Raw genomic sequence first — 115,343 nt, 5'->3', positions numbered from 1 at the left:
AAGATTTCTAGCGACATTACGTAAGCAGCAAATAGCCCCACCACAGGCAAGGTCTGTCGAAGAGGCTCCTCTTCTGAGCGTCTAAACAGTGAGCCGTGCTTTATACGCAGGATCAATTCAAAAGCAATAATCACTAAAACGATAATAGACAGTGGCAGAATCAACAGTAGGTTCTGTGTGCTAGCTGAAACACGAATGGCATCTGACAAATACCACAGTGTAAAGCCCGCCAACCCCATGAGAACGATAAAGTCCCCATAGTCACGTTTATATTCAGACATGGTAAAACTCCATGCTGGCCCCTCACTAATGTGAAGGACCAGCTATCATGGAAGGATTAATTCGTTAGAGTCAGTTCGGAAAAATCAGTTGAGCAAGTGAGCGTACTGCTCGAAGACTTGGTAGTTTTCGCGCATCAACTCATTGGATCGTTCTGAGCCTACCCAAACGCCGCCCATTTCGTTACGCTCAAGTTGTTCTTGTACGTCCTTACGAGCGAGGGCACTTTGAATTGCCGAAGAGAGTTTTTCAAAGCGCTCAGGGTGTTGACGCTCAACTTCGCTGGAAACAGCAAAGCCACGCATAGAACCCTGAAGAACCGGAACTTCAAAACCCATCGATGCTAACGCTTCATTGATAGGGGGCGCATCCCATTGTTCAATGCGCTCATCGTTCACAATCGCCAGTGGGGTGAGGAATTCGCGGATGCCCTCGCTACCCTGGGCGCTGATGGAGACAAAATCCACCTGGCCACCCGCTACGGCGGAACGCGCTTCGCCACCGCTGTTGTAGGTCACTAGGTTAAGGTTTTCTTGAGGAATACCCGCCTCGTCAAGCAGCAAGCGCACCATCAAGTGACCCGCAGACCCCTGAACGACTGCGCCACGCACATTATTGCTATCTTCGCGAATGGCTTCCAGCAGGCTTGGCAGATCCTCATAGCCGCTATCTCTATTCGCAGCAATGAGGTCCAAGTCAAACCACTGGAAATTAATATAAGAGAAGTCGTCGACGCTAAAATCAGCATCACCAATAAGTATTGAGTTAGTTAAATAAGGCGCAAACGTCGAGGCATATAAGGTATAACCATCGTCAGGCACGTTAAGTACGTAATTAGAAGCCACTTGGGTGCCCGCACCAGGTCGGTTAGTAACCTGAATAGGCACACCTATCTCTTCTGAGATAGGTCCCGACATAATACGAGCCAAACGATCCGCACTTCCTCCCGTTCCAAAGCCCACCACCATATTAAGCGGTCGTGTGGGAAAATCTTCAGCCGCAGCAGGAAGCGCTATCGCTAGTGAGGCAACAACGGCTGTTGCCCCGACTAACAAGGATTTGAGGTTAATCGATAAAGAAGTAGTGTGTGCGTTAGGCATAGCGGGCTCTCTTTTTATAAGATTATTTAAGTTTGGAAACAGGCCTTCACCTGTCAGCCTAAGACGCTACCCCACGAAACTGTCACCAACCTTGCACGAATGCAGAACACAACTAAAGTCTAGTCCTCAACGAACACCTGCCGATTCAGAAACGCAATCCCTGCATCAATAGCACTACCGCGCAGCAGAAAACTGGCAAAGTGGCCGCGCCAGCGCTGCAGATACAGTTCGCTCTCGATGTTGTTATCTTGCAGGGCTTGGTAAAAGTCGGTGGCGTGATCGACCGGCACCAGTTGATCCCACTTGCCGTGAAAGAGAAAAAACGGCGGGGCTAGCGGGGTAATGTGTCGGGCGGGGGATGCTAGGCGATAGGCTTCGTTCTCTTCAGCCCGGGTACCGCCAATAAAGTCGACCACCAAGCGCCCATCATCAAACTTAAGCAGATCACTCGGTAATCCACCTGCTAATACGGCGGCTAACCGGCTCTGTTCGCCGCCGTAGGGTTCAGCCAACGGCCCTTCCACCCCAGCCAGCGCCAGCAAACTCACTAGATGAGCGCCGGATGAGAAACCAACGCCCACGATGCGATCGGTGTCCACCTGCCACTCATCGGCATTGGCGTGAATCCAGGTCATTGCCTGCTGTAAATCATGCAGTTGGCTGGGGAAGCGATACTCCGGCACAAAGCGGTGCTCAATATTCACCGCCACATAGCCCTGCCCTGCTAACTGCTCGGCGATGCTTTGCATATCTTCTGGCGTGCGATTACGCCAGCCGCCGCCATGCACCACTAAAGCAGCGGGTCGCAGCGTATCGCCTGAGTTATGGGGTAAATAAACATCCGCCTTCAACGCCTGAGGCCACTCTTCTGGCGTGTAAGTTCTTGGCGACAAGCGCGTAAAGGGCTGGGGCTCACGCAGCAGGCTGCTTTCAATGGCAGGTTCGCCTTGGCTAACATGCAGAGAAGCACCACAGCCGCTCAGCATTAAGGCAAGCGCCCCTAGCCCGGTTACTCGGCATAAAGTGGTAAACGCGTCATGCTGCTGCCACACGCGAAATAGCTCGGTTCGCGACATTATCTACTCCTTGATGACTAGGTGACCCCTCACCTAACTACAGCTAATAGCTACGGTTAATAACTACAGTTAATAACTACAGCTAATAACGACGGCTAATAACTACGACCTGCAACAAGCCAATAAGATCATGATTGTTGCACACTATCTGCAAACGGTTTGCACTGCGCCTAGCGATACTGGCATCGTCAATTCACCAGGAAAGAAGCTATGAAAATTTCAAGTGCTAAGAAAATGTCAATTCGCCAACTATTTGCCCCCGCCCTATTGGCTATCGCTATTGCTCCGCTGGCGCTTACCGCTCACGCAGATAACCATGGTGATCACGAAGGGCGCGGTGCCGATCGTGAGCGTATGGAAGAGCGCATGGAGGAGCGTCGCCAAGAAGTGTATCAGCGCGCCGAGATCTCTGAAGAGAAGCAGGCTGAGCTCAACGAAGCACATGCCGAGCATCGCGAAGCCATGAACGCCCTACGTGAAAAGCATAAAGAGCGGGTCGATGAGATTCTCTCTGAAGAAGAGCAGGAAGCCCTGCGTTCCGCGATGCACGACGCTCATGAAGAGTACCGTGAAAAGCATGGCAAGCGCGGCCATCACGGTGATCATGAAGACGACACCGATAGCGAATAAACGCTGGACAATCCTCAACGCTTTCCCTAACGCCCGGTTTTCCGGGCGTTTTTGTGTCTACATCCTTGGTAACACGCCGGTCGCTACACGCTTATTCAACCCAAACGAGAGGGGTTAACTTGAAGGGAAAGGTTTAATCGCGTATTTTATTTGAACGTTCATTCAAAATAAAATCTTGTCTTCACCTTTCAACAACAGGAGTCCGCCTAAATGGCGAAAGACAACCCCATCCTTCCCTCCCGTGACCGCCTCAACCCCGTGGTTTTCCACGGCAGCGTAGCCGGTATTCTTATTTTCTTGGTGCTCACCATGATGTTCACCGAACAAGCTGGCACTTTTTTTGATGCTGGCCTTGCCTGGGTGAGCAAAACCTTTGGCTGGTACTACATGCTCGCTATTGTGGCGTACCTAGTCTTCGTCATTGCCATTGGCATGTCGCGCTTTGGCAGTATTCGTCTGGGTCCCGATCACTCGCGCCCCGAGTTTTCGCTGCTCTCCTGGTCGGCCATGCTGTTTGCCGCAGGTATCGGTATCGACCTGCTGTTCTTCAGTGTTGCCGAGCCGGTTGCCCACTATTTGGCACCGCCGGATTTAACCCCGGAAAGCCAGGCAGCGATGCGTAACGCCGTCGTTCAAACCTATCTGCACTGGGGCCTCTCCGGCTGGGGGCTGTACGTTTTGATGGGTATGGCGCTGGCCTACTTCAGCTACCGTCATCGCTTGCCGTTGGCTATTCGCAGCGCGCTTTATCCGATACTCGGTAAACGTATCCACGGCCCGATTGGTAATGCGGTCGATATTACGGCAGTGATTTCTACCGTGTTCGGCATCGCCACCAGCCTCGGCATTGGCGTAATGCAGCTCAACTACGGCCTCACCTACATGTTTGGTGTGCCGGAAACGCTCACCGTTCAGGTTCTTTTAATTGTCTTGGTCGTGGTATTAGCGACGATTTCCGTAGTAACCGGGGTTGAGAAAGGCATTCGCCGACTCTCAGAGTTCAACATGCTGCTGGCGTTAGCGCTAATGCTGTTCGTGCTCTTTTCCGGCGACACCCTGGTATTGCTGGATAAAGTGGTCAATAACGCCGGTGATTATCTGTCTGGGTTTGTGGGTGCCAGTTTCGACACCTACGCCTTTGCCGATGAAGGCGCCCAAGAGTGGAAAATGTGGTGGACGATCTTCTTCTGGGGCTGGTGGATTGCCTGGACACCCTTTGTAGGACTGTTCCTGGCACGAATCTCCCGTGGTCGTACCATCCGTGAATTTGTTGCGGGCGCCCTGTTTATTCCACTCGCCTTTATGATGGTGTGGATGTCAGTGTTTGGTAATAGCGGCATTGAGCTAGTCGCCAATCAAGGCGTTGCCGAGCTGGGTGAGCAGGCGCTCAACACGCCGCAAACCACGCTCTACACGCTGCTTGAGTACTACCCGTACGTTGGCCTTACCGCGGCGGTTGTCACCGTGCTAGGGATTGTGTTTTTCATCACCTCAGCAGATTCCGGGGCACTGGTACTGGCTAACTTCACCTCTATTCTGAGCGACGTAAACCACGACGCACCTGTGAAGCTGCGTATTTTTTGGTCGGCAATTATCGGTTTGATCACCATTGCTCTGCTCATGGCTGGTGGCTTGAACGCGCTTCAGAGTGCCGTTGTTATCACGGCACTGCCCTTCTCAGTAGTGATTTTCGCGGTGATGGTGGGTATGTATAAAGCGCTGAAACTGGAAGGCAAAAAAGCCGATGCCCGCCGCATGATTGCCGGTGGCGCCCCAGGCGGCGATTGGAAAGAGCGTCTGGATCGCGCCCTGGATACCTCCACGCGAGCCGGTGCGGCGGCAACCCTTGAACACTCTATTCGCCCGGCCATGACCCAGTTTGCCCAGGAGCTTGAGAGCCGTGGCCAAACTGCCAACGTCACCGAAGAGCACGTAGAGGGCGAGTCACTGCCTAACCTAATGCTCCAGGTCGACTTCGGCGAAGCGACCAGCTTTGTCTACCAGGTCTGCCCCCACCGCATGCGCACGCCTAGCTTTATTCCGGCGGATGATGACTTTTATGTACGTCTCGACGTCTATCTGGCAGAAGGTGGTCAGGATAAAGACCTTAACGGCTATACCCGTGGGCAGGTAATTGGTGATTTAGTGGCCGAGTATGAACGCCACTTACACTTCCTCACCCTGGCCGGTGAGCAGATGGGCCATGTGCAGGCAATGCCCGGCACCATCGGCGAACCGCCGGAAGACTCGCAGATGTAACGGCGTTAACGTTTAAGCGAAGTCGCTTAGCCTAAAACAACAATCCCGGCCATTTGGCCGGGATTCTTTATGCCGCTATTAATTCGCTTAGGCGTTAAAAGAAACCAAGCGGGTTAATGTCATAGCTGACCAGCAGGTTTTTGGTTTGCTGGTAGTGTTCAAGCGCGACTTTATGAGTTTCGCGGCCAACGCCGGATTTCTTGTAGCCACCGAAAGCCGCGTGGGCGGGATATTGGTGGTAACAGTTAGTCCATACGCGACCAGCCTGAATGCCACGGCCCATGCGGAAAGCAACGTTGATATCACGGCTCCACACGCCGGCGCCCAGGCCGAACTCGGTGTCGTTGGCAATCGCCAGCGCTTCTTCCTCATCCTTGAAAGTGGTCACCGCCACGACGGGGCCAAAGATCTCTTCCTGGAAAACGCGCATCTGGTTGGTACCCTTGAGCAGCGTCGGCTGAATGTAATAACCGCTGTTGAGGCTGTCGTCCATGGTCTCTTTATTCCCGCCGGTGAGGAATTCGGCGCCTTCGTCGCGGGCGATATCCATATACGACATGATCTTGTCGAACTGCTCTTGGGATGCCTGAGCACCCACCTGCACATCGGTATCCAGCGGATTGCCACGCTTGATGGTTTGGGTGCGCTCAATAACCTTGGTCATAAACTCGTCGTACATACTCTCTTGAATCAGCGCGCGAGACGGGCAGGTACACACTTCGCCCTGGTTAAAGAACGCTAATACCAAGCCCTCTACCGCTTTATCAATAAACGTCGGTTCGGCGTTCATGATATCGGCGAAGTAGATATTGGGAGATTTGCCGCCAAGCTCTACAGTGGAAGGGATGATATTTTCTGCAGCGCACTTAAGAATGTGCGAGCCTACGGGGGTAGAGCCGGTAAAGGCGATTTTAGCGATGCGCTTGCTGCTTGCCAGCGCTTGGCCGGCCTCTGCGCCAAAGCCGTTAACGATATTCAGCACGCCTGCTGGCAACAGATCGCCAATCAGCTCAACCACCTTCAAAATCGACGCTGGGGTTTGCTCGGCAGGCTTCAAGACCACACAGTTACCCGCGGCCAGTGCAGGCGCCAGCTTCCAAACAGCCATTAGAATCGGGAAGTTCCAGGGGATAATCTGCCCAACGACACCTAGCGGCTCGTGGAAGTGGTAGGAAACCGTATTGGCGTCGATATCCGCTGCGGTGCCTTCCTGAGAGCGCAAGCAGCCTGCAAAGTAACGGAAGTGATCGACAGCTAAGGGGAGGTCGGCATTGATGGTTTCGCGGACGGCTTTACCGTTATCCCAGGTTTCAGCTACCGCGAGCATTTCCAGATTTTGTTCAATGCGGTCAGCGATTTTCAAAAGAATATTGCTGCGCTCTTGAACCGAGGTTTTACCCCAGGCAGGCGCCGCCTTGTGGGCAGCATCCAGCGCTTTATCGATATCTTCAGCCGTCGAACGGGGAATTTCGCAGAAAACGCGCCCATTCACCGGGCTAATATTGTCGAAGTACTGACCTTTCACCGGGGCGACAAACTCGCCGCCGATATAGTTGCCATAGCGTTTTTCAAATGACACCAGCGAACCGGTATCACCAGGGTTGGCGTAGATCATTGTAAGGCTCCTGAGTATTATGATTATTAAAGGTGCTTTTTTAATGTGCTTTGACAGTGTTGTTCACTAAAGCAAATGGCGATATAGCCCGATGGCAGGATTAGCCCTCATCCCTTGGTAGGAGACGCCATGTATTCTCTGTTGGTGGCAGATGACCACCCGCTGTTCCGCGACGCGCTGCAAACCGTAATTAGCGGGGGCTTGGCAGGTAGCCAGCTATTGGAAGCGGAGAGCCTCGCTGATGCCAAAACGTTCATTGAAACGCACACAGAGTTAGATCTGCTGCTCCTGGATTTAAGCCTGCCGGATGCCGAGGGGCTAGAGGGATTAACGCAGCTACGTGAGGAATTTCCCTGGCTGCCGGTGGCCATTGTCTCCGCGCACCAAGAGCGCCAGTTGGTGCTTGATGCGATTACCTTAGGCGCGGTGGGCTATATCCCCAAATCCACACCACGTGAAGCGCTGCTGGCCGCATTAACGCAGATCCTTGAGGGTCAGCTCTACTTGCCGCCCGATGTTATGCGCCGCCCAGCGCCGCGCACTGCTTTGGCGCAACCCACCCCCTATGGTTCTTCGTCCAGCGAGCGCTTGGCGCGCTTAACCGATAAGCAGTTAGAGGTATTGGCGTGTATGACAACCGGCATGTCGAACAAGCATATTGCCCGGGAGCTGTTGATTGCCGAAACCACTGTTAAGACCCATGTATCGGCGATTTTACGTAAGCTGAATGCCACTAGCCGGGTTCACGCGATTGTTATCGCCGGCGAGGAGGATCTAAGCTTTTATCGGGCCAATCGTACTCATTAGGCTGCCCCGTTAGGTTTTATTAAGCAGTGTACCAAGCAACATTCGCAGCCGTAGGGGCTTCAGGGGCTTGAGCAAGCAGTGCATGCCGGCTTCACGGGTGGCGCGCTTAATCTCCGCCTCGTGATTGGCGGTAATCACCACCGCTGCCAGGCCTGGATAACGTCGCTGCAGCCGTGCGGCCAGTTCAATACCGGTTTCGCGGTGCTCGCCCAAGTGGTAATCCACCAGTAATACCACTGGTCTCTCCCCGTCGCTGGTGGCCTCCAAAGCACTTACCGTGGCCGCTGCCCGCACCCGGCATCCCCAACTACCCAGCAGCGCCTGCATACCTTCTATAATTGCCTGGTCGTCATCAATCACCCAAATGACACAGCCGCTCAATGGATCCTCTCCAGTGTCAGACGACGGAGCGTAACGTGTGTTCGTTACTGCGGGGGCAGCCGATGTTGCATAGGGCACGGTAATCGAAAATAGCGCGCCCACGCCGGAGCGTGAAGCGAGTGTAATCGGTTGCTCCAGCATGATGCTGATACGATCAACGATGGCCAGTCCCAGCCCCAAGCCGCGGCTGTGGGCACTGCTAGAATGATTAGCGCGTCGGAACTCGAGAAAGATGGCGTCGCGCTGCTGTTCGGGAATACCGGGGCCGGTATCGCCCACCATAATCTCCAGGCCATCCCGCCTGCGCCGACAGCCCAGCAGCACCCGGCCCTGCTCGGTGTAACGTACTGCGTTGCTTAAGAAGTTGCGAATTACCCGCGCCAGCAGCGCCAGATCTGATTCGACCACCGCACTGGAAGGCACGTAGTGCAATGCTAGCCCCCGCACCCCGGCCACTTGGCGATACTCTTCGGCTAGCGCATCAAGCAGCGTGCTCACCGCAAAAGGCGCCTTATCGGCGTGGAGTACTCCTGCATCCAAGCGCGAAATATCCACCAGCGTGCCTATCAGCCCTTCAACATCCTTTAGCGAGCGTCCAATATGGCCCACCAGGGCTTGCGAGACGTCCGGCAGGGAGTGTGTCTCTAAGGCGCTGGCAAACAAACGAGCAGCGTTTAATGGCTGCAGCAGGTCGTGGCTGACCGCCGCCAGAAATTTCGTTTTGGATAGATTGGCGGCTTCGGCTTCGGCTTTCGCAGCTAATAAACGCGTATTAACTTGGCTTAGCTCATCTAAGGTGCGGTGCAGCTCGTCGGTGCGCTCACGCACCTGCTCGGCAAGTAACACCGAGCGCTCAAACGCGGCATAGGGCGCGCCATCGGAGCGGCCTCCCGTTTCCACCCGTTCGATCAGCGCCTGGCATACCTTACGCAAGCGGCGATTTTCTTCCCGCAGCGCCACGATGTCTACAGCGTCAGTGCTCTCTGCTATGTGCGACTTTTCAGACGCGTCGGCGTTAAATGTCGTTAATTGGAAAAGATCCAAACGCCACCCCCGTAAACGTTTGATTCACATGCATACCATGGTGTTGCTCGCCGTAGGTATTAAACCCCACTACGTGGGCTTGGCGCAGTAGCTGCGATGCCTGATTCACATGTTCTAGCGCCTCAAGCTCCAAACGGCGTAAAAAGCAGTCGCAGCCAATAATCACTCTTGGCTCACCCAATCGGGCGTTCACCCCATCCAGCATTGTTTTGAGATTATTCAGTAGCGGTGCCGGCTGCATGGCCGTCAGCACAATGCCGTTTTCCACCGCACAGTAAAAACTCAGACTCTGGTCGCTATTAACACGCTGAATAGAGCGCACATAGTGCTGTTCGCCAATGCGCACGGCTAAGGGTTGGCGGGCAAAAACCGCTGCGCCAAGCTGTTCCGGCGCGACGCCTACCAAATCAGCGTATACCTGAGCAGCGGGCAAACCATTGAGTTCAACCACCCGCCGCTGCTCACGATTTGCCTCAGTCACCACCAGTTTGTGGGTCAGCGGGTTTAGATGATGGGTAGAAAACACTTCAAACGGTAGGCGAGTGTTAATCATCACCACCACCGCTGCACGGGTATGAAAACGCCCAGCGTCATAAACATGGGTATGGCTTAAGTGGTTGTCGTCACCTGCTGAGCCGCCAAAGCTGGGAATGCGACCCAGCGCGGCGTCTAAAGTAGCGAGTACCTGCTCTTCACGGCTGGATAAGCCATCCAATAGAGTCAGTGCAAAGCTGTGCTCTTTGATCGGCGCGATGGCTTGGTGACGGCATCGCTGCAACAGCGTATCCACCAGCGGCTGAGCGTTGGCCAGCTCAAAATGCTCAAGATCATCGATCAGGGCCGTTTCGATAGCAAATAGACGGCGATCAAAGCCGATGGCCACGATGGATCCACGATCATAGCCTTCAGGCGTTATTTCTCCAGCGGTGGTACAGCCACTGAGCGGCGTGGTGGGGAAGCTACTTTCCAGTGCATCTGCTAGAGCCGCCAAATCATACTCCGCACTGCAGAAGAACAGCACGAAGCCCAAGTGTTCGTGGCGCAAAGCGTCGGCCAGTTCCAACGCAGCCTGATTAGCGTTAGTCTGCTGACTGGCCGCAGTGAGAATACCCTGTTCAGACTGATAAGTGGTCACGGCGCCACCTTTCCAATGCGGCATGCGTATTCGCCGCTGCGAGCCTTAACGCACTGAATACTTCATCAAGCTGCTGAGAGGTGGCCCGCTGGGTTGTGGCTAATAGCTCAAGTTGCTTTGCCCGCTCGGCAAGCTGGTCGGCTCCCATGCTCAATGACTCGCCACGCAACTGATGGGCAAGCCGCACGACCTGATGTTCCTGCTCGGGCGTTAACGGCGCGGAAGCCAAGCACGCAGCCAATTGCGCGGAGTAATCGCTTACTTGCTGGTGATAAAGCATGATCAGTTGGATTATGCTCGCATCCCCTAACGTCGTTTTAAGCATGCTGAGAGTGTCGCCATTAAGCAGCGATTGCTCGTTGGTTAGTTCTGGAGATATCGATGACGTCTGTAAAGGCGTCGTGTCGGAGGACGAAAGCTGCAACGCCAATACGTTACTTAAGGCAGAGAGCGACAGAGGCTTGGTAATGTAATCATCCATACCCGCCGCCAAACAGCGTTGCCGGTCACCTTCAGCGCCGCCTGCCGTCATGGCAACGATTGGCACACAGGCTAGCACCCCACCCTGTTCGCGTAAACGCTTGGTGACCGTTAGGCCGTCCATATCGGGCAATTGGATATCCATAAAGATCAGATGCACCTGCTGCGACTGGGCCATGGCCAGAGCGTCATGACCACTCTCGGCCCAGACGATATCGCACCCTAAACGCGCCAATAAGCCCATCGCGACTTTGCGGTTAACAGCGTTATCCTCTACCAGCAGCAGTGTTGTGCCGGTAAAATCCCGTTTAGGCGCTGGGGGCAGTGATGTTGCTACCGGGTCAGCGGCGAACAAGGGCAACTCGCACCAGAAGGTACTACCTTGGCCTGGTGCACTTTTTACTCCTAAACGACCTTGCATGGCTTCGCTTAGCCGTTTGCAAATGGCTAGCCCTAACCCAGTGCCACCAAATCGACGTGCCACCGACGCATCCGCCTGCTGAAAAGGCTCAAACAAACGTTGTTGTTGCTGTTCGCTTAGGCCACAGCCGGTATCACTGATCTCAAAAAGAAGTTGCTCCACCGTGGAGGAGACTCGCACGCGAACTTCACCGTGGTCGGTGAATTTGATCGCATTAGCAATAAGATTTAGCAGAATTTGCCGCAATCGACCTGCATCGACCAACACCCAGGTGGGCACCAGCGCATCCACATTAACCGTCAGCGATAGCCCTTTCATTTTTGCTCGGGGCGCAAACAGCACCGCCACGCTATCAATCAGAGGTTTGAGTTCCGTGGGCGATGTTTCAAGGGTTAAGTGGCCGGCTTCGATTTTTGAGAAATCGAGAATTTCATTGATCATCGCCAGCAGTTGATTGGCGCTATCGTGGATTGTGTGGGCGTAATCTTCCACCTGGGCAGGGCTGACTGATTCGCGTAACAGCTCACTCATGCCGATAACACCGTTCAGTGGCGTGCGAATCTCATGGCTGACCATGGCTAAAAAGTCTGACTTGGCTTGATTCGCCGCCTGCGCCTGTTTGGCGGTGACTTCCAACTGTTGGCCAAGCTGCTCCTGGCTCCGCCTTATCGCCGCGCTCTCACGCATTTCGCGCACCAAAAAGGCAATGACCAAAAACGCTGCCAAGCTCATGCCAATAATTAGGCTCATAAGTAGCTTATAGAGCAGGCTAAGCTGAGCACGCTCTTCCGTCGCCGATTCAGCTAAATAGCCATTAATCGCAATGACCAATCTTTCCGTTAGCTGTGTTAGCGCCTGTAGTTCATCTTCCAACGCCGCTACCGGCAACTGATTAATGGCCCCGTAGGGTTCGAGCGCATTGAAGGGCGTAAACATAATATCCAGCACATCAAGCTGCTGTTGGATTTGGGCCAGTAGCTCACGGGCGGCATTGATCTGTTGCAGCAGATTGCTGACTTCGCCGTCGTTAAGCAGCGTGATGCGGCTATAGAGTAACTCAAAGCGGAGATTTAGCTCCTCGTGATTCGCAGGTGATAACGGCGCGCGGGTCACTGCCAGCAAATGGTTCAGTAGCTGTACCGCATCGCGATCCAGTTTATAGACAACCCATGCCGTATCTTCTCGCAGGCTTTGAGAGAGATTCTCCTGCCGCCAAGCCGCCAAGGTGGCAACGACCAGCGCTGCAGCGAACAGCAACACCGCAACAATAGCAACGAGCTTAAAACGAAGAGGATAACGCAGTAGACTGGAGGCCTGCGCATTAGAAGCGCTAGAGGACATTAATCTGCATAACCTGCCATACCGCTCTAAAGCGAATTTTTTCGCTTAGCAGCGTTTCATCTTGATCAAAGGGATAGAGCACCCACAAAGGGCCATATTCTCGAATTGGAATCGCCTCACCATTTTTGTTCATGGCTAAGATCACATTGTGATCATTAAAATCACTAACCGGTATTTCGGCTTCATAGCCGTTAAGCGCAGAGACAAGAACTGCATCAGCTGCATCAGACCCCAGGCTTAATCGCGCCAGCAAATCACGCATTAACGGGCCACTATAGTGGCTACTGCCCTCTGTCCAAGGTGTGCTGGTCTCAAACTCGTGCTGCGGTAACGCCGCTAACATAGCCCGGTCAAACTGCGCTTCACTGCCCACGTTGGTATGGTCAATATTACCGCTAACGGTCAAGATAACGGGCCCGTTGGGCGCATCTAAGTCATCAGCTGATTCAGCAAGCCCCGCCAGAGGAGTGCTAAACATCAGCACGACCCATCCCATTAACAACGCTTTCACAGTGAACACCTCACGCAAGATCGCTCTCTGGTTATTACAGCCAGAAGCAATATAAGAAGATAGCGTAAAGACTACGCTATCTCCTTAAGCAGGTCAGGATAAATACTGTGTTTCGACGCTATTTTTAGCAACCAGAGCGTTATAAATATTCACAGTTGAGTTACGTTTTTCCTTCCTCAAAGGGCTCAATGCGTACAAGCTCTTCATAGGCGTGCCAGCTTGCATGGCCTAGAACTGGCAAGATCAGCGCCAAGCCAATATAGAAGGTCATTACCCCCACTAGAACGCACAGCGTAAGAATCACTGCCCATAACAGCATCACACGGAAATTACGCGCGACACAGCGGACACTGGCCTCGATACCCTCCATAAAAGTGAGATCCTGATCCATCAGCGTGGGAATCGCTACAACGCTGATAGCGAAGGCGCCAAAAGCCAATATACCGCCAGCCACCGTGCCAACCGCTAACATTCCTAAACCTTCAGAAGTGGTCAGGAGTGAGGTGTAAAGTGTAGCGGGACTGGGAACTTCAAAGCCAAAAAACAGTGCAAAGAGAAGCGTTGCCAGGCGTATCCAGGCGAGGAAGAAGATCATCATCATGACCCCCATCATTGCCAGTTGTCCCGCATGGGGTTTCCAACTGCCAAACGCATCGCCCAGGTTAGGCACTTGACCGCGCTCCAACGCCCGACTGATGCCATACGAACCCACCGCTACCAGCGGACCAATAAACATAAAGCCAGCGATCATGGGCAGCAGCCAATACCAGTACCCCATGGTGAAAGCGCCTAGGGTAATAGCGATACTTAGGCCCACCCAGAACATGCCATAAGAGAGACTTACGACCGTCGCATGACGAAAATCCTCTACGCCTGCAGCTAACCACGCCCTGGGTCGATCCAAACCCACCTTATTGATAGTGATTTTAACGCTGGGCTGATCCGAAGAGTGGTTTGTTTTTGTTGTAGCCTCATTCATGGCATTACTCCTGTCGTTCCTGATATAAATCCTGGATTCAGGATTTACCTCAAACGCATCAACGCTGGTTACCTGTTGATTGTATTAACGCCAACTTAATGGCCTCACATTATTTTTTAATACTCTCTTAATGTAGCTGACCCGGGCTTTCGGGGAGTGGCGCTTTGAGATACGCGTACAAAAAATCCACGAAATAGCTACAAAGCGTCAATTAAATTGCTGTGTTAGTAAAATTAGATATAGTCAAAAACGCTATCGACAGCCATAAAAAAACTCCGAGCTAGCTGCCCGGAGTTCTTGGTTCTTCCTATGCGGATAGCCCCACACAAGCATAATCGCTAGCGCACGATCATTACCGACATTTTGGCATGGTGCACCACGTGCTCTGCATTGGGTCCGAGCACATAATCGACGAACTTACGTTTGGTATGAGAGGCCATAACGATTAGGTCAACATCCAACTTTTTGCCTGCCTTGATAATCGCCTCCCAGGGTGAGCCATCCACAATGACACTTTGTACCTGAATATCGTCAGGCACATTCGTCTTGATAAAGTCGTGCAGCGCAGCGGTGATCGCCGCATGCGCTTTTTTGGCAAAGTCCTTGGGGAAATAGGAGCCCACCATGGGCATGCGATAGTCCGGCAGTACCGTCACTACATGCAGCGAGGCATCGAAGGTCCGACATAGCGTCAAGGCTGTGGGTAGCGCCTTCGACCAGGAAGACGCCTCGTTCAGATCCACCGGCAACATGATCTTGCTGTACATGGCTTTCTCCTTCATGCGGTGGCCGCGGCTGACGTGTTATCACGGCGGCGACGCTGCATCAGTACAATCAGCCCAAAGATCAGGAAGGCAGGAATCCACATCAGCTCTTTCGTCCAGCGGTCGACGGGAGCCAGTACCTCAATGATTTCTTGATCGAAGTCGAAACCAAGTTCTGCCGCCTGGCTGCCGTAGGTCACCATATCCACGGTTGCCGTGCCGTCTTCAATAAACAGCTCCATGCCCAGATTAGCGAGCCGCTCCTGGCCTGTTTCGCCGTCAGGCACCGGTAGCGTCATATAGGTGGTCATGGGGTCGCCATAGTCATCGAGGCCGGCAATCTGTAAGCGCAGGGTAGAGTCTTCGTCGACCTCGCCCAGCGCTTCGACAAACTGCGCGGGGGGGATAGATTCATAGGGATCATGAATCATGTCCATCCAGAAACCGGGGCGGAACAGCGTGAACGCAATCAGCAGCAACACGATAGACTCATACCAGCGGTTGCGCGTGATCATGAAGCCCTGGGTCGCGGCGGCGAAGATCAACATGGCGATGGTCGACACCACAAAGATCAGCACCCCCTGAAGGAAGGTCACATCTATCAACAGCAGGTCGGTGTTAAAGATGAATAAAAACGGTAACGCCGCGGTGCGCAGGCTGTAATAGAACGCCTGGAAGCCGGTGCGAATCGGATCGCCCCCCGAAACTGCCGCCGCGGCAAAGGACGCCAGCCCCACCGGCGGCGTAACATCGGCCATGATGCCGAAGTAGAACACGAACAGATGTACCGCAATCAGCGGCACCAGCAAACCATTTTGAGCGCCCAAGCTGACGATGACCGGCGCCAACAGCGCCGATACGACGATGTAGTTAGCCGTCGTGGGCAGCCCCATACCGAGAATCAAACTAAGCACTGCGGTAAGCAACAAGATCAGCATCAAGTTACCCATGGCAAGCGTTTCCACCACCTCTGCCAGCACCAGACCTACGCCAGTCTGGGAGACGGCACCGACGATGATACCGGCGGTGGCCGTGGCGATGCCGATACCGATCATATTGCGGGCACCGGTAACCAGACCGCTCCACAGGTCCATAACGCCTTCACGCAGATCCGCACGCATATCGCTGCGACCCCGGAAAATCGACGTAATAGGACGCTGAGTAAGAATGATAAAGATCATAAATACCGTGGCCCAAAAGGCAGACAGCCCAGGCGACAACCGCTCCACCATCAGACACCAGACCAGCACAATGACCGGCAGGATGTACTGTAAGCCCACTAGCACCGTCGGCTTTGTTTGCGGTAGCAAAAAGATCGGCTCGTTAGGATCATCGAGTTCGAGCTCGGGATAACCTGCCGCCAATTTAAGCAGGGCGATATAGATGACTGTCAGCCCAACAGCCACCACCCAGGGTGTGGCATCGCCCAGTACCGGCTTGAGCCAGCCAAGACCGTAATAGACCGCCAGAGCAGTGCCCATCATAAGCAGCAAACCACCCAGGAAGCCGATTACTTTGTTGACCAGCGGCTTGGGTGGGTTGCTGCTTTTAAGCCCCTGCATATTGGCCTTCAGGGCCTCAAGATGAACAATATAGACCAGCGCAATATACGAAATCAGCGCGGGCAGAAAGGCATGCTTAATCACCTCGACATACGAGATACCAACATACTCGACCATTAGGAAAGCGGCTGCCCCCATCACCGGTGGCATAATCTGACCATTGACCGATGACGCCACTTCGACAGCACCCGCTTTCTCTGAAGAAAACCCAACGCGCTTCATCATCGGCACCGTAAAGGTACCGGTGGTGACAACATTGGCAATCGAAGAGCCGGAAATCAGGCCAGTCATGGCCGAAGCCACCACGGCGGCCTTCGCTGGCCCACCGCGATAGTGACCAAGCAGCGAGAACGCTACCTTGATAAAGTAATTGCCAGCGCCAGCCTTATCGAGCAAGGCACCGAACAATACAAACAGGAACACGAAACTGGTTGAAACCCCCAGGGCAATACCGAAGACCCCCTGAGTCGTCAACCACTGGTGGTTAATCAAGCCGAAGAGACTTACTCCGCCATGGGAAAGAATACCCGGCATCCAAGGACCAGCCAGGCTATAGACAAGAAAAACCGACGCCACGATCATTAACGGCGGGCCAAGCGCTCGACGCGTCGCTTCAAGCAATAATAATATCCCGGCTATGCCAATAATGACGTCCTGCAGTATCGGCGCACCGGGGCGCTGGGATAACTGCTCGTAAAACATGAACATGTAAGCGCCACAAAAGGCCGCCGCCGCCGCAAGCACCCAATCCTGGATTGGAACACGGTCACGAGGCGAGCGCTTGAGTGCCGGATAGGCCATATACGCCAGAAACAGCGCAAAGGCTAAGTGAATAGAGCGGGCTTCCGTGGCATTAAAGACGCCAAAACCCAGAATAAAGGGCACTGGGGAAGCGATCCACAGTTGAAAAAGAGACCACGCTGCCGCAATGCTTACCAATAGCTTCCCAGGCATACCGGCTGGTTTACGGGCTCCCGTGTCGCTGGAGGCGACCATATCCTCCAAGTCTACTCCGGCTCCCGAAGGCCTGTTCTTATCGTCTGTCATATGCCTGCCCTGCTCCGAGTCGATTGACGCTTAATTGCCATATCGAAATGCCCCATCAACATTCAAAACCAGAATGCGCGGCACCCTCGGGTCGCCGCGCATTCCTTACCAAGGTAGCAATACCTCAGGCTACATGATTACTCGATCCAGCCTTGTTCACGGTAGTAACGCGCCGCTCCATCATGCAACGGTGCGGAAAGACCCTGTGTCACCATTTCTTCCGGTTTCAGATTCTCAAAGGCCGGATGCAGGCGCTTGAAACGATCAAAGTTATCAAAAACCGCTTTGACGGTCTGGTAAATAACTTCTTCGTCAGCCTCTGCGGTGGTTACAAAGGTCGCCGCGACACCGAAGGTTTCAACATCTTCGTCGTTACCGCGATACAGGCCGCCCGGAATGACCGATGTGGAGTAGTAAGGGTATTCATCGACAATGCCCTGAATATCTTCATCGTTCAGTGGAATCAGGCGCGCCTCAACGGTGGTAGTAGCCTCTTGAATAGAGCCATTGGGATGGCCCACCACATACACCATGGCATCGACGTTATTATCGGCGAGTGCCGCAGCCTGCTCAGCGGCATCAAGCTGAGAAGCCAGAGAGAAGGTATCTTCAGTCCAGCCCTTGGCGTCCATCACCACTTCCATGGTGTTGCGCTGGCCTGAGCCTGGGTTACCGATATTGACACGCTTGCCTTCCAGATCGTCGAGGGTCTCAATGCCTGAATCAGCACGCGCCAGCAGGGTCAAAGGTTCACCGTGAACGCGGAACACGGCCCGCAGGTCTTCGTAGGCGTCACCTTCGAAATTCCCAGTGCCATTGTAGGCCTGATACTGCACATCGGATTGCGCGACACCCATGTCCAACTCGCCGGACTTGATGCCATTAATATTGGCGACGGAACCGCCAGTGGAAGGTGCATTACACTTGATATTGGAGTCTTCCAAACGATTTACCAGGCGACAAATCGACTGACCGACCACGTAATACACACCTGTTTGGCCACCGGTGCCGATAGTGATGAATTGCTCTTCCTCCTGCGCCATTGCCGGTGAAGCGAAGGCGGCGGCGGTAAGTAATGCACCGGAGAATGCAGCGGTAGAAAATGTATGGCGTTTCATGAACACACCTCTGTATTTATATTGACGTTATGAGCACTACACGTCTTGTAATCACCTGATGAAACGTTCCCTCAGGTGGTCTTGTTCCAAAACGCTTTTAAGGTAGCCTATTACAAGCAGCTATTTTGTCTGCCTGCTAATACTACCTTAGCGAAAAACCAGGTCTTTAGCGAAACATATAGCCTTTAACAAAATACAGCCTTTAACGAGAAAACCGTGTTTGGTAAAGGCAAATAGCACCGTCCTTATTTAGAACGCATTTTCGCCTTAAAAGATAGTAGTTTAGCGGCAGTTAACGTTTAGTAAGCGTTAATATCCATACCGATTTTGCATGAGCAATAATGATATTTGCTGCTTACTCGACTTAAGCGTCATCTTATGAACTTTTTTGAACACTAGTCACACGTTGTAACCCAATGCATTGGGCAACCACAGCGCGATGGCAGGAAATATGGCCACCAACGCCAGAGCGCAGCCCATGGCAAGAACAAATAGCAACGCCCAGCTTATGGTTTGTTCCAGACGAATCTTGGCTACTTCAGTGGTCACCATCAAATTCACGGCTACCGGCGGGGTAAACTGGCCAATCGCAATGTTCATCGCCAAGAGAATCCCAAACCACACCGGGTTCCACTCAAAGTGCTGCATCACGGGAATCAGAATCGGCATCATGATCAGATAAATCGATATGGCGTCTAGTAGCATCCCAGCGACAAGCACCGCCAACATCACCAAAATCAGCAGCAACACGCCGTTATCGGTCAAACTAATAATCCACTCGGCTAAGTGACGGAAGGTGCCAAGCATGGTACCTGCCCAGGCAAAAATACCTGCCAGGGCGATAATCAGCATCACCACCCCGGAGATAATCGCCGCCTCGCCCAGCAACTCCCATAAATCGCGCAGCGACAACTCACGGGTTAAAAACAGCCCAACAATTGCCCCATAGGCAACCGCCACCACCGCGGCCTCGGTAGGTGTAAACAGCCCTGAACGCAAACCGCCCAAAATCAATACCGGTGCAAACAGCGCCGGTATCGCCTGCTTAAACGTAGTGCGTATGCTGAGACGTTCGGCGCCCTCTACCGGCGTGCCACCTTCCCAGCCGTAGCGTTTGGAAACAATCATCGCGGGCACCAGCAGCGCCAGTCCGGCGAGAATGCCGGGAAATAGCCCCGCCGCGAAAAGTGCCCGCAAATCGACACCCGGTACCACAATCGAGTAGAGAATCAGTGCCACCGAAGGCGGAATCAGAATAGCGGTGGACGCCGACGCGGCAATCAGCGTGGCGGAAAATGGCTTGGGGTAGCCGGCTTTGGTCATACTCGGCAGCATCACCATCGCCACCGCCGCCGCATCCGCGGGGCCCGAACCGCTCATGCCGCCCATAATCATGCACACCAGCACCGCGACCAAGGCCAAACCACCGTGGCGTGGGCCAATCAGCGCTTGGGCGAAACGCACTAAACGCAGTGCCACGCCTGAACGCTCAAAAATAAGCCCGGTTAAAATAAACAGCGGAATCGCGATTAACGGATACTTGGCGATGCTGTTGTAGGTATTGGTACCCATCGTGGCCAGCATATCCGGCGACAAACCCAGCACGATGCCCACTGCCCCAGAAAGCGCCAATGAAAACGCCACCGGCACACCCGCAATCAGCAGCCCCGCAAAGGCCAGAATCATCCACACATCAGGGCTCATCAGTGAGCCTCCCCGTCAAACGGTCAGCGGTTTGCTGGAACAGGCGCCAGAACATGGCCGCGGAAAGCACCGGCAGCCAGACTAAATACCACCACTGGGGCAGGCCAAGCCCTGGCGAAAGCGACTCCCACTGATACTCTTGCCAGGCTAACTTACCGCCGTACCAGGTGATCAATCCCAGTACGATGGCGCCGCAGAGCGCTTGAAAAAGAATCAAAGCACGACGGTACTGAGCGGGCAATACGCGCTCCAGAAAACCAATGCGAATATGCCGGTTACGCCGCAGTGCCACGGAAGCGCCCGCAAAGGTCAGCACCACAAGTAGAAATACGGAAAACTCCTCAGTGAACGAAAAAGAGCCGCCGGTTAAGTAACGCGTAATCACATTGCCTAAACTAATCAACGAAATAATGATTAATGCCAGCGCGCCCAGCCAGCGTTCAGGGCGCGCATCAGGAAAGCCTTTCATGGCAGCCTCACAGCAAAAAAACTCCCAGCCCTATAAGGCCGGGAGTGACAACATCAAAGGTAGTTAGCGAGCATCGATGGCAGCTTGCGCGGCCTCGATCACCTCTTCACCAATCCGCGGCGCCCATTTTTCGTAAACGGACTGGGTAGCTTCAACAAAGGCTTGGTACTGCTCATCGGTCAACTCAGTGACGGTCACGCCGCGCTCTTGAATAGCCGCTAGACGCTCACTCTCCTCTTCCCGGGTCATGGCAATTTCCCACTCTCCGGCTTCTACAGCAGTTTCGCGCAGCATGGTTTGCTGCTCTTCGCTTAATGTTTGCCAGACCTGCTGATTGACCGCAAAAATCAGCGGGTCATTCATGTAGTTCCAGAGCGTTAAGTGTTCCTGACCGACCTGATCGATGCGCGCCACATCAAACACCGAAAGAGGGTTTTCCTGACCGTCTACCGCACCGGTGGTCAGCGCGGGCTGGGCATCCGTCCAACTCATTTGCGTCGGGTCAGCACCCAGTGCCGAGAAGGTATCCTGAAACAACGGCGAGCCGACAACGCGGATTTTTAGGCCGTCCAAGTCATCCGGCTGACTAATCGGCCCACGAGAGTTAGAGACCTGGCGAAAGCCATTTTCACCCCACGCCAGCGGAATAACGCCGCGGGATTCGATGGCTTCAAACACCAGTTCACCCGCTTCCCCACCGGTGACCGCATCCACCGCGACTTCGTCGGGAATGAAGAAAGGTAAAGAGAACAGGTTAAGTTCCGGCACCTGGGGCGACCAGTTGATGGTCGAACCCACCGCGGCGTCGATCAACCCGGAGCGCATAGCGGAAAATTCACGGGTCTGGTCGCCGGAAACCAGTTGAGAGTTGGGGTAAACCCGCAGCGTGAGTTCACCGCCGCTGCGCTCTTCCACCAGTTCGGCCCACTTCTCCGCCGCCTGCCCCCAGGGGAAAGCGTCAGACAGAACGGTAGAAACCGAGAGTTCGCGTGCCTGGGCAGAAAGGGAGGCAGTCAGCAGTGCCGCACCGGCCAAGCCAGCGGTGATGTGAGCTATTGAGCGTGTCAGCGTCATGGTAGATCCTTTTTTAGCTATTTTTATGATGTGCGTTGGGTAGTATGCGTGGATAGTAGCTGTGAGGCTTTTTGATAAAGCCTCACTTATTGTATGCACTTAGCGCACGAAAGAAAGACGCCTAAAGTTGGCACGGTGCAGTACTCGCCCTGGTTAGCAGGGTGTAAGGCATCACCAGATTTTCGACCTTTTGGCCCTCCAGCACGTCAATCAACATCGCGACGGCTTCTCGCCCAAACGCTTCCGCCGGTTGAGCAATGGTGGTCAATGGCGGATCGGTGTAAGAAGCGAACGCTATATCGTCAAAACCTGCCACCGAAATATCCTTCGGAACGCTTAGTCCCGATTCTTTGATACGACTCATTGCGCCTATCGCCATCTCATCACTTTCACAGAAAATGGCAGTGGGTCGCTCTGTTAACGCGATAAGCGTTTCAGCCGCCTGATAACCCGCAAGAGGGGTGAAATCGCCAGGGCACAACAAGCGCTCATCCAAGGCAATACCCGCCGCGCTCAACGCATCCTGATACCCCAATTGGCGGTCGCGGGTTAACGGGCTGCGCCGTGGGCCCTTTATCATGCCTATTCGCCGATGCCCCAAGGCGATCAAGTGCTCGGTGACCTCACGCGCCGCCGCGCGGTTATCCAGTTTGACGGTAGGACATGGCGCGTCGTCCAGCACCTCACAGGCATTGATCATGGGCAATGCCGCCCCGGCGGGAAAGGCATTGTCAGAAAACGGATTGAAAGCGCGTAACTGAACCACACCATCCGCCTGGCGTGTACTCACTAAGCTGGCGTATTGAGTTTCCATCGCCTCATTGCCAAGCGTATTGCAAAGCAGTACGCCATAGCCACGCTCTTGGGCAGCTTCCTGAATGCCGCTGATGACCCGCGCGAAGAAAGTGTTGGCAATGGTAGGCACCAAAACCACCAGGTTATAAGTGCGTTGAGAACGAAACTGCACCGCCATCAAGTTAGGCTTATAGCCCGCTTGATCAACCGCCTTGAGCACTTTTTCACGGGTCACGGGTGAGACGATATCCGGCGACTTCAACGCCCTCGACACTGTCGCTACCGACACCCCCGCCAACTCGGCGACCTTACGTATATTGGTCATGGACTCTCTTAACGTTATTTAATCGCCGTTGGCAGATGATTGCGCGGCACTATTTATCTCAGCTTAACGCATCCCAGCGTTAAACTCAGCGCGCTATTTAACGACACTTTTTCAACACCGATAGACCTTTGTCGCATTGACGCTCACAGCATGACGGCCTAATTTCAACCTTAATGTAACCGGTTACATTGCTTTTTAAGAACGGTTTTACGAACAGCTTTAATAACGGTTTTAACAACCCTGTTAAGAACAGTTTCAACAACCGCGCATATAAACAAACGTAATATTTAAAACAGGAGCCTACCTATGCCGCGACCCGAGCAATCACGTACCCGCATCGGCATGATCGGCGGCGGGCAAGGGGCCTTTATAGGCCAGGTTCACCGCTTAGCCGCACGCCTTGACGACGCCTGCGAGCTAGTGTGTGGGGCCTTTAGCCGTTCAGCGGATAACAACCAACTGACCGGCGAAGCGTGCCACCTACCCGACGAGCGTATTTACGCCGACTGGCAGCAGCTACTGGCTAGTGAGCAGCAACTTCCCGCAGAAGAGCGCATGCAGCTATTGGTGATCGCAACGCCTAATCACCTTCACGTGCCCATCGCCGAGGCGGCGATGCAGGCAGGCTTTCACGTCTTCTGCGAAAAGCCTGCAGGGGTGTCATTACGCGAAGCCCAGCGCTTAGCAGAAAGCTGGCAAGCCAGCGGCTGTCTCTATGGTCTGGCGCATACCTACTTAGGCTACCCCATGGTCTGGCAAGCCAAGGAAATGGTCAGCGCTGGGCAAATAGGTAGAGTCCGCAAAATTCATGTTGAGTACCCCCAGGGCTGGCTAGGTGAACGTTTAGAACAGCAGGGTAATAAACAGGCCGCCTGGCGCACCGACCCTGCGCTCGCTGGTATCAGTGGTTGCATGGCCGATATTGGCACTCACGCCTTTGGCCTTGCCGAGTTTATCTCCGGGCATCGGATTAGCGAGCTGTGTGCCTCCCTTGCCAGCCACGCCGAAGGCCGCCAGTTGGACGATGATGGCGATGTACTGATGCGCACCGACCAAGGCGCCAGCGGCACCCTGGTGGCCAGCCAGGTCTGCAGCGGTGAAGAGAACGCGCTCAAAATACGCATCTACGGCGACAAAGGAGCACTGGAGTGGCACCAGATGGAACCCAACACCCTGTTCTACCGCCCACTTCAAGCCCCCATGCGCACGCTCCGTGCGGGCATCGACCAACCCGACCTTTTACCCAGCGCAATGCAGCGCCTGCGCCTACCCGGCGGCCACCCCGAAGGCTATCTGGAAGCACTCGGCAACCTCTACCGCGACTTTGCCCAGGCGATTTATCAGGGCCACCAAGGCGACGTTGAGGGTGTTCCCGGCATGGCCTCCGGGCTACGCGGTATGGCGTTTATCGAAGCCGTCACCACCAGCGCCCAAAGCGAACAGAAATGGACGCCGCTGCCCGCCACTGAACTGCCTGGAGCTTAATCATGCCAAACACCCATCAAGGCATCCGCGGGCCGGCCATTTTCCTGGCCCAATTTATCGACGACGAAGCGCCTTTCGATAGCCTCGACGGCATCGCCCGCTGGGCGGCTGAACAGGGTTATCAAGCCATTCAGCTACCTACAACGGATGATCGTTTTATCGACTTACGCCGGGCCGCTGAAAGCCAGACTTACTGCGATGAGCTAAACGCCCGCTGCGAAAAGGCCGGCGTTGTGATCAGCGAACTCTCTACCCACTTACAGGGGCAATTGGTCGCCGTCCATCCCTCTTGCGACGACTTATTCGATGATTTCGCCCCCGCCGAATTGCACGGCAACCCTCAAGCGCGCACCGAGTGGGCCATCGAACAGCTAACCCTAGCGGCTAAAGCGAGCCAACGGCTGGGCCTAAACGCCCACGGGACGTTTTCCGGCGCACTGCTGTGGCCCTTTGTTTACCCCTGGCCCCAACGTCCTGAGGGGCTAGTCGAAGAAGGCTTCAGCGAACTGGCCCGGCGATGGCGGCCCATTCTGGACGCCTTTGACAAAGCTGGCGTTGACCTGTGCTTTGAAATCCACCCCGGCGAAGACCTGCACGACGGCGCCTCTTTCGAGCGCTTTCTGGCCGCGGTGAACCACCATCCACGGGCGAAAATTCTTTTTGATCCCAGCCACTTACTGCTCCAGCAGTTGGATTATCTCGATTTTATCGACCGCTATCACGCGCGTATTGGCATGTTCCACGTTAAAGACGCCGAATTTAACCCCAATGGCCGCAGCGGGGTTTATGGCGGTTACCAGGGCTGGGTAGAACGCCCCGGCCGCTTCCGTTCATTAGGCGATGGGCAGGTGGATTTCAGCGGGATTTTTAGTCGGCTAACCCAGTACGGGTTCGATGGCTGGGCAGTGCTTGAGTGGGAGTGTTGTATTAAGGACGCCGCACAAGGCGCTGCAGAAGGAGCGGCTTTTATCGAGGCGCACCTAATTCAACCTGCCGGTCGCGCCTTTGACGACTTTGCCGGTGTTGCTGCCAGCCCTTCTCGCAACCGACGAATTCTCGGTCTTCCTCCACACCGCTAATTGATTGTTTTAAATCAAGACAGCAATCACGACCACAGTAGCAACCACAACCACAACCACAACCACAACAAAGGATCACGTCATGGCTATGATACGCACACGACTCAGTATCATGATGTTTTTACAGTTCTTTATCTGGGGCGGCTGGTTTGTCACCCTGGGCACTTTCCTGGCCAACAACCTCAGCGCCAGCGGTGGCCAAATTGGCATGGCTTTCTCTACCCAATCATGGGGCGCCATCATCGCTCCCTTTATTATCGGCTTGATCGCTGACCGATATTTTAATGCTGAACGCATTCTCGCGGTGCTGCACTTAGCAGGCGCAGCGCTAATGTACGGCCTCTATACGGCCAGCGATTTCAGCACCTTTTACCCGCTGGTGCTGATGTACATGATTGTCTATATGCCTACCCTGGCGCTGGTGAACTCGGTCTCCTTCCGCCAAATGAGCGACCCTGGCCAGGAGTTTGCCAAAATCCGCGTATGGGGAACCATTGGCTGGATAATCGCCGGCCTGGGTATCAGCTACTTATTCGCCTGGGACTCATCCCAAGGCATTGCTGATGGCATGCTGCGTAACACCTTCCTGATGTGCGCTATCGCCTCTTTAGCCCTTGGCCTGTACAGCTTTAGCCTGCCCGCGACACCGCCTAAAGCAGACGGCCCGGTGGGTTTAAAAGAAGTGTTAGGGCTCGATGCGCTGGCGCTGCTGAAAGATCGCAACTACGCCATCTTCTTTATTGCCTCTATCTTGATCTGCATTCCGTTGGCGTTTTATTACCAAAACGCTAACCCCTTTCTGGCCGAGATCGGCGTTACCAACCCTACCGGCAAAATGACCTTGGGCCAGGTATCGGAAGTGTTGTTTATGCTGCTGCTACCGGTATTTATTCATCGCTTTGGTATCAAGAAAACCTTGTTGATCGGCATGCTCGCCTGGGCGCTGCGCTATGCCCTGTTTGCGTTCGGTAACGCCGACGAGATGGTGTTTATGCTCCTGATCGGCATTGCCCTGCATGGGGTCTGCTACGACTTCTTCTTTGTGACCGGGCAGATTTACACCGATGCCCGTGCAGGTGAAAAATTCAAAAGCTCTGCCCAAGGCATGATCACACTGGCCACTTACGGGGTAGGCATGCTAATAGGCTTCTGGGTCGCTGGTCAGATTACCGACCACTTCTCCACCAACGGCGCCCACGACTGGCAGGGCATCTGGATGTTCCCAGCGGCATTTGCTGTCGCGGTGCTGGTGCTGTTCTTCCTCACCTTTAAAGACGATAAAAGTGTAACGGCTAAGCCTGAACTATAAGGGTATAAAGTATGAAAAAAGCCCAGCCTGACGATGCTTTATAGCATCAGCAGGCTGGGCTTTTAAGCGATGGAGTAAAACGCCCTCCTACAGCTCCCTCACCCATATATTGCGAAAGCTAACGGCGGCATCGTGATCCTGCAGATAAATGGGCGCGCAGCCGTGGCCTTCATCGTAGTTGGGTTCGCCGATCCACTCGGTAGTGCCTTGTACTTCGGCATGGTGCTGAACTACTACACCGTTATGCAGCACGGTGATATAGGCAGAGCTTTCAAGAGCTCCCTCATCATCAAAGCGTGGCGCGGTATAGAGAATGTTATAGCTCTGCCACTCCCCCGGCGGGCGTGATGCGTTGACCAGCGGAATATGCTGTTTGTAGATGGATGCCGCCTGACCGTTGGGATACGTCGGGTTGTCGTAGGAGTCCAACACCTGGATTTCATACCGCTCTTGTAGAAATATGCCACTATTGCCGCGATCCTGCCCCTCCATGCCTTCGATATCCGACGGCGCTCGCCACTCCAGGTAGAGCTGCACATCACAGAAATCCTGACGCGTGCGGATGCCTCCCGCGCCACGGCTCACCGTCATGGCGCCCTCTTCCACGTGCCACTCGGCTGGGCCGCCCTCTGCGCCTTCCCAGGCGTCTAGGTTAGTGCCATCGAATAGCACGACTGCATCAGAGGGAGCGCCAGTCTCTGGCACCGAAACGGTAGCAGGCACTGGCTCCCATACTTCTGTTTTGGCAGCCTGCTCTTGAGGACTCAGTTCATCTTCAATTGAGCCTTCATTTGCCATTAAAGGGACTGCTATCAGTCCACTACAAGCCGTAAAAATTAGTTGTGTGGTTAAACGCATGGTGATTTTCCTTATAAGTCAAAAATAATCAAACATTTCAGAACAGATATTTAAAACGCATCCTTCCACCATAACGATCCGCATCATCTAGATTATCAATTTGGTGATGATCAATACGGCCAAAGTAGGCGCCAAGGTAGATACTTAAATCTTCAATATTCAGCACATCCGCGAAGTGATAAGAGGTATACAAAGTATCGATGTCATAGCGTCCAGGCGTGCTAAAAACCACCTCTTCTCCGTTAATCGGTTTAACATCGTCAATTTCATTACGTGCATGTATATAGCCAACGCCAAAACCTCGCCATAACGCGTTAAAGCCCAGGGTTAGATTTGTCTCTTCATAAGCGTCCAAATACGCTAGATTGGTATTCAATTGCCAGTCGCCTTGGTTATAAGAGAGCCGTGTCCCATAGCCTGTACGGTTACTAATATCGGCGCCACGTTCATCGACAACGGCATCATTTACCAGATTGGCTTCAAGCCCTGCTGCCAGTGTCCAAGGTCCTGGAGACCAAGCAATAACCGGGCGCACAATAAAGGAGTCCTTAACTTCCCCATCAGGATCAATGCGATAGCCATGATAAGTATCGGTATCAAACAGGTCTGTACGGTCTCCAAAGAGAGTGGACACTTCACCGTAAAGATTACCGCTGCGTTTGCTAACCATTACTTGACCAGAGTCGCCTCCTCTTCCGCGTCCCTCCTTAGCTTGATAAACATAACCTTGGCCATCGCGGTAGAGGCTATCTGAAGTATCTCCACTGAAACCAACAAATACATCTTGTCCTAACGGGAACAGATCGAAAGCTTCGAAGCGACCAATCTTAATTTCAAGGTTTTGGGAGCTACCGATTGCTAACCATGCATCATCGACACCAAAGTCACCGTTAGTCTGAATCAGTGGCTGTACTTTAAATCGCGCATAGTTGTTAGTAGGACTGCGGCGTTCACCACTGACATCGAGTAATATACGACCGGTTTGATCAAATTCATCACCACGATCAATATCACCCTCAAAAAAAATAGGGTTTTCACCTGAATGGGTATTCTGAGCATTAATATCTAGCTCAACATCCCCTCCAAAAGTGAGCTTTTGCGATTCATCTTCATAAACAATTTGGGCCATACTCGAAGTACTACTAAAAGCCGTAGCACTGACAACAAGAAAGCCTCTAAGAGAGAGCCTTTGATACATTACGCCTTACTCCTTTTATTGTTGTTACTACAATTATATTTATTCAATTAGCCAGGGTTATCCCTTCGAGTAGTCGCAACAACGCACCCAGCTTTACAGTTTTCGTCTATAAGCTAAGTCGATGGAGGTATCGAAGGGATAGCTGCAGCCTAAACGCGGTGCCAACGTCGACCGCCAACAATAGGCGATAAATCATTTGGCACCACTGTTTTCATAATGACTAGGTTGCCCAGGCAGGCTCGCCGTTGTAAGGCGCACAGCCATCGTAGCGGCCTGGCACCGCTTCGTAGCGCAAGACTTCCGTCGCGCCGACTTCAGAAGTGAAGAAGCCGAACAGCGTTAGCTGCTTCATCATGGTGAAGTAGTGCGGCAGTGTTTCCTCGCGATCTGCTTGCTCCGGGGATGCTTGGGCCTCAGCCGTTTGGTTTTGAGCGGTCTGGGTTTCCGCCGCCAGTGCTTCGGCGGAGGTTGGCTGTTTGCGGGCCTGTTGCTCGGCGTGCGCCATCGCTTCACGGTCCAATTCGGTTACCAGTTCTAAACGCTGTTGATTACTTAACGCCATAAAGTCGCGCTCATAAGCTGCTCGGCTGCGCGCCTCAAGCTGCGCTAAACCAAAATAGAACACTTCTCTTTCCGAGGGTGCATAGCAGTCACTGACGAACGTCGCTATGAACTCCCCAACGCCTGCATCCTTAGCGCCAGGGGTATCAGTTCTAGGCAGAATAGTTTCGGCCAGTTCGTCCAGTCGCTGCACATCTTGGTTGCTCAGTGGATGGTCTGATTGTCTAGTATCACTAAAAGCAAACAGCGATTTACCGCCGATCATCGCCGTCCCGGTAGTCAGCGCGATCATTTTGAGTAACTCACGACGATTCATGACAGGTTCCCCCGCTTAAGCTCTTCCACGGCATAATCCACCGCCCGAGCGGTAAGTGCCATGTAGGTCAAAGATGGATTCACGCAAGAGGATGACGTCATGCAGGCACCATCCGTCACGAAAACATTGGGGGCATCCCACACCTGGTTGTGGCTATTGAGCACGGACGTTTTCGGGTCGCGGCCCATCCGTGCAGTGCCCATTTCATGGATGCCCATGCCCGGCGCGTAATCGCCTACTTCGCCTTTGACGTTTTTCACGCCAGCGGCTTCAAGCAGATCAACCGCATCCTGAACCATGTCTCGACGCATATCGCGCTCGTTTTGCTTGAGCTCAACATCAATCGACAGCACCGGTAGCCCCCACTTATCGCGAACGCTGTAATCCAGAGAGATACGGTTATCGTGGTCGGGCAGCATTTCGCCGAAGCCCGTCATGCCGATCGTCCAACCCCCTGGCTGGGTGAGTGCTTGCTTTAAATCCGCGCCGATATTGAGCTCGGCAATCTCGCGATCCCAGCCCTGGCGGCTCGCCGCGCCTTGATAACCAAACCCCCGCACGTAGCTCCGCTGCTCATCGCCTACATTGCGAAAACGCGGGATGTAAAAGCCTGCGGGGCGACGTCCAAAATAGTATTTATCCAGATAGCCTTCCACTTCGCCGCTGGCTCCGCAGCGAAAGTGGTGATCCATGACGTTGTGGCCCAGTTCTCCGCTACTACTGCCCAAGCCGCCTTCCCAGACATCGGTGGCGGAGTTCATCAGAATCCAGGTGGTATTGAAGGTCGAGGCGTTAAGAAATACGACGTCAGCCGTGTACTCGTGGACTTCATGAGTTTCGGCATCAATCACCTCAACGCCCCGTGCCCGTTGGCGGTCTTTGTCGTATAGCACCTGGCTGACAATCGAGAAAGGCCGCAGGGTTAGATTGCCGGTGGCTACCGCCGCAGGCAGCGTGGCGGACTGGGTGCTGAAATAGGCGCCATAGGGGCAACCCAGCCAACACTTATTGCGGTATTGGCAGTTGACGCGATTCTGCTCCGGTTTTGGCTGAGTAATATTGGCCACCCGGCTGTGGATAAGATGACGCTCTCCTCCAAAGGCCTCTTTAATACGCTTGGCGGCATCTTTTTCCACACAGTTAAGCGGTATCGGCGGTAGGAACTCGCCATCGGGAAGAATATCCAGCCCTTCCTGGGTCCCCGCAATACCGGCAAAGCGCTCCACATAGTCGTACCACGGAGCAATATCTTCGTAGCGAATCGGCCAATCAATGGCAATGCCTTCACGCTGATTGGCCTCAAAATCCATTGGGCTTAACCGGTAGCTTTGCCGCCCCCACAGCAGTGAGCGCCCGCCTACGTGGTAACCGCGAAACCAGTCAAAGCGCTTCTCTTCTACATAGGGATTGGCCTGTTCGTCCGCCCACATGCCCATGGTGGCTTCATTGAGGGGATAGTCGCGCCTGAGCACCGGGTGCTTGGCGATCATTTCCTGGGTTGGCTCATTGCGGTGAGGATAATCCCACGCCTCTTTATTGGCATTGTGGTAATCCTTCACGTGCTCAATATTGCGCCCACGCTCAAGCAGTAATACTTTTAAGCCTTTCTCGGTGAGTTCTTTAGCAGCCCAACCGCCGCTAATACCTGAACCAACCACGATGGCATCGTAGTGATTATCTGGCATGGTCATCTTCCTTACTGTGTTGTTATTGAAATCGAATCACACATCGCAGAGCTGAATAGCCGCCCGCAGTGACTCTATTTTTGCCTGTTGACTAGTCCGGTCAGGGAGAAATTCTTGGGCGAGATAGCCCTTAAAGCCGGTATCTCGAATAGCGCGACAAATCGCGGGATAGTTGAGCTCTTGGGTGGCGTCTATTTCATGCCGCCCCGGCACACCGGCCGTATGGTAATGGCCGAAAAACGGATGGTTTTCGCGAATAGTGCGAATGACATCCCCTTCACTAATCTGCATGTGGTAGATGTCGTATAGCAGTTTGAAGTTGGGTGAATCGAGGCGGCGGCAAAGCTCAATGCCCCAGGCAGAGTTATCGCAAAGGTAATCGGGGTGGTCGATTTTGCTGTTGAACAGCTCCATTTGCAGCACCACGCCCTTTGACTCCGCATGGGCGATCACCTGCTTTAAACCCTCTTCAGCATTGTCTAGACCTTGCTCGGGGCTCATGCCCCGGGCATTACCGCTAAAGCAGATTAAGTTGGTGTAACCCGCTTGGCTGACCAGATCGATATGGTTGCGATAGCGCTCAATCAGCTCTGCATGAAAGCGAGCATCTCCCCAACCATCCTCAAGACTCAGCTCGGCGCCATTACACATGGAGGAGTCGAGCCCATAGCGCTGAAGTACAGGCCACTCCTGCGGGCCGACCAGATCAATCGCCTTAATGCCTAACTCATTTGAAAGTTGGCACAGCGCTTCCAAGGACAGAAAGTCGAATGTCCAGCGGGCGACAGAATGGTGGATATTGCCCTTTAAAGCCCGCGGTTCAGGCGTGTCGTCAGCTAGGGCTTTAGACCCAAGATGCGGTAGTGCAGCCAGACCGATAGCACCTGTAACGGAGTGGCGCAGCAGGCTGCGCCGATCAATAAGGTAGCGCTTCATAAAGCATCCTCGCGTTTGTCATCTAAATGAGATGGCCTTGCGTGCATTACTCTTCTCGAAGCGCTGCCAATTTCTCCACTAGGAAGCTATTTCCTTCTGTAATCACCGCTTCAGCGTCTAGCGGCATGTCGTGTTCGATGATATACCATTCAACATCAGTGGCTTCGACAGCAGGCAGTATCGCGTCCCAATCCAGCACGCCTGCGCCGAGCGTGGCGAACCCACCCTCATCTTCAGCAGTGCCTTCTGGCGCGTTATCTTTAGCGTGTACGGCAAACAGCTGCCCATCAAAGCGCGTTACATACTCGACCGGGTCAAACCCACCCCGCGCGACCCAGGCGATATCTAATTCCGCCAATAGATCAGATCCAGCCGCATCAAACAGATGCTCCAAGGCGGTTTTATCCCCGTACACTTCCATTTCAAAATCATGGTTGTGATACGCCAAGCGCAACCCTTCGGCGTCTAGTTCAGCGGCAATATCACCGAGCTCTTCACCCAGTGCCTGCCAGCCTTCTGCATCGTCGGGGCGTGCATCCTCGGCCAGATAAGGCACCGTTAAGGTGTCGTTACCTACCGCCTGATTAAAGGCCACCGTTTCGTCTAAGCGATTGCGCAGATCATCCAGTTGCACATGGCTTGAGATCACTTCAAGCGAGTGCTCTTCTAACAATGCATTGAGCTCCTCAGCCGTCACTTGCTGGGTGCCAACCGTTTCAATCGCCGAAATGCCCGCCCTATTCACGGCGGCTAGCTGCTCCTCCAAGCTGCCAAAATCGCGCAGCGTGTACATTTGAACGGCGATGGGTAGCTCTACTGAGTTGTCTTGCGCTTGGGCAAAAACAGGTGTACTTAGCGCTGACAGCGTCATAGCACTGGCAGCCAATAGAGCATGTGAACTCATGCGTTTTAAGCGTCGCGGGGTATCCATATCCACCTCGTTGTTGTTGGATTGTTATAAGTTGTGAAAGCGCCGATGCAAAAATGTAATCGGTTACATTTTTTTAGAACATCTCGACTCAATGTGCAAGTCAGTAGCCTTTTTTACCATTTTTAAGATGTCAAACAGGACCTAACACTCACATAAATAAACTCACAATCTATTGATTATAAACAATATATTGACTATTAAAGAAAAAATAATACTTTGGTATTAAAAAGTAGCAACGCTTAACAGCAACTCATTCCACTATTATTTTTGCCGTCAGCCAAACTGGTACAATGGCTATCGTTTCCCTCTACCTACGGACATCAACGTGCCACTACGCGATTTCCTGCTCGGCCTGTTTGTGATCGCCATTTGGGCGCTGAATATCATTGTCATCAAGGTCGGCGTGGCGGAGCTGCCACCGCTATTGATGACCACGCTGCGTTTTATGCTAGTGGCAGTGCTATTGGTGCCCTTCTACCCGGTGGCGAGGGCACAACTGCCGTTTTTGCTGCTGTTATCCATCACTTTCGGCAGCCTGCATTTCGCTCTGCTGTTTATTGGTTTAGAGCATGCAGAGGCGGGTACTGGCGCGCTTTTAGTGCAGATGGGCACGCCTTTCGCGACGCTGTTAGCGGTGATCTTTCTGAAAGAGAAACTAGGTCCCAAACGTATCGTCGGGCTGCTGCTCTCTTTTGCCGGGGTCGTCGTGCTGGCGGGTGGGCCAACGTTACCTTCACCACTGCCGCTGATGATTCTTTTGTGTAGTGCCATGGGCTGGGCAATATCGCAACTATTGATCAAGCGCGGCCCGCCGATTGCGCCAATGGCACTGGCAGGCTGGATGGCACTGTTTGCGGTGCCCCAGGTAGCACTGGGTTCATGGCTGTTTGAGAGCGGCCAGTGGCAGGCGATGCAGCAGGCAGGTTGGCTAGGCTGGGGAGCGATGATTTACACCGCAGTCATGTCGTCGATTGTCGCCTACGGGATTTGGTACGCGCTATTGCGCCGCCACCCGGTTAATCGCGTGGTCCCCATGACGCTACTTGTGCCCGTATTGGCAGTCGGCCTCGGCGCACTGCTAATGGGCGACAGTCTTGGCATGCACAAGCTAGTGGGTGGCGGCTTAGTGGTCGCGGGGATCGCTCTCATCGTGCTCAAGTTCCGCCGCCGCCCAAAGCCTGCTTAATCTGCGCGCAGTTAACCACTTTGATGCCGCACTCAGCCAAGTAGCCGCCGCGGACCTCTAGCGCTGAATGATAAGCTGTACCCGTCGGATAAGAGGGACAGTCACTCGGTAACGAGGACTCGCAGGCCTGTCATCGAAACGTCACATCTCCTCGAGGGACCATCGGTTAGACTAGGCCTTCACCGAGCCGGGAGTTTTCCATGCAGATGCTGGCGCTTTACAGTATCAAGGGCGGCGTGGGCAAGACCGCCTCCGCCGTCAATCTCGCCGCCGAGGCGGCACGCGACGGCAGGCGAGTGCTGCTGTGGGATCTCGACCCCCAGGCCGCCACCACCTTCTATCTGCGCAGCAAACCCAAAGTGCGCGGTGGCGTCGACAAACTGGTCAGGGGCAAGGCCGATCTCGATCGGGCGATCCGTGAGACTGATATTGAGGGGCTCGACCTGCTGCCTGCGGCGCTGGGCTCGCGCGATCTGGAAGCGTCGCTGGAAACCCGCAAGCCCTGTCGACTGCGCAAGATTCTCAAGCCGGTGATGGACAGCTACGACCTGGTGATACTCGACTGTCCGCCAAGTCTGTCAGCGCTCGCCGAGCAGATATTCTCCAGCGTCAATGCCCTGCTGGTGCCGGTGGTTCCGACTACCCTATCGTTGCGCACCCTCGAGCAACTGGATAGTCATCTCGACGCGGTCGACCACGCCTGCCCGATCTGGCCGTTCGTGACCCTCGCCGACCGCCGCAAGACCCTGCACCGAGAGGTAATGGAGAGCCTCAGTGAACGCTGGCCGAGGCGCCTTTCGACGACTGTGCCCAACGCTAGTGAGGTCGAGCGCATGGGTATCGAGCGCGCCCCGGTCGGGCATTTCGCCCGCAGCAGCCGTGGCGGCCGCGCCTACGCCGCGCTGTGGCGAGAGATCGCGCAGCGTTTGCAATGACCGTCTGCATCAACCCCGCTTAATTCCTAGGTTGGCAGAAACCGGCTTCATCGGGGATCGAAACGCAGTCGCCCACTTTAATGCCACGTTCGGCAAAGTAGCCGCCGTTGGCTTCTAATGCTGAATGGTACGCCGCTCCGGCCGGGTAAGAGGGACAGTCACTCGGCGACGAAGACTCGCAGGGCGGCATGGTATTAATCGCCACGATTCGCCCGTCGCCATCGATAAAGGCAATATCGAGGGGAATCAACGTGCGATACATCCAAAAAGCATTATTGGCCGACTGCTCTCTTTCAAAGCGAAACAGCATGCCCCGCTCTTCTGGCAAGCTCTCACGCTCCATCAAGCCACGCTGGCGCTGGGCAGTCGTTTCTGCAACTTCAACCTCTAATCGATGTGGGCCACCCTCACTATGAATAGCCAGCGCCAGCGTCTGCATCTCTTTCGTTGACGCCTGCCCCCACGCAAACGAGCTGAGAAGCGACATCGGCAGCAGCGCCGCCAGAGGTAACAGTAACGATGCTTTAAGCAGCGTGCGACGCGTGGGATCCATGCTTACTTCCTTTTATCATGCGCATCTGCGCGAACTTGGTGGCCTGGCAAAAGGTGAATCCCTTTAGCCAGTAACGACACGTTGACCACTGCACCGCGGGTTAACTGATTGCGCCGGGCAGCATGAGTGGCGATATCGAAACGTAACATATCGCCATGATTGACGCGCAGTGAAACTGACGTAATACCCCCAAGCACCACTAACTCTTCCACCGTGGCAGCCAGCGGATTCTCCCGTTCGCCGTATGAAGGGCGGTCACGGCGATGGAGCACAATATCCGACGGCGGCAGATACCAGGCCACCGTTTCCCCTTGCGATAGGTTGATGAGCCCCTCGGCAACTTCCAAGTGAGTTTCCCCCCATTGCAGCCGCAGTTGGCCCTTTACGTCAACAACGACGCCTTCAAACAGGTTGTGCCGATCTAACAAGCGAGCAATCAGAGGCGAAGCGGGGCGTCTAAACAGCGTTTCGGGAGCGGCTTGCTGAAGGCTTACACCGTTATGCAACACACAGATTTGATCCGCCAGCGCGGTTGCCTCTTCCAAGTCGTGGGTTACCAGCACAATAGGAATTTCAATTTGTTGGCGCAGTAGCGCCAGCTCGCGCTGCAAGCGCCGCCTAGTCACTTGGTCCACCGCAGAAAACGGCTCATCGAGCAGCAGCACTTTGGGGTCACGGGCCAACGCCCGTGCCAGCGCTACCCGCTGCTGCTGGCCACCGGATAGCGCGTTCGGGTAGCGCTTTCCCAGCCCTTGCAGCCGCACCTTGGCAAGCCAATGTTCCGCTTGGTCACGGCGTTGTGGTTGCGGTAAATGGCGTAGAGGGAGCTGAATATTTTCTAACGCGGTTAGGTGGGGAAACAGCGCATAGTCCTGAAACACTATGCCTACTTGCCTATTCTGCGGCGAAAGTGAGTGCTTACGTTCAGCGTCAAACCAAACGTCACCAGCACACACTACTTGCCCGCTTTGGGGGCGATAAAGCCCGGCGATGGTGCGCAGCAGCGTAGTTTTTCCGCTGCCGGAAGGCCCTACCAACGCCAGCAGCTCACCGGGCTGGCAAGTAAATTTAGCGTCCAGCGGAATCGGCCCTGTTTGATTGACCGCAACGCCCAGCCCTGAAGCGCGCCCTGGCGCTAGCCCCATTAGCGAATCAACCACGCGCCCACCGCCTGCGCCCAGACAGCCCATAAACGAGCCCTAAGGTAATAAAGGATACCAACAATAGCAGTGCCGACATCTGCGCCGCCCCCTGTTCATCGAAGGCTTGAACGCGGTCATAAATCGCAATAGCAAGGGTGCGGGTTTCGCCGTCAATCGCGCCACCGACCATCAAGATGACGCCGAACTCGCCCAACGTGTGGGCAAAGGTGAGCGCCGCCGCCGACATAATGCCTGGCCATACCAGCGGTAACTCAATGCGCAGCAACGTTTGCCAGGGGCTCAAACCGCTGCACCAGGCCGCTTCGCGTAGGTTATGGGGCACGTGTTCAAAGGCGCGCTGAATCGGCTGAACGGCAAACGGCAGATTGGCGATAAGGGAGGCTATTAAAATTCCACTAAAGGTAAAATTCAGCCCGCTACCGGTTATTTCTGCCCAAAAAGAGCCCACCGGCGCGTCGCGACCAAAGCTAAGCAGTAGATAAAAGCCCAGCACAGTAGGCGGTAATACTAACGGTAATGCGATGAGTGCTTCGCACAATCCTTTGCCACGAAAACGCGCATAGGCCAAAGCGCGGCCTAGCCAGATAGCGATAGGGATAAGCATCAGGCAGGTAAACCCCGCAAGGCGAAGTGAGACCGAAAGCGCAGACCAATCCATTAAGACCCCACCATTAAGACCCTGCCATTAAGCGTCACCCTTTACGAACCATCCATTACGTACCGTCCATTACGAACCGTCCATTACGAGCCGTCCATTACAAGCCAGCCATTATTCGGCGCTAAAGCCGTAGCGACGCAGAATGGCTTGCCCTTCGTCTTGCTGCAGCCAATGATAGAAATCGCTAGCGACCTCTCCCGCTCGATTAGTTAACACCATGCGTTGGCGTAGCGGGCTATGCCAAGCTTCAGGGATAAGTACGTACTCACTTCGATCACTCAGCGCGGGAGCTAATGCCAAGGAGTAAGCGACTAATCCGCCGCGAGCATCGTCGGAAAGTGCAAACTGCGCCGCCTGGGAGACGTTTTCGCCTAATACCCGCAACGGCTCGGTTTGCTCCCAAAGCCCGGCATGTTCAAGCGCCTCCTGCGCCGCCACGCCGTAAGGCGCGTGTTCAGGATTGGCCAGGGCGATTCGCCCAGAGGTGCCGCTAGCGTGCGCTTCCAGTGCGGCTTTTACCGCCGCAAGCGGCGCATCCTCATCAGGTAAATCATCGCGTCCTGCACTCTGCAGCCATACTAAACGGCCAATGGCGTAGATAACGCCTTCGTCCTTGGTGTGGCCCTCTTCATATAGCGCCTGAACGTAGCGCTCGTCAGCAGAGAGATACAGCTCAAATGGCGCGCCTTGGGCAATTTGGCGGCGGAAGTTACCCGACGAGCCAAAATTTAGCCGCAGTGTGCTACCTGTTTCCTGCTCAAACTGCTCCGCGGCTTCAGTGAGTGCGAACTGTAGATCAGAAGCCGCCGCAACGATAGGCGCCCCCGCTGTCGCTGGGGCGCTTATCAGTAGCAAACAGGTTAGCAGCCCATGCGCTAATTTAGCTTTCAGCATGCTCGTCAGTAATCTCCATCACCTTCATGGTATTGGTGCCGCCATGCGCATTCATGTGGTCGCCGCGGGTAAGAATCACATAGCCACCGACGTTAGAGATCCCCATCTTCACCAGCAGCTTAAGCGCTTGATCATTTAGCTCGGTGGGTGTCATATCAGAGGTATCGAACGGCAGCGAGACAACGCCGCGATAAAGCGCCATGCGGCGCTGGGCAATGGGGTTGTGCGCCAAACCTACAATCGGCAAGCCAGAGCTAATGCGTGAGGCAATCAGCGGTGTATAACCAGAAGAGGTCATACAGGCAATCGCGGTGACGCCAGTCATATGGTTGGCGGCGTACATCGCCGAAAGCGCGATGGTTTCATCCGGGCGGGTAAAGCCCTCATGAATACGGTGGCCGGACTCCTGAGCGGATTTCTCACGCTCAGCGCCCAAGCAAACACGCGACATCGCCTCCACGGTTTCTACCGGATAGTCACCCGCCGCCGTTTCCGCCGAAAGCATGACCGCATCGCTGCCATCCAGCACCGCGTTGGCTACGTCGAACACTTCGGCGCGAGTGGGTAGCGGTGCGGAAATCATGCTTTCCATCATTTGCGTGGCGGTAATTACCGCGCGATTCAGCGTGCGGGCGCGTTTGATCATACGCTTCTGAACGCCGACCAACTTGGCATCGCCAATCTCAACGCCCAAATCGCCCCTCGCCACCATCACCGCCTCAGAGGCTTCAATGATACCGTCCAGAGTAGCGTCATCTGCGACCGCCTCGGCGCGCTCAACCTTGGCGACCAAGCCAATTTCCTTGCCCGCCTCGCCCAGCAAGCGACGCGCTTCGAGCATGTCTTCGGCATGACGCGGGAATGAAATGGCGAGATAGTCGACGCCGATCTCGACAGCGGTTTTAAGGTCTTCTTTATCTTTGTCGGTCAGTGCCGGGGCAGAAAGCCCGCCGCCCTGCTTGTTGATGCCTTTATGGTTAGAGAGCTTACCGCCCACGACCACGGTAGTGTGCACCTGCTGGCCTTCAACACGAGCGACATCTAGCACTAAGCGCCCGTCATCCAGCAACAGGCGGTCACCGGCGGCCACGTCTTGCGAGAGGGTTTTGTAGTCGCAGCCCACTTGGTGGATGTCGCCCGCGTCACCATCAAGTTGCATATCGAGAATAAACGGCTGCCCCTCTTTGAGCACCACGGCGCCATCTCTAAACCGCGCGATACGGATCTTGGGGCCTTGCAAGTCGCCCAGTGCTGCGACGCTACGGCCCAGTTTGGCGGCGATTTCACGCACTTCGGTTAAGCGGCGGCGGTGATCATCGGCAGTACCGTGGGAGAAATTGAGACGCACCACATCCACACCCGCCGCGAGCATGGCTTCCAAAACGCCTTCACGGTCGCTGGCGGGGCCAAGGGTGGCGACAATTTTGGTACGACGGATCGAAGAGAAGTGTAGTGCGTTCATATTATTCCAACCTTGTAAATTAACGTGTAGTGGCTCTTTTTAACGTCTAGAGACTCTTTCGGGGGTGGCTCTTTCGTGGAGTGACTCTTTAAACCAACGTTGCAGAGCGACTTTACTTATCCACCCTAGCTTATCAGTTTAACGCCATCTATATGACAGCACTGCATCACGAAATGTGCGTATTATTACAACATCACGGTAATGGTCATGGGAAACTCATCGCAATTATTGCCATCACCGCCCCGGTCAACCACCAAAAACTCGCCTTCACGCTCCAGCACTGACTGAACCGCGTGCCAGGTGCCCGCATGATAATTCACCCCTTGGCGGCCATCGGTCACAAAAGCACGCACGTCATCAGGGTTAATATGCTCACCTTGCGGCGCCACCACCACAATAAAGCGCTCCTGATGCAGCGGCATAAATGCCTGACTGCCATAAGGATGTCGCTCTAGGAACGTCAGTTCCAGTGGTAGCGTGATCGGTTGGCTAACGAAGATATTAATCAGCGTGCGGGGGTTGTCACCCAGGGTTTCTACCTTCGCCAGATCGTGATGGCGCTGGGTGCGCCCAGCGTTGATAGGAAACGACTCAGAGGTACGCGCATCAATCACATTGCCAAAAGGGGCAAAGGCCTCGGCTGTTAACGGCTCAGCTTTGAGTTCCAGCATTACAGCTCCTTAGCGAGATGACAGTTTGAGAGAAGCATGGCGGTTAACGTCTTTATACAACAAATACCGAAACGGACTTGGGCCAGCGGCGTAGCAGGCTTGGGGGCAGAAGGCGCGCAGCCACATAAAGTCTCCCGCTTCTACTTCGACCCAGTTTTGATTTAAGTGGTAAACGGCTTTGCCTTCAAGCACGTACAAGCCGTGCTCCATGACATGGGTCTCATCAAAAGGGATCACGCCACCGGGCTGAAAGGTCACAATATTAACGTGCATGTCGTGCCGAACGTCCGCAGGGTCAACAAAGCGCGTGGTGGCCCAGCGCCCTTCGGTGCCGGGCATTTCGATAGCCGCAATGTCCTGCTCGTTGGTGACGAATGCCTCTGGCACTTCAAGCCCTTCGACAAACTCATACGCCTTGCGCACCCAGTGAAAACGTACCGCCGCATTAGATTCATTGCGCACCTGCCAGTCGCTGCCAGGGGGAATAAACGCATAGCCACCGGGCTGCAGAGAGTGACGCTCACCAGCGAGGGTAAGCGTTAACTCACCCTCTACAATAAACAGTACGCCTTCGGCTTGGGAGTCTGGCTCGGGCTTATCGCTACCGCCCTGGGGCTGAACTTCCATAATGTACTGAGAGAACGTCTCGGCAAACCCCGACAGCGGCCGCGCCAGCACCCATAGTCGAGTACCTTCCCAAAACGGTAGATTACTGGTGACGATATCGCGCATCACGCCTTTGGGGATTAGCGCGTAGGCTTCGGTAAATACGGCACGATCGGCGGTTATCTGTGTTTGCGGCGGATGCCCGCCGGTAGGGGCATAGTAGTTAGCTGGCATTTTTTTAACCTATAGAACGTAATAAAAACAGACGGCATATATCTTGTATACAAGATTTGTGAAGCACAATAAAGCGATCTTTAGCAGCACTTTTAGAAAGCGCATGCACAGGCCTTGTGAAACACTCCTCCCAAGAGTAACTTATCTAGCAACTTTCGTTTCATAATTTTAAGATCATACAAGCTTGTCCAAAAACAGCAATCTCGGCTAGAAATACACCCGCTAGGCATTGCTAAGGTCAGCTATTGATAACAACAACCCTCCTTGATGGCGGCTCTAAAACGCGAGGCACAACATGTCACAACACACATCCTCTTCGCCCTCTCCGGATACCCCACCGCCTAAAAAAAGCTGGTGTCGGATCCCTGACATCTACGCGGTTCTGTTTATCTTTATCGCCCTGGCCGCAATAGCAACGCATTTTGTGCCTGCGGGGCAGTTCGAACGTGTGCCTGGCCCGAACGGGCGTATCACTATCGACCCAAACTCTTATGAGCAAATCGCTTCGTCACCGGTTGGCATCGTCGACTTTATGCTGGCGATACCCAATGGCTTGATGAGTGCCGGAGAAGTCGTCTTTTTCACCTTTATGATTGGCGGCATGTTCATGGTTCTAAGACGCACCGGCATTATTGAAATCGGTGTGGATAAGTTAACGCGCCGCTTTGCGCGCCAGAGTCTGCTCACCATTCCCGTTTTGATGACAGTATTCGCGCTGATAGCGACCGTGATCGGTACCCAAGAGTTGGCGCTGGTCTATGTGCCGGTCATCCTGCCGCTGATGATTGCTTTGCGCTTTGATTCTGTCACGGCTGCGGCAGTAGCACTTTGCGCCACCACGGTTGGCTTCACGACGGGTGTACTCAACCCCATTAATACCGGGCTTGGGCAACAACTTTCAGACCTACCTCTCTACTCCGGTTATGGGCTGCGTATTATGGCGTTTATTGTCATGCTGGCTGTGGCGATTTTTTTCGTCATGCGTTACGCCCGCCGGGTGCGCCAAGCGCCCTCATTCAGCCTATTGAGCCGCGACCAGGGCGAATCCGAAAAACGCACGCTCTACCAACACGCTGATAATAGCCCCGCCTTAATTGCCAACGCTCGCCAAAAGCTGGCCGCTGTCGCAACGCTCGCCTTCTTTGCAGTACTCGTTTATGGCGTGCTGCAACAAGGCTGGTTCATGATGGAGATGGCGGGCCTATTTATCATTATGGGCATTGTGGTGGGCCTTATCGCGGGCCTCGATACAGACGAGATATGTTCTGGCTTCAATCAGGGTTTCCGCGATGTATTAGTCGGCGCCATGATCGCAGGCGTCGCCCGGGGCGTGGCCGTAATGCTGGAAGATGGCCAGATAATGGATACGCTGGTGTTTGGGCTGGGCAATCTCGTGGGGGAGCTGCCCACACTGCTATCGGCTATTGGCATGTTCTTCGCCCAGTTGGGCTTCAATTTCATTGTTCCTTCCGGTAGCGGCCAAGCGCTTGTCACCATGCCGCTAATGGCACCGCTTTCCGACATTCTTGGCGTGACTCGCCAAACGGCCGTGTTGGCATACCAGTTGGGGGATGGCATCGGCAATATTCTCTACCCGACCTCAGGCTACTTTATGGCAACGCTGGCGCTTGCAGGCGTGCCATGGCAAAAGTGGGTCAAATTCTTCTTCCCACTTTTTTGCGTATGGATCGTGATTGCCCTGGGCTTTCTTATCTTCGCCCAGGCAACACAGTGGACCGGCTAGAACTGAATCGACTAAAGCACGGCAGAGATAAACTGCTTTAGCTCCGGCGTTTGCGGATTGCTGAACAGCTCACAGGGGGCGCCCTCTTCATGGATGCGCCCCTGGTGCATAAACACCACCCTGTCGGCCACATCACGGGCAAAGCTCATCTCGTGGGTCACCAGAATCAGCGTCATACCCTCTTTTGCCAAGGCTTCCAACACCCGCAGCACTTCACCCACCAGTTCAGGATCAAGCGCCGAGGTCACTTCATCACAAAGCATCACTTTGGGCCGCATCGCCAGCGCCCGGGCGATCGCCACCCGTTGCTGCTGACCACCGGAAAGCTGCGCCGGGTAAGCATCGTACTTATCCGAGAGGCCCACTTTCTCGAGCACTTCCCGAGCGATTTTCTCAACCTCTGCCTTGGCCTCGCCGCGCACCACCAGCGGCGCCAAGCAGACATTCTCACCCACGGTTTTATGGGGAAACAAATTAAAACTTTGAAACACCATGCCGACGTTTTCGCTCAACTCTTTGGGCGACATTGACGCCGCATCCAGCTGCTTATCGGCGATGGTGATCTGGCCGCTGTCGTGTTTTTCCAGCTGATTCAGGCAGCGCAGTAGGGTACTTTTACCCGAACCGCTGCGACCAATAATCGCTACGACTTCGCCCTGTGCGACCGAAAGGTTAATGCCTTTAAGCACTTCCAGATTGCCAAAGGCTTTATGCACGTTATCAACGTAAACCAGCGTCATAGAGCTTTTTCTCCAGATAGCGCGCGTAGCAGGAAAGGGGGTAGCACAGCGCGAAGTAAAGCAGAGCCACAAGGGCAAAGATGGTGAAGGGTTCAAAGGTGGCGTTATTAAGCATGGTGCCCGCCTTGGTCAGCTCGACAAAGCCAATAATGGAGGCCAGCGCCGTGCCTTTAATGACCTGTACCGAAAAACCCACCGTGGGCGGAATCGAAAGCCGCAGCGCCTGGGGCAGAATCACATGGCGCATGGTCTGGAAGTAGTTCATGCCCAGCACCCGCGCCGCGTGCCACTGCCCTTTAGCCACCGCTTCCAAGCAGCCGCGCCAGATGTCACACAGAAACGCACTGGTAAACAGGGTGAGTGCAATAGAGGCGGCCAGCCAGGCAGAAATCGGATACCCCATGGCGGCGGCGCCAAAGAAGATCAGAAACAGCTGCATCAGCAGCGGCGTGCCTTGGAACAAGTCAACATAGAGTGCCGTTAAGCGCTGCAGCCAGCGGTTGCTGGAGAGACGCATAAAGGTCAACAGCAGCCCCACCGTCGCCCCGCCTACAAAAGCAATTAGCGACAGCACCACCGTCCAGCGAGCCGCCAGTAGCAGGTTGCGCAGAATGTCCCAGAAGGTGAACTCAATCATCGTTGTTCTCCTTGCTGATAGGCGAATACGCGCTTGCCCACCAGCATAAAGCTGCGCCGCATACCAAAGGCGAGAAGCAGATAGACCAGCGTGATCAGCAGGTAGACTTCAAAGCTGCGGAAGTTGCGCGACTGGATAAAGTTAGCCGCGTAGGTCAGATCAAATACCGAAATCTGCGACACCACCGCCGAACCCAGCATTACAATAATCGACTGGCTGATCAGGGCCGGATAAACCCGCGCAAAAGCGGGCACCAGCACCACATGGCGATAGCTTTGCAGCGTGGTCATGCCCAGCGCCCGTCCGGCCTCCAGTTGGCCTTTTGCCGTGGCGCTAATACCAGCGCGTAATATCTCGGCACTGTAAGCGGCTAGGTTAAGGGTCATGGCAATAAAGGCCGCAGTGATGGCATCGATTTTAATGCCAAGCCCCGGTAGCCCAAAGAAGATAAAGAACAGTTGCACGATAAACGGTGTGTTGCGGGTCAATTCGACGTAACCGCCTAGCCCCCAACGCACCCATGGTTGCGCGTTTACACGTAAATACGCGACTGCCACCGCCAGTGCGAGCCCCGTCAAAGTGGTCACCACGGTCAAAATGACCGTGGTGGTGAGACCTTTGAGTAGCTCACTGACGTAGGGCAACAGGGTAAGAAAATCGAGTGTTGGCCCCATAATGAACCTCAGCTACCGAAGTTTTCAGGCAGATCGGCGCTAAACCAACGCTGGGACAGCTCATTCAGAGTGCCATCCTCCAGCCCCTGGGCAATCAGGCGGTTGACCTCTTCCATCAGCGCGGGCTCGTTCTTGTTCATGCCCACGTAGCAGGGTGAATCTTTCAACTGATACACCAGTGAAGGCGCGCGGTCGCTATTGCGCTCGGCGATCTCGGCGGCGACGACGTTACCGGTAGCCACGTAATCAACCTGGCCAGACAGAAACGCGGAGATGGTGGTGGCGTTATCTTCAAAGCGCTGAACAGTGGTGGAGTCTGGGGCAATCTCGGAAAGCTCCATATCCTCAACGGCGCCACGGGTGACACCGATGGTTTTATCCGCTAAGCCATCCGGGCCTTCGACACTTTCATCGGCATCAGCGCTGAACACACCTAAAAAGAACGGTGCGTAGGCATCAGAAAAGTCAATCGCCGCTTCGCGTTCCGGATTCTTACCCAGGCTGGAGATCACCAAATCCGCCTGGCCGGTCTGTAAATAGGGAATCCGGTTGGCACTGGTAACGGGGATCAGCTCTAACTTAACGCCCATTTCGTCAGCAAGGTATTGGGCCATATCAATATCGTAGCCACGCGGCTGCAGGTCGGTACCCACCGAACCAAAGGGCGGAAAATCCTGGGGTACGGCAATCCGAATGGTGCCGCGGGATTCGATATCCTCAAGGGCATCCGCCTGAACGCCGGGGCTGGTAGTAAATGCCCCAATGGCGACGGCGGCACTCAGCCCCGTCGCTAAAACGCTGGACTGCAGGCATTTGAAGCGACGGGTAAGGGAGTTACGGAAACGATGCGATAACGATTTCATAAAGCTCTCCTGGCAGGCGTATGTTCTGCAAACTCTTGGTTTTGCTAGAGACAATTCGCTGGATAATTAGCAGTAGTGGTCTTGGCAATGGAAGCAAAGCGAATGAAAGTTTTGTTGCATAAGATCTAACAAAGAAACTTTCGTTTCACATGATCACCAAAAGCAATTGCGATACCAGAAGTCACTAAGGTTTTTTATAACAGCCGCTTAGCGGGCACACTTAGCCGCAACGCAGTTGAAACCGCATCGGGAGGAGAGTTTGAATAGAAATAAGCGCAGCGTATTGGTGCAGCTCTAACCCATCAGAACAAAGAAATGCACCATGTTAGGCAGCAAGGCAGCCTACTGCGCACTCCAATCAACGCTCATGGTGGGCGCTTCCAGCTCACTAAGATCAGCATACACATCGCTAATCGCGCTGATCCGCTCTCGGCCTTTTGCCAAGCGCCGATGCAACACGCCGTTAGCAATCAGGCAGATTAAGCTATTGGCGGCGGCGTAGCTATCGAAGGCGGAGAGGCTTTCCAGTGGTGTTTCAAAAAACCACGTTACCTGTGAGGCGAAATTGACTGCGGTGGGGTCAGCCAGTAAGGCTACCTTGGCAGGCGAGCGCTCAAGGGCATCAATTAGCGAAGCAAATGCCGCCGGGCGGCGGCGAAAGCCAAACAGCACCACTACATCCTGCTCGGTTAAATCGACGATCTCTTCCGCTAATGACTGATTTGGGTGGGGAACCACCCGCACCTGGGTGCGCGCCTGAATCAACTGCTGGCGAAAATGCAGCGCTAACGGGTAGCTGTTCCGAAACCCGATCACGACCACATGCCGCGCACTATCCAGGCGCTCTACCAAGGCGGCAAACTGATCCGCGGCAATACCGTTTAAGCAGCGCTGCAGGTTTTCCTGCTCGCGCTGTAAATGGCGCTGAAACGGCGCCCCCGCCTCATCCTGCATGGCGTTGGCATCGATCACCAACGGCACACCGAGGTTGCGCAGCTGGCGGGCGTGGTCTTTAACCGTGCGGTAGCTCTCAAACCCCAGCCGTTTGAACAGGCGGCTGACCGTCGATTTGGAGACCCCGGTCAAGCGCGCCAAATCAGCGGCACTGTACACCGCCAGATCATCAAAGTGATCGAGGATAAAGCTCGCCACCCGCTGCTCCTGGGCAGTTAGCGCGTCAAACTGGGCGGTAATACGCTGTCCGATATGCGGCGTCATAACATCCTATTGAGCTACTTAATTTAGCGGGTTGAGGGCGGGTGGTGCTCCGCCCAGTGGCGGGCGATATCGACCCGCCGGGCCACCCAAACGCGGTCGTGGGTTTCGATGTAATCCAAAAAGCGCTGTAGCGCGCGAAAACGCCCTGGCCGCCCTAGCAAGCGGCAATGCATACCGATGGAGAGCATCTTCGGTGCCTCTTCACCTTCCGCGTAAAGCACATCAAAGGCATCGCGCAGGTAGGTAAAGAAGTGATCAGCGGTGTTAAAACCTTGCGGCGCGGCAAAGCGCATATCGTTGCTGTCCAGGGTGTAAGGCACAATCAGGTGGTTGTGATCACTGCCCTGACTATCGGTCACCTGCGTCCAGAAAGGCAAGTCATCGCCGTAGTAGTCGCTATCGTAAAGGAAACCGCCCTCATCCAACACTAAACGCCGGGTATTGGGGCTGTCGCGGCCGGTATACCAACCCTGGGGTTTCTCCCCGTAAAGGCGCTGAAAAATCTCCATGGCCTGCTGAAGGTGTTCGCGTTCAACGTGCTCAGGCACTTCCTGATAGTGAATCCAGCGGTAGCCGTGGCAGGCGATCTCGTGGCCCAGCTCTTTAAATGCCATGGCAACATCCGGATTGCGCTCCAGCGCCATGGCCACGCCAAACACTGTGAGCGGCAAATCACGCTTCTCAAACTCGCGCAGAATGCGCCATACCCCGGCGCGGGAGCCGTACTCGTAAATCGACTCCATGCTTAGATGGCGGTCGGGATAAGCCGGTGCGCCGATAATTTCCGATAGAAACTGCTCGGAGCCCGAGTCGCCATGCAGTACGCAGTTCTCGCCGCCCTCCTCGTAGTTGAGCACGAACTGAACGGCAATTTTCGCCTTGCCGGGCCAATTGGCGTGGGGCGGGTTGCGCCCGTAGCCGATTAAGTCGCGTGGGTAGTGGCCCTTAGCGGATGACGACATAGCTAGCTCCCTTTATATCGATTTCCAGCATGCCTATTCCCGGTATACCTATTTCCGGCTCGTCACTGGCGAATAAGCAGCCCAGCATTACAGAAAATTATTTGTATACAAAATAGCGAGATTAATAACGAACCGCAACGCAGCCGGACGCTAATCCCCTGACACTCATAGCGTTTCTAAGTTAAAAAATCGTTAAGCCGTTGAATCCTGAACAATTGGTCAAACTTTTATAGCGACATTTTTATCGTCTATTCACGTCAAGAGGCTTGCGTAAGGCTAGAAACCGCCCTATTTTTGTATACAAGAAAATTTATATTGTTTACATACGGATTCTTTAACGTGCATATACGCATTATTAACCCGAACACCACGGCTTCCATGACCGCTGCTATGGGTCAGGCCGCACAGCAGCAGGCAGCCGCAGGAACGACCGTTAGCGCTTCACAGCCTGACGCGGGCCCCGTTTCTATTGAAAGCCATTTTGATGAAGCGATCAGTGCGGTGGGAGTTGCCGAAGAGGTGCTTAAAGGCGAACGCGAAGGCGGCATCGATGCTTATATAGTGGCCTGTTTCGGCGATCCCGGCCTGCTCGCTGCCCGCGAACTCACCCGCGCGCCGGTGATTGGCATTGCCGAAGCGGCGTTTCATCTTGCCACGTTGGTGAGCACCCGCTTTTCCATTGTCACCACGCTGGGCCGCACTGGCATTATCGCCGAGCACTTGCTTCAGCAGTACGGCTTTAGCCACCACTGCCGGCGCATACGTGCCGCGGAAATTCCGGTTCTCAATCTTGAGCACCACCCCGAGGCGGCGTTTACCCGCATCGTTGAAGAGTGCTGCCGCGCCCGGAATGAAGACGGCATCGGCGCCATCGTTTTAGGCTGCGGCGGCATGGCGAATTTGACCCAAGAGATCAGCCGCGAAGTCGGCCTGCCGGTGGTAGAAGGTGTAACCGCCGCGCTGAAACTGGCGGAGTCGCTGGTCGGTTTAGGGCTGTATACCAGCAAGCACGGTGATCTTGACTATCCCCGGCCAAAAACCTTCACTGGCAAGTTTTCTGGGCTTTCAGACCTTTCGCTACCGCTTAAGTCATCAACACTCTAAAAAGCAATGGCTCAGAAAAATATTTAATAACAAAAGATTAAGAAACACGAACGTCCAATAGCACGCCACGCCGCAAGCGTTCCCCGATTAAAACCGGGGGTTAATAAAACCGATAATCTTGCGAGGACGACATCATGAGCTCAACCTCAGCTCTTACGTCAGAAGAACGATCCGATGCCGGATCAAAAGCACTAGGGGCTGAGAGCCTAGCCCCTCAACACACCCGAATTATGGGGCGCGGCTCCTACTTTTTGGCCTGGTTTGGCGGCTGCGTTTCCATTGGCACCTTCGCCATGGGCTCAAGCGTGGTCGGCACCTTAAACCTGTTACAAGCCACCCTGGCCATCGCCATTGGTTGCTTTGTGATCGGCATAGCGCTGGCTATTAACGGGGCCGCAGGCTACAAATACGGCATCCCGTTTATGGTGCAGGCGCGCAGCGCCTTTGGCTTTACCGGCACGCGTCTACCCGGCTTGGTTCGCGCCGTGCCTGCGGTGGTGTGGTACGGCTTTCAAAGCTGGATTGGCGCCGGGGCACTCAACATGGTGTCGGCCACGCTATTCGGCTTCGACAACCTTATCTTCTACTTTATTACCTTTCAGTTTCTGCAAATCGGCCTATCGGTAATGGGCTTTCAGGGCATCAAGTGGTTAGAGAATATCGGCAGCGCCTTTATCCTCGCCTCGTTGATGTATATGTTCTACGCCACAGTTCAGCGCTATGGCGATGAGCTTTCTGCCAGCCTGCTAACCATGGAAGGCTCCTGGGGCATGCCCTTCTGGGGCGCCACCATGCTGTTCTTGGGCATCTACAGCACCATGATGCTCAACGTCAGCGATTACTCCCGCGAACATAAAAAAGGCACCGCCCAGAGCCTGCTGACCACTATTTACGCCATGTCGATTCTGCCCTGCACGCTGTTTATGGGCTTGATTGGCTATATGGTGTCCGAGGCCACCGGCACCGCCGATCCTATCCAGGTATTTGCCAACGCGGTGGATAACACCCCGTTATTGATGACCACCCTGCTCTTCATCGCCTTTGCCCAGGTGACCACCAACGTACTCAACAACGTGGTGCCGCCGACTTACGTGCTAATGGACGTCTTTAAGATCAAGTTCTCTGTCGCCACAGTGATCGTGGGGCTACTGGCTTTCGCCACCTTCCCCTGGAAGCTGGTGCAGCCGGGCTCTGCGGCGGGCCTGCAGCTATTTGTGCAGACCTACTCCGCCTTTCTAGGCCCGATCTTCGCCATTCTGGTGGTGGATTATTACGTCATTCGCCGCCGCACGCTGGATATCGACAAGCTATACGACGCCAACGGCCCCTACCAAGGCGTCAACCTAGCCGCGTTTATCGCCACCGCGATCGGTATTGCGGCGGCGCTCTCTTTCTCGGCGATCTCGTGGTACGCCAGCCTGATTCCCGCAGGCGTTAGCTACTACCTGCTCATGAAGTACTGGGCTCCCTGCCAGCGCTTTAGCCAGTAACTCCATTTGCCAACCTGCGAGCCAATACGATGAAAGAGAGCAACGACGTGAGCGACCTGGATATCAAGCACATCGATCCCACACTGTATAACGAGGATCTGGCCCCGCTGAAACCCCAGGATCGTTACTGGGGTGCGTTTGAAATTTTTAACGTCTGGTCTAACGACATCCAGAGCCTATTTGGCTACACCCTGGCGGCCTCGCTGTTTTTAACCTATCGCCTGAATGGCTGGGCGGTGATGGCGGCGATTATCCTGGCCGGTGTGATCGTGATGTGCTTGGTTAACCTGACCGGTAAACCCAGCGTTAAATACGGCATTCCGTTTCCGGTGATGGTGCGTGCCAGTATGGGCGTGCGCGGCGCCAACCTGCCCGCGATGCTGCGCGCTATCGTGGGGATTTTTTGGTATGGCGTGCAGACCTACTTCGCCTCCACCGCCGTCACCCTGCTGATTACCGCCTTCGTTGGCGCGGGCGATGGCGGCACCTTCCTGGGGCTTTCCGGCGTCGCCTGGGTGTCATTTGTGATCGTGTGGCTGTTTCAGATTGCGATCTTCTGGCAAGGCATTGAGCGCATTAAGCACTTCCTCAACTGGGCAGGCCCGATGGTCTACGTGGTGATGCTGGTGCTGATGGTCATTGTTTGGTATCAGGCGGGCAGCGAGCTAATCCCCGCCATTGGCACCATTTTTAGCGGCGACGGTGAAAGCAGCGGCAGCTCACTCGCGGCCTTTATGGCGATTGTCGGCACCATGGTGGCCTATTTCGCGGCGGTGGTAATCAACTTCGGTGACTTCACCCGCTTTGTGAAAACCGAGCGCCAGATGAAGCTGGGCAACCTGCTGGGCTTGCCGCTTAACGTGGCGTTCTTCTCGTTTATCGCGCTGATTATTACCGCGGGCACCCTGGTGCTGTTTGGCGAGGCGCTGACCAACCCCGCCGATATCGTTGAGCGAGTAGATTCACTGCCGCTGACCATTATCGCCGCCCTCACCTTCTTTGCCGCCACGGTGGGTATCAACCTGGTCGCCAACTTTATTCCCCCCGCTTACGACCTGGCCAACCTGTTTCCCAGCAAAATCAGCTTTAAGATGGGAGGCCTGATTACCGCAGTGATTGCATTCTTTGTCGGCGCGCTATGGCTTTCAGTCATCAGCCAGATCGGCGTTCCCGGCTTTGTAAATGCGCTGGGGGCCATCGTCGCACCCTTCTACGGCATTATCGTGGTCGACTACTACCTGATTAAGCGCCAGCACCTAAACATGCAGGAGCTGTTCTCATCAGCACCGGGCGGCGCCTATTACTACGTAAACGGCTGGAACACCCGCGCGCTTATCGCTTTTGGCGTGGCGGCGCTTTTCTCGCTTTCTACTATGTTAGTACCCGCCCTATCCACGCTTGGCGGCTACGGCTGGCTGATCGGTGCAGGCTTGGGCGGGCTGTTCTACTACGGCTTGATGAAGCAGTTTAAGACTGCGCCTGCGTTGGCTTAGCAGTAGACTAGCGCGCCGTAACTAACTGATTATAAAATCATAAAAGCGCCATCGGTAAAAACGATGGCGCTTTTTTTAGGTGCGGGCTGGCGAGGTCAGTTTGAAACCTGTCAACTCCTTCCCATGGCGCTACCAAGCAACGTATTTTGCGGTATCAGAATTCAGCGAAATGAGCTATTTTCGATCTGTAGTGCGTGTTTTTCTGGTAGGTTCATGTGACGAGGGCTTATTTTTATTAAAAACAATGAGTTGAAAGAATACAATATGTGTTTATTCGCAATTTAAAAAAGTGGTCTGGGATGTTTACGCGCATGCGCATGAATAAACTGTTAGAAACGAGTTGAGCTATGGGTAAGCCCGATTATCTGTACCATGGTACTCGCAAAAAACTTGATCTGCTGAATCCGACGCAGGGTGTTGGATATGGCGTGGCGGATAACGAGCATGGTGTTTATGCTGTTTCAGAGCGAGAGCTGGCAATCCCCTTCGCCATCTCATTTCGTCCCTTAGGCGACGGGGCAATTTTCTCTGTTGAAACCTCGAAGCGCCCACCTCGTATAGTGTTAAAGAATACTGATGTCGATTGGGATCAAGTGGGGTATGTGTACAAGGTTAGCTCTGAAACTTTTGAGCAAATTGATCCAGAGCAGTGGTTGTCCAAGGTTGCCGTTGAGCCAGTGGAAACTGAAGAAATCAAGCCAGAGTCCTATCGGGGCTGGATCGTATACAAGTCGGAGGGCTAGGGACCGTGCAAATAGTTTCTAGCCATGCCAGTCACGGCGACGGTTACTACATTGCGGCTCCGCCTCCATTCCGTAATCGCGCGTACTGAGCGGCGTTAGAATTTAAGGAGGTTTTAGTGAAGTGTTTGGTTGTGGTATCACACCCTTTAGAGGATAGTTTATGCCATTACTTAGCGGCTCAGACAGTTGAACATTTAACCTCAAATGGTTATAAAATTACTCTTCTTGATCTATATAAAAATAACTTTGAGCCTGCGCTAACTCAGCAGGAAAGAAAAAGTTATTATCAAGAAAATTTTAATGACGATCTGCTTGAAAATGAACTTGAGCAATTAAAACAGGCCGAGTCATTGGTACTGGTCTTCCCTACATGGTGGTTTGGCTTCCCGGCAATTCTAAAAGGGTGGTTTGATCGAGTATGGGCTCCGGGACATGCATATAATCATGCATATGATTTAGGGACAATAACCCCACTTTTAGACAACTTGAAAGAAGTAAAAGTTATTACCACCCTTGGTTCACCTTGGTGGGTAGATAAGTTCGTTCTTCGGCAACCAGTAAAACGGGTACTAAAAACTGCTCTGCTAGGCGCATGTACAAAACGCTGCAAGTTCAATATGTTGTCACTGTATAATAGCGAAAGAGCATCAAAACAACGTGTTGAATCTTTCGTAAGAAAAATACAAGGCAAGTTTTAGTGGTAATAAAAATTCTAATTGCGGCGTTAGCCTGAACATGCAGATGCAATCCGAGCCATGAAGACTGGGTCTACAGACGCAAAGCATGACGTGGAGCGACAACGTCAACAGTGGGATCGCGTCGCTGCGGGTTGGGAAAAGTGGTGGCGCACGATCGAAGATGGCGCGCAACACGTCAACGATCGCTTGATCGATCTGGCCGACGTTGCACCTGGCAAGCGGGTGTTGGACATCGCGACGGGCATCGGCGAACCCGCGTTGTCAGTTGCAAGGCGTGTCGGGCCTGCCGGGCGGGTTGTCGCCACCGACATCTCGAAGCAGATGCTCGATATCGCTCGGATCAGAGCAAGTACCTCTGGACTGACGAATATCGCGTTTATCGAAGCCGATGCTGAACGTCTGGATTTTCCAGACCACAGCTTTGATGCCATTTTTTGTCGCTGGGGAATAACGTCGCTGCCAGATCATCCGAATCTGCTCGTCAAGATAGAGCGCATGCTGACGCCCAACGGCTCGTTTGCCACTTCGGTCTGGGATGAAGCGTCAAGACTCCCCCTCACTAGCATCACCATAACCGTTGCCCAAGAGGTTTTTCATTCAGCGCCGCCCCGACCGGAGCCGCCTCCCGAAGCACCGCAGGACCCGTTAGAAGGCGTGATGGCTCGCGCCGGGTTTACCGATGTACGTACTGAGAAGTTGACTGTCGCCCTGGAGTTTGCATCCACCGAAGCCTTCACCCAATATCTCGTAGATGTTTCCCCCGTAGTTGCCGCCTTGCTCTCGGATCAGTCACCCATGCGGCAGGCGGAATACCAGCACCGGCTGGTCCAGGAGTTCCGGCGTTACGCGGCGACCGATGGGAGCTTTCGCATTCGCAATGTCTGCATTTGTGCGGTTGGACGGAAATGAGCATCTGCGCTCTTTTCATACAGGGCGGCGGCGAAGGCGCGCACGCCGAAGACGAGGTGCTCGCAAGCTCTTTGAAGCGCGCGCTTGGCCCAGACTATGACGTGCGCTACCCACGAATGCCGGATGAATCCAATCCGAGCGTAGAGGTTTGGGGGCGGAAGATCTCTTCAGAATTATCGAAGATCTCGGGGGAAGTGATCTTGGTAGCGCACTCAGTGGGCGGGTCCATTCTGTTGCAGTATCTGTCAGGTGAGAAGTTTGGCAATTCCATAGGTGGCCTGTTCGTGCTTGCCGCGCCGACATGGGACGACAATCAATGGAACTTCGATGACCTAAAGCTACCGGGCGAAATTGCCGACAAGCTCGCGCAGATTCCGCGGATATTTTTCTATCATTGCCGTGATGACGAAATCGTCCCGTTCGCTCACCTGGCGCTTCACGCCGCGCAAATCCCCAAGGCAATCACTCGCGAGATCAGCCACGGCGGACACCAGTTCGGTAATGACTTGACACGTATCGCCATGGACATTCGCGGTGACGAGGCAGGCTAATTCAGGGGTTAGATTGCCGGAGTACCGATAAGGAGCTGAAAATTGAGCAATATGTTAGAGAAAGGAAAAGAGATTCTGTCGGAGCAATCTTTCAGCCTGCTTGTGGGAGCAGAGTTGGAAGTTTTTGAGGCCGGAACTGCTGAATTGAGCCTTGAGATTAGAGATGACCTCAAGCAAAACAATGGTTTTGCGCATGGCGGTGTCGTTAGCTATTTGGCTGATAACTGTATCACCTTTGCCGGAGCATCAATATTAGGAAACTGTGTCACGTCAGAATACAAAGTAAACTATGTTAGGCCCGCGATCGGAGATAGATTGATCGCTAGGGCAACAGTTTTATACTCAGGAAAACGTCAATCTACGTGTGAGTGTAAGGTGTATGCCCAAACAGATGGTGAGGAAAAGCTGGTTGCGGTTTCTCTTGGAACAATAAACAAGATTGATGCACCGTAATCTAACCAGACTAGGCAGGAAAAGGAACCTCGATGCTTGCCCTATCAATAGTAGCTCCACATGGCTCCAATATAGCTGCAGGGAAAAAGACGCTGGAGGTTCGCTCGTGGCGTCCAGAATCCTTACCGGTTCGAAATCTCTTAATCGTAGAAAATTCAATGTTTCTGTCTGCTGATAACCCCATCGATGTTGATGGTAGATCTGTCGCAATCGTAGATGTTGAAGAAGTTCATGAATGGCAGCCTTCTGAAGTAGAAGCTGCTTGTTCAAACGGCTGGGAATCAGGGTACTGGGCTTGGAGCTTGTCAAATGTCCGCCCTGTTACCAACGGCGGAACGTTGCCTGCCAAGAGGAAACTATATGAAGTCGAGTTGACACATCCTTAAACCTAACAATAGGGCGCCAACCCACTACGCGGCTCGTCGCCCGCGTGCTTTGCTTTATGCCGCCCCCCCCCCGCCTACGGCATGCTAGAATTAAAGCGTAAATCTGCTAATGCAAAGAGGCTCCACGATCATGAGACTCGAACAAGTCATTCAAGAGACAAAAAGGCTTTCAGCCAATGATCGGGCTTTGCTTGTTCATTGCCTGATTTCTAGCCTTGAAACTCAGCACGATGAAGGGGGTCGATGAGGCTTGGCTCTCTCTTGCTGAACAGCGGCTTGATGAGCTTGAGACTGGCAAAGTTCAAGGGCTGTCATGGGAAGAAATTAAAGGCCAACTTAAGCGTCCCTCGTAATGGCTGAGCTGAGTTTTCATCCAGGGATTTGTAGCGAGCTACAAGTCGCTCAATGCGTGACATCCTCAGTGGTAAATGTTCGTAAAGCGCTAAAACAACAAACTAGCGCCCTAACCCCCAAATATCTGCTGCAAATCCGGTACGTTCTCTTCCTCTTCGACCATGGAGAGCGAGGCTTCAATCGCTTTTAGGTGGCGGCTCATAAAGGCCTTGGCGCGTTCGCCGTTGCCTGTTTCCAGGTAGCCGATGAGGTCATCATGGTCGTGGGATTCGCAGCCCAAGTGGCCGCGGTGGCCGTAGACGGCGAGAATCAGCGATGAGCGCGAGCAGAGCCGTTCGACAAACTCCGCCAGAGTGGCATTGCCTGATAATTGTGCCAAGCGCACATGAAAATCCGCCGATAGCCGAATGGCCACGCTTTGCTGGCCGCTGCGCAACGCTTGGCGCTCCTGGCGGGCCATTTCACGTAGCTCTGCGGCCTCTTTTTCACCCATGCGCCGCGCTACATCGGGCATTAAGCCACACTCGATTAATTGGCGGGCATCGAATACGTCCTTGGCTTCATCGGCGGTGGGGCGGGTGACGCTGGCACCGCGGCGTGGCGTTAAGGTCACTAGCTGTTCAAGCGCCAAACGCTGCAAGATTTTACGAATACCGGTACGGCTGATGCCAAACACCTCTGCCAGCGCATCCTCGCGCAGCCGTGCGCCGGGCTTTAAGCGCTGCTCAACAATCGCATCGCTAATGGACCGGTAAATCGCTTCGTGGCGCTCATCGCCCTCTTTACTAGTTTTAGTGTCTTTAACGGGAGCGCGTCGTTTTTCCAGCGCCTGCGTATCACTCATAGCTATCCTCTCTGATCATTCCTCCCAAGCCGCAATGATATCGCGCTCTTCGTCACTCATGTTGGTCATATTGCCTAACGGCATATATTGACTGGCGACCACCTGCTGAATCTGTGTCTTTTGGCCCAGAATTTCATCCCAGCTATCGAAGGCAAACCCTGCGGGCGGCGCGGAGAAACCGGCATGCTCCGGATTGCGTGCGTGGCACTGCACACAGTGCTGCTCGATCAGGCCGGTGATTTGTGCCTGGTCTGGCCCTTGAGCGTCGGTATCGCCACTCGTTGACGAAGCACTAGGCGCAGCGACCCAAAACGCTAACAGGATAAGCCCTACCCCAAAGGCGGGATACGCTGGCCGGGTTTTACCGGCATGCATCAGGACAAAGAACTGCCGTATCAAAGCACCGGCAAAAATAAACAGCACCATCACGACCCAGGCCAGCTCATGGGAGTAGATAAACGAGTAGTGATTACTCACCATCAGCAAAACGACCGGCAGCGTAAAGTAGGTGTTATGTACCGAGCGCTGCTTGCCGCGCTTGCCATCCAATGGGTTGGGTGCATCACCGGCTTTCATGGCGTTTACCATGCGGCGCTGGCCAGGAATAATCCAGAAGAAGACGTTCGCTGACATCGCCGTCGCCATCACGGCACCGGTAAGCAGGAAGGCGGCGCGGCCGGTGAACATTTGCGTGCTTAGGTAGGCCACCACGATCATCATTACGGCAACCGCGACGCTAAGCAGGCCATCACGATCCATATTGGGGCTAATGCGCTTACACAGCTCGTTGTAAACCACCCAGCCGCCCAATAAAAAGGCCAGCGCTAGAATGTTGGCCTGCCAGCCAGTGAGATTGGCGGCCCACTGCCAGGGGCTGTTGGGGTTTACCAGATAGAACCCCGGATTCACCATATAGAGAATTACAAACAGCGCAAAGCCGGAAAGCCAGGTGGTGTAGGCTTTCCAGAATGACCAGTGCAGATCATTGGGTAGCTTGGCAGGCGCGGTGGCGTACTTCTGGTTGTGATAAAAACCACCGCCATGCACCGACCACATTTCGCCAAACACGCCCTTCTCGCGGTCTTCCGCTGCCTTCGGCGAGCGGAGGCTATTATCCAGCATCACAAAATAAATCGACTCGCCGATCCAGGCGATAGCCGCAATCACGTGTAGCCAGCGCAACAGCAAGTTAACAAAATCAATAATATATGCCTGCATACCTAGCCCTCTTAGCTACCGCGGTAGGTGGAATAGCCGTAAGGAGAGAGAAGCAACGGCACATGGTAGTGCTGGCTGGCGTCCGCGACGCCAAAGCGCAGCGGAATAACGTCTAAAAAGCGTGGCTCAGCTGCTTCAACGCCCTGGGCGCGTAGGTAGTCACCGGCATGGAACACCAGCTCGTACTCCCCTGCAGTGAGCGCATCACCTTCCAGAATGGGCGCATCACAACGGCCATCGCTGTTGGTGGTCACGGTAGTGAGATGCTCGCGATCACTGCTGGCAAGGCGAAACACCTCAATCGTAATGCCATGACCGGGCTGTCCTTTGGCGGTGTCCAGTACGTGGGTGGTTAAGCGTCCCATAGCCACTCCTTGTTTATGACGTTGTCTGTTATGACGTTGCCTGATTATTCTGACCTATCGGTCAAAGAGTACCGTTACTGCTGTTTGTTGTATACAGTAATCCTATTCCTGTTCATTTTGGAGAGACTTCAGTGCCTACTTCTACTTCGTTAGTGCTTTCACCCGCGCCTAGCCAGTGCAGCCTTGAAATGCTGACCCATCACTATGGCGATGTTTATGAGCATTCGCCCTGGGTGGCAGAGGCCGCTTGGCGGCATGGCTTGACTGAAGCCCATGACGCCCCGAACGCCCTGGCCGAACTAATGGGTCTTATGTTGCAGCAGGCGAGCAGTGAACAGCAAATTAAGGTAATACAAGCACACCCTGACTTGGCAGGCAAAGCCGCTTTGGCCGGTGAGTTGACGCAAGATTCGACCAGCGAACAGGCAGGCGCAGGGCTTGACCAATGCAGCCCGGAAGAATTTGCGCGTTTTGAAAGCCTCAACGCCGCCTATAAGGAGAAGTTTGGCTTTCCCTTTGTGATTGCGGTTAAAGGGCTCGATCGGCATGCAATTTTGGCCGCTTTTGAGGAGCGTCTGAACAACGACTTAGCAACAGAGCGGCAAACGGCCATTGAGCAAATTATTCGTATTGCACGCTTTCGGTTAATCGATCGAGCTTCAAAAGCGTAAATCTACCATTTAATGTATACAAAAAAACGCCGCGACTTTAAAAGGCGCAGCGTTTTATACCGACGTTTTAACTCATACTCACTAGCTAATGCAGACTAGCCAAGCAGGCTAACAAGCGTTATTGCTTGGCTTTAGCTACCGCGTTCTTAGTAGTCTCTTCTGCCTGCTTCTGGCTTTCTTCAGCAAAGCTTTGGCTAATAGAGGTCACTTTTTCGGTATCGCCCTTCACGCGCTCCATGAACTCGCTCGCCGTTTTCTGCTGGCTTTCCATGGCTTTCTTAAAACTGTCGGCATCTTTCACATCCAGCCAAGTACGCGCTTGTGAGATGGCCATATCAGAGTAGGCACGAGCAGCATCCAATTGAGCGCTGAACAGCTGATCGTAATAATCAAGCGCTGACAGCGTGTATGAACGCATGGGTGATACAAAAACGGACTCAAACTGTTGCTTGGTCTTATCAGTTGCATTATTCATCGTAATACCTCCAGAGAGCTTGCAAATAAACACGCCTCGATTAGACGGTTCTTAGTAAGGCTTTTGCCTCCGCTGTACTTAAAGCTAGCAGTGCTTTTTGTGCAGCGCAACATGATTTTTCATCATCCTGCACAGGCTCACTTCCAGGCTGTTAAAAAGGCTGATCACCATTTGCTACTAACGGTTTCCGAACAAGTGCTTACGCGCCTGCTCGTCCATTTCGACGCCCGCCTGCGGATTTACTTCTTCTACCAAGGCGTAGGCGCGCCGCACCGCTGGCCGCGCTTTGATCATGTCAAACCAGCGCTCCAAGTCCGGAAACTCTTCTAACGTCTGACGCTGTTTTTCCCACGGCACGATCCACGGATAGATCGCCATATCGGCAATCGAGTAGTCCTCACCACCCACATAGGTGTGCTGCGCGAGGCGCTGATCCAATACGCTGTAGAGGCGGTTGGTTTCGCGCACGTAGCGCTCAATCGCGTACTCAATTTTGTGCGGTGCATAGTGGCAAAAGTGATGATTCTGCCCTGCCATGGGGCCTAAGCCGCCCATTTGCCAATGAAGCCACTGCAGCACGATATAGCGTTCGCGCCCTGTTGAAGGCAGAAATAGGCCACTCTTATCAGCGAGGTACTCTAGAATTGCGCCCGACTCAAACATCGCTAGCGGCTGACCGCCGTCCTGGGGAGCGTGATCCACGATGGCGGGAATGCGGTTATTGGGGGCGATGGTGAGAAATTCAGGATCAAACTGCTCACCTCGCCCAATGTTAATCGGCTTCACTCGGTACGCCAGCTTGGCTTCCTCGAGCATAATGGAGATTTTGTGGCCGTTGGGGGTTGTCCAGTAATACAGATCAATCATTGCCATCTCCTTAAAAAAGCGTGGATCCACTCTCAAACGAGTGTATCGATGCTTTCTAATTGCTTACAGCGGCACCGATGAGGTGCCGCCATCCAGCGTTATAAATCGCGAACGGTGAGCGCCTTACCTGCCACGCCATTGTGCGCACTCAGCATGCGCTGGAACCATTCACTGACCGGATCATCAGGCGCGACAAGCTCCTGAGTCGATACCACATATGCCCACATCATGCTCCCAAACAGCAGGTAATCTGCGCCGCTGGGTGCATTGCCGTCTAAAAATGCGCTAACCCGCAACATATCTCGAACCGGCGCTAATGCCTGCTTAAGCTGCTGTTTACCTTGATCAGGCTGGTGGAATTCTTCCAGCGTGCAGCCAAAACGCGCCTCGCGTGTTTTACGAAAATAGTCTTGGTCGTCAGGATGCACGGCGGCGAATAAATCCATGGCGATAATTCGGAATAGCGCCGGGTTTACGCTGCGCTCGACGATATATTTGAACAGCAGCGCTCGCTGATAGCTGGCTCCTTCGCCCAGCACGGGCGCCTCGGGATAGGCTTCATCCAAATAGCGCATGATGTCGAGGCTATCGGTGACGACGCGGTCTCCATCACAAAGCACCGGCACCTTATCGTAGTCGGCAAACGCTAGCGCCTGTTTGTCTTTGAATCGCCACGCCACGGAGGTGAATTCTAGGCCTTTATGGGCAAGCGCCATACGCACACGCCAGCAGAAAGGTGAAAAACGTAGCCACTCGTTGCGCCCGCATAGATCGTAAAGTTTTAGAGCCATTCTGACCGCCTTCTGGTTGAAAAATAGAGGGTATAACTATGGCTAAATTAATGGATTAAAAGAGTTGAGAAATTAGTGCGTTAACGTTGCTTGCGAGTGCTGCCTAGCCAAACAATGAGCTTAAGAAACTTACGGCGCAAGAGCCGCCTGTAGACACTGTCTATTAGTCTAATGGCATGCTTTGACACTTAGCCTACGCTCTTCTCTAACAAATTATTAAAAACAAATACTTACCTTATAAAAACTAGTCTCTAAAAGCTTTCCAAGCAAACATTTAACTGGTAAGACCAATTTTCCAATGTAGTCATATTGTTAGCCTAAACGTATCTTTCATCTACACCCGACTGGTGGCATAACCGCCAGACGGTTATTGCGAAGCATACCAAATCAATAACAAGGGGCAGTTTCTTCCATGAATGAAACGATACTTGCACTTCTGGCCTTCTTGCCGCTGTTGCTGGCCGGTGTTTTGCTCATCGGGTTTAAAATACCGGCCAAAATAGCGATGCCGATTGTCTTCCTGACCGCCGCTGTCATCGGCTTAACCGCTTGGGATATGTCGTTTAGTCGCGTAGCAGCGTCGACTATTCAAGGCTTGATCCAGACTGCCGGTCTTCTATGGATCATCTTTGGCGCCATCCTGCTGCTTAACACCCTCAAGCACTCCGGTGGTATTACCGCTATTCGTAACGGCTTTTCAGGCATTAGCCCGGACCGCCGAGTACAGGCGCTGATCGTTGCCTGGCTTTTTGGCTGCTTTATCGAAGGCGCCTCTGGCTTCGGTACGCCAGCAGCCGTTGCCGCACCGCTGATGGTGGCCCTTGGCTTCCCGGCGCTAGCGGCGGTAGTGGTGGGCATGATGATTCAATCCACGCCGGTCTCCTTCGGTGCAGTAGGCACACCTATTGTGGTCGGTGTGGGTAGCGGTCTGGATCGAGCAGGTATTACTACCGAACTTGACTCGGTAGGCTCCAGTTGGGATGTGTTCTTCCAGCTAGTCACCAGCGAAGTGGCAATTACTCACGGTATTGTAGGTATCTTAATGCCGCTGATTCTGGTGACCGTGATGGTGCGCTTCTTCGGTGCCAATAAGTCGTGGAAAGAGGGGCTGTCAATTACCCCATTCGCTATCTTTACCGGTATCTGCTTCGTAGTGCCTTATATGCTGGTCGGGGTGCTGTTGGGGCCTGAGTTCCCGTCGATGATCGGCGCCATGGTAGGCCTGGCGATTGTCGTACCAGCCGCCAAGCGTGGTTTCCTGCTGCCCAAAGACACCTGGGATTTTCCCGAGTCCTCTGCTTGGCCAGACGAGTGGATCGGCAACCTGCAGATCAAGCTTGATGACGTAGTGGGCAAGGCCCCGATGTCGACCTTCAAAGGCTGGGTTCCCTACGTATTGCTAGCGCTGTTCCTAGTGGCCTCCCGGACGATTGAGCCCCTGCGTGTCGCGCTAACGTCTATTAACCTCAACTGGAATAATATTCTTGGCGAAGCGGGCGTTAGCGGCGGCGTGCAGCCTCTCTACCTGCCCGGTGGTATTATTATTGCCGTGGTGATCGTTACCTACTTCTTGCACCGCATGAACCCGCAAAAAATCAGCGCGGCCGTTTCGGAGTCGACAAAAACGATCTTTGGCGCTGGCTTCGTGTTGATCTTTACCGTGCCGATGGTGCGCATACTAATTAACTCCGGCGTTAACGGGGCTGACCTGGTTTCGATGCCGGTGATGATGGCACAAGCGGTGGCTAATAATGTAGGCGGCATCTACCCGCTCTTTGCTCCCGCAATCGGGGCGATGGGAGCCTTTATTGCAGGCTCGAACACGGTCTCTAATCTGATGTTGGCAGAGTTCCAATTCAGCGTTGCGGAGACCTTGGGGCTTTCCACGGCGATGATGGTAGCGCTGCAAGCTGTGGGGGCGGCAGCCGGCAATATGATCGCCATCCATAACGTCGTCGCAGCCTCCGCCACGGTGGGTCTGCTTGGTCGTGAAGGGGCAACGATTCGTAAGACGATCCTACCGACGATCTACTACCTTATCTTTACCGGTATCATCGCGCTGATTGCGTTCTACGTGATAGGCGTGACCGACCCATTGATGTAGCCGTAAATCTCGCTAGCAAGTGTTTAAACGCAACCCTCCAGGCTTAGCCTGGGGGTTGCGGTTTCATGTTTAAGCGCTAGCCGATACGTTTCAGTTCTTGGCTGTGGAGCTTGCCGCGTTCGACGTAGCTTTGAGCGTTCTGCTTCAAACCCGCCACCACTTCTTCGGAAAGCTCTCTCACGACGCGTGCAGGCGAGCCAACGATTAACGAGTTAGGCGGAAACTCCGCACCTTCCTTGATAAAAGCACCCGCGCCCACCAGGCTGTTTTCGCCAATCACCGCACCATTAAGTACCACCGCTTGAATACCAATCAGACAGCCATCGCCAATGGTGCAGCCATGCAGCATCGCCTGATGGCCTACCGTTACGCCCCGCCCTACTTGGAGGGGAAAACCAGGATCGGCATGCAGCACAGCGCCGTCCTGAATATTGCTCTCTTCACCAATTTCCAAGTGATCGGCATCACCGCGCAGCACGGCCTGATACCACACGCTAGAGCGGGCTTTTAACGTTACCTGGCCGATAACATCCGCGGTTTCGGCAATATAGACATCGTCATGGATGTCGGGCTGATGCTCGCCGTATTGATAAATCGCCATATTAGTCTCCGAAATTATTGTTGATGCCGACTGTGTTAATACTTGAGCTACCGCCACTCTTCAAGCCGCATGGAAGAGCGCTCCAACCGCTCGTTCTCATCATCTATGTCGCGCAGCAGTTGGCTAATGCTGGAAAGGTGCTCCAACGCCACCCTCTTTGCCTGCTCGGCTTCACCGCGAACCACTGCATCGTGTAACTGCTGATGCTGGTGATTGATCATCGCGCGGGGCGCAGGCAAATGGTAAAGGTGCTTGACTGAGGCAAATACCGAACTAAGCAGCAAATCGGTCAGGCTCTGCAGCGTATGCACTAATACCGGGTTGTGGGACGCTTGCGATACCGCCAGATGAAAGGCGTGGTCAAGCCTGGCAAGCCGTTCAACGTCAATTTCTTCTGCACTCTGCGCGTAATCGGTCATTTCACGGTAGCGCCGGGTGATCAGCACCCGATCCGCAGAGGTGCCACGGCTGGCAGCCAACCAGGCCGACTCCCCTTCCAGCAGTGCGCGCACCTCTAACAGATCAAACAGCGTGCGCGGGTGGTCTTTAAACAGATGCATTAATGGGCTCTGGTTGCCCACCGGTAGAAGCGTGGCGACCGTTGAACCGTGGCCCTGGCGGGTATCAATAATGCCCTTGCTGCGCAAAATGCGCAGCCCTTCACGCAGCGAAGCCCGAGAGACCCCCAGCCGTTCGCATAGCCGCCGCTCAGAAGGAAGCAACTGGCCGGGGCGAAACACGCCATCAAGTATCAGGCGCTCAAGCCGAGTGGCCACGTGTTCAGGCATTCGCTGCCCGGGTGACAACGCTTGGTTCGCCGATGGCATGTGAACTCTCCTCCAAAACTGTTTAAACAGCTTGCCAGGACTCAACGCAGAAGGCATCCATGTTAATGATAGGGTCGACCAATTACTGGTCAGACCAATGCACCACAGCCTAGACAGACGCGCAAAAAAAGCCCAAATTGAGCCAACGTTGTTAGAAAGATAGATGTGCGTGAAAGATAGCCGCATAGACCGTTTTAGCATTTACCTTTAATGATAATAAGCCTGGGATGTCGTGATGAATATCCTCTTTGATGAACGCCTGGACGGTGAGCTGGTTCGGCGTGATAAAAGCGAGGTCTTAGCCGACCTGCAGCAAGCCGTGCCGGAGATGACGCTGCTGCACCGCGAAGAAGACCTGCGCCCCTTCGAGTGCGATGGGCTGGCGGCCTATCGCGTGCTACCCATGCTGGTGGCACTGCCTGAAACCCTGGACCAGGTAAAAGGCCTGCTGATGCGCTGCCATGCGCTCGGCGTACCGGTGGTTACCCGTGGCGCGGGTACCGGTCTTTCCGGTGGCGCACTGCCGCTGGAACAGGGTGTGCTGCTGGTGATGTCGCGCTTTAACCAGATTCTGAAAGTCGACCCTGATGCTCGCCTGGCGCGGGTTCAGCCCGGCGTTCGCAACCTGGCAATTTCCGAAGCTGCCGCACCTTACGGGCTTTACTACGCGCCGGACCCTTCGTCGCAAATTGCCTGCTCCATTGGCGGCAACGTGGCTGAAAATGCTGGCGGCGTGCACTGCTTAAAATATGGTTTGACGGTGCATAACGTGATGCGCGTGGACGTGCTCACCATTGAGGGCGAGGCAATGACGCTGGGCGCCGAGTCCCTGGACGCCCCCGGCTTTGACCTACTGGCGCTAATGAATGGCTCGGAAGGCATGCTCGGCGTGGTCACCGAAATCACCGTCAAGCTACTGCCCAAACCGGAAACCGCCAAAGTATTGATGGCAAGCTTCGACGACGTCGAAAAAGCCGGGCGCGCCGTTGGCGATATCATCGCGGCCGGGATTATTCCTGGCGGCCTGGAGATGATGGATAAACTGGCGATTAAAGCCGCCGAGGATTTTGTGAAAGCTGGCTACCCGCTGGATGCCGAAGCCATTCTGCTCTGCGAGCTGGATGGCGTTGAAGCCGATGTCGACGACGACTGCGATACCGTGCGCGGAGTGCTGGAAAAAGCCGGAGCGACCAATATTCAGCAAGCGCGCGATGAAGCCGAGCGCGCCAAGTTCTGGGCCGGGCGTAAGAACGCCTTCCCGGCGGTGGGTCGTATGTCACCGGACTACTACTGCATGGATGGCACCATTCCGCGCCGTGAACTCCCCCGCGTGCTAAAAGGCATCGCCGCGCTTTCCGAAGAGAGCGGCCTGGCGGTGGCCAACGTCTTCCACGCCGGCGATGGCAATATGCACCCACTGATTCTGTTTGATGCCAACCAAGAGGGCCAGCTAGCCCTGGCTGAAGAGGTCGGCGGCAAGATCCTTGAGCTGTGCGTGGCGGCGGGCGGCTCAATTACCGGCGAGCATGGCGTTGGCCGCGAGAAGATCAACCAGATGTGCAGCCAGTTCCAGCCGGATGAGATCAGCGTTTTTCACGCCTTGAAAGCCGCTTTTGATCCACAGCGACTGCTTAACCCAGGTAAGAATATTCCCACCCTGGCGCGCTGTGCGGAATTTGGCGCCATGCATGTGCATAACAACGAGTTACCGCATCCGGAGCTACCACGCTTCTGATGCCATAAGGAACCACCATGACCGAACTAGCGATACACGCTGCCGACCAAGATATCGGCGATCAGTTGTGCGAACAGGTCCGCAGCGCCTACACCGACCGAACACCGCTGCGTATTGTAGGCGGCGACACGCGTGGCTTTTATGGCCGCCCGGTGGAAGGCCAAGCGCTAAATTTAGCGGCCCATAGCGGCATCGTGTCTTACGATCCCGTGGAGCTGGTCGTCACCGTCCGCGCCGGTACGCGGCTAAGCGCGCTCCACGCCGCGCTGGCGGAAAACCACCAAATGCTGGCCTTCGAGCCGCCTATCTTCGGCGAAGCCTCTACCATTGGTGGTGCGGTCGCCACGGGGCTCTCCGGCCCACGCCGCCCCTGGGCGGGTGCCGCGCGTGATTTTGTACTCGGCACGCGAGTGATCACCCAAGAGGGCAAGCTGCTGCGCTTTGGCGGTGAAGTGATGAAGAACGTCGCCGGATACGATCTTTCGCGCTTAATGGCAGGCGCCCAGGGCACCCTCGGCGTGCTAACCGATATCTCGTTTAAAGTGCTGCCTATTCCCACCGCCACGCACAGTTTACGGCTACCCCTTAACCTTGCCGACGCGCTTAAAAAACTCGCCGAGCTGGGTCGCCAGCCGCTGCCGATTACCGCTGCTGCCTGGCATAACGGCGAGCTATTTCTGCGCCTCGAGGGCGGTAAAAGCTCGGTCAGCGCGACCCAAACACGTCTGGGTGGCGAGTCGCTTGAGGCCAGTTTCTGGACCTCGCTGCGCGATCATAGCCACGCCTTCTTTCAGCTTAACGACGGCCAAGCCCTGTGGCGGCTATCGCTGCCGCCACACACCGCGCCACTGAAATTGGATATTCCTGAAACAGATATCTTCTATGACTGGGCAGGCTGTCAGCGCTGGCTAAAAACCTCCCTAGAGGCCAGTACGTTGCGCGCCGCCTGCGAAGCGGTAGGTGGTCATGCCACCTGCTACACGCCGCACGCGCAGGGTGGCGCCGTCGAGCCTTTCACTCCGCTCAACAAGGTAGTGGAAAAATATCACCGTAACCTGAAGGCGGAGCTGGATGCCCACGGCATTTTTAATCCCGGTCGTCTTTATGCGGCGTTTTAATCAGGAGAGCTGACATGCAGATGCACTTTACCGATGCCGATCGTCAGAAGCCGCATATCCAGGAAGCAGAGCGCATCTTGCGTACCTGTGTGCACTGCGGTTTTTGTAACGCTACCTGCCCTACTTATCAGCTGTTAGGCGATGAGCGCGATGGCCCCCGCGGGCGCATCTATTTAATGAAGGAGCTGCTGGAGAGCCAAGACGATGATAACCAAGTCACCGATGAGACTCGCCTGCACCTTGATCGCTGCTTAACCTGTCTGAACTGTGAAACTACCTGCCCTTCCGGCGTGGAGTACCACAAGCTGCTTAACATTGGCCGTGCCGAAATTGAGCGTCGCGTTCCCCGCCCGGCAGCCGAACGCGCTCAGCGCTATGCGCTGCGCAAGATGATGGTCGACCCCAAGCGCTTTCAGGCGCTGCTAAAGCTGGGGCAAACCTTCAAGCCGCTGGTACCCGCCAAGCTACGCAATAAAATGCCCGCAGACCCGGTGGATGCAGGCGCGCGCCCCGATGCACACAAACATGCTCGAAAGGTTCTAATCCTGGAGGGTTGTGTACAGCCGGGGCTTTCGCCTAATACCAATGCGGCCACCGCGCGGATTCTTGACCGACTTGGCATTAGCGTAACGCCGGTTACTGAAGCGGGATGCTGCGGCGCCGTTGATTTCCATCTCAACGCTCAGGACGATGGACGCGCACGTATGTGCGCCAATATCGACGCTTGGTGGCCGTATATCGAACAAGGCACCGAAGCCATCGTACAAACCGCTAGCGGCTGCGGTGCGTTTGTTAAAGAGTATGGTTATATGCTCAAGGATGATCCCGAATACGCGGTTAAAGCGCAAAAAGTCAGCGCCTTGGCGAAAGACATCGTCGAAATCCTGCGCGATGAACCGCTCGAAGCGCTGAACGTGAAAGAGTCGAAACGGCTGGCATTTCACTGCCCTTGCACACTGCAGCATGCGCAAAAGCTTAACGGCGCGGTGGAAGGCGTACTGGGCAAGCTCGGCTTTGCGTTAACCCCGGTGCAAGATGCTCATCTCTGCTGCGGGTCAGCGGGGACTTACTCCATCACTCAGCCTGAACTTGCCACTCAGTTGCGAGACAATAAAATGAATGCGCTCGAGGCCGGACAGCCGGACGTCATTGTCACGGCCAATATCGGATGTCAAACGCACCTGACAGGCGCCAATCGCACCCCGGTACGCCACTGGGTGGAAATCGTCGATGCGGCGCTCACATAACGTTTTTCCTAACACTTAGCATTCATAACCCCTGGTCGCGCTGCTATTGTTGAGCGCGACAACTTCACTCACTACCATTAATAGGATTTAAACATGCAAACAAAAGCCATTCTCGCTCAAGCCGATGTCATTAACGTATTAGACGCGGCGCAAAAAGAAGCTGATAGCAATAGCTGGCCAGTGACCATCGCGGTGACCGACGACGGAGGCCACCTACTCGGTTTGCGTCGTCTAGACGGCGCAGCCCCTTTTAGCGCTGAAGTCGCTACGCACAAAGCGCGCAGCGCTGCGCTAGGCCGCAAAGAGACCCAAGTGTTTGAAGAGATGATTAATGGTGGCCGCACGGCGTTTGTCACCGCACCGCTGCAAGGTCTACTTTCCGGCGGCGTACCGATCACTGTTGACGGGCATGTGGTCGGCGCCGTGGGTATTTCTGGCGTAAAACCCGATCAAGATGTGCAGGTTGCCAAAGCGGGAGTTAGCGCGATTGCAGGCTAAACGCTGAAAATTAATGCGTAGACATACGAAAAAGCCCAGATCAATGATCCGGGCTTTTTTGGAATTTTTTCGGCTAATGCCGATATCTTACTAGCAAAGCAGCTTACAACATAAATGCTTAATGGCGGACCGGACGAGACTCGAACTCGCGACCTCCGGCGTGACAGGCCGGCATTCTAACCGACTGAACTACCGGTCCACTTAAAAGCACTTTCTATGAAAACGTTTTTGACAACGTCTCATACAACCATCACAACACTAATCTTTCGAAGCGGTTCAGAGGCGCTTTAAACGGTTAGGCGATGGTGGGTGGTACTGGGTTCGAACCAGTGACCCCCAGCTTGTAAGGCTGGTGCTCTCCCAACTGAGCTAACCACCCAATCTATTGGCGTATTGCCAACCTATCTTCGCAGTTATCGTGGCGGACCGGACGAGACTCGAACTCGCGACCTCCGGCGTGACAGGCCGGCATTCTAACCGACTGAACTACCGGTCCGAATAGCGATAACACTCTTTGAAGCTAGTACTGCTAAGCAGATTCTGAGTTGATGTTGGCGGACCGGACGAGACTCGAACTCGCGACCTCCGGCGTGACAGGCCGGCATTCTAACCGACTGAACTACCGGTCCGTTATGCACATCAAATCTGAAGTTGCTTTTACTTCACGTTTCCGGACCATTTTTGCTGTTACTAAAAATGGTGGGTGGTACTGGGTTCGAACCAGTGACCCCCAGCTTGTAAGGCTGGTGCTCTCCCAACTGAGCTAACCACCCGTTGGTCACGTGGCGCTGCATTCTACAGAAGGCTTGTTTAATGTCAACATGCTACGTTTAAAACTGTCATAAAAACGGTGATTTAAACTAGCGCGTTGCTCTCTTCCACTAAGCCTTGGCTGTGAGCGCGGACGAAGGATGCCGCAACCTGGGTAGCTTCGTCAATCAAAACCGTTTGGGTTAGCCCAGAAGAGCGCCGCGGCTTGAAATCGTGATCGCCATCTTTTAACCAAGCAAGCTGCGCATTCGCGGGCAACGTATAGCCTGCTACCTCTTCCCGCGTACCGAATGGATCTCGCTCGCCCTGCAGAATCAGCATCGGGCAGTCAATCGCTGGCCAGTGGCCTAAGCGCGGCTTGTCAGGCGATTTAGTAGGATGAAAAGGATAACCGGCCACAATAACGCCGGGGCACGTCTGCTGACTGGCTAACAGTGTCGCTACGCGGCCGCCCATCGATTTCCCTCCCACCCATAGCGGTTCGGGGAACAGGTCACTGAGGAGCGAGTACCACTCGGCAAATTGAGCGAGTGTCTGGGCAATGGGAGGCGGTGGCCGTCGTTTGCCGGTCTCCTGCATCTGTTGCATGTAAGGAAAATCAATACACGCAACCTGAATTCCCCGGCCAGCCAAAGAGGTGACAAATTGACGCATGTAAGGTGAGTGTTGCCCGGCGCCTGCGCCGTGAGCAAACAACAGGCGGCCTATCTTGGCTTCACCATAGAGCGCCATCGGCCCCATGCCTTGCACTAGGAAGCCGCTATTTGAGCGGTCTTCGAGAGCGCTTTTTAACGTCTCGGGCGTTACTGAGAGATAGCCAGACAAAACGTACTGTGACAAGCACCACTCCTAATAATTCAGTGTTTAACCTATTGGTATGTTCAGCTTAAGGCTCGGCTGCGCTAGAATCCTGGTCGGATCTTGACCTGCATCATCAAGCGGGTGGTCGCACCCGTGCAAAATACCACGGGTTACCCCCTAACCGCGTTCGATGGGAACATCACATGAGCACAGCATTGGAACACCCGACCTACAATTACAAGATAGTTCGGCAGTTCGCGATTATGACCGTTGTGTGGGGCATTGTGGGCATGACAGTCGGTGTCATCCTCGCCTCGCAACTGGTTTGGCCGCAACTGAACCTCGGCTTACCTTGGACTAGCTTTGGACGCCTGCGTCCATTGCACACTAACGCCGTTATTTTCGCCTTCGGCGGCTCGGCGCTTTTTGCTACGTCGTATTACGTGGTTCAGCGTACCTGTCAGACGCGACTTTTCTCCGACAAGTTAGCGGCTTTTACGTTCTGGGGCTGGCAAGCGGTCATTGTGTCAGCCGTTGTGTCGCTGCCCATGGGCTACACCACGACCAAGGAGTACGCTGAGCTGGAGTGGCCGATCAATATTTTGATCGCGGTCGTATGGATCAGCTATGCCATCGTGTTCCTAATGACGATCAAAAAACGCACCACCTCGCATATTTATGTAGCGAACTGGTTTTTCGCGGCGTTTATTTTGACTGTTGCGGTGCTGCACATTGTGAATAATGCGGCGATCCCCGTTACGCCGATGTACTCCACCTCGATCTACGCCGGTGCGGTAGATGCCATGGTGCAGTGGTGGTACGGCCATAACGCGGTAGGCTTTTTCCTAACGGCAGGCTTTTTGGGCATGATGTACTACTTCGTACCCAAGCAGGCCGAGCGCCCGATCTACTCTTACCGTCTCTCCATCGTCCACTTTTGGGCGCTGATCATGATTTACATGTGGGCGGGCCCGCACCACTTACACTACACCGCGCTGCCTAACTGGGCTCAGTCGCTAGGTATGGTGATGTCGATCATTCTGCTGGCCCCCTCCTGGGGCGGCATGATCAACGGCATGATGACCCTGTCCGGCGCTTGGCATAAGTTGCGCACGGATCCCACACTGCGCTTTTTAGTGGTTGCTCTGTCATTCTACGGCATGTCTACCTTTGAAGGCCCGATGATGGCGATTAAAACCGTCAACGCGCTATCACACTACACCGACTGGACCATTGGCCACGTTCACTCCGGCGCGCTCGGTTGGGTAGCGATGATCACTATTGGCTCGATGTACCACCTGATCCCTCGCGTTTTCGGGCGTACCGAAATGCACTCCGTCAATCTGATTGCCGTGCACTTCTGGCTCGCGACCATCGGCACCGTGCTTTACATCGCCTCCATGTGGGTCAACGGCATTCTGCAAGGCCTGATGTGGCGTGCGATCAACCCTGACGGCACCCTGATGTACACCTTCGTGGAAGCCGTGGAAGCCAGCGCACCGGGCTACTTTGTACGCTTAATTGGCGGCCTCTTCTGGGTCACCGGCATGCTGATTATGGCGTTCAACGTTTACATGACCGTTAAGCGTCGTGAGGCCATCAGCCATTCAGCGCCACAAGCCGCCTAAATCGGGGAAGTTGAGACCAATGAAACACGAGATTGTCGAAAAGAATGTTGGCCTGCTTGCCGTACTGATCCTTGTCGTGATCAGTTTCGCCGGCTTGGCCGAGGTCGTTCCGCTGTTTTTCCAGAAGCAGACCACAGAGCCCGTTGAAGGTTTAGAGCCGCTATCCGCACTGGAGTTAGAAGGCCGTGACATTTATCGCCGCGAAGGCTGCGTGGGCTGTCACTCGCAAATGGTGCGTCCGTTCCGTGCTGAAACCGAGCGCTACGGCCACTACAACGTGGCCGGCGAGCAGGTTTATGAGCATAACTTCCTGTGGGGCTCCAAGCGTACTGGCCCTGACCTGGCCCGTGTGGGCGGCCGCTACAGCGACGACTGGCACCGTGCTCACCTCTACAACCCCCGGGATGTAGTACCTGAGTCGATTATGCCAGCTTACCCCTGGCTGTTTGAAAACACCCTCGATGGTGACGCCACCCCCCGCAAGATGCGCACGCTGCGTCAACTGGGTGTGCCGTATACTGACGAAGATATCGCCAACGCCACTGCAGACGTACGCGGAACCCAGGAAATTACCGCCCTGGTCGCCTACTTGCAGCAGCTCGGAACCGTGCTCGAAGGCACTCGTTAAGCTATGGATACGGGAACTTTTCGCGGACTCATGACGCTGATCTTGATTTTCGCTTTTATCGGCATCGCCCTCTGGGCGTATTCAAAGCGACGCAAGCCAGATTTCGACGAAGCGGCTAACTTGCCCTTTGCCGACGACGATGAGCTACCGACCAGTGACAAGCACGCATCGCTCGAACGCGACAGCGAAGCGCATTCCCGCAAAGAGGGGAGATAAGAAGTTATGAATAATTTATGGGGTGACTCCCTATCCAGCTTCTGGAGCGCCTGGATCATTATCATCACGCTCGGCACGATTGCGCTGAGTGTATGGATACTGCTGGCCAACCGCCGCACCGATAAAACACCTGACGCTGACGGCAATGTAGAAACCACTGGCCACGCCGCCGATGGCATTGAGGAGTACGACAACCCGCTGCCTAAATGGTGGTTCCAGCTGTTTATTCTGACGGTGGTCTTTGCACTGGGCTACCTGGTGCTTTATCCCGGCCTGGGTAACTACGCGGGTGTATTGGGCTGGACCCAAGAGGGTCAGTGGGAAGAAGAGGTTGAGCAGGCTGAAGAGCGCTTCACGCCGATTTTTGCCCAGTACCAGGAAGTGCCGATTCCTGAACTTGCAGAAGACTCTGAAGCGATGCAGGTCGCTGAGCGTATCTACCAAAACAACTGCGCGGTTTGCCACGGCTCCAACGCCCAAGGCGGCTACGGCTTCCCCAACCTCACCGACGACGATTGGCTTTACGGTGGTGAACCCGAAAACATCCTAACCACTCTGAACAATGGCCGTAACGGCCTAATGCCAGCTTGGCAGCAACTGGGGCAGAACAATATTGAGAACCTGACCCAGTATGTTCTGTCGCTGTCTAATGAAGAGCACAACGAGGCACAGGCTGAACAGGGTGAAAGCACCTTTATGGCGGTGTGTGCAGCCTGCCACGGCCCCAGTGGCACCGGCAATACGGCGCTTGGCGCACCCGACTTAACCGATGATACCTGGCTCTACCTAGCACCGGACCAAGAGGTGGGTGACTCTATCCGCCAAACGCTGCGCAACGGCCGTAACGGCCATATGCCTGCGCAAGCGGCCTACATTGGTGAAGAGCGCGTTCATCTAGTTGCTGCCTATGTATATAGCCTGCGTTTGACGGACTGATTGACCGCCGTTCGGTAGCGCTACACCGCTATACGTTAGCCAAGCAAGGGTGCGGCCCCAAACCGCACCCTTTCTTTATACGCAACCCGATACAATATTGATCAAGCACCACGTCTGCATAGTCGCCCAATTTGTCTGAGCAGCGACTGAGCACGGGGTGCAGCCTCTCCTGCCTTCTGAGCCGGGAATAACGCTATGGAAAAGATACCGAGCCAAGACGTCACGCCTAACCCGGTGGGGCATCACACTCCCCCGCGTGAAACGGTCAGCCAGGAAATGTACGCCAAACGGCAGCATATTTATGTGCGCGAAATAAAAGGCGTTTTCCAAAAGCTTCGGCGCAGCGCTAACTGGGCGCTGATGATGCTATTTTTTCTATTGCCGTGGATTAACATCGGCGACCGGCCATTAATTCTGTTCGACCTGCCTAACCGAGAATTCCATATTTTCATCGCCACGTTCTATCCGCAGGAGTTCATCCTGCTGTCGTGGCTGCTGATCATCTGCGCCTTTGGGCTGTTTTTTATTACCGTATTTGCGGGGCGGGTCTGGTGCGGCTACACCTGTCCCCAGAGTGTCTGGACTTTCCTGTTTATCTGGCTTGAGCACCGCATTGAAGGCTCGCGCAACCGGCGCATTAAACTCGACAGCCAGCCAATGAACGCTGAGAAAGCCTGGCGCAAAGGGGTCAAGCATAGCGCCTGGCTACTCATTGCCCTCGCCACCGGTGTCACCTTTGTGGGTTACTTCACACCGATTCGAGGTCTGGTGGCGGAACTGCCCACCTTAGAGGCCCACGGCTGGTCGTATTTCTGGGTGGGTTTTTTCCTGGTATTTACCTACCTCAACGCGGGCTGGCTGCGTGAGCAGGTGTGCATTTACATGTGTCCCTATGCGCGCTTTCAATCGGTCATGTTTGACCGCGATACGCTCATCGTCTCCTACGATGAGTCACGTGGTGAGCCACGCGGGCACCGCAAGAAAGGCCTTAGCCACTTAGAGGCCCGTGAAGCTGGCTACGGTGACTGTATTGACTGCGATCTATGCGTCCAGGTCTGCCCCACCGGTATCGATATTCGTGACGGGCTGCAGTACGAGTGCATCACCTGTGCCGCCTGTATCGACGCCTGCGATAGCGTGATGGATAAGATGGGCTACCCGCGGGGGTTGGTGCGCTACACCACCGAAAACGCCCTGGAGGGTAAAAAGAGCCACATCATGCGCCCTCGCCTGCTAGGCTACTTCACTGCACTGGTGCTGATGGTGGGCACTTTTGCCTGGGCCATCAATGACCGCATGCCACTCAATTTTGACGCTGAGCGTGAGCGCACCCAGCTCTACCAGGTGACCCGCGACGGACAAATTAGCAATGTGTTCACCCTGACTATCCGTAACCTGGATGATCAAAACCACACCTACCAGCTAAGCGTTGCCGGGTTGCCCACTTTAACCCTGGATAGCAGTACGATTAGCGTACCCGCGGGGGAGTCGCGCTTGAAAGTGGTCACAGTGACCGCGGATCCCGACGACTTGCAGCAACCCAGCCACGCCATTGTGTTTACGCTGCAGGCTCAGCAGGATGCGGATATTCGCCTTGAGCGCGAGACCAGCTTCCTGGGCGATATTAGGAGATAGACGATTATGGCATCCCCCTCGGTAACACCGTGGTATAAGCAGTTTTGGCCGTGGTTTTTAATCGGCATTCTGTTTTCATCGATTATTGTCAGCACTGGTTTCGCGGTGATGTCGGTCAAGAGTTTCGATGGCATGGTGGTTCAGGAAGATTATTACGAGCACGGCAAAGCCATAAATATGGTGCTTGCCAAGCAGGAGCAGGCTCGCGAGCTGAACTTGAGCGCAGAGCTACGTCTTGATCCACTCACTAGCGATATCGTGGTAGATTTAAGCGGTGATGCGCGTCCTGATGCGCTCTATCTCGACCTTATTTTCCCCACTGAAGATAACCGCGACCAATCGTTCGTGCTGGAGCACGTGCGTGATGGCCGCTATATCACCCAAGGCCCTGATAATCTGCGCTATCGCTGGTACCTGCAGTTACAGCCAGAGCAGCAAGAGAGTGACTGGCGACTTACCGGAGAGGCGACATTCCCCAATGAGCGTAGCGTTGAGCTACTGCCGGGAGGCCGCCCCGAAAGCGAATGAGCGACGCAACGCCTGCCCTCGCCTGCTATCACTGCGGTAACCCGGTGCCCCCTGCTGCACCCTGGACGATTACCCTGGATGATCATACCCACCCGCTTTGCTGCCCAGGCTGCGAAGCGGTTGCTCATGCGATCGTCGACGGCGGCCTGGAGAGCTACTACCGCTACCGTACGGAACTTCCCGAGCGCCCGGATGAGCGCCAGGAAGCCAAAGCAGACACCTGGTCGGTGTTTGATGACCCCGGTTTACAGGCGCAGTTTGTCCACCCTGATGGCGACGAGGGCCACGTCAAAGCCACCCTCGCCATTGAAGGCATTACCTGCGCCGCCTGTGCGTGGCTGATCGAGCACCGCCTGAATGCCCTGGCGGGAATCACCTCCAGCGCGGTGAACTTAACCCACCACCGCCTCCGCGTGAGCTGGGATCCAAAGCAGCTAAAGCTCTCGCAACTGCTGGCCGAGCTGGCGGCGATTGGCTACGACGCCCAGCCCTACGAACCGGACCAAGCCCAAACACGAATGCAGCAAGAAGAGCGCATGAACGTACGCCGGCTGATTATCGCTGCCGTGGGTATGATGCAGGTGATGATGTTCTCGATCCCCATCTATGTTTCCGGCCCCGGCGAAATCAGCGACGACTTCTACGCGCTGTTTCATTGGCTCTCGTTTGCGCTGGCAACGCCGGTGGTATTTTTCTCCGCCCAGCCGTTTTTCCGCAACGCCCTACGCGACCTGCGCACCGGCGTACTAGGCATGGATGTGCCGGTGTCGCTGGCGATTGGTGGGGCTTACCTGGCCAGCAGCTATGCGGTGCTGTTTGATATCGGCGAAGTCTATTTTGACTCAGTGGCCATGTTCACCTTCTTTTTGCTGTTTGGGCGCTACGTGGAAGGCCGCGCCCGGCGGCGCAGCGGCCATAGCGGTAATGCGCTCAGCGGCGTATTGCCGGTCTCCGCCACACGGCTGGAAAGCGACGGCAGCGAGCGCATATTACCCGCCAGCGAACTCGCCGCAGGCGAGCGCATATTGATCAAGCCCGGCCACGGCGTGCCCGCCGATGGCATTATCGAGGAAGGCGAGTCGAGCCTGGACGAATCGATGCTGACCGGTGAATATCTGCCGGTGACTCGCCGGGTGGGCGATACGATTACGGGCGGCAGCCAGAACATGGAGAACCCGCTGGTGGTTCGGGTGACCCGCGCCGGCCGCGATGCCCGAGTAGCGGGTATTGTCGACCTAACCGACCGCGCCTTTGCCAGCCGCCCTAGACTTGCCCAGATGGCAGCGCGCATGGCCCATCTATTCGTACTGCGCCTACTGCTGGTGACCGCTTGCGTCACGATTGCCTGGTGGTTTATCGACCCTTCACGAATGCTCTGGGTACTTCTTTCGGTACTGGTGGTGACCTGTCCCTGTGCCCTGGCGCTGGCCACCCCTGCGGCCCTGACCGCAGGCCACGGCCAACTACGCAAGCGCGGTGTTTTGATTACCCGCGCCGACGCCATGGAGACCCTCTCCAACGTTACCCGGGTGATCTTCGACAAAACCGGCACGCTGACTCGGGGTGAAATGCAGTTGACCCAAACCCAGCCGGTCGGCGAGTTAACCCGCGAACGTGCTCAGGCAATTGCCGCTGCCCTTGAAGCCCACTCGGAGCACCCTATAGCCCGCGCCTTTCGGCCGTTTCGGGATGCCACGCTGCAGGCCAAAGACATCCGCAGCTACACCGGGCAAGGGCTGGAAGGCACCTTAAATGGCACTCGCTGGCGATTGGGCAAGCCTGACTTTGCAATGGATGGCGCCACCCCTGAGCCCGCCGTGGCGCCTGTCAAGGGCCAGTGGCTGCTGCTTAGCGAAGACGGCGCGCCTCGCGCCTGGTTTGGTCTGCATGATGGCGTTCGCGATGATGCCGCTGCCACGATCAAAGCGCTCCAGGATAAAGGCCTAAAAGTGGAGCTGCTCTCTGGGGATACCCAGGATGCCGTAGAAAGCTTGGCCAATCAGCTCGACATTACCACTTGGCACGCCGGCACCAGTCCAGAGGGTAAACTCGCCCGGATGAAAGCGCTTCAAGCCGCTGGCGAAACCGTGGTGATGATTGGTGACGGCATCAACGACGTGCCGGTGCTGGCCGGCGCTGATGTGGCCATTGCCATGAATGGCGCGACGGACCTCGCCCGCACTCGCGCCGATGCGGTACTGCTCAGCCCCCGCCTGATGCGGATTTTTGAGGCCATCGAGATTTCCCGCGCGACACGGCGTATCATGCGCCAGAATATGATTTGGTCAGTGTGTTACAACGTTTCAGCGCTGCCATTGGCCGCCATGGGTTTGGTGCCGCCTTGGCTAGCCGCTATCGGCATGTCGCTTAGCTCGTTAGTCGTGGTCGGTAACGCCCTACGGCTATCGCGCTGGCGGCCTCAGCCTGCGCCAACGCACGGCACTTCAACACCGGTAACTGCATGACGATTCTGTACCTGCTTATTCCGCTTTCGCTGATTCTGCTCGGCCTCGCCGTCTGGGCGTTTTTCTGGGCGGTCAAAAATGACCAGTTCGACGACCTGGAAGGTCCCGCGTACCACATTCTGTTCGATGAAGATGAAAACGACCTGAGCCCTGAACAGCGCCGCCAACGTCAGCAGGCGAAGTCCCCTGAAACATCAGCAACAGACACACCCGACGACCAAGAGCCACGGCCATGAATCCGACGGGGCTTGATCTGCCGCCGCTAATGGCGGCGTTTGTGTTTGGCTTGATGGGCGGTGCCCACTGCATTGGCATGTGTGGCGGCATTATGAGCGCGCTCACCTTTGCCGTGCCCCCCAGTATGCGTCATCCGGCGCGCATGGGCGGTCTACTGCTCAGCTATAACGCAGGACGCATTATTAGCTACATGAGCGCAGGTGCGCTGGTGGCGCTGCTCGGCACGCTATTTTCGCTTTCTGCCACGGCGCGACTACTGCTTCAAGTATTTGCCGCACTGATGCTGATCCTCATGGCGCTGTATATCGCCAACTGGTGGAAAGGGCTACTCAAGGTGGAGGCCGTGGGACGCCGCCTCTGGCGCTTTATTGAGCCTGTGGGGCGGCGCTTAATGCCGGTGGTGTATATGCCTCAAGCCTTCGCACTGGGCGCTATTTGGGGCTGGCTGCCCTGTGGGCTGGTCTACTCCATGCTGGCTTGGAGCTTGGCGATTGCCGACCCGTTACAAGGCGCCCTACTCATGGGTGCCTTTGGGCTAGGCACTCTGCCCGCGCTGCTCGCCACTGGCCTCGCCGCGCGCCAGCTAAGCCACCTGATTCGTCACCCGGCGACCCGCAGCGTGGCAGCGCTAACGATTATTGCTTTCGCCCTGTGGCAGCTGTGGACGCTCACTGCGCATCATTAACCCTAACATGACATGGCTCAATTTTTACGTTTTCATTACGGGTTAGGCTAGCGGCACTGCCTAATGTCGGAGCGCCCCTTCATGCCCGTTCATGCCCCTGCGGTTTCATCTCTTGCCTCGTCTGTGGCGGTAGCGCCCACACAGCCGGTGTGGGATGAAGCTCTGCTGCGCCGCTACGACACCAGTGGTCCACGCTACACCTCTTACCCCACGGCGCTGTCGTTTCACGACCAATTTACCCCCAGCGACCTGACCCAAGCGCTTGAGCGGAGCAATACTAGCAGGCGACCGCTGTCACTGTATGTTCACGTGCCTTTTTGCCGCAAGATTTGCTTCTACTGCGCATGCAATAAAATCGCCACCAAGAACACCGCCCTGGCCGAGCCCTATATAACGAGGCTTGACCGTGAGATGGTGCTAGCCGCACGCCACCTGGATACATCACGACCGGTGGAACAGCTGCACTGGGGTGGCGGTACGCCGACCTTTCTTAGCTTGAACCAGATGGGCGACCTGATTGATCGTCTGGACGCCCGTTTTGGCCTCTCCTCGTCGACGGATCGCGATTACGCCATTGAAATAGATCCCCGCGAGGCGGATGTGTTTACTCTACGCCATCTCGAATCCCTGGGGTTTAATCGCATCAGCCTGGGGGTGCAGGACTTGAGCCCGCTGGTGCAAAAAGCGATTAACCGCATTCAGCCCCGGGTGTTGACTGAAACGCTGATGGATGAAGCCCATCGACTGGGCTTTCGTTCGCTCAATCTCGATTTGATTTACGGCCTGCCGTTTCAAACCGAGAAGAGCTTTGCTAACACCTTACGCCAGGTGATCGAGCTCAACCCGGCCCGGCTGTCGGTGTTTAACTACGCGCATATGCCTGAGCGATTTGCTCCTCAGCGGCGCATTAACGTTGATGACTTACCGGGTAGCGAAGAGAAGCTGGCGATTTTGCGCACCACGATTGATATGCTCACTGCGGCAGGCTACGTGCATATCGGTATGGATCACTTTGCCCGCCCCGATGATAGCCTGACCGTTGCCCAGCGCGAAGGCTCGCTGCAACGCAATTTCCAGGGTTACTCCAGCCACGCTCAGTGCGATTTAATCGGCCTTGGCGTTTCGGCGATTTCGCGCATTGATGACGTCTATGCCCAGAACCCCAGTGATCTGGCCCGCTACGAAGCTGCGCTGGATCGAGGCCAGTTGGCAACCGTTCGCGGCGTGCGCTTGAGTGACGATGATCTACTCCGTCGCGACGTGATTGAGCGGCTGATGTGCGACATGCACATTGACTTGGCGGCGGTGAGTCAGCGCTGGAGTATTGATGCACCGCGCTACTTTGCCCCAGCACTTGAGCGCTTAAAGGGCGCCGAGCAAGATGGACTGCTGACACGCAGCGGCGATCAATTGAGCGCGACCCCAATGGGTCGGCTGCTGATTCGTCATTTAGCCATGGCGTTTGATGCCCGCCTGTCCCAGCAGTCGGGCCAGCGCTACTCAAAGATTGTGTAATCACCCTGTCGCTGATGAGAGGAAGCTTCCATAATAATGGAGGCACACCTCAACACTGCTTGACCGTTACCCGACGCACCTCAAGGAGCTATGCATGTTGGAACCCATGAGCCGCCGCCGCTCGCTACTCCATGAAGCTCGTTGCCAAACCTGCAGCTTGAGCTCACTGTGCTTGCCGCTTGCCCTGGAGCTAGAAGACATGGGGCAATTCGATGCCATTATTCGTCGCCGCGCACCGCTAAAAAAAGGCGAGCCACTGTTCCGCCAGGGCGATACCTTCACCAGCGTTTACGCAGTACGTTCGGGCAGCTTGAAGCAGATCACCGCAGAGGGTAACGGCAGCGAGCAGTTGACCAATTTCTACCTGCCGAGTGAGCTAGTGGGGCTGGATGGCATTGACGAAGAGCACTACCCCGGCAGCGTGATCGCCCTGGAGACGACCACCATCTGCGAGATTCCCTTCGACCGCCTGGATTTGCTCTCAGAAGAGATCCCCGAGCTGCGGGGCCAGCTGTATCGCAGCATGAGTAAAGAGTTACGCGACGACCGGCGTATGATGCGCCTGCTGTCGCGTAAAACCGCCGACCAGCGGCTGGCGAGCTTTTTGATCACCCTCTCGGATCGTTTTCGTCGTCGGGGCTACTCGCCTTACAGCTTTCGCCTCTCAATGCCCAGAGCCGATATCGGCAACTACCTGGGCTTAGCGGTGGAAACCGTCAGCCGCATTTTAAGCCGCTTTCAGCAGCAAAGCGTGGTGGCGGTTTCCGGGCGAGAGGTCAATATTCTCGATATGCCGCGCTTGATTACCCTCGCCGAAGAGGAAGAGCAAACGGTTAGCTGACGTTAAAGGCCTGGATGCGCCCCGCCAGCAGCTCCGCCTGTTTAGCTTCCAAGCCTTCAAAATCAAACAGGTTGCGGTCTGCTAGCTGGGATGGGGAAACATTGGTCACCGCTTTGAACATGCTTTCCAGTCGGCCAGGAAATTTCTTATCCCACTCGGCGAGCATCTCTTTGACTACCTGGCGCTGCATATTGGGCTGGGAGCCGCATAGGTTGCAGGGGATGATCGGGAATTCCATCAGCCGCGAGAATTCGGCGACATCTGCCTCTTTGCAGTAGGCCAACGGCCGAATAACGATATTCTTACCATCATCGGATAACAGCTTGGGTGGCATCGCTTTTAAGTTGCCGCCAAAGAACATATTAAGAAACAGGGTTTCGAGGATATCTTCCCGGTGATGGCCAAGGGCAATTTTATTGGCGCCAATCTCTTCGGCAAAACCATACAATGAGCCGCGACGCAGGCGTGAACAGAGCGCGCAAGTTGTTTTCCCCTCCGGCGTTTTCTCCTTCACCACCGAGTAGGTATCACGTTCGACAATGTGATACTCCACGCCCTGCTTATCCAGATAAGCAGGCAGCACGTGCTCGGGAAACCCTGGCTGTTTTTGATCCAGGTTGACCGCGACCAAGGAAAAGTTGACCGGCGCATTGCGCTGCAAGTTGCGCAAAATCTCCAGCATCGTGTAGCTGTCTTTACCGCCGGAGAGGCACACCATCACGCGGTCGCCTTCATTGATCATTTGGTAATCAATGATCGCATTGCCCACTTCTCGGCGCAGACGCTTTTGCAGCTTGTTAAATTCGCGCTTCTGTTTCGCATCAGCCTGCACAGCGTCTGAAGAGGCGGCAGGAGCAACCTCTGGCGTGTCAAAATGCGGGTCGAAATAATCTAGGGATTGCATGAAATAAGCACTGCCGATAGTGAAGGGCGCTAAAAAAGGGGGAATATTGCAGGTATTCTAACAACACTCGCCGCCTGACCCAACACAGATAACTAAACTGCTTCCGCCATAACGCGCTGAAGCCGCATGTAGAGCAGTGCGCTGGCGGTTGCCTCGCCAAGCACGCTCTGCACGCCCATGGCGGGCACCTGCCAGCACGCCAGCGCCTGGGCGAAGCTGCTGGGCGCCTCTACCTGCGGATGCAGACGGCGCAGCTGGCGCTGATGCAGTCTTGCCACATCGACCTGGGCATTGGGCAGAGCAAAATTTAGCCGCTTGGTAAGTAGTGTATTTAACGCTCCAATGCGCTGCTCCAACTGCCAACCCACTATGGGTCGATTGCCGATGAATTCCACTAACGCGCTCAAGTTAGCGCTGCTTGGCGGCTGCACCTCCCCAGCCTCGCACAGCAAATGATGACGGCGCAGCGTCGCGCTCTCGGGCTGTTTGGTATTGCCTAACGTCATCACAAAAGCGCGGCTGGTTCGCACCTGTTGCTGGCTCAGCACCACCGCTGCCAAACTGATCACCGGTGATGATGACGTGGGCGTTGTCGTACAGGCGAGCGCCACCAGCTCTTCCCCCATATAGGGCTGAAACAGCCAAGCATAGGGCGAGTCTGCACAGCGCCGACGATCACTTTCGCGGCGCAACAAGGTGCGCAATGAACCGCTAAATAGCGCTACGTGTCGATCTAACAGCCGCATTCCGCTCACGAATACTCCAAATGATAACGATGGGAAAGCCGCTGCTTAAAGTCTTTGACAATATGCATCGCTTCGCGCAGTAGATCGCGCTCCAGAGAAGAGAGGTTTTGCACCACGACACGGTTAGCCCGGCTGCCGTTTTGCGGGTTAGCTTCTTTTGTCTCCGAAGACGTTTCCAACGCACTTAGCTGCTGTTTAAGACGCAGCTCGGAAAACAGCGCCAACGCCTCCCCCAGATCCTCTGCAAAACGCCGATCCAGGCGACCATCGGCCGCTAGTGCATCCAGGCGGTCAAAGGTTGAGGTGGCTTTAATTCGCCGTTCAAGCGCCATGGTGCGCACACCGTGAACAATCGGAAAGATGCCGCCTTTCTTAATATCGATACCGTGTTGGGGCTTTTTCAATGAGCCAAACAGCGTCAGCGGGGTCGAGAAACGCAGCGCCGTGCGGGCGAAATAGGAGAGCAGTAGTTCATCGCTCGAACAGCGTTCAAACAGCTCATCACGGACGCTTTCAAGCAGGCTTGGGTTACCCGCCACTGCATGGGCGTCGAGCATAATCGCCAGCTTCATCAGGCTGTCGCCATCACGCTCCCTGGCCCACTTGGCAATATGACCTTTCCACTGCGATACCGTGGCCACCCACTCTGGATTGGAGACCATAATATTACCGGGGCAAGGCGGGTAGCCAAGCTGAATCAGCGTATCGGTGAGGATTTGCATATGGCTTGTCAGATCAGGCCACGGGGTATCGTCAGCCAGAATCAAGCCATTATCCTGATCGGTTTTGAGAATCTGCTCACCGCGCCCTTCGCTGCCCATCACCATCATGCAGCTCTGCTCGTGGTAGCGCTCATCGATGGTGAACTCCCAGGCTTTACTGATGATACGACCGTTCAGCGCAGCGAGCAGATCCATCGCAAAGCGCAGCTTAACGCCCTGGGCCATCAGCGCTTTGACCAGTTCCGGCGTGCGCTGACTGGCCGCCGAAAGCGCCTCTAAGTTGGTCGCCTGCTCCACCTGCAGGCTCACCACATAGCTGCGGCTTGAGAAGTAGCTAAGCACATCGGTGAGTTCGACAACGCCTTTCAAAACGCTGTGCTCCATCACCACCACCCGCGCCACTTTATGACGGGTCATCAGTACCAGCACCTCAAACAAATACTGATCCGGCGCGACGGTCACCAAATTAAAATGAGCGATCTCATCCACTGGTGATGTGACGGCGCTGCCCTCCAGCACTAGCGCGTTGAGCAGGTCGGTTTTGGTCACCATACCCAGGGTGTCCTGGGCCTCTACCAGCAGGCTGTCGGCGTGGCTTGCATTAAGTTGTTTTACTGCACTGGCAATATCAGTCGTCGCCGCCATCAGCAGCGGCTCACGCATACACTCGCCCACCTTGGCCAACATAAAGCCTGCCATGGTGACACCCCCTTCGGCACGCTTCTCGGTCAGTAGGCGCGCCTTATGGGTCAGCGACTGGCGGAAGAAATTGCTGAAATCGGGGTAGTGGCGACACAGCTGCTGAAACAGCGCCTTGGGTAGCAGGTAGCACAGGCACTCCTGCTCAGCTTTAAAGCGGTAGCGGCTTTTACCGTTGAGAATACTGATCGCGCCAAACAGATCCCCCGCCGTGTAGTGGCCAATACGGGCGGTCGACGAGGGCAGCGTCGGGTCGATTTCCGCCACTTCGCCTTTATGAATCAGAAAAACAAATTCGCCTATTTGCCCGGTCTCTAAAATGATTTCATCGCGGTCAAAATAGGCGAGATCAATACCCCGGCGTATGTGGTCACGCCCTTCATTGTCAAGAAGGGTAAACGGTAGTTGGGACAAATCCACATCAACCATTGTACATGACCTCATTCAACTAAAGGCGAACTGGCAATATAAGGAGAGCTAAATAAGCACAGTGAAGCAACTCTGAGCCGCAATAAATGACTCACTCCACGCTTGCAAAAAAATTATCCGTTATTATGCGAAGGTGGTTCTACGGGTATAAAGGATCAAGATCCTAAGAGGCAAGTAGAACGTTGTTATACCTTTAGCTATCACGCTAAGGTCGAAGCGACTTTCGATACACTACCAAAGTATCGCCACTCACTAATCGCGATTAGTCAAGAAAGCTAGCGCATGCATTTAAAACAGCCAAAAACTGCTTTTATTTGCTTACTATACTATCGTCCCATAGCCTTTAAAACACTCACAAAATACGCTTAAAAACCCTTTAAAATCATTTATTTTCAAACACATAAATTTAACCAACAGCCATTCCCAGTCTCATTGATACCAAAGTCTGGGATTTATTTTTTGACGTTTATTGCCCAGTATTAACGGTGAGTCATGCAGGGTAATCGCACGTCACTAACTAACTCGAAGCTTCATATCGAACAATAAAGTGGCAAGCCGAAAATCTGACTCACCACTGCTAATAAATGAGTGGGTTTCGACGTGCGATTGCCCTGATAGGGCTCACGCTATTCCTCGTGAACTTTCCCAACCTTAAAAACAAGTGGAGAGCAACACAATGGCAGACGACAAAACCAATGCTGCTGAATACTGGAAAGCTAACGTTCGCTTAATTTTCGGATGTCTCGCAGTTTGGGCATTTGTTTCTTACGGATGCGCTATCCTCTTTCGCCCACTCCTTGCCGGTATCCCGGTTGGCGGTACCGACTTAGGCTTCTGGTTTGCACAACAGGGCTCAATCTTAACGTTTATCGTGCTGATCTTCTTTTACGCCTGGAAGATGAATAAGCTCGATCAAAAATTTGGCCTTGGGGAGTAAGCCGGTATGAGCCAGTTTGCAATTAACTTACTGTTCGTCGGCGCCTCCTTTGCCCTGTATATAGGTATTGCGATTTGGGCGCGCGCCGGCTCGACGAAAGACTTCTATGTCGCCGGGGGCGGGGTTCACCCCATTACCAACGGTATGGCCACCGCGGCGGACTGGATGTCAGCGGCGTCGTTTATTTCCATGGCGGGTTTGCTGGCCTCCGGTGGCTACGCTAACTCCACCTTCCTGATGGGTTGGACCGGTGGCTACGTTATCCTGGCGATGCTGTTAGCTCCTTACCTGCGTAAGTTTGGTAAGTTCACCGTGCCTGACTTCATTGGCGACCGCTTCTACAGCAACACCGCTCGTCTCGTGGCGATCGTATGCTTGATTGTGGCGTCGGTGACCTATGTTATCGGTCAAATGACCGGTGCGGGCGTGGCGTTCTCGCGCTTTCTTGAAGTCAGCAACACCTGGGGTATCTGGTTAGCCGCGCTGATCGTTTTCCTCTACGCCGTATTTGGTGGTATGAAGGGCATCACCTACACCCAGGTAGCGCAATACATCGTTCTCATCATCGCTTACACCATTCCGGCGGTGTTTATTGCCTTCCAGCTAACCGGCAACCCGATTCCGATGTTCGGCATGTTCAGCACCCATACTGAATCCGGCATTCCGTTGCTTGAAAAACTGGATGACGTCGTCAGTGCCCTGGGCTTCCGCGACTACACCGCTGACGTGGATAACAAGCTCAACATGGTGCTGTTCACCCTGTCGCTGATGGTCGGTACCGCCGGTCTTCCCCACGTTATCATTCGCTTCTTCACGGTACCGAAAGTGGCCGATGCGCGTTGGTCTGCTGGTTGGGCGCTGGTGTTCATTGCCCTGCTCTACCTGACCGCGCCAGCCGTCGGCTCTATGGCTCGCTTGAACCTGGCGACCACCGTGTATCCAGAGATGGCGGGGCAGGTTGAAAATTACGAAGAGGCGGCGCAAAACCCGATTCTGTACGAAGAGCGCCCAGACTGGGTTCGTACATGGGAAGAAACAGGCCTGATCAACTTCACCGACCTCAACAATGACGGCCGCATCCAGATGTATAATGATGCTGCCGACTACTCTGACCGTGGCTGGGAAGGCAACGAGCTCACCGTTAATAACGATATCCTGGTGCTCGCCAACCCGGAAATTGCCAATCTTCCCGGCTGGGTTATTGGTTTGATTGCAGCGGGTGGTATCGCCGCAGCCCTCTCGACAGCGGCAGGCCTGCTACTGGCGATCTCGTCGGCGATCAGTCACGATTTGATCAAGACCATGATCAATCCCAAGATCACCGAGAAGGGCGAGATGTTAGCAGCGCGAATTTCCATGGGCGGCGCCATACTACTGGCCACCTACTTGGGGCTTAATCCGCCTGGGTTTGCGGCACAAACGGTGGCATTGGCCTTTGGTATCGCTGGTGCATCGCTATTCCCTGCGCTGATGATGGGTATTTTCTCCAAGCGGATGAACAACTCAGGGGCGATTGCGGGTATGTTGGCGGGCTTGATTTGTACGCTGCTGTACATCTTCACTTACCTAGGCTGGTTCTTTATCCCCGATACCAACACCCTGGCCAACACGCCGGATAACTGGATCTTGGGTATTTCGCCACTCTCCTTCGGTGCCGTAGGCGCGATGATCAACTTCGCCGTTGCCTTCGCGGTCTCCAGAGTAACCACTGCGCCGCCGCAGGAAATTCAGGATCTGGTGGAAAGCGTTCGCTATCCGAAAGGTGCTGGTATGGCGATCAACCATTAAGTCATAATCCCTCCTGGCGGCTTATCGCAGTGTTGTGATATCGCTTGGGAATTGACCTTACCATCGGGCTTCCTTAGGGAGGCCCGATGGCTTTTATAGACGGCTTGTATAGATAGCTTTTATAGACGGCTTTTTAAAAGGATATTTTATGATATGGCATTTGATCGCCGCCGTTTTTGCAGGCCTGGCGGCCGCCGGAATTGGCTTGATACTGCGCACTTTGAGCGGCAAACGTTTGCCCAAGTGGATAGTGCCAGTATGTGGCGCGCTGGGGATGCTGGGCTATCAAATTCAGGTGGAGTACAGCTGGTTTGAACACAAACAGGCGCAATTACCCGATACCGCGACGGTGATATCGACGGAGAGCAGCACAGCTGTTTGGCGACCATGGACCTTTGCATTCCCCATGACCACCAAGTTCAGCATGGTGGATAGTGATAATATTCGCATAAGCGAGCAGGGTGGCTCCCGTTTGGCGGAATTTATCCTTTATCAGTTTGAGCGTCACCACACCGATATTTTGATCACCCAACCCTACTTACTCAATTGTGATAACCGCGAGTTGGTACCGCTGGATGAAGACACCCGCGAGCCCATTCTGGAAGAGATTCGCACCCTGCGTGAAACGTCACCGTTACTCAACAACGTCTGCCCATAGCCAAATAAATAGCTAAAAAAGCCCGTGCTATAAACAAGCCGAGGGAATGGTCGTATAGACCCCTCCATTTCGCCTAGAATAAAGCCTTTTTATTAGCATTAGTGGATCGCACACTCTGGCGGGGAGATAGGCATGTTTCACGGCGGGCTTCTGGTCGCGGTATCGCTACTCTATATTGCCGTTCTATTCGGCATTGCCTGGTACGGTGACCGCCGCGCGCGTACTCACGGCGCCTCCCGACGGCGCCCGATTATCTATAGCCTGGCGCTGGCGATATACTGCACGTCCTGGACGTTTTACGGCGCGGTTGGCCAAGCAGCGACAGCGGGCTGGTCGTTTGCGAGCATTTTCGTTGGTCCAATACTGACCTTTTTGCTGTTTTGGCCGGTGTTGGCCAAAATGATCCGCGTCGCCAAGCACCAAAACGTTACTTCGATTGCCGATTTCATCGCCTCCCGCTACGGTAAAACTCAGTCGCTGGCCGCCTTTGCCAGCTTGGTTGCTCTTATCGGCACCTTGCCCTATATCGCCTTACAGCTAAAAGCGGTTTCGACTACTTTCAGTGTGCTGACCGATGCCACCGATGTAACCCATGCGCCACTGTTCGGCGATACGGCCTTCTATGTGGCGATCGTAATGGCCATCTTTGCGATTCTATTCGGCACCCGCCACACCGATGCCACCGAACACCACGAAGGCTTAATCCACGCCGTGGCATTTGAATCGCTGGTCAAACTGCTGGCTTTTGTAGTGCTCGGCGCCTTTGTTACCTGGGGCATGTTCGATGGCCTGGGTGAACTGATGGGACACGCCGAGAGCCAGCTCGAACTCCAGCGTCAGTTGGCCAACCAGGATTTTGGCCAGAGCTTCTGGGCGCAAACGCTGCTGGCGATGCTGGCGATTCTGTGTTTACCGCGTCAGTTCCATGTGGCGGTGGTCGAGAATATTCACCCTGACGACGCCACCAAAGCGCGCTGGCTGTTCCCGCTCTACCTGCTCGCGATTGCGTTTTTTGTGGTGCCATTGGCCGCCGCCGGGCTGCTGCTGTTTTCCGAAAGCGGCGTAGAGCCCGACACCTATGTGCTAGCGCTATCCATGGCCTCGGGCCACCAGTGGCTGACGCTACTCACCTTTATTGGCGGGTTCTCGGCGGCAACGGGCATGGTGATTGTCGCCGCAGTGGCGGTGTCGATCATGATCTCCAACGAGATTGTTATCCCGGCGCTGTTCCGATTGCGCTGGTTTGATACCAAGGCACGTGATTATGGCCGTTTAGTGCTGCGTGCGCGGCGCTTAACCATTATTGCCGTGCTCGCCATGGCCTACGGCTTTTACCAGTTGATTGCCGAGTTCACCTCCCTGGCTTCGATCGGCATGCTGTCTTTTGCCGCCGCCGCCCAGTTTGCCCCGGCGCTGATTGGCGGACTCTACTGGAAGCGCGGCAACCGGCTCGGTGTTATCGTCGGCATGAATGCCGGTTTCGCCATCTGGGCCTATAGCCTGCTGATGCCGGCCATGATCAATGCCGGGGTGCTACCCACCGTCTGGCTTGACGGCGGCCCTTTGGGGCTTAACTGGCTATCCCCCACGACGCTATTCGGCCTCAACTTAGGCGACAGCTTTACCCACGGCGTGATGCTGTCACTCGGGATTAACCTGTTCTGCTACATTTTTGTTTCCCAGGTGACCTCGCAGCGAGTGGTTGAACGCATTCAAGCCTCGCTGTTTGTAGACAGCGTTGAGACACGTCAAACCTCGGTCAATCGACCTTGGACCGGGGCGACCACCGTCGGTGATTTAAAAGTACTGTGTGAGCGCTTTCTGGGGGCTGGACAGGTGGATCGCGCCTTTGAAGACTACGCCCGTCGCGCCGGCAAACCGCTGGACGACGGTACCCGCGCCTCGATTGATATTATCCAGTTCACCGAACGCTTTCTGGCCTCGGTGCTGGGCGCTTCATCGGCTCGCATCGTGGTGAACTCGGCGCTTCAGGGGCGCGGTATCGGCATCTCGGATGTGATTTCGATTGTCGATGAAGCCTCCCAGGTATTGGAGTTCAACCGGGCGCTGCTCCAGGCCACCATCGAAAATATTAACCAGGGCATCAGCGTGGTCGATCAGAACCTGCGCCTGGTGGTATGGAACCAGCGCTATCTGGAGCTATTCCGCTTCCCTGACCACTTAATTCGCGTTGGTGCTCCCATCGACCGTATCTTCCGTTACAACGCTCACAACGGCGAATACGGTCCGGGCGATCCGGAAGAGCACGTACAGCTACTGCTTGACAATATTCGTGAAGGCCAGCCCCACCGCTACGTGCGCTATCGCCAGGATGGCAGCGTTCTGGAAGTTCAGGGCAACCCGATGCCCGGCGGTGGCTTCGTGTATACCTACCAGGATATTACCCAGCAAAAGCGCATTGAAGAGGCGCTGATCCGCTCGGAAAACAATATTCGTATTTACACCGATAACGTGCCCGCGTTAATCGCCTACTTCGATAAAGAGTGTCGCTACCTGTTTACCAACCGCGCCTACGAACAGGCGTTCAATATTGACCGTAACGCCGTCATTGGCCGCCGCTTTGAAGACGTACTGCAGGTTAAACAGTCGGAAGAGCGTGCCCCCTGGGTGAACCGCGCGCTTAACGGTGAGCGAGTCAGCTTTGAAGTCTCGCTGCGGGTCAACGAGGCGATGCGCTATATGCTGGTCACCTACACGCCGCACTTTGGTGACAGCCAGGCAATTCTAGGCTTCTTTGCCCTCTATCAGGATATTACTGAGCGTCGCCAGGCGGAGATTGCCCTTAAAGAGACCAACGAAACCCTTGAGGAGCGTGTACGCGAGCGCACCCAAGCGCTATCCGAAGCCAACGCGGCGCTGCGCCAGGAGAACCGCGTACGCGCTGAAGCGGAGCTTGCTTTGCGCCAAGCTAAGCAGCTCGCGGAAGATGCCAACGCCTCTAAGACGCGCTTTTTGGCCGCGGCCAGCCACGACTTGCTGCAACCGCTCAACGCGGCACGGCTATTTACCTCGGCTTTGATGCAGAACGTGACCACTACCGATACTCAGCGCATCGTGGGCCATATCGATAACTCGTTGCAGGCTGCCGAGGAACTGCTAAGTACCCTGTTGGATATCTCCAAGCTGGACGCAGGCGCCTTAACGCCGCGGCGCAGTCACTTTGCCCTGGCCGACATCTTCCGCCCGCTACGCGCCGAATTTGAGGTGATGGCGGACGATCGCGGGCTGGACTTAGAGGTCGTGCCCACCCAACTCTGGGTCGACTCCGACCCCCAGATGCTGCGGCGTATTGTGCAGAACTTCCTCTCCAACGCCATTCGCTACACCCAAGAGGGCCGCGTACTGCTTGGCTGTCGCCGCCAAAATGGCTGGCTCTCCATTGAAGTGTGGGACAGCGGCCCCGGCATTCCGGAATCCAAACTGACCGAGATTTTCCAGGAGTTCCGCCGTTTGGATCAGGTCTCCCGCCATAAAGAGAGTGAGAAAGGTCTGGGGCTGGGGTTATCGATTGCTGACCGTATGAGTCGGGTGCTGAACCACCCCATCAAAGTACGCTCGACAGTAGGCAAAGGCGCGGTTTTCTCGGTTAGCGTGCCGATTGTTGCCGCCAACGCAGCGAGCAGTGCCGAGCTTGAACCTCAGGGCCGGCGCGGTAGCCATAAGCTGAGCGGTACGCGGATTGTGTGTATCGACAACGAGACGCTGATTCTGGAAGGCATGACCGCGATGCTGAGCGGCTGGGGCTGCGAGGTGTTTACCGCCACCAGTATCGGCGGGGCCAAGTCAATCCTACGCAATATGGACGGCGATCCAGACGCTATCCTGGCAGACTACCACCTGGATAACGAAGTTACCGGGTTAATGGCATTAGAAGCGCTCAGTGAGCGTTTTGAGGGGGCGGTGCCAGGGATCGTGATTACCGCGGACCGAACCGAAGCGGTGGCCGAAGAGATCAAACGGGCGGGCTATCAACTGCTGTTGAAGCCCGTTAAACCGGCGGCCCTACGGGCGCTGCTGACGCGTACGTTACAGGCCAATCGCGCGGCGCGTTAAGCGCGCCGCGGTTAAAACAGCAGATTCTTAGCTAACGGTTCTTAGCTGACAGTTCTTAGCTAACAGTTCTTAACTAACTGCCGCTTAGGAAACGACCTTCGGCGGCTCTACTTCCAGCTTCTGGGCAGCAATCACTGCCTGGGTGCGGGAGTGAACGCCCAGCTTGCGTAGAATCGCCGTCACGTGGGCCTTAATGGTTGCTTCAGAGACGCTCAGTTCGTAAGCGATCTGTTTGTTCAGCAGACCTTCCGTGAGCATATTTAAAACGCGAAACTGCTGAGGGGTAAGTGACGCAATCGCCTCGGCAAAACGCGACTCCTCTTCACTGGTCTCTTCCAGTACGTTGGCCAGCGCCTCTGGCAGCCACACTTCACCCTGTAGGATTTCGCCTACGGCCTCAGCAATTAGTTGTAGAGACGACGATTTAGGGATAAAACCCGACGCGCCGTAGTCAATAGCACGACGCACCACATAGGGCTCGTCACTGCCTGACACCACCGCGACGGGAATATCAGGCATCTGGCCGCGCAGTTGGATCAGGCCTGAGAAGCCGTGGGCTCCCGGCATATGCAGATCGAGCAGAATCAGGTCGGCGTCTGGGTGGCGATTCACTACGTCAGTGGTAGCTTCCATGGTGTCCGCTTCGACGATTTCCGCTTGGGGGGCCAACTGGCGTAACGCTTGGGTCAGCGCTGCACGAAACAGCGGGTGATCGTCAGCGACGATAAACTTATGAGCAACTGCCATGGATATTCCTCCGGTTCCTCGAGCAGCGGGGTTGTCTGCCGCCGCGACGCTAGGCTCTTACGGTTGTGAAGCATGGTACCCCATGGGCTTCATCATGCCCAAGCATCACATGCACAATTTGTAATAGATAGATCATACAGTTGAAAACTTATTCTTATAAACGGCTAGGAAAATAAAAAGCACATACAAACAACTTATATAAAAAATGCTTATATAAAGAAAATACTTATATAAAAGAGTGCCGGCCTACTGGGGCCGGCACTTTCTAGGTTAGGCTAAACAGCCTACATCATTGGCGCCATTATTGATTGGCGCGATGCTCGATCAGCTCATCAACCACTGACGGGTCGGCCAGCGTGCTGGTATCACCCAAGCCATCGCACTCGTTAGCGGCAATCTTGCGCAGGATGCGGCGCATGATTTTCCCCGAGCGGGTTTTCGGCAAGCCTGGCGCCCACTGAATGACATCCGGCGAGGCAATCGGACCTATATCTTTACGCACCCACTGGGTCAGCTCTTTTTTAAGCTCGTCAGACTCTTCGACACCGTCATTCAGCGTGACATAGATATAGATGCCCTGCCCCTTAATATTGTGTGGGAAGCCAACCACAGCCGCTTCGGCGACGGCGCTGTGGGCAACCAAGGAAGACTCGATCTCAGCGGTGCCCATACGGTGGCCAGAAACGTTCAGAACATCGTCGACACGGCCTGTGATCCAGTAGTAACCATCCTCATCGCGACGACAGCCGTCACCAGTGAAGTACATATTATCGTAGGTCGAGAAGTAGGTTTGGATATAACGCTTGTGGTCACCCCAAATAGAGCGCGCTTGCCCAGGCCAAGCGTCGAGAATAACCAGATTACCCTCGGTGGCACCTTCAAGAAGGTTGCCTTCATTATCGACCAAGGCAGGTTTTACGCCAAAGAAAGGCACGGTTGCAGAGCCCGGTTTAAGCGGTGTAGCGCCCGGCAGCGGGGCAATCATGATGCCGCCCGTTTCGGTTTGCCACCAGGTATCGACAATCGGACATTTCTCGTTGCCGATAACGCGGTAGAACCACTCCCAGGCTTCTGGGTTAATCGGCTCACCCACGGAGCCCAACAGGCGCAGGCTATCGCGCTTGCTTGAGTCCATGACGTTGTCGCCATGGGCCATCAGTGCACGTACTGCGGTAGGTGCGGTATACAGAATATTAACGCTGTGTTTATCAACAATATCGCCTATACGGCCATGGGTAGGATAGCTTGGAACCCCTTCAAACATTAAGGTGGTCGCGCCGTTCGCCAGGGGGCCATAAACGATATAGCTGTGTCCGGTAACCCAGCCCACGTCCGCAGTGCACCAGTAAACTTCACCCTCTTGGTAGTCGAACACGTACTGGTGGGTCATAGCAGCGTACGTCAGGTAGCCACCGGTAGTGTGCTTTAAGCCTTTAGGTGCGCCGGTAGAGCCTGAGGTATACAGAATAAACAGCGGGTCTTCGGCGCCCATGGCTTCGGCTTCGCACTCTTTCGACTGCTTGTCGACCAGCTCGTCAAACCATATATCGCGGCCCTCATTCCACTCAATCTCACCGCCGGTACGCTTTACTACCAGGACGTTTTTGCACACGTCGGTGCCTTCGCGGGTTAGCGCCGCATCGACGTTCTCTTTCAACGGCACTTGCTTGCCACCCCGCACGGACTCATCGGCGGTAATCACCAGCTTGGAGTCAGCACCAATCACCCGCTGGGCCACGGCATCCGGTGAGAAGCCACCGAATACCACCGAGTGCACCGCACCAATACGCGCACAGGCCAGCATTGCCATGGCAGCTTCGGGAATCATCGGCATGTACAGGGTGACGGTATCGCCTTTACCGATGCCCAACTCTTTTAGCGCGTTGGCTAACTGGTTGGTACGAGAGTACAGCTCACGATAAGAAATGTGTTTGGCGTCATTGGGATCATCACCTTCCCAAATAATCGCTGTTTGGTCGCCACGCTTGGCTAAATGGCGATCCAAACAGTTAGCGCTAACGTTGAGCTGGCCGTCTTCAAACCAACGAATATCGACATTGTTGCGCGCGAATGAGGTATTCTTAATTTTGCTGGGCGCTTTAATCCAGTCAAGACGTTTAGCCTGTTCAGCCCAGAAGCCTTCCGGATCATCAATCGACTGCTGATACATGGCCTCATACTTGGCTTGATCGGCCCACGCATTGGCGGCGAAATCGTCGCGCACCGGATAGACGTTCTGTTGGTTGCTCATGAAATTGCCTCTGTCCGTGGAAATGCACTGTCTAGAAGATATAGTCTAGAAAAAATAGTCGATACTGCTGTATCAGGGATTATTGAACGCTATCAGTCGTATCGACACCCAGTAATGTGCCCCTAGCATAAACCTCCTTGTGCGGGCTTCCCTTTAGACATTGGTATTAGCATTTTTTATTTTAAAAACAGACATTTATAAACGAATCAAAGTACATCCTTCGGCCTGTAGACCAACGTCTTAGCGCAGTGTCGGCAGCGGTAGCGACGCCCATTTACCACTAAAGCATGACGCCTCGGGGTAAATTGATGAAAGCGGCAATCGCACTGGTAACGATAAGGTGCGGACTGTGCCTGCTTAATATCAAACCGGTGGGTCACACTGGGCACTAAGCCGAAGAGATCACGCATTACCGTTTTCCACTCGTGGCCGTGGGGTTTTAGGCGCGGGCCATTATCCAAATGAAACACCAGCCAATGGGCCATTTCATGGGGAATCACCTCGTCAAAAAACGCCGTACGGTTTTCACTTAGCAGCACCGGGTTCAGGCGTAAGCCACCGTGGCCAAGGTGCGCCTGCCCCGCCGACGCACCGCGTAGGTTAAACCATACTTTCGGCGCTGGAAGTACGGGGCATACTTCAAAGCAGCGCTGCCACGCCTGCTCAACGCGGACACGCGCGGCCTGATGCAACTCGGCTTCCGACATGGCCGCCAACTCAGCGGCGGGCCAAGGGGGCAGTGGTATCGTCTTCATTAGTGATAAACTAACCGTTATAGGTACATATTGATGTCAGTATATGTTGACCGATGATCACCGATCCGCATTGAAGAGGCACTACTCATGGCAGAGCGTAGCGACACGCCCGAAACGAACACGCCACCGCAGCCACTACTCGACGATGAGCAGTTGGATAGATTGGACGACTTCCTCGCCTCTGATCAAGTGGATGAGGACGCACTGGATCTGATCTCCGCTCACGGCTTCTTAGTGGCGCTTGCCGTGGCTCCCAGCGAAGTGCCGCCCACCCAGTGGCTAGCGGAGCTGTTTCAGGGTGAGCCACGCTACGCCGACGAGGCCGAGAGGGATGAAATTATCTCCCTGCTCACGCTATTACGTGACAACGCAGTAGCGGCACTCGAGCAAGGTGGCCTTCCAGAACTCCCCTTTGAGCTAACGCTCGGCGGCGAACCTGCTGAAGAGACACCGATTGGCGACTGGTGTGCGGGCTTCATGGAGGGCGTTTTCAGTGACGAGAGTGCTTGGTTCCAGGACGATGAAGAGGCCGCCGCCACGCTTCTGCTGCCGTTTATGCTGCTCTCTGGGTTGTTCGACGATGAGCCGGATATGGCCGAGCTCGCCAAGGATCAAGCGCGCCAGGAGTCGCTCGTCGTGCAACTCCCAGAACTCGTGTTAGACCTTTACCTGCACTACCGGGTACCACCGGAAACCCCCAAACCCAAGCCGCGCAAAAAGTCCTCTGCAAAAGGCAAAAAGCGCTAAGCACTGAGAATAGGCACTATTTAAGCCTCGTCACGATGGCATCCAACACCCCATACACCCACTCCTTGGCGCGCTGCCCCCGCGGGCGCGCCGCCCAAGCATCGGCGTCCACTTCTTGGCTGGCGGCAAAGTTACGCTCGAACAGTTCACGTACGTCGGTGGCCAGCTGCTGATCCACAACCTCTTGATTAGCTTCTAAATTCCAATGAAGACTCCAGTGATCAAAGTTACACGAACCAATGCTCACCCACTCATCTACAAGTACAAATTTGGCATGGATAAAGGTCGGCTGAAACTCATAAATGCGCACGCCCGCTTTCAATAGCGATTGGTAAAAGCGTTGGCCGGCAAACCGTACCCCGGGATGGTCATGCTTTGCCCCCGGCAACAATAAACGCACGTCAATACCGCGACGAGCCGCCTTCACCAAGCGCCGGCGCAGGGCAAAGGTGGGCACAAAATAGGGCGTACACAGCCAGAGGCGCTGCTCGACCTGACTGACACGATGGTGCAGTGAGTGGCGAATTGCCTGATAACGGTAGCCCCGTGCTGACATTGCCCGCCCAGGTACGCCATTGGCGAATCCCTTAAGTTCACGAAGCTTCGGGAGAACTGGCGCGCAGCTATCGCCCTTCTCGGCACGCGTCAGCCTTGAGTGCCACAGGCGCCGAAACAGCAGTTCCCAATCGCCGACCACCGGGCCTTCAATACACAGGGCAATTTCATACCAGGCGTTCAAAAACTCATCCACCGCGCCAAAACCACCGGTAAACGCCCGCTCGCCGTCAACAACCACTATTTTACGATGATCGCGGCTCAAGTTCAGCGCTAAAGAGTGGAAGCCGATAGGGTTAAAAAAGCGCAGTTGAACACCACCCTGCTTCAGGCGCTGTCGATCACTGCCGGAGAGACCCAGAGAGCCATAACCATCCAGCAGCAGGCAGACGCAGACCCCGCGCTGGGCAGCCCCGATCAGCGCATCACTGACTTGATCTGCAAGCTCCCCCGACTCCATCAAGTAGAGCTCTATCAGCACATAGTGCTGAGCGGCATGCACCGCTTCAAACATGGCCGGCAGAAAGCGCGTGGCCTCGGGCAGCAGTGTAAATCGATTACCTTCTCGCCACGCGTTCTGCATGGGGGCTCCTTGCGTTACCGCTAATAAGCGAGCCGATTAGCGCACTAATGAACGATGCACATATAAATCGTAGCGGCTGGTTTTACCTTCTAACGTGTGCTGTGGCGCTGGGCCAGCGATGGGCGGCGCCTTGCGAGGCCGCTTTACCACCACGCGATGCGTAGCCACATCCAGCGCCGCTTCCAGCAGGCGTGGGGCATCATTATCATCACCGGCTAGCTCGCGAAATAGACGCATCTCTTTTTTCACCAGCGCCGATTTTTCGCGATGGGGAAACATCGGATCCAGGTGTATCACTTGCGGCGTAAAATGAGCGCTGGCGACGAGCTCCACGAGAGATTGAGCGGCATCTCCATGACGTAACGTCATTCGGGCGGCAATAGCCGCCGTATCGCTATGTCGAGAGGCGCGCTTTAAACCGTCCGCCAGCAAAGCCGCGATCGCCGCCACCCGTTCAATTAACAACACCTGAGCGCCTAGGCTTGCCAACACAAACGCATCGCGGCCTAGCCCTGCCGTTGCATCCACAACGCTTGGCGTTATACCTTTACTCAGCCCACACGCTTTGGCGATTAGCTGCCCCCGCCCACCGCCGAAGCGACGCCGATGCGCGGCTTTGCCCGCCGCAAAATCAACGCTTAGAGGGCTGCCATAACGCTTCTCTTCACCCACCAGCACCAACCCTTCCTCGCGCTGCTCTAAACGCAAACCTTCCGGCAGCGCAATGCCTTCATGATTGATCTCAACATAGCTCTCTAAATAGCTGTCTACAAAGCTCATGCAGGCTTTTTCCAGGCCACATCGTTGCGCAGATAAACCGGCTGAACCAAATGCGCGGCCTGCCCCAAACCAGCGGCAAAATCGCGTGCCGCCAGCCACGCCATCTCTTCTGCGCGGGGTTCTAAATCGTCCAAATGCTGGGGCATGCTCAGCTGCACATCGACAGTGAAGCGCTCCCATAGCGTAAAGCCGCTACCCACGCCTACCCAGTCGGTTTCGTCACCCGGCAGGCGAAGCGCTTCGGGGGCCAGCACGGCCTCCTTACTCATCGGGGTGATGGCGTCTTTCAAGCAGTGCCAGGTCGCGGCGTATATCTCGCCCATACGGGCATCCAAAGCCGTCACCACGTGGCGCAGGTGGTAGCGGCGATGCGCCTGAAGGGCCAATGCCTCAAGCGTTGAGATGCCCAGTAATGGGCAATCAAGGCCAAACGCGAGTCCTTGTGCGGCACCTGCTGCTATACGTAGCCCGGTAAACGACCCAGGTCCCCGACCAAAGGCCACCGCATCAAGTTGGGAAGGTTTTAGCTGCGCCTCGGCAAGCACTTCATCCACCATCGGCAACAACCGACGGGTATGGGCGCGAGGCGTCATCTCAAAGCGCGCCAGGCACTCAGTACCCGAGGCGTCTTGGCGCAGTAGGGCTGCAGAGCAGGCGCCTGAAGAGGCATCCAGGGCAAGCAGGTGTAACGGCATAGCAAATGGCCACTCGAAATAAAGGTTGTAGCATTATACCTTTGTCACACTAACACGACGATGGCCCGCATTAAGCGGGCCATCGGCAAAGGCGAAAAGAGCTTTTGTTAGCTAAGGGCTCTTATTAGCTAAGGGCTTCTTTAACTTGGCGGGTAATATCCGTCACGCTGCCCACGCCTTCGATGCGGTGGTACTGTGGAGCGCTCTGAGGATCTTGCTCGGCCCACTGCTGGTAGTAGTCGACCAGCGGCGCCGTTTGATCGTGGTAAACCGACAGGCGGTTACGCACCGTGGCCTCTTGATCATCCTCACGCTGTATCAGCGTCTCACCGGTGACGTCATCCTTGCCCGGCTCTTTGGGCGGATTGTGTTCAATGTGATAAACCCGGCCAGAGGACTGGTGCACGCGGCGCCCCGCTAAGCGACTCACGATCTCTTCATCCGGTACGGCAATTTCCACCACGTGATCCAGTTTGACGCCGCCCTCTTTCATGGCGTCGGCCTGGGGGATCGTGCGCGGAAAGCCATCGAACAGAAAGCCGTTCTCGCAGTCGGGCTGGCTGATACGCTCTTTGACCAGATCAATGATAATGTCGTCAGACACTAGGCCGCCGCTGTTCATGATCTCTTTTACTTTCAGACCCAGCTCAGTGCCATCTTTAATGGCCGTGCGCAGCATATCCCCGGTGGAAATCTGAGGAATCTTAAATTGCTCGCAAATAAACTGAGCTTGAGTCCCCTTCCCCGCGCCGGGGGCACCCAACAGGATTAAACGCATGGCACTGCTCCTTGAAGTTCTTAGTATGAAAAAAGAGTACGAATAATGAGAATGAAAATTCTGTTAACTGACAATAACCGCGCCTCTCGGGCGACACAACTCCCCAAAAGCCTGATAGACCCGCTTTTATGTCACTTTTTTAACGTCAAATCAGTCAGGTGACGCAAAACTACCACTTTGGTCGCCCTGCGATAGACTTAATCGGCCTATTAACAAGCACAAGCGGCGCCCCGAGGGGCGCCGCTTGTGAAAAGCACATCGCTACCAATTACAGCAGTAAGCGACGAATATCGGTCAGTACATCGGCCAGGAAGGCAGTAAAGCGAGCCGCGTCGGCGCCGTTGATCGCACGGTGATCATAGGAGAGTGACAGCGGCATCATCAGACGCGGCTGGAAGGCGCTACCGTCCCATACCGGCTTCATCTGCGCTTTAGAGACCCCCAAAATCGCCACTTCCGGCGCGTTGACAATCGGTGTAAACGCCGTGCCACCAATCGAGCCAAGGCTCGAAATAGTGAAGCAGCCACCGGTCATCTCGTCGCGCTTGAGCTTTTTGGTCTGGGCTTTTTTGCCTAGCTCGGCCATCTCCTTGGCAATCTCGATCAAGGATTTTTTATCGGCGTTGCGTACCACCGGCACCATCAGGCCATCGGGCGTATCCACAGCAATCCCGATATGGACATAGTTCTTCCATACCAGGGTCTCACCGTCGCCCTTCAAGCTGACGTTGAACTGCGGGAATTTACGCAGTGCAAAAGCACAGGCTTTAACCATAAATGGCAGCGGCGTCAGCTTGGCGCCCTGGGCTTCCGCTTCGGCTTTCATTGCCTTGCGGAAAGCTTCCAGCTCGGTAATATCCGCTTCGTCGAACTGCGTGACATGCGGCACATTGAGCCAGCTACGATGCAGATTGGTTGCGCCCATTTTGAGCAGGCGCCCCATCGGCTTCTCTTCCACTTCACCAAACTGGCTGAAATCGACTTCCGGAATGGGCGGGATCCCCGCGCCACCGGTAGCCGCTGCGGCACTGGGTTGAGCCTTGCCTTGATTGGCTACCGCTTGCTTCACGTAAGACTGTACGTCCTCTTTGAGCACGCGGTCTTTCGGTCCACTCGGTTTCACCAGTCCTAGATCAACGCCCATTTCACGAGCCAACATCCGCACCGCTGGACCGGCATGAACCAGCTTGCCATCGCGGGGCTTGTGGGCTGCCATCTGGGCTTCTGGGCTGGGCGTACCTGCCGGAGACTCAGCAGGTTTGCTCGGCTTGGCTTGTTTCTGCTCAGCTTTCTCAGACCCGGCCTCAGAGGCGGCTTTTTTCGGGGCAGCTTTTTTGCTGCCCGCCACTTCGATATAGCCAATCACATCGCCTTCGGAGACGGTGTCACCCTCTTTAACGGTTAGCTCAAGGAGCTTGCCTTTATAGGGGCTGGGCACGTCCATAGAGGCTTTGTCGGACTCCAGGGTAATCAGCGGGTCTTCTTCGTTGACCTCGTCGCCGGCAGCCACGCCGATTTCAATAATCGGTACGTCAGAGGAGCCGGAAAGATCCGGTACGCGAATCTCTTTACGCTCCGGTTCACCGCTGGCGGCTTCTTCGGGCTCGTCATCCGGCTCAACCGCTGCTTGTGGTTCGCTGGCTTGGTTGGATGCTTGGTCGTCAGAAGCGTCTTCGCTGTCATCGCCATCTTCGCCAACGATTTCCATCTGGCCAATCACATCGCCTTCGGAAACGCTGTCGCCCTCTTTCACTGTGAAGCTGACGATTTTACCGCTGTAGGGGCTGGGTACATCCATGGAGGCTTTGTCCGACTCCAGGGTAATCAGCGTGTCTTCGGCTTCGACCTCATCGCCTTCACTGACGGCGACTTCGATAATTTCGACACTGTCAGCGCCGCCGAGATCCGGCACTTTGATATCAACCGTCTGCTTACCACCCGCTGACTTTTTAGCAGCGGGCTTCTGCTCTTGCGACTGCGTTTGAGACGAGGCTTGCGGCTTGTCTTCTTTTGCTGGCGCTTCTTCTGGCTCAGCGTCGTCGCTACTGCTCTCTTCGCTACTGCTGTCGCCGCCGCCTTCAACTTCGAGTTCTACGATATCGTCACCTTCGGAGACGCTATCGCCTTCTTTGACCAGTACTTTGATGACCTTGCCGCCTTTAGGCGCCGGTACATCCATGCTGGCTTTGTCGGATTCCAACGTGATCAGGGTGTCTTCCGCTTCAATAACGTCGCCTACTGACACCGCAATCTCGATGATTTCAACATCGGTATCGCCGCCGATATCGGGAACTTTGATGATTTCGCTACTCAAGGTCGCGCTCCTTCCAAATCGGATCGAGCCGGTGGGCAAGCGCCCACCGGGCAGCGGTTTAGCTAGTCAGCGGGTTAGGCTTATTAGCGTCAATGCCGTACTTCTTCAGCGCTTCGCCGACCAGCTTGCGATCAATTTCGCCGCGATCAGCCAACGCACGCAGCGCCGCTATCGTCACGAAGTAACGGTCTACTTCGAAGAAGTAGCGCAGCTTCTCGCGGGTGTCTGAACGGCCAAAGCCATCGGTACCCAATACAGTGTAGTCACCCGGTACCCAAGCGCGCACCTGGTCGGCATACAGCTTCATGTAATCGGTAGACGCGATAACCGGGCCATCGCGCCCTTCCAGGCACTTGGTGACGTGGGGCTTATTAGCCTCGGCGTCAGGACTCAAGAAGGCTTCACGATCAAGCAGCAAGGCTTCACGACGCAGCTCATTAAAGCTGGTCACGCTCCAGATATCGGCACCGATGCCCCAATCGTTCTCAAGCAGGACAGCCGCCTCTTCTACTTCACGCAGAATAGTGCCCGAGCCCAGCAGTTGAACGCGGCCTTTGTCACCCTTGGTTTCACGCAGTAGGTACATGCCTTTGACGATATCGTCGGCGGGTACGTTTTCCAGCACCGGGTGCTCGTAGTTCTCGTTCATCACCGTCAGGTAGTAGAAGCAGTTCTCCTTATCGGTGAACATCCGCTTCAGGCCATCCTGCATGATGACCGCCACTTCATGGGCATAGGTCGGGTCATAGCTGCGGCAGTTGGGAATGGTGGAGGCCTGAATCAGGCTGTGACCATCCTGGTGCTGCAAACCTTCGCCGTTAAGCGTGGTACGCCCTGCGGTACCGCCAACCATAAAGCCGCGCGCCTGCAGGTCGCCCGCCGCCCAGGCCAAGTCGCCAATGCGCTGGAAGCCGAACATCGAGTAGTAGATGTAGAACGGCAGTAGCGTGACGTTGTTGTTGCTGTAGGAGGTCGCCGCAGCAATCCAGGCCGACATCGCGCCCGCTTCGGTAATGCCCTCTTCGAGGATCTGGCCTTTTTGATCCTCGCGGTAGAACATGATCTGGCCTTTGTCCACCGGCTCGTACTTCTGACCTTCCGAGGTGTAGATACCCAACTGGCGGAACATGCCTTCCATACCGAAGGTGCGCGCCTCGTCGGGGATAATCGGCACGACTTTCTTGCCTAGCTTTTTATCTTTCACCAAGCCATTAAGTACGCGCACAAACGCCATGGTGGTGGAGACTTCACGACCTTTCGAGCCGCCCATCTGCGAGGCAAAGGTTTTATCTTCAAGGCTGGGGATCTCGAGTGCCTCAAAGTCGCTCTGGCGGCTAGGCAAGTAGCCACCCAGACGCTCACGCTGCAGGTGCATGTACTTAAGCTCGGGAGAATCGTCTTCCGGCTTGTAGTAAGGCACATCTTTGAGCTGCTCATCGGTGATCGGGATACCGAAACGATCACGGAAGGTCTTGAGCGCTTCGTACTCCATGCTCTTAACCTGGTGCGCTTCGTTAGCCGCTTCGCCGTCGCCACTACCCATGCCGTAACCTTTAACGGTATGCGCCAGGATGACCGTAGGCTTGCCATTCGAGGTGTTAACCGCCTCGTTATACGCCGCGTAGACCTTGAACGGATCGTGGCCACCGCGGTTGAGCTTCCAGATATCTTCGTCGGAGAGGTCGTTGACCATCGCCTCGGTTTCTGGATATTTGCCAAAGAAGTGTTCGCGCGTGTACGCGCCGCCGTTGGCTTTGTAGTTCTGATACTCGCCGTCGACCGCTTCGTCCATACGCTTCTGAAGGATGCCTTTCTTGTCCTTCTCAAACAGCGGATCCCAGTGGCGTCCCCACACGACCTTGATCACGTTCCAGCCAGCGCCGCGGAAGACGCCTTCGAACTCGTCCATAACGCGGGAGTTGCCGCGCACAGGGCCATCAAGGCGCTGCAGGTTACAGTTGATAACGAAGATCAGGTTGTCGAGATTTTCGCGACCAGCCAGTGAAATGGCACCCAGCGATTCCGGCTCGTCACACTCGCCGTCACCCATAAAGCACCAGATCTTACGGTCGTACATATCCTTCAGCTCACGGTGATGCAGGTACTTCATCACGTGGGCTTGATAGATCGCTTGAATCGGGCCCAGACCCATGGAGACCGTGGGGAACTGCCAGTAGTCAGGCATCAACCACGGGTGCGGGTAGGACGAGAGGCCATCGCCATCGACTTCCTGGCGGAATTTGTCCATCTGCTCTTCAGACAGACGGCCTTCCAAATAGGACCGCGCGTAGATACCCGGCGCCACGTGCCCTTGGATATAGATCAGGTCCCCGGCGAAGTCGCCCTGTGGGGCGCGGAAGAAGTGGTTAAAGCCCACGTCATACAGGGTCGCCGACGACATAAAGCTGGCAATGTGGCCACCCAGGCCCGGCTTGGCGCGATTGTTGCGAATTACCTGGGCGATGGCGTTGTAACGGATCAAAGAGCGGATACGACGCTCCATGAACAGGTCGCCAGGCATCGGTGCTTCGCGGTGAACCGGGATCGTATTTCGGTGCGGGGTTGTCACCGAGAAGGGCACCTTCATGCCGTCCCGACGCAGGCGATCTGCCAGGCGGGTCATCAGGTAGCGGGCACGATCTTCGCCCTCACGATCCAATACCGATTCCAGGGAATCAATCCATTCCGTGGTTTCGATCGGATCGAGATCTTCTCTTGTCTCCAGACTCATAGAGGTCTCTCCGAATGACGATAAATGACAATAATCCCCGCTACCCAAGAGGGCCTGGAACGGCGGTGTGGAACTCCAACACACGCCAGTATACAGCCGGTGAATGAACGCCGGTTAGGGGTTTTAGCTCTATATTCAACAAGCTACGTACTTATTTAGATGCTTATTGATGTAGTAAAACTACATGATGCTGTTAAGCGTTAGCCTTTTGTATAGGGGAAGATACCGTAAAGTCGCCACGCTGCCAATTCTGTCGCAGTGGAAAAGCCTATCGAAAACAAACTATTGCACTGCAACATAAGCAAGCTATAGAGTATTAGCGAGACCTACTACCGATCCATCAATTGTAATTAAACTACCGTTTTATTCTGTTGCCACTGAAACACTTAATGAATTCTTAACGCTCAATACAGGATACCAGCCGCTGCTGAAAGTACGCCCAATCAAACGCCGGGCCAGGGTCCGTTTTACGCAGCGGCGCCACGTGGGCATGACTGGTTATACGCGTACTGTTGAGCTGTGGATAGCGCGCCATTAGCCACATCACCGCCTGTGTTAAAGCGTGATACTGAGCCCTGGTGTAAGGAGTTACATCATCGCCCTCAAGCTCAATACCTACCGAGAAATCGTTGAGCGCCTTCCGACACGTTGCTTGGCGGGCATCCCACCAGTTTGACCGCCCGGCATGCCAAGCGCGCTGATCTGTATCAACAAACTGCACGCACTCGCCGTCGCGGCGAATGAGTAGATGCGCGGAGACTCTCAGATGAGCAATTTCAGCAAAAAATGGATGCGCATCGACCGCCAACTGATTGGTAAACAGCGCTTCAATGGCATCACCGCTAAACTCGCCCGGGGGTAAGCTGATCGCATGAATGAGCAATAGTGAAACTTCTTGGTCAGGCCGAGCGTCACAATTGGGTGAGACGACTCGCCGAGCGTTTTCCCACCACCCGCTAGGGGCGTATCGTTTTTCCACGCGCAAGGCCTCCTTTGATTAGCGCTCTCCTACCACTCACTTTCACTGTTCTCTTTCACTTCTGTTTTTCACTTCTGTTTTTCACTACTGTTTTTTCACTACAATGCCAGACACACTTAGCAACGCTCAGAGAATTCCCTACCATGCATTATCAGTCCGCTCTTGCTGAAGAACTCCGTGCCAGCGCTGCTCGCCTGCTGGCAGAAGACGTTGGCCCAGGTGATATTACCGCGCAATTAATCCCTGAACACCAGTGGGCCACCGCCGACATTATTACCCGTGAAGCCGCCGTGCTATGCGGCGCGGCCTGGGTGGATGAACTGTTTCGCCGCCTGGATAACCGGGTCAGCCTGAGCTGGCAGGCCGCCGATGGCGACAAGCTTGAGGCTGGCCAGTGCTTTCTGACCCTAGAGGGCCCCGCTCGCACCCTGCTTACCGGCGAGCGCGCGGCGCTTAATGTGCTGCAAACGCTGTCGGCGACAGCTACCGCTACCCGCGCCTACGTCGATCTCATTGAAGGCACTGGCGTACGCCTGCTGGATACCCGTAAAACGCTACCCGGTATGCGCTTGGCGCAAAAATATGCGGTCACATGCGGTGGCGGACACAACCACCGCATTGGGCTGTGGGACGCTTTTTTGATAAAAGAGAATCACATTGCCGCCTGCGGGGGCATCCAAGCGGCGGTTGCCCAGGCGCGCAAGCTAGCCAACGACCTACCGGTAGAGGTCGAAGTAGAAACGTTTGAGGAGCTGGATCAGGCGCTTGCGGCGGGAGCCGACATTATCATGCTCGACAATTTCGCCATTGAAGACCTGCATGTGGCCGTTGAAATTAATGGCGGGCGAGCCACGCTAGAAGCCTCAGGCAACGTCGATGCGACAACGCTAAAAGCCATCGCCGACACCGGCGTTGACTGTATTTCTAGCGGCACACTGACCAAAGATATCGCCTCCATTGATCTTTCGATGCGCATTACGCGCAGCTACAGTGTGTGATTCATCAAGTTTCAACAGCATTCAGTGGCTTGGACAGCCGATAGCGCAGCAGTCGCTCCCCGCTGCGCTCGACCCACTGCTCGCCTAGGCTCTCCCAGCCGCGGCGCAGCATGCGCGCATAAAGCACCAAACTCACTTCAATCTCAACACGTCCGGCGCCCTGCTCCAGCAGGATACGCTCGGCGTGCACCAACAGCGTCGTGCCGATGCCACGACCAGACAGCGAGGGCCACACATAAAGCGTTTCAATCCGTCCGGCGGCTAAATCCATTTCCAGAAACCCCACACAGCGGCCATCGCAGGTGGCAACAATCGTCGTATAGAGCGCCTGGCGCGCCGCCCACGCACTGCTCTCTCGGGGTAATGCCTGAGCCCAGGCTTTCCTCTCTGAAAGCGAGTAGTGCGTCGCTGCACCCTGCATGACGGCGTGATAAAACACTTCCGCCTGATCAGCGGCATCACGTGCCAATGCAGCGCGATACGTTACCCGCGCACTCGTGGGTGCCGGCGCTGGTTGCTCTGCGGTACTGGTCATAAGCCCCCTCTGAGCTGTAATTGATAACGTTTAGGCCATCGGCCTGTTTTATACTACGCTCTTCAACCGGACGTGGATCAAACCTAACAAAAGGCAGTGTGATGGATGACGCCCCTAACCGCGAGCACTTTACGCTAACGCCCATTGGTCACGTAATCAGCGATTACCCTGACAAGTTTGGCATTCCGCGCCAGCCGGGGCTCGCCCCCGCTGCCGATGCTCGACTAGTGCTCACCGCCCCCTACAATAATCCACTTGCGGTGCGCGGCCTAGAAGACTTCAGCCACCTGTGGCTGAGCTTTATTTTTCATCAAAGCCCTGATCGCTGGACACCGCTGGTAAGGCCGCCGCGACTGGGCGGCAATAAAAAGGTCGGCGTTTTTGCCAGCCGCAGCACCCATCGGCCTAACCGTTTAGGGTTGTCACTGGTGAAACTAATCGGCATCGACACCCAGCAAGGCGTGGTGTTGACGTTACAGGGCTGCGACTTGGTCAGCGGCACGCCGATAATCGATATCAAGCCTTACCTGCCCTGGGCTGAATCTCAGCCTGACGCACAGGCTGGCTTCGCGCCACAGGCACCGTCACTCATGGCGGTCACCTTTCACCCCGCGGCACTGGACACCCTCGCTCAACGACAAGACAGCGCCACTCTGCACGCGTTGATTGAACAGGTACTGGGCCAAGACCCCAGACCCGCTTACCAACAGCAAGACACTGCCTCAAAGCGGCTTTATGGCGTTCGGCTGCGTGATGTGGACGTTAAGTTTCGCCCTCGCCAAAAAGGCGAAGCCACCACCTTAGAGGTGATGGCTATCGAGCCTTACGCTGAGAGCAATGGAAACGCTTAGCTGGAAAACAACAGCCAACGCCCTTGTACGCCTCAATCCCCGGCCCAAGCCGCTGAGCATCATTCGATAAGCGTATTCGATACCCAACCTAATGTTGGGATGCCCTCCTCCTGTTCAAAGTACACTTGACTCCACCCGTCGGTACTTCCCAACACATGAACAGAATCGCTTCTTGACAGCGAAGCGATACGATCAAAATCCGTATTAGAACCCGCCCGAATATTAACGTTATTACCTGCTATCTGTTTCTCTTCAAGATGCTGAAGGCTGGCCGCTATATTTTCTTGAGCAAGCGAGTTCCCCCCTTTCGCTGCCATGACAAACCAGAAAACAGCCCAGGCATGGTTACGCTCTACACCATTTCCATTGGCATAAAGTGCTCCCAGATTATTTTGCGCAAAGGGATCATTTTGCTTGGCTGCTCGCTCGTACCATTCAAATGCACGCGTGTAGCTTTGCTCAACGCCTTGGCCATTTTCATACAGACTACCAATGTTATTTTGTGCAGCAACAAAGCCCTGCTCAGCTGCTAATTCAAACCACCGGGCGGCGAGATCAGGAGCCGTTTCAACGCCCTGCCCTTCCAAATAGAGCAAGCCTAGCTGAAACTGCGCTGCGGCATTGCCCTCTTCGGCGGCTTGTTCGAACCAGCGTGCAGCATCGCCAGGCTCACCTTCAATAGCGCCTAGGAGATAAAGCTCACCTAGGCGCACTTGTGCATCCATCATGCCGTTGTCGGCAGATAAGCGATACCATTTGTAAGCCTCATCAAGATTTTCGCTAACGCCCTGCCCACGTTCGTACATCATACCTAACGCAAACTGTGACTCGGCATCGCCACGCTCGGCGGACGTTCGCCATTCATGAATAGCGGAGGCATAGTTTTGATGACTGTACTCCTCAAGGCCGGCATTATAATCAGCATAAGCGAGGGCGTTGACCACCCAAAGCATGAGCCCCACCCAAGGTTTTATCCTCATAAACTGCGTTTCCTGTGAAAATGCCCGATAGACGTTAGCCTATCGGGCAAAAGGGGTTACCGATACTTTCTAAACCGCTTATTTTACCGGCGCGGCATTTTTAATGGCGTCATTAAGCTCGCATGCGTATGTATTTCGCGCTGTCTGTGTAATTGCCAACTGGTCTCTAAGGCGCTGTAACTCCTGGTCTGTAACACGCAGATTTTGGAGCTGTTCACGCCCTTGCTGCCCCAGGCTTTCCAGCGTGTATTCTTGACCATCAATCATCACTGTCGGCTGCGTAGCTTGGCCCCCTTCCGCGTTGATGGCGGAACTTTCTGGGAGATTATCCTTATTGTCATTTTTACCGCTATGACGACTCTTTTCTTGATGGGTAGAAGGCTGCTTACTCATACCAATATTTACCTTAAAACGCTAAAGTCATTAACTTACCAAGTTGAGTGTGCCTACTCGAATCATGAATTACCTTCAATTTCTTCGGCATCTATCTCTTCTTCCGAACCTGTTCCAATGCGCTGATGCGTGAGTACACATAGAACGCCAGCTTGGGTGTGCTGAATCGAAAAATTCGTGTCGCAATAAAGCGCCATTGTGTTCAGCACACGATTTTCGAGCACCAGAGGATTTTGTGCGTCCGTATTATTGATGGCCAATCTTGCCATAAATAGTCCTCCTTCTGGGCAATCTAGGGCTTGCTCATCGCTTGAGGCAACGCATAGCGTCCCCTGGTCAATTGGCTTAACGTCTTCACCCTCAGAGGACTCAGCGAATACCCCCATACTCACAATTGACAGCCCAACGGCGACGATAACCGCGATGAAAAATGTGGCGATATATCCTGCGTACTTCATATAACGTTTTAACTCTCTATATGTTTATAAAAATAGGGGCTACAGAAAACAGCCCCCAACGGCGATTAACTAACAAGTGCGGTCAGTATTTAAAGCACGCTTTCAGTAATAGTGAATTCTACCCGGCGGTTGGGTTTTAAACACGCCTTAACGCTTGGAGTTGCTACCGCTCCTGGACACTCCACTACGGGGTCTGCCTCACCTCTTCCCGCCATGGTTATATCGCCACTATCAATACCTTGACTGCTAAGGTAGGCACCTGCCGCTTCAGCTCTTGATTGCGACAAACCCGCATTGTATTTCTCGCTACCAAAACGGTCTGTATAGCCAACCACAAACAGACTAGGCACCGCGTAATCGCTATTGGCTGTCTGCGCAACTCTTGCAAGCGCACGCTGACCTTCCAGCGACAGTTGGTCGCTATCAAAATCGAACAGCACATCACCTGAGAGCGTCAACTTTTCTTGCCGTGGCTCTTGTGCAATTTCCTCTACCTCGATAGGTGCCAATAATGATGGGCACTGCGCATCTCGCCAACGAGTGCTTTCCAGCGCCATATCATCGTTAAAGTGCACTTGATATTGGCAGGTAATGTAGTCGTTCCCAACCCCTGTATAGAGATTAAAAACGTAGTTCCATTCCTGAACACCAAAGAACCCTTCAGTAAAATGCGGATTTCCTATCAGCTGACGCACTTGATCCTTGGTTTGCCCTTCCGTAATACGCAACACGTCCTCAGGATTCACAAACTGCCCACCCGCATGCCAGTTTTCATCAAGAGCGGGGAAACCATCTTCCGCATCGCGCAGCTCTGTTCGGTCGTTGTTAGGTGGACTTGCACAGCCTGACACTGTAAGCACGGCAGCCATGCTGGCGGCCCCTAGGGCCGCCTTAACGCTAATATGTAGATTATTCATAATATTTTCCCTTACCAGTGCCAGCCAACGCCAAGGCCGGCCCCAAAGTTTTCTTGCGAATCACCAGTGACCTTACCCTGGAGAATCCAACGGCCATTATCGGACAAGCGCGACACCCCTACTGACACAGCGGATTCTCCGCCGTAGGTACCTGCACCCACACCTACCATGCTTTTGCCTGGCATCCATGCTTGAGGCACAGTGGAGGCCGCGATAGCACTGGCTGAACCGGCGTTTGCATCACGCTCAACGTCACTAATACGTCCATGAACATTATTGATTTCATTAGCGAAACGCTGGTTAAGTTCTTGCATTTGTCCAACGTTGACGGCATCAGTCGCATTCACACCAGGTGCTACGTTACTGATGGTAGTTCCCTCTTCGCCGCGTAATGTAACGGTGCTGTAATCCACGTTACCTTCGTCATCACGTGCATAGTTCACAGCGCCCTGCTGTACCGCATCAAGCTGACGAACGTTAACCGCATCGGTTTCTTGGGTACCGCCCGCCACGTTAGTGATTTGACGCTCGCCGCCTTCACTACCCACGGAAACAGCACCTTGGGTAGAAGCAACCGCTTCGTTGGAGAATCGCTCACGCTCACCGTTCATCCCCTCACGATCAGCAACTGAGTCAGCACCCAAGGCCACACTGCCCTCTGCTTCTGCCTGAGCACCGACGCCAGAAGCAACACTACGGTCACCCTCAGCGACGCTACTCGGCCCCATGGCTATGCTGTCGGTTCCACGAGAGTCGGCCGCAGGACCATCGCTGTTTGCCCGGAAGTATTTTGACCCTCCTTGCTCGATACTCGTGATTTGATCCTGCACATCCCAAAGCTGACCGCCATTCACCGCATCTGTACTGCCCTGAGAAACGTTACCTGCCGCCACGTTGGAAATCGTCGTGCCTTCCTCGCCCTCTAAGGTAATGGTGGAGTAATCAACGCTACCGTCATCGTTACGGTCATACTTAACGCTCTGTTCGTCCAGATTGGCTAAATCACCGGTGATATTAGTGATATCGCCTTCAACAGTGTTAACACGGCTATCAAGACCATCAACGGCTTGGTTAGTGGCGTACAACTGGCTGCCGTTAACTGCATCGGTACTTTCAGCAGAAATGCGCCCTGCTGCCACGTTGGTAATCGTGCGCTCAGCACCTGCATTACCCACGCTAACCGTAGCCACCGGGGATGCTCCGGCAAACTGATAGGTTTGGCCGGCAATCTCAACCGAAGAGGTACCTACGACTTCTGACGTCTGGGCACCCGCTCCCAACGCCACGCTGCCCTGATGAGAAGCCACCGCTTCATAGCCCATTGCCAGCGCTTGTTCGGCGCTAGCGCTTGCTTCGTAGCCTACAGCTGTAGCTCCCTCAGCTTGGGCAAAGGCATCGCTGACGCCCAAGTCACCATCGTTGGTACGCACATAGCGAATACCACGGCCATTTTGATTGATGTACTCATCGCTGCTGTCGCCCACAATGTTGACGAAGTTACCCTGCAGGTTTTCGATCCATTGATTGGTGGCGTAGAGCTGAGAGCCATTAATAGCATCGGCACTATTTTCACTTAGCTCGCCATCATCCACGTTAGCGATACCCATACCACCTGCATCAATGCCGCCGCTGGCGGTGATGCTCGGGCCATCAGCAATGGTCAGGCCGTCGTTGGTGACCGTTGTGAGGTTACCCTCACCGTCGTCAACGGCGAGACCAGCGTTATTCACCAAGGTGTTGCCTGTGGTGACGCTGTCCAGATCGAGATCACGGTTCAGGGTAATCTCAACCTCGCCATTATCATCGATACCGGTCTGCGCCACGCCGATATTGCTATCGCCGGTGAACGCGACGTCACCGTTCGGGCCGATGTTGGCCGCATTACCGTCGGCATCGGTGACGTTCCAACCCGCGCTAGCCGTGGTGTTCACCAGGTCCAACTGCTCTTCGGTGGCGGCTCGACCCGCTTGTGCGAAGTCGTTGCCGTCGAGATCACGGTTCGTCAAGCCACCGATGGTACCGCCATTAGCGTCGATGACGATTTCATTAGCCGTGCCCGTAGCCGGGTTGGCGGCGACGGTGATCGTGCCTGCTTCTACCGTGGTGGTGGCGGTTGGATTACCGGTGTTGTCGTTTACTACTAGACCATCCGTATCTAACACACTGTCTCCAGTGTTGACGCTGTCCAGATCAAGATCACGGTTCAGGGTAATCTCAACTTCGCCGTCGTCGTCGATACCGGTCTGCGCCACGCCGATATTGCTGTCGCCGGTGAACGCGACGTCACCGTTCGGCCCGATGTTGGCGTCGTTGCCATTCGCATCCGTCACGTTCCAGCCCGCGTTGGCAGCGGTGTTCACCGAGTCAATCGCGTCGTGAACCGTGTCTTCACCGGTGTTGCCAACGTCACTGGTGGTGATGGTGCCGTCTGCATTAA

At 54.8% G+C, this 115,343-nt stretch carries 107 protein-coding genes and 5 tRNA genes (1 of these 112 running past the window's edge); 44 read left to right on the top strand and 68 right to left on the bottom strand.

Annotated elements, in window-relative coordinates; all coding sequences use genetic code 11:
• The 3 genes from QT230_RS17300 to QT230_RS17290 all read right to left on the bottom strand — a co-directional run.
• Positions 1-281: the 5' portion of a tripartite tricarboxylate transporter TctB family protein gene (locus tag QT230_RS17300; protein WP_308323395.1), read on the bottom strand. It extends 169 nt beyond the left edge of the window; 281 of the gene's 450 nt are visible here — the first part of the coding sequence; it begins with the start codon at positions 279-281; the stop codon falls past the left edge of the window.
• A gap of 84 nt (positions 282-365) precedes the next feature.
• Complete coding sequence (locus QT230_RS17295) at positions 366-1,379, bottom strand: tripartite tricarboxylate transporter substrate binding protein (RefSeq protein ID WP_308323393.1); 1,014 nt, start codon at positions 1,377-1,379, stop codon at positions 366-368.
• Positions 1,380-1,498: 119 nt separating this feature from the next.
• On the bottom strand, positions 1,499-2,455 hold the full coding sequence (locus tag QT230_RS17290) for an alpha/beta hydrolase (RefSeq protein WP_308323392.1): 957 nt from the start codon (positions 2,453-2,455) through the stop codon (positions 1,499-1,501).
• A gap of 210 nt (positions 2,456-2,665) precedes the next feature.
• Between QT230_RS17290 and QT230_RS17285 the strand changes: the two genes are divergently transcribed.
• The gene (locus QT230_RS17285) at positions 2,666-3,085 is read left to right on the top strand and encodes a hypothetical protein (RefSeq protein WP_308323390.1); all 420 of its coding nucleotides are present in this window, start codon (positions 2,666-2,668) and stop codon (positions 3,083-3,085) included.
• A gap of 210 nt (positions 3,086-3,295) precedes the next feature.
• Positions 3,296-5,344: a choline BCCT transporter BetT gene (betT, locus tag QT230_RS17280; RefSeq protein WP_308323388.1), complete on the top strand. Its 2,049-nt coding sequence runs from the start codon at positions 3,296-3,298 to the stop codon at positions 5,342-5,344.
• 94 nt (positions 5,345-5,438) lie between these two features.
• Here betT and QT230_RS17275 read toward each other — a convergent pair whose 3' ends face one another.
• The gene (locus QT230_RS17275) at positions 5,439-6,959 is read right to left on the bottom strand and encodes an aldehyde dehydrogenase family protein (RefSeq protein WP_308323386.1); all 1,521 of its coding nucleotides are present in this window, start codon (positions 6,957-6,959) and stop codon (positions 5,439-5,441) included.
• Between the two features lie 129 nt (positions 6,960-7,088).
• Between QT230_RS17275 and QT230_RS17270 the strand changes: the two genes are divergently transcribed.
• Positions 7,089-7,766, top strand: a complete 678-nt coding sequence (locus QT230_RS17270) for a response regulator transcription factor (protein ID WP_308323384.1) — start codon at positions 7,089-7,091, stop codon at positions 7,764-7,766.
• A gap of 9 nt (positions 7,767-7,775) precedes the next feature.
• Here QT230_RS17270 and QT230_RS17265 read toward each other — a convergent pair whose 3' ends face one another.
• The 12 genes from QT230_RS17265 to QT230_RS17210 all read right to left on the bottom strand — a co-directional run bounded on the left by QT230_RS17265 (position 7,776) and on the right by QT230_RS17210 (position 22,916).
• A complete protein-coding gene (locus QT230_RS17265) occupies positions 7,776-9,191 on the bottom strand; it encodes a hybrid sensor histidine kinase/response regulator (RefSeq protein ID WP_374694479.1) in 1,416 nt (471 codons plus the stop codon).
• On the bottom strand, positions 9,163-10,326 hold the full coding sequence (gene nosP, locus QT230_RS17260; RefSeq protein ID WP_308323382.1) for a nitric oxide-sensing protein NosP: 1,164 nt from the start codon (positions 10,324-10,326) through the stop codon (positions 9,163-9,165). Before nosP ends, QT230_RS17265 begins: the two co-directional genes overlap by 29 nt.
• On the bottom strand, positions 10,307-12,568 hold the full coding sequence (locus QT230_RS17255) for an ATP-binding protein (protein ID WP_308323380.1): 2,262 nt from the start codon (positions 12,566-12,568) through the stop codon (positions 10,307-10,309). Before QT230_RS17255 ends, nosP begins: the two co-directional genes overlap by 20 nt.
• On the bottom strand, positions 12,558-13,064 hold the full coding sequence (locus QT230_RS17250) for a molybdopterin-dependent oxidoreductase (RefSeq protein WP_308323450.1): 507 nt from the start codon (positions 13,062-13,064) through the stop codon (positions 12,558-12,560). Before QT230_RS17250 ends, QT230_RS17255 begins: the two co-directional genes overlap by 11 nt.
• A 175-nt stretch (positions 13,065-13,239) precedes the next feature.
• Positions 13,240-14,058: a DUF2189 domain-containing protein gene (locus QT230_RS17245; RefSeq protein ID WP_308323378.1), complete on the bottom strand. Its 819-nt coding sequence runs from the start codon at positions 14,056-14,058 to the stop codon at positions 13,240-13,242.
• A gap of 338 nt (positions 14,059-14,396) precedes the next feature.
• Positions 14,397-14,825, bottom strand: a complete 429-nt coding sequence (locus QT230_RS17240; protein ID WP_308323376.1) for a universal stress protein — start codon at positions 14,823-14,825, stop codon at positions 14,397-14,399.
• Between the two features lie 11 nt (positions 14,826-14,836).
• On the bottom strand, positions 14,837-17,431 hold the full coding sequence (locus tag QT230_RS17235; protein WP_308323375.1) for a TRAP transporter permease: 2,595 nt from the start codon (positions 17,429-17,431) through the stop codon (positions 14,837-14,839).
• Between the two features lie 137 nt (positions 17,432-17,568).
• Entirely contained in the window at positions 17,569-18,549 is a 981-nt protein-coding gene (locus QT230_RS17230; protein ID WP_308323373.1) for a TAXI family TRAP transporter solute-binding subunit, read from the bottom strand.
• Positions 18,550-18,948: 399 nt separating this feature from the next.
• Positions 18,949-20,253 (bottom strand): TRAP transporter large permease, encoded by a 1,305-nt coding sequence (locus QT230_RS17225; RefSeq protein ID WP_308323371.1) that lies wholly within the window; start codon positions 20,251-20,253, stop codon positions 18,949-18,951.
• Complete coding sequence (locus QT230_RS17220) at positions 20,243-20,722, bottom strand: TRAP transporter small permease (protein WP_308323369.1); 480 nt, start codon at positions 20,720-20,722, stop codon at positions 20,243-20,245. The genes QT230_RS17225 and QT230_RS17220 overlap by 11 nt, the downstream gene beginning before the upstream one ends.
• Positions 20,723-20,785: 63 nt before the next feature.
• Positions 20,786-21,796 (bottom strand): DctP family TRAP transporter solute-binding subunit, encoded by a 1,011-nt coding sequence (locus QT230_RS17215; RefSeq protein ID WP_308323367.1) that lies wholly within the window; start codon positions 21,794-21,796, stop codon positions 20,786-20,788.
• Positions 21,797-21,917: 121 nt separating this feature from the next.
• Positions 21,918-22,916, bottom strand: a complete 999-nt coding sequence (locus QT230_RS17210) for a LacI family DNA-binding transcriptional regulator (RefSeq protein ID WP_308323364.1) — start codon at positions 22,914-22,916, stop codon at positions 21,918-21,920.
• A 306-nt stretch (positions 22,917-23,222) separates the two neighbouring features.
• On the opposite strand from QT230_RS17210, the gene QT230_RS17205 reads away from it, so the two are divergent.
• From QT230_RS17205 to QT230_RS17195, 3 genes are all read left to right on the top strand, one after another.
• Positions 23,223-24,401 carry a Gfo/Idh/MocA family oxidoreductase gene (locus QT230_RS17205; RefSeq protein ID WP_308323362.1) on the top strand — a complete coding sequence of 393 codons (1,179 nt, stop codon included), beginning with the start codon at positions 23,223-23,225 and terminating at the stop codon, positions 24,399-24,401.
• A 2-nt stretch (positions 24,402-24,403) separates the two neighbouring features.
• On the top strand, positions 24,404-25,480 hold the full coding sequence (locus QT230_RS17200) for a sugar phosphate isomerase/epimerase family protein (protein WP_308323361.1): 1,077 nt from the start codon (positions 24,404-24,406) through the stop codon (positions 25,478-25,480).
• Between the two features lie 82 nt (positions 25,481-25,562).
• On the top strand, positions 25,563-26,789 hold the full coding sequence (locus tag QT230_RS17195) for a nucleoside permease (RefSeq protein WP_308323360.1): 1,227 nt from the start codon (positions 25,563-25,565) through the stop codon (positions 26,787-26,789).
• Between the two features lie 87 nt (positions 26,790-26,876).
• Here QT230_RS17195 and QT230_RS17190 read toward each other — a convergent pair whose 3' ends face one another.
• The 6 genes from QT230_RS17190 to QT230_RS17165 form a co-directional block, all read right to left on the bottom strand.
• Entirely contained in the window at positions 26,877-27,647 is a 771-nt protein-coding gene (locus QT230_RS17190) for a DUF1080 domain-containing protein (RefSeq protein WP_308323358.1), read from the bottom strand.
• A 37-nt stretch (positions 27,648-27,684) separates the two neighbouring features.
• Complete coding sequence (locus tag QT230_RS17185) at positions 27,685-28,845, bottom strand: carbohydrate porin (RefSeq protein ID WP_308323356.1); 1,161 nt, start codon at positions 28,843-28,845, stop codon at positions 27,685-27,687.
• Between the two features lie 220 nt (positions 28,846-29,065).
• On the bottom strand, positions 29,066-29,722 hold the full coding sequence (locus tag QT230_RS17180; RefSeq protein ID WP_308323354.1) for a gluconate 2-dehydrogenase subunit 3 family protein: 657 nt from the start codon (positions 29,720-29,722) through the stop codon (positions 29,066-29,068).
• Entirely contained in the window at positions 29,719-31,407 is a 1,689-nt protein-coding gene (locus QT230_RS17175) for a GMC family oxidoreductase (RefSeq protein WP_308323353.1), read from the bottom strand. Before QT230_RS17175 ends, QT230_RS17180 begins: the two co-directional genes overlap by 4 nt.
• Positions 31,408-31,443: 36 nt before the next feature.
• On the bottom strand, positions 31,444-32,343 hold the full coding sequence (locus QT230_RS17170) for a TIM barrel protein (RefSeq protein WP_308323352.1): 900 nt from the start codon (positions 32,341-32,343) through the stop codon (positions 31,444-31,446).
• 46 nt (positions 32,344-32,389) lie between these two features.
• Entirely contained in the window at positions 32,390-33,274 is an 885-nt protein-coding gene (locus QT230_RS17165; RefSeq protein WP_308323351.1) for a sugar phosphate isomerase/epimerase, read from the bottom strand.
• A gap of 325 nt (positions 33,275-33,599) precedes the next feature.
• Here QT230_RS17165 and QT230_RS17160 point away from each other — a divergent pair, with 325 nt between their 5' ends.
• Together QT230_RS17160 and QT230_RS17155 are read left to right on the top strand one after the other, a co-directional pair.
• A complete protein-coding gene (locus QT230_RS17160; protein WP_308323350.1) occupies positions 33,600-34,460 on the top strand; it encodes an EamA family transporter in 861 nt (286 codons plus the stop codon).
• 200 nt (positions 34,461-34,660) lie between these two features.
• On the top strand, positions 34,661-35,395 hold the full coding sequence (locus tag QT230_RS17155; RefSeq protein WP_308323349.1) for an AAA family ATPase: 735 nt from the start codon (positions 34,661-34,663) through the stop codon (positions 35,393-35,395).
• A 19-nt stretch (positions 35,396-35,414) separates the two neighbouring features.
• On the opposite strand, the gene QT230_RS17150 is transcribed toward QT230_RS17155, so the two are convergent.
• The 7 genes from QT230_RS17150 to QT230_RS17120 all read right to left on the bottom strand — a co-directional run bounded on the left by QT230_RS17150 (position 35,415) and on the right by QT230_RS17120 (position 41,636).
• Positions 35,415-35,948: a DUF192 domain-containing protein gene (locus QT230_RS17150; protein ID WP_308323347.1), complete on the bottom strand. Its 534-nt coding sequence runs from the start codon at positions 35,946-35,948 to the stop codon at positions 35,415-35,417.
• Positions 35,949-35,950: 2 nt separating this feature from the next.
• A complete protein-coding gene (locus tag QT230_RS17145; protein WP_308323346.1) occupies positions 35,951-37,108 on the bottom strand; it encodes an ABC transporter ATP-binding protein in 1,158 nt (385 codons plus the stop codon).
• Positions 37,101-37,769, bottom strand: coding sequence for a molybdate ABC transporter permease subunit (gene modB / locus QT230_RS17140; protein ID WP_308323345.1), 669 nt, complete (start codon positions 37,767-37,769; stop codon positions 37,101-37,103). Before modB ends, QT230_RS17145 begins: the two co-directional genes overlap by 8 nt.
• 111 nt (positions 37,770-37,880) lie before the next feature.
• Positions 37,881-38,663 (bottom strand): molybdate ABC transporter substrate-binding protein, encoded by a 783-nt coding sequence (gene modA / locus QT230_RS17135; protein WP_308323344.1) that lies wholly within the window; start codon positions 38,661-38,663, stop codon positions 37,881-37,883.
• Complete coding sequence (pyk, locus tag QT230_RS17130) at positions 38,650-40,125, bottom strand: pyruvate kinase (protein ID WP_308323343.1); 1,476 nt, start codon at positions 40,123-40,125, stop codon at positions 38,650-38,652. Before pyk ends, modA begins: the two co-directional genes overlap by 14 nt.
• Positions 40,126-40,310: 185 nt before the next feature.
• Positions 40,311-40,796, bottom strand: a complete 486-nt coding sequence (locus QT230_RS17125) for an ureidoglycolate lyase (protein ID WP_308323342.1) — start codon at positions 40,794-40,796, stop codon at positions 40,311-40,313.
• Between the two features lie 9 nt (positions 40,797-40,805).
• Positions 40,806-41,636 (bottom strand): bifunctional allantoicase/(S)-ureidoglycine aminohydrolase, encoded by an 831-nt coding sequence (locus QT230_RS17120; protein ID WP_308323341.1) that lies wholly within the window; start codon positions 41,634-41,636, stop codon positions 40,806-40,808.
• 295 nt (positions 41,637-41,931) lie between these two features.
• Here QT230_RS17120 and QT230_RS17115 point away from each other — a divergent pair, with 295 nt between their 5' ends.
• Positions 41,932-43,380 carry a YfcC family protein gene (locus tag QT230_RS17115; protein ID WP_308323339.1) on the top strand — a complete coding sequence of 483 codons (1,449 nt, stop codon included), beginning with the start codon at positions 41,932-41,934 and terminating at the stop codon, positions 43,378-43,380.
• 11 nt (positions 43,381-43,391) lie between these two features.
• Here the strand turns inward: QT230_RS17115 and QT230_RS17110 are convergent, their stop codons facing one another.
• The 6 genes from QT230_RS17110 to puuE all read right to left on the bottom strand — a co-directional run bounded on the left by QT230_RS17110 (position 43,392) and on the right by puuE (position 48,474).
• Positions 43,392-44,120: an amino acid ABC transporter ATP-binding protein gene (locus QT230_RS17110; RefSeq protein ID WP_308323338.1), complete on the bottom strand. Its 729-nt coding sequence runs from the start codon at positions 44,118-44,120 to the stop codon at positions 43,392-43,394.
• Entirely contained in the window at positions 44,101-44,757 is a 657-nt protein-coding gene (locus QT230_RS17105; RefSeq protein ID WP_308323336.1) for an amino acid ABC transporter permease, read from the bottom strand. The genes QT230_RS17110 and QT230_RS17105 overlap by 20 nt, the downstream gene beginning before the upstream one ends.
• A complete protein-coding gene (locus QT230_RS17100) occupies positions 44,754-45,431 on the bottom strand; it encodes an amino acid ABC transporter permease (RefSeq protein WP_035585336.1) in 678 nt (225 codons plus the stop codon). Before QT230_RS17100 ends, QT230_RS17105 begins: the two co-directional genes overlap by 4 nt.
• Positions 45,432-45,439: 8 nt before the next feature.
• Entirely contained in the window at positions 45,440-46,294 is an 855-nt protein-coding gene (locus QT230_RS17095; RefSeq protein WP_308323335.1) for a transporter substrate-binding domain-containing protein, read from the bottom strand.
• Between the two features lie 342 nt (positions 46,295-46,636).
• Entirely contained in the window at positions 46,637-47,512 is an 876-nt protein-coding gene (locus tag QT230_RS17090) for a MurR/RpiR family transcriptional regulator (RefSeq protein WP_308323333.1), read from the bottom strand.
• Between the two features lie 23 nt (positions 47,513-47,535).
• Positions 47,536-48,474 carry an allantoinase PuuE gene (puuE, locus tag QT230_RS17085; protein ID WP_308323331.1) on the bottom strand — a complete coding sequence of 313 codons (939 nt, stop codon included), beginning with the start codon at positions 48,472-48,474 and terminating at the stop codon, positions 47,536-47,538.
• A 339-nt stretch (positions 48,475-48,813) separates the two neighbouring features.
• Here puuE and QT230_RS17080 point away from each other — a divergent pair, with 339 nt between their 5' ends.
• The 10 genes from QT230_RS17080 (at position 48,814) to QT230_RS20890 (ending at position 56,654) form a co-directional block, all read left to right on the top strand.
• Positions 48,814-49,578, top strand: coding sequence for an aspartate/glutamate racemase family protein (locus QT230_RS17080; RefSeq protein WP_308323330.1), 765 nt, complete (start codon positions 48,814-48,816; stop codon positions 49,576-49,578).
• Between the two features lie 134 nt (positions 49,579-49,712).
• The gene (locus QT230_RS17075; protein ID WP_308323329.1) at positions 49,713-51,068 is read left to right on the top strand and encodes an NCS1 family transporter; all 1,356 of its coding nucleotides are present in this window, start codon (positions 49,713-49,715) and stop codon (positions 51,066-51,068) included.
• A gap of 29 nt (positions 51,069-51,097) precedes the next feature.
• On the top strand, positions 51,098-52,561 hold the full coding sequence (locus tag QT230_RS17070) for an NCS1 family nucleobase:cation symporter-1 (RefSeq protein WP_308323327.1): 1,464 nt from the start codon (positions 51,098-51,100) through the stop codon (positions 52,559-52,561).
• A 347-nt stretch (positions 52,562-52,908) separates the two neighbouring features.
• On the top strand, positions 52,909-53,304 hold the full coding sequence (locus tag QT230_RS17065; protein WP_308323326.1) for a hypothetical protein: 396 nt from the start codon (positions 52,909-52,911) through the stop codon (positions 53,302-53,304).
• A gap of 116 nt (positions 53,305-53,420) precedes the next feature.
• The gene (locus QT230_RS17060; protein WP_308323325.1) at positions 53,421-54,002 is read left to right on the top strand and encodes an NAD(P)H-dependent oxidoreductase; all 582 of its coding nucleotides are present in this window, start codon (positions 53,421-53,423) and stop codon (positions 54,000-54,002) included.
• 90 nt (positions 54,003-54,092) lie between these two features.
• Entirely contained in the window at positions 54,093-54,911 is an 819-nt protein-coding gene (locus QT230_RS17055; RefSeq protein ID WP_308323323.1) for a class I SAM-dependent methyltransferase, read from the top strand.
• Positions 54,908-55,462 carry an alpha/beta hydrolase gene (locus QT230_RS17050; protein WP_308323322.1) on the top strand — a complete coding sequence of 185 codons (555 nt, stop codon included), beginning with the start codon at positions 54,908-54,910 and terminating at the stop codon, positions 55,460-55,462. Before QT230_RS17055 ends, QT230_RS17050 begins: the two co-directional genes overlap by 4 nt.
• A gap of 51 nt (positions 55,463-55,513) precedes the next feature.
• Positions 55,514-55,915 carry a PaaI family thioesterase gene (locus QT230_RS17045; protein WP_308323449.1) on the top strand — a complete coding sequence of 134 codons (402 nt, stop codon included), beginning with the start codon at positions 55,514-55,516 and terminating at the stop codon, positions 55,913-55,915.
• Positions 55,916-55,947: 32 nt separating this feature from the next.
• Positions 55,948-56,301 carry an ASCH domain-containing protein gene (locus tag QT230_RS17040; RefSeq protein ID WP_308323320.1) on the top strand — a complete coding sequence of 118 codons (354 nt, stop codon included), beginning with the start codon at positions 55,948-55,950 and terminating at the stop codon, positions 56,299-56,301.
• Positions 56,302-56,531: 230 nt separating this feature from the next.
• Positions 56,532-56,654 (top strand): addiction module protein, encoded by a 123-nt coding sequence (locus tag QT230_RS20890; RefSeq protein WP_374694480.1) that lies wholly within the window; start codon positions 56,532-56,534, stop codon positions 56,652-56,654.
• A 110-nt stretch (positions 56,655-56,764) separates the two neighbouring features.
• On the opposite strand, the gene QT230_RS17035 is transcribed toward QT230_RS20890, so the two are convergent.
• Genes QT230_RS17035 through uraH form a run of 3 tightly spaced genes read right to left on the bottom strand, consistent with a single transcriptional unit; the run spans position 56,765 to position 59,082 of the window.
• The gene (locus tag QT230_RS17035; RefSeq protein ID WP_308323318.1) at positions 56,765-57,499 is read right to left on the bottom strand and encodes a GntR family transcriptional regulator; all 735 of its coding nucleotides are present in this window, start codon (positions 57,497-57,499) and stop codon (positions 56,765-56,767) included.
• A 15-nt stretch (positions 57,500-57,514) separates the two neighbouring features.
• Positions 57,515-58,717 (bottom strand): urate hydroxylase PuuD, encoded by a 1,203-nt coding sequence (locus QT230_RS17030; RefSeq protein ID WP_308323316.1) that lies wholly within the window; start codon positions 58,715-58,717, stop codon positions 57,515-57,517.
• Between the two features lie 11 nt (positions 58,718-58,728).
• Positions 58,729-59,082: a hydroxyisourate hydrolase gene (gene uraH / locus QT230_RS17025; RefSeq protein ID WP_308323314.1), complete on the bottom strand. Its 354-nt coding sequence runs from the start codon at positions 59,080-59,082 to the stop codon at positions 58,729-58,731.
• Positions 59,083-59,213: 131 nt separating this feature from the next.
• Here uraH and uraD point away from each other — a divergent pair, with 131 nt between their 5' ends.
• Positions 59,214-59,753: a 2-oxo-4-hydroxy-4-carboxy-5-ureidoimidazoline decarboxylase gene (uraD, locus tag QT230_RS17020; protein WP_308323313.1), complete on the top strand. Its 540-nt coding sequence runs from the start codon at positions 59,214-59,216 to the stop codon at positions 59,751-59,753.
• 118 nt (positions 59,754-59,871) lie between these two features.
• Here uraD and QT230_RS17015 read toward each other — a convergent pair whose 3' ends face one another.
• The 3 genes from QT230_RS17015 to QT230_RS17005 all read right to left on the bottom strand — a co-directional run bounded on the left by QT230_RS17015 (position 59,872) and on the right by QT230_RS17005 (position 61,886).
• Entirely contained in the window at positions 59,872-60,228 is a 357-nt protein-coding gene (locus QT230_RS17015) for a phasin family protein (RefSeq protein ID WP_308323312.1), read from the bottom strand.
• Between the two features lie 177 nt (positions 60,229-60,405).
• On the bottom strand, positions 60,406-61,095 hold the full coding sequence (locus QT230_RS17010; RefSeq protein WP_308323311.1) for a glutathione binding-like protein: 690 nt from the start codon (positions 61,093-61,095) through the stop codon (positions 60,406-60,408).
• Between the two features lie 98 nt (positions 61,096-61,193).
• Positions 61,194-61,886: a glutathione S-transferase N-terminal domain-containing protein gene (locus QT230_RS17005; RefSeq protein WP_308323310.1), complete on the bottom strand. Its 693-nt coding sequence runs from the start codon at positions 61,884-61,886 to the stop codon at positions 61,194-61,196.
• 412 nt (positions 61,887-62,298) lie between these two features.
• Here QT230_RS17005 and QT230_RS17000 point away from each other — a divergent pair, with 412 nt between their 5' ends.
• Complete coding sequence (locus QT230_RS17000) at positions 62,299-63,990, top strand: L-lactate permease (RefSeq protein WP_308323309.1); 1,692 nt, start codon at positions 62,299-62,301, stop codon at positions 63,988-63,990.
• A gap of 76 nt (positions 63,991-64,066) precedes the next feature.
• Here QT230_RS17000 and QT230_RS16995 read toward each other — a convergent pair whose 3' ends face one another.
• Complete coding sequence (locus tag QT230_RS16995; RefSeq protein ID WP_308323308.1) at positions 64,067-64,591, bottom strand: gamma carbonic anhydrase family protein; 525 nt, start codon at positions 64,589-64,591, stop codon at positions 64,067-64,069.
• Between the two features lie 47 nt (positions 64,592-64,638).
• Complete coding sequence (gene glcC / locus QT230_RS16990; protein WP_308323307.1) at positions 64,639-65,418, bottom strand: transcriptional regulator GlcC; 780 nt, start codon at positions 65,416-65,418, stop codon at positions 64,639-64,641.
• 235 nt (positions 65,419-65,653) lie between these two features.
• Between glcC and glcD the strand changes: the two genes are divergently transcribed.
• The 4 genes from glcD to QT230_RS16970 all read left to right on the top strand — a co-directional run bounded on the left by glcD (position 65,654) and on the right by QT230_RS16970 (position 70,016).
• Positions 65,654-67,153, top strand: coding sequence for a glycolate oxidase subunit GlcD (glcD, locus tag QT230_RS16985; protein WP_308323305.1), 1,500 nt, complete (start codon positions 65,654-65,656; stop codon positions 67,151-67,153).
• Between the two features lie 17 nt (positions 67,154-67,170).
• Positions 67,171-68,271, top strand: a complete 1,101-nt coding sequence (glcE, locus tag QT230_RS16980; protein WP_308323303.1) for a glycolate oxidase subunit GlcE — start codon at positions 67,171-67,173, stop codon at positions 68,269-68,271.
• Between the two features lie 14 nt (positions 68,272-68,285).
• Positions 68,286-69,518 carry a glycolate oxidase subunit GlcF gene (gene glcF / locus QT230_RS16975; RefSeq protein WP_308323302.1) on the top strand — a complete coding sequence of 411 codons (1,233 nt, stop codon included), beginning with the start codon at positions 68,286-68,288 and terminating at the stop codon, positions 69,516-69,518.
• Positions 69,519-69,611: 93 nt separating this feature from the next.
• On the top strand, positions 69,612-70,016 hold the full coding sequence (locus QT230_RS16970) for a heme-binding protein (protein WP_308323300.1): 405 nt from the start codon (positions 69,612-69,614) through the stop codon (positions 70,014-70,016).
• 122 nt (positions 70,017-70,138) lie between these two features.
• On the opposite strand, the gene QT230_RS16965 is transcribed toward QT230_RS16970, so the two are convergent.
• The 6 genes from QT230_RS16965 to QT230_RS16940 form a co-directional block, all read right to left on the bottom strand.
• A tRNA-Asp gene (locus tag QT230_RS16965) sits at positions 70,139-70,215 on the bottom strand.
• 104 nt (positions 70,216-70,319) lie between these two features.
• Positions 70,320-70,395 (bottom strand) — tRNA-Val (locus tag QT230_RS16960).
• A gap of 40 nt (positions 70,396-70,435) precedes the next feature.
• A tRNA-Asp gene (locus QT230_RS16955) sits at positions 70,436-70,512 on the bottom strand.
• A 56-nt stretch (positions 70,513-70,568) separates the two neighbouring features.
• Positions 70,569-70,645, bottom strand: a tRNA-Asp gene (locus QT230_RS16950).
• 68 nt (positions 70,646-70,713) lie between these two features.
• Positions 70,714-70,789: transfer RNA gene (locus tag QT230_RS16945), tRNA-Val, on the bottom strand.
• An 82-nt stretch (positions 70,790-70,871) separates the two neighbouring features.
• Positions 70,872-71,627: an alpha/beta fold hydrolase gene (locus tag QT230_RS16940; RefSeq protein ID WP_308323299.1), complete on the bottom strand. Its 756-nt coding sequence runs from the start codon at positions 71,625-71,627 to the stop codon at positions 70,872-70,874.
• A 164-nt stretch (positions 71,628-71,791) separates the two neighbouring features.
• Between QT230_RS16940 and ccoN the strand changes: the two genes are divergently transcribed.
• The 11 genes from ccoN to fnr all read left to right on the top strand — a co-directional run bounded on the left by ccoN (position 71,792) and on the right by fnr (position 82,902).
• The gene (ccoN, locus tag QT230_RS16935) at positions 71,792-73,216 is read left to right on the top strand and encodes a cytochrome-c oxidase, cbb3-type subunit I (protein ID WP_308323298.1); all 1,425 of its coding nucleotides are present in this window, start codon (positions 71,792-71,794) and stop codon (positions 73,214-73,216) included.
• A 19-nt stretch (positions 73,217-73,235) separates the two neighbouring features.
• Positions 73,236-73,844 (top strand): cytochrome-c oxidase, cbb3-type subunit II, encoded by a 609-nt coding sequence (gene ccoO / locus QT230_RS16930; RefSeq protein WP_240718805.1) that lies wholly within the window; start codon positions 73,236-73,238, stop codon positions 73,842-73,844.
• Between the two features lie 3 nt (positions 73,845-73,847).
• On the top strand, positions 73,848-74,060 hold the full coding sequence (locus tag QT230_RS16925; RefSeq protein WP_308323297.1) for a cbb3-type cytochrome c oxidase subunit 3: 213 nt from the start codon (positions 73,848-73,850) through the stop codon (positions 74,058-74,060).
• 6 nt (positions 74,061-74,066) lie between these two features.
• Entirely contained in the window at positions 74,067-74,996 is a 930-nt protein-coding gene (ccoP, locus tag QT230_RS16920; protein WP_308323296.1) for a cytochrome-c oxidase, cbb3-type subunit III, read from the top strand.
• A 195-nt stretch (positions 74,997-75,191) separates the two neighbouring features.
• Positions 75,192-76,631 (top strand): cytochrome c oxidase accessory protein CcoG, encoded by a 1,440-nt coding sequence (ccoG, locus tag QT230_RS16915; RefSeq protein ID WP_308323294.1) that lies wholly within the window; start codon positions 75,192-75,194, stop codon positions 76,629-76,631.
• 6 nt (positions 76,632-76,637) lie between these two features.
• Positions 76,638-77,159: a FixH family protein gene (locus QT230_RS16910; RefSeq protein WP_308323293.1), complete on the top strand. Its 522-nt coding sequence runs from the start codon at positions 76,638-76,640 to the stop codon at positions 77,157-77,159.
• Positions 77,156-79,624, top strand: a complete 2,469-nt coding sequence (locus QT230_RS16905) for a heavy metal translocating P-type ATPase (protein ID WP_308323292.1) — start codon at positions 77,156-77,158, stop codon at positions 79,622-79,624. The genes QT230_RS16910 and QT230_RS16905 overlap by 4 nt, the downstream gene beginning before the upstream one ends.
• Entirely contained in the window at positions 79,621-79,860 is a 240-nt protein-coding gene (gene ccoS / locus QT230_RS16900; RefSeq protein WP_308323291.1) for a cbb3-type cytochrome oxidase assembly protein CcoS, read from the top strand. Before QT230_RS16905 ends, ccoS begins: the two co-directional genes overlap by 4 nt.
• Positions 79,857-80,546, top strand: a complete 690-nt coding sequence (locus tag QT230_RS16895; RefSeq protein WP_308323290.1) for a sulfite exporter TauE/SafE family protein — start codon at positions 79,857-79,859, stop codon at positions 80,544-80,546. The genes ccoS and QT230_RS16895 overlap by 4 nt, the downstream gene beginning before the upstream one ends.
• A gap of 81 nt (positions 80,547-80,627) precedes the next feature.
• Positions 80,628-82,061, top strand: coding sequence for an oxygen-independent coproporphyrinogen III oxidase (hemN, locus tag QT230_RS16890; RefSeq protein WP_308323288.1), 1,434 nt, complete (start codon positions 80,628-80,630; stop codon positions 82,059-82,061).
• A 94-nt stretch (positions 82,062-82,155) separates the two neighbouring features.
• A complete protein-coding gene (gene fnr, locus QT230_RS16885; RefSeq protein ID WP_308323287.1) occupies positions 82,156-82,902 on the top strand; it encodes a fumarate/nitrate reduction transcriptional regulator Fnr in 747 nt (248 codons plus the stop codon).
• On the opposite strand, the gene ttcA is transcribed toward fnr, so the two are convergent.
• The 3 genes from ttcA to QT230_RS16870 all read right to left on the bottom strand — a co-directional run bounded on the left by ttcA (position 82,895) and on the right by QT230_RS16870 (position 86,402).
• Positions 82,895-83,806: a tRNA 2-thiocytidine(32) synthetase TtcA gene (gene ttcA / locus QT230_RS16880; protein WP_308323286.1), complete on the bottom strand. Its 912-nt coding sequence runs from the start codon at positions 83,804-83,806 to the stop codon at positions 82,895-82,897. The genes fnr and ttcA overlap by 8 nt on opposite strands.
• 92 nt (positions 83,807-83,898) lie before the next feature.
• Complete coding sequence (locus QT230_RS16875; RefSeq protein ID WP_308323448.1) at positions 83,899-84,552, bottom strand: DNA polymerase III subunit epsilon; 654 nt, start codon at positions 84,550-84,552, stop codon at positions 83,899-83,901.
• A 5-nt stretch (positions 84,553-84,557) separates the two neighbouring features.
• Complete coding sequence (locus tag QT230_RS16870; RefSeq protein ID WP_308323285.1) at positions 84,558-86,402, bottom strand: DUF294 nucleotidyltransferase-like domain-containing protein; 1,845 nt, start codon at positions 86,400-86,402, stop codon at positions 84,558-84,560.
• Between the two features lie 676 nt (positions 86,403-87,078).
• On the opposite strand from QT230_RS16870, the gene QT230_RS16865 reads away from it, so the two are divergent.
• The 4 genes from QT230_RS16865 to QT230_RS16850 all read left to right on the top strand — a co-directional run bounded on the left by QT230_RS16865 (position 87,079) and on the right by QT230_RS16850 (position 93,859).
• Positions 87,079-87,339: a DUF4212 domain-containing protein gene (locus tag QT230_RS16865; protein ID WP_007113808.1), complete on the top strand. Its 261-nt coding sequence runs from the start codon at positions 87,079-87,081 to the stop codon at positions 87,337-87,339.
• A gap of 6 nt (positions 87,340-87,345) precedes the next feature.
• Positions 87,346-89,127, top strand: coding sequence for a sodium:solute symporter family protein (locus tag QT230_RS16860; RefSeq protein WP_308323284.1), 1,782 nt, complete (start codon positions 87,346-87,348; stop codon positions 89,125-89,127).
• A 148-nt stretch (positions 89,128-89,275) separates the two neighbouring features.
• The gene (locus tag QT230_RS16855) at positions 89,276-89,785 is read left to right on the top strand and encodes a hypothetical protein (protein ID WP_308323283.1); all 510 of its coding nucleotides are present in this window, start codon (positions 89,276-89,278) and stop codon (positions 89,783-89,785) included.
• A gap of 132 nt (positions 89,786-89,917) precedes the next feature.
• A complete protein-coding gene (locus QT230_RS16850) occupies positions 89,918-93,859 on the top strand; it encodes a NahK/ErcS family hybrid sensor histidine kinase/response regulator (protein WP_308323282.1) in 3,942 nt (1,313 codons plus the stop codon).
• An 84-nt stretch (positions 93,860-93,943) separates the two neighbouring features.
• Here the strand turns inward: QT230_RS16850 and QT230_RS16845 are convergent, their stop codons facing one another.
• Positions 93,944-94,606 carry a response regulator transcription factor gene (locus tag QT230_RS16845; protein ID WP_007113812.1) on the bottom strand — a complete coding sequence of 221 codons (663 nt, stop codon included), beginning with the start codon at positions 94,604-94,606 and terminating at the stop codon, positions 93,944-93,946.
• On the opposite strand from QT230_RS16845, the gene QT230_RS16840 reads away from it, so the two are divergent.
• On the top strand, positions 94,605-94,730 hold the full coding sequence (locus QT230_RS16840; protein ID WP_022522133.1) for a hypothetical protein: 126 nt from the start codon (positions 94,605-94,607) through the stop codon (positions 94,728-94,730). The genes QT230_RS16845 and QT230_RS16840 overlap by 2 nt on opposite strands.
• Positions 94,731-94,907: 177 nt before the next feature.
• On the opposite strand, the gene acs is transcribed toward QT230_RS16840, so the two are convergent.
• Both acs and QT230_RS16830 read right to left on the bottom strand, forming a co-directional pair.
• Complete coding sequence (gene acs / locus QT230_RS16835) at positions 94,908-96,857, bottom strand: acetate--CoA ligase (RefSeq protein WP_308323273.1); 1,950 nt, start codon at positions 96,855-96,857, stop codon at positions 94,908-94,910.
• 206 nt (positions 96,858-97,063) lie between these two features.
• Positions 97,064-97,612: a SprT-like domain-containing protein gene (locus tag QT230_RS16830; RefSeq protein WP_308323271.1), complete on the bottom strand. Its 549-nt coding sequence runs from the start codon at positions 97,610-97,612 to the stop codon at positions 97,064-97,066.
• Positions 97,613-97,699: 87 nt separating this feature from the next.
• Here QT230_RS16830 and QT230_RS16825 point away from each other — a divergent pair, with 87 nt between their 5' ends.
• Positions 97,700-98,359 (top strand): YecA family protein, encoded by a 660-nt coding sequence (locus tag QT230_RS16825; RefSeq protein WP_308323269.1) that lies wholly within the window; start codon positions 97,700-97,702, stop codon positions 98,357-98,359.
• 16 nt (positions 98,360-98,375) lie between these two features.
• On the opposite strand, the gene QT230_RS16820 is transcribed toward QT230_RS16825, so the two are convergent.
• From QT230_RS16820 to ampD, 7 genes are all read right to left on the bottom strand, one after another.
• Positions 98,376-99,497: a phospholipase D-like domain-containing protein gene (locus tag QT230_RS16820; RefSeq protein ID WP_308323267.1), complete on the bottom strand. Its 1,122-nt coding sequence runs from the start codon at positions 99,495-99,497 to the stop codon at positions 98,376-98,378.
• A 36-nt stretch (positions 99,498-99,533) separates the two neighbouring features.
• On the bottom strand, positions 99,534-100,277 hold the full coding sequence (locus QT230_RS16815; protein WP_308323265.1) for a class I SAM-dependent methyltransferase: 744 nt from the start codon (positions 100,275-100,277) through the stop codon (positions 99,534-99,536).
• Entirely contained in the window at positions 100,274-100,972 is a 699-nt protein-coding gene (gene tsaB / locus QT230_RS16810; RefSeq protein WP_308323264.1) for a tRNA (adenosine(37)-N6)-threonylcarbamoyltransferase complex dimerization subunit type 1 TsaB, read from the bottom strand. The genes QT230_RS16815 and tsaB overlap by 4 nt, the downstream gene beginning before the upstream one ends.
• A 124-nt stretch (positions 100,973-101,096) precedes the next feature.
• Positions 101,097-101,750, bottom strand: a complete 654-nt coding sequence (adk, locus tag QT230_RS16805; RefSeq protein ID WP_308323262.1) for an adenylate kinase — start codon at positions 101,748-101,750, stop codon at positions 101,097-101,099.
• Between the two features lie 268 nt (positions 101,751-102,018).
• Positions 102,019-104,064 (bottom strand): pyruvate dehydrogenase complex dihydrolipoyllysine-residue acetyltransferase, encoded by a 2,046-nt coding sequence (gene aceF / locus QT230_RS16800; protein WP_308323260.1) that lies wholly within the window; start codon positions 104,062-104,064, stop codon positions 102,019-102,021.
• A gap of 58 nt (positions 104,065-104,122) precedes the next feature.
• Positions 104,123-106,795, bottom strand: coding sequence for a pyruvate dehydrogenase (acetyl-transferring), homodimeric type (aceE, locus tag QT230_RS16795; protein ID WP_308323258.1), 2,673 nt, complete (start codon positions 106,793-106,795; stop codon positions 104,123-104,125).
• A 397-nt stretch (positions 106,796-107,192) separates the two neighbouring features.
• Positions 107,193-107,780: a 1,6-anhydro-N-acetylmuramyl-L-alanine amidase AmpD gene (gene ampD, locus QT230_RS16790; protein WP_374694478.1), complete on the bottom strand. Its 588-nt coding sequence runs from the start codon at positions 107,778-107,780 to the stop codon at positions 107,193-107,195.
• 137 nt (positions 107,781-107,917) lie between these two features.
• On the opposite strand from ampD, the gene nadC reads away from it, so the two are divergent.
• Positions 107,918-108,772 carry a carboxylating nicotinate-nucleotide diphosphorylase gene (nadC, locus tag QT230_RS16785; RefSeq protein ID WP_308323254.1) on the top strand — a complete coding sequence of 285 codons (855 nt, stop codon included), beginning with the start codon at positions 107,918-107,920 and terminating at the stop codon, positions 108,770-108,772.
• Between the two features lie 4 nt (positions 108,773-108,776).
• On the opposite strand, the gene QT230_RS16780 is transcribed toward nadC, so the two are convergent.
• Positions 108,777-109,307, bottom strand: coding sequence for a GNAT family N-acetyltransferase (locus QT230_RS16780; protein WP_308323252.1), 531 nt, complete (start codon positions 109,305-109,307; stop codon positions 108,777-108,779).
• A 101-nt stretch (positions 109,308-109,408) separates the two neighbouring features.
• On the opposite strand from QT230_RS16780, the gene tsaA reads away from it, so the two are divergent.
• Positions 109,409-110,158 (top strand): tRNA (N6-threonylcarbamoyladenosine(37)-N6)-methyltransferase TrmO, encoded by a 750-nt coding sequence (tsaA, locus tag QT230_RS16775; protein WP_308323251.1) that lies wholly within the window; start codon positions 109,409-109,411, stop codon positions 110,156-110,158.
• 59 nt (positions 110,159-110,217) lie between these two features.
• On the opposite strand, the gene QT230_RS16770 is transcribed toward tsaA, so the two are convergent.
• From QT230_RS16770 to QT230_RS16750, 5 genes are all read right to left on the bottom strand, one after another.
• Positions 110,218-111,138, bottom strand: coding sequence for an SH3 domain-containing protein (locus QT230_RS16770; protein WP_308323249.1), 921 nt, complete (start codon positions 111,136-111,138; stop codon positions 110,218-110,220).
• 78 nt (positions 111,139-111,216) lie between these two features.
• Entirely contained in the window at positions 111,217-111,531 is a 315-nt protein-coding gene (locus QT230_RS16765) for a DUF6447 family protein (protein WP_308323247.1), read from the bottom strand.
• A 62-nt stretch (positions 111,532-111,593) separates the two neighbouring features.
• Positions 111,594-111,989 carry a hypothetical protein gene (locus tag QT230_RS16760; RefSeq protein WP_308323245.1) on the bottom strand — a complete coding sequence of 132 codons (396 nt, stop codon included), beginning with the start codon at positions 111,987-111,989 and terminating at the stop codon, positions 111,594-111,596.
• Between the two features lie 89 nt (positions 111,990-112,078).
• Positions 112,079-112,858 (bottom strand): OmpA family protein, encoded by a 780-nt coding sequence (locus QT230_RS16755; protein WP_308323243.1) that lies wholly within the window; start codon positions 112,856-112,858, stop codon positions 112,079-112,081.
• A 59-nt stretch (positions 112,859-112,917) separates the two neighbouring features.
• Positions 112,918-115,343, bottom strand: a 2,426-nt coding sequence (locus QT230_RS16750) for a YadA-like family protein (RefSeq protein WP_308323241.1), incomplete at its 5' end; no start/stop codon positions are given.

Source organism: Halomonas sp. SpR8 (assembly GCF_031010195.1).
In the GTDB taxonomy this organism is placed as follows: domain Bacteria; phylum Pseudomonadota; class Gammaproteobacteria; order Pseudomonadales; family Halomonadaceae; genus Vreelandella.
Note: the sequence above shows the minus strand (reverse complement) of the source record. Positions and strands in the feature narration are given on the sequence as shown.

Bases quoted from the DNA above. Each gene is read 5' to 3' on its own strand.
- QT230_RS16870 (WP_308323285.1), bottom strand. From the start codon at position 86,402: ATGGTTGATGTGGATTTGTCCCAACTACCGTTTACCCTTCTTGACAAT.
- ccoP (WP_308323296.1), top strand. From the start codon at position 74,067: ATGAATAATTTATGGGGTGACTCCCTATCCAGCTTCTGGAGCGCCTGG.
- QT230_RS17190 (WP_308323358.1), bottom strand. From the start codon at position 27,647: ATGCGTTTAACCACACAACTAATTTTTACGGCTTGTAGTGGACTGATA.
- QT230_RS17100 (WP_035585336.1), bottom strand. From the start codon at position 45,431: ATGGGGCCAACACTCGATTTTCTTACCCTGTTGCCCTACGTCAGTGAG.
- QT230_RS16840 (WP_022522133.1), top strand. From the start codon at position 94,605: ATGGATATTCCTCCGGTTCCTCGAGCAGCGGGGTTGTCTGCCGCCGCG.
- QT230_RS16780 (WP_308323252.1), bottom strand. From the start codon at position 109,307: ATGACCAGTACCGCAGAGCAACCAGCGCCGGCACCCACGAGTGCGCGG.
- ccoG (WP_308323294.1), top strand. From the start codon at position 75,192: ATGGAAAAGATACCGAGCCAAGACGTCACGCCTAACCCGGTGGGGCAT.
- QT230_RS16905 (WP_308323292.1), top strand. From the start codon at position 77,156: ATGAGCGACGCAACGCCTGCCCTCGCCTGCTATCACTGCGGTAACCCG.
- QT230_RS17200 (WP_308323361.1), top strand. From the start codon at position 24,404: ATGCCAAACACCCATCAAGGCATCCGCGGGCCGGCCATTTTCCTGGCC.
- fnr (WP_308323287.1), top strand. From the start codon at position 82,156: ATGTTGGAACCCATGAGCCGCCGCCGCTCGCTACTCCATGAAGCTCGT.
- QT230_RS17175 (WP_308323353.1), bottom strand. From the start codon at position 31,407: ATGCCAGATAATCACTACGATGCCATCGTGGTTGGTTCAGGTATTAGC.
- QT230_RS17105 (WP_308323336.1), bottom strand. From the start codon at position 44,757: ATGATTGAGTTCACCTTCTGGGACATTCTGCGCAACCTGCTACTGGCG.
- uraH (WP_308323314.1), bottom strand. From the start codon at position 59,082: ATGGGACGCTTAACCACCCACGTACTGGACACCGCCAAAGGACAGCCC.
- QT230_RS20890 (WP_374694480.1), top strand. From the start codon at position 56,532: ATGAAGGGGGTCGATGAGGCTTGGCTCTCTCTTGCTGAACAGCGGCTT.
- modB (WP_308323345.1), bottom strand. From the start codon at position 37,769: ATGGATTGGTCTGCGCTTTCGGTCTCACTTCGCCTTGCGGGGTTTACC.
- glcD (WP_308323305.1), top strand. From the start codon at position 65,654: ATGAATATCCTCTTTGATGAACGCCTGGACGGTGAGCTGGTTCGGCGT.
- QT230_RS17045 (WP_308323449.1), top strand. From the start codon at position 55,514: ATGTTAGAGAAAGGAAAAGAGATTCTGTCGGAGCAATCTTTCAGCCTG.
- QT230_RS17015 (WP_308323312.1), bottom strand. From the start codon at position 60,228: ATGAATAATGCAACTGATAAGACCAAGCAACAGTTTGAGTCCGTTTTT.
- QT230_RS17185 (WP_308323356.1), bottom strand. From the start codon at position 28,845: ATGTATCAAAGGCTCTCTCTTAGAGGCTTTCTTGTTGTCAGTGCTACG.
- QT230_RS16815 (WP_308323265.1), bottom strand. From the start codon at position 100,277: ATGAGCTTTGTAGACAGCTATTTAGAGAGCTATGTTGAGATCAATCAT.
- QT230_RS17090 (WP_308323333.1), bottom strand. From the start codon at position 47,512: ATGACGCCGCATATCGGACAGCGTATTACCGCCCAGTTTGACGCGCTA.
- QT230_RS16760 (WP_308323245.1), bottom strand. From the start codon at position 111,989: ATGAAGTACGCAGGATATATCGCCACATTTTTCATCGCGGTTATCGTC.
- QT230_RS17235 (WP_308323375.1), bottom strand. From the start codon at position 17,431: ATGACAGACGATAAGAACAGGCCTTCGGGAGCCGGAGTAGACTTGGAG.
- pyk (WP_308323343.1), bottom strand. From the start codon at position 40,125: ATGAACGCACTACACTTCTCTTCGATCCGTCGTACCAAAATTGTCGCC.
- puuE (WP_308323331.1), bottom strand. From the start codon at position 48,474: ATGTCGTCATCCGCTAAGGGCCACTACCCACGCGACTTAATCGGCTAC.
- QT230_RS16895 (WP_308323290.1), top strand. From the start codon at position 79,857: ATGAATCCGACGGGGCTTGATCTGCCGCCGCTAATGGCGGCGTTTGTG.
- QT230_RS17115 (WP_308323339.1), top strand. From the start codon at position 41,932: ATGTCACAACACACATCCTCTTCGCCCTCTCCGGATACCCCACCGCCT.
- adk (WP_308323262.1), bottom strand. From the start codon at position 101,750: ATGCGTTTAATCCTGTTGGGTGCCCCCGGCGCGGGGAAGGGGACTCAA.
- hemN (WP_308323288.1), top strand. From the start codon at position 80,628: ATGCCCGTTCATGCCCCTGCGGTTTCATCTCTTGCCTCGTCTGTGGCG.
- QT230_RS17005 (WP_308323310.1), bottom strand. From the start codon at position 61,886: ATGGCTCTAAAACTTTACGATCTATGCGGGCGCAACGAGTGGCTACGT.
- QT230_RS16850 (WP_308323282.1), top strand. From the start codon at position 89,918: ATGTTTCACGGCGGGCTTCTGGTCGCGGTATCGCTACTCTATATTGCC.
- QT230_RS17155 (WP_308323349.1), top strand. From the start codon at position 34,661: ATGCAGATGCTGGCGCTTTACAGTATCAAGGGCGGCGTGGGCAAGACC.
- QT230_RS16875 (WP_308323448.1), bottom strand. From the start codon at position 84,552: ATGCGGCTGTTAGATCGACACGTAGCGCTATTTAGCGGTTCATTGCGC.
- acs (WP_308323273.1), bottom strand. From the start codon at position 96,857: ATGAGCAACCAACAGAACGTCTATCCGGTGCGCGACGATTTCGCCGCC.
- QT230_RS17245 (WP_308323378.1), bottom strand. From the start codon at position 14,058: ATGAATGAGGCTACAACAAAAACAAACCACTCTTCGGATCAGCCCAGC.
- QT230_RS17195 (WP_308323360.1), top strand. From the start codon at position 25,563: ATGGCTATGATACGCACACGACTCAGTATCATGATGTTTTTACAGTTC.
- QT230_RS17030 (WP_308323316.1), bottom strand. From the start codon at position 58,717: ATGCAGGCATATATTATTGATTTTGTTAACTTGCTGTTGCGCTGGCTA.
- QT230_RS16855 (WP_308323283.1), top strand. From the start codon at position 89,276: ATGATATGGCATTTGATCGCCGCCGTTTTTGCAGGCCTGGCGGCCGCC.
- QT230_RS17230 (WP_308323373.1), bottom strand. From the start codon at position 18,549: ATGAAACGCCATACATTTTCTACCGCTGCATTCTCCGGTGCATTACTT.
- QT230_RS16830 (WP_308323271.1), bottom strand. From the start codon at position 97,612: ATGAAGACGATACCACTGCCCCCTTGGCCCGCCGCTGAGTTGGCGGCC.
- QT230_RS17180 (WP_308323354.1), bottom strand. From the start codon at position 29,722: ATGAATCGTCGTGAGTTACTCAAAATGATCGCGCTGACTACCGGGACG.
- aceE (WP_308323258.1), bottom strand. From the start codon at position 106,795: ATGAGTCTGGAGACAAGAGAAGATCTCGATCCGATCGAAACCACGGAA.
- QT230_RS16910 (WP_308323293.1), top strand. From the start codon at position 76,638: ATGGCATCCCCCTCGGTAACACCGTGGTATAAGCAGTTTTGGCCGTGG.
- QT230_RS17120 (WP_308323341.1), bottom strand. From the start codon at position 41,636: ATGCCAGCTAACTACTATGCCCCTACCGGCGGGCATCCGCCGCAAACA.
- betT (WP_308323388.1), top strand. From the start codon at position 3,296: ATGGCGAAAGACAACCCCATCCTTCCCTCCCGTGACCGCCTCAACCCC.
- QT230_RS17250 (WP_308323450.1), bottom strand. From the start codon at position 13,064: ATGGGATGGGTCGTGCTGATGTTTAGCACTCCTCTGGCGGGGCTTGCT.
- QT230_RS17010 (WP_308323311.1), bottom strand. From the start codon at position 61,095: ATGATTGATCTGTATTACTGGACAACCCCCAACGGCCACAAAATCTCC.
- QT230_RS16755 (WP_308323243.1), bottom strand. From the start codon at position 112,858: ATGGCTGCCGTGCTTACAGTGTCAGGCTGTGCAAGTCCACCTAACAAC.
- glcF (WP_308323302.1), top strand. From the start codon at position 68,286: ATGCAGATGCACTTTACCGATGCCGATCGTCAGAAGCCGCATATCCAG.
- tsaA (WP_308323251.1), top strand. From the start codon at position 109,409: ATGGATGACGCCCCTAACCGCGAGCACTTTACGCTAACGCCCATTGGT.
- QT230_RS17070 (WP_308323327.1), top strand. From the start codon at position 51,098: ATGAAAGAGAGCAACGACGTGAGCGACCTGGATATCAAGCACATCGAT.
- QT230_RS16820 (WP_308323267.1), bottom strand. From the start codon at position 99,497: ATGCAGAACGCGTGGCGAGAAGGTAATCGATTTACACTGCTGCCCGAG.
- QT230_RS17210 (WP_308323364.1), bottom strand. From the start codon at position 22,916: ATGACCAATATACGTAAGGTCGCCGAGTTGGCGGGGGTGTCGGTAGCG.
- glcE (WP_308323303.1), top strand. From the start codon at position 67,171: ATGACCGAACTAGCGATACACGCTGCCGACCAAGATATCGGCGATCAG.
- QT230_RS16825 (WP_308323269.1), top strand. From the start codon at position 97,700: ATGGCAGAGCGTAGCGACACGCCCGAAACGAACACGCCACCGCAGCCA.
- QT230_RS16765 (WP_308323247.1), bottom strand. From the start codon at position 111,531: ATGAGTAAGCAGCCTTCTACCCATCAAGAAAAGAGTCGTCATAGCGGT.
- QT230_RS17295 (WP_308323393.1), bottom strand. From the start codon at position 1,379: ATGCCTAACGCACACACTACTTCTTTATCGATTAACCTCAAATCCTTG.
- QT230_RS16995 (WP_308323308.1), bottom strand. From the start codon at position 64,591: ATGGCGATTTATCAATACGGCGAGCATCAGCCCGACATCCATGACGAT.
- QT230_RS16970 (WP_308323300.1), top strand. From the start codon at position 69,612: ATGCAAACAAAAGCCATTCTCGCTCAAGCCGATGTCATTAACGTATTA.
- QT230_RS17040 (WP_308323320.1), top strand. From the start codon at position 55,948: ATGCTTGCCCTATCAATAGTAGCTCCACATGGCTCCAATATAGCTGCA.
- glcC (WP_308323307.1), bottom strand. From the start codon at position 65,418: ATGCCATCGGCGAACCAAGCGTTGTCACCCGGGCAGCGAATGCCTGAA.
- QT230_RS17050 (WP_308323322.1), top strand. From the start codon at position 54,908: ATGAGCATCTGCGCTCTTTTCATACAGGGCGGCGGCGAAGGCGCGCAC.
- QT230_RS16845 (WP_007113812.1), bottom strand. From the start codon at position 94,606: ATGGCAGTTGCTCATAAGTTTATCGTCGCTGACGATCACCCGCTGTTT.
- QT230_RS17110 (WP_308323338.1), bottom strand. From the start codon at position 44,120: ATGACGCTGGTTTACGTTGATAACGTGCATAAAGCCTTTGGCAATCTG.
- QT230_RS17220 (WP_308323369.1), bottom strand. From the start codon at position 20,722: ATGAAAGGCTTTCCTGATGCGCGCCCTGAACGCTGGCTGGGCGCGCTG.
- QT230_RS17225 (WP_308323371.1), bottom strand. From the start codon at position 20,253: ATGAGCCCTGATGTGTGGATGATTCTGGCCTTTGCGGGGCTGCTGATT.
- QT230_RS17165 (WP_308323351.1), bottom strand. From the start codon at position 33,274: ATGGATACCCCGCGACGCTTAAAACGCATGAGTTCACATGCTCTATTG.
- QT230_RS17215 (WP_308323367.1), bottom strand. From the start codon at position 21,796: ATGACGCTGACACGCTCAATAGCTCACATCACCGCTGGCTTGGCCGGT.
- QT230_RS17170 (WP_308323352.1), bottom strand. From the start codon at position 32,343: ATGAAGCGCTACCTTATTGATCGGCGCAGCCTGCTGCGCCACTCCGTT.
- ccoS (WP_308323291.1), top strand. From the start codon at position 79,621: ATGACGATTCTGTACCTGCTTATTCCGCTTTCGCTGATTCTGCTCGGC.
- QT230_RS17035 (WP_308323318.1), bottom strand. From the start codon at position 57,499: ATGAGTGATACGCAGGCGCTGGAAAAACGACGCGCTCCCGTTAAAGAC.
- QT230_RS16925 (WP_308323297.1), top strand. From the start codon at position 73,848: ATGGATACGGGAACTTTTCGCGGACTCATGACGCTGATCTTGATTTTC.
- modA (WP_308323344.1), bottom strand. From the start codon at position 38,663: ATGCTGAAAGCTAAATTAGCGCATGGGCTGCTAACCTGTTTGCTACTG.
- ttcA (WP_308323286.1), bottom strand. From the start codon at position 83,806: ATGCAATCCCTAGATTATTTCGACCCGCATTTTGACACGCCAGAGGTT.
- QT230_RS17205 (WP_308323362.1), top strand. From the start codon at position 23,223: ATGCCGCGACCCGAGCAATCACGTACCCGCATCGGCATGATCGGCGGC.
- QT230_RS17075 (WP_308323329.1), top strand. From the start codon at position 49,713: ATGAGCTCAACCTCAGCTCTTACGTCAGAAGAACGATCCGATGCCGGA.
- QT230_RS17275 (WP_308323386.1), bottom strand. From the start codon at position 6,959: ATGATCTACGCCAACCCTGGTGATACCGGTTCGCTGGTGTCATTTGAA.
- QT230_RS17240 (WP_308323376.1), bottom strand. From the start codon at position 14,825: ATGTACAGCAAGATCATGTTGCCGGTGGATCTGAACGAGGCGTCTTCC.
- tsaB (WP_308323264.1), bottom strand. From the start codon at position 100,972: ATGCCGTTACACCTGCTTGCCCTGGATGCCTCTTCAGGCGCCTGCTCT.
- QT230_RS17290 (WP_308323392.1), bottom strand. From the start codon at position 2,455: ATGTCGCGAACCGAGCTATTTCGCGTGTGGCAGCAGCATGACGCGTTT.
- QT230_RS16865 (WP_007113808.1), top strand. From the start codon at position 87,079: ATGGCAGACGACAAAACCAATGCTGCTGAATACTGGAAAGCTAACGTT.
- ccoN (WP_308323298.1), top strand. From the start codon at position 71,792: ATGAGCACAGCATTGGAACACCCGACCTACAATTACAAGATAGTTCGG.
- QT230_RS17095 (WP_308323335.1), bottom strand. From the start codon at position 46,294: ATGAAATCGTTATCGCATCGTTTCCGTAACTCCCTTACCCGTCGCTTC.
- nadC (WP_308323254.1), top strand. From the start codon at position 107,918: ATGCATTATCAGTCCGCTCTTGCTGAAGAACTCCGTGCCAGCGCTGCT.
- ccoO (WP_240718805.1), top strand. From the start codon at position 73,236: ATGAAACACGAGATTGTCGAAAAGAATGTTGGCCTGCTTGCCGTACTG.
- QT230_RS17150 (WP_308323347.1), bottom strand. From the start codon at position 35,948: ATGGATCCCACGCGTCGCACGCTGCTTAAAGCATCGTTACTGTTACCT.
- QT230_RS16860 (WP_308323284.1), top strand. From the start codon at position 87,346: ATGAGCCAGTTTGCAATTAACTTACTGTTCGTCGGCGCCTCCTTTGCC.
- QT230_RS17270 (WP_308323384.1), top strand. From the start codon at position 7,089: ATGTATTCTCTGTTGGTGGCAGATGACCACCCGCTGTTCCGCGACGCG.
- QT230_RS17000 (WP_308323309.1), top strand. From the start codon at position 62,299: ATGAATGAAACGATACTTGCACTTCTGGCCTTCTTGCCGCTGTTGCTG.
- QT230_RS17285 (WP_308323390.1), top strand. From the start codon at position 2,666: ATGAAAATTTCAAGTGCTAAGAAAATGTCAATTCGCCAACTATTTGCC.
- QT230_RS16770 (WP_308323249.1), bottom strand. From the start codon at position 111,138: ATGAGGATAAAACCTTGGGTGGGGCTCATGCTTTGGGTGGTCAACGCC.
- QT230_RS17065 (WP_308323326.1), top strand. From the start codon at position 52,909: ATGGGTAAGCCCGATTATCTGTACCATGGTACTCGCAAAAAACTTGAT.
- QT230_RS17125 (WP_308323342.1), bottom strand. From the start codon at position 40,796: ATGCTGGAACTCAAAGCTGAGCCGTTAACAGCCGAGGCCTTTGCCCCT.
- QT230_RS17255 (WP_308323380.1), bottom strand. From the start codon at position 12,568: ATGTCCTCTAGCGCTTCTAATGCGCAGGCCTCCAGTCTACTGCGTTAT.